Here is a 109,138-nt window from a genome sequence, read left to right on the forward strand (position 1 = left end):
GCGCTTCGGTTCGGGAAACGCGGGTGTAGCTCAGTTGGTTAGAGTGCCGGCCTGTCACGCCGGAGGTCGCGGGTTCGAGCCCCGTCACTCGCGCCATTCCTTTCAGCGAAAGGAATGGCGCACACCGCCCCCAAGCATCTGAAATCCGCTCCTCAGCCATCGCCACAGCGATGCGGCTTGCCGCCCCCTTCGTCGTATCTATGATCACGGCGTTCCAGAGGGGGAAACGCCGAATGTCTAAAGCCATCTGGGCCTGCTGCGCCCTGGCCTTGCTGGCCACGCCTACCGTGGCGCAGCCGGCGCCGCTTCCGTCCGAATCCGCCCGTTTCCAGGCCCAGGACCTGTTCGGCCTCGAAGTGGCTTCGGACCCGCAGATCAGCCCCGATGGATCGCGCATCGCCTATGTGCGTCAGACCGCCGACATCATGACCGACCGGATGCGGCCGACGATCTGGCTGATCGACACGCGCACGGGCCAGCAGACGCCTCTGGTCGCCACGGCCGGATCGCACAGCCAGCCGCGCTGGTCGCCCGACGGAACCCGCGTCGCCTATATCTCGACCGCCGAGGGCGGCGGCGCCCAGTTGTTCGTGCGCTGGATCGCCTCGGGCCAGTCCGTGCGCGTCACCAGCCTACTGACGTGCCCCTGAGAATTTCCTCCACGCGGAGCTAGAGTCCGGCCCTTGAAAGGACGGACGGAATGAAACGAGCGAGATTCACGGAAGAGCAGATCATCGGGATCCTGCGGGAGAACGAGGCCGGCGCCAAAGCGGGCGAGCTGGCGCGCAAGCACGGCGTGTCGGAGGGCACGATCTACGCCTGGAAGGCCAAGTTCGGCGGGATGAGCGTGTCGGACGCCCAGCGCCTGCGCGCCCTGGAAGACGAGAACGGCCGGCTGAAACGTCTGCTGGCCGACGCCATGCTCGACAAGGCGGCGCTGAATGATCTGCTCTCAAAAAAGTGGTAAGGCCCGCGGCGATGCGCCAGGCCGTCGCCCATCTGAAGGCGGCGTTCGGCGTCAGCGAGCGGCGGGCCTGCTCCATCATCAAGGCCGATCGCAAATCGGTGCGCTATCGCTCCTGCCGTCAGCCGGACACGGCGCTGCGGGAGCGGCTACGCGCGCTGGCTGTGGAGCGGCGACGGTTCGGCTATCGGCGGCTGTTCGTGCTGCTGCGACGTGAGGGTGAGGCCTCGGGCAAGAACCGGATCTACCGGCTCTATCGCGAGGAAGGCCTGACGGTGCGCAAGCGCCGCTCACGTCGTCGCGCCATAGGCACGCGGGCGCCGATCCTGGTCGAGGCCAGGCCGAACGCCCGCTGGTCGCTGGACTTTGTGCACGACCAGTTCGCCACGGGCCGCCGCTTCCGCATTCTCAACGTGGTCGACGACGTCACCCGCGAGTGCCTGGCGGCGATCCCCGACACCTCGATCTCGGGACGCCGCGTCGCGCGAGAGCTGACAGCGCTGATCTCTCGGCGGGGCCGTCCTGCCATGATCGTCAGCGACAACGGCACGGAGTTTACGTCCACGGCCATCCTGGCCTGGGCGCAGGATCAAGGCGTCGACTGGCACTACATCGCGCCGGGCAAGCCGACCCAGAACGGGTTTGTGGAATCCTTCAACGGGCGGATGCGCGACGAACTGTTGAACGAAAGCCTGTTCTTCGGCCTCGACCACGCCCGCCAGAAGGTCGCCGCCTGGGCGCTGGACTACAACACCCGCCGGCCGCATTCATCGATCGGCTACCTCACCCCGGAGGCTTTTGCCGCCAGTCTGACCGCAACAGGCCGACCCGCTGCGCAGGATGAAAGCTGCGCGGTCCGGCCTGTTGCTCATCCCACGCTGCGAGGCGTAACTAACCCAAGGACTCTGGTCGCCGCTGGATGAAAATTCAGGGGCACGTCACCTCCTCCAGGATCCGCTTCACCCCCATGACGAGACTAGCGTCCCGAACGGAATGGGAGAGGAAAATGTCGAAGCGATCTGTCAGGGCGCTCAGCGCGGAGTCGAGAGCGAGCGCGAACGCCAGCACATGAGCGGGCTCGTCCTCTGCTACGCCAGCGCGAGCGCGGGCTTGAGCTTCAGTTAGATACATACGGTCAAGCTGAAGCGTAGACCCGCCCGTGTCCAATTGGAGATTGAGTAGGCATCGGAAGTCCGGGGTTCAGCAACTCGAAGCGGTTTGACGCCCTGCTCCCCGAAGCGCGATCTTGTTTTTGAAGGACCTGCCGCCGGGAGGCCGACAATGCAGCGGCCTTCATTGCGCTGGGTACTGCGGAGAGCGCCACAAGCGAACCAAGAGCGACGGCTCTATAGCGGATGTCAAATCCGGATCTGCGTGAGCGACACTTCCAATCCCTTCCAGCCATATTCTCTTTAGCAACGGCAGGTCATAACTTCCGCATGGCCTTGCCTTGGGACTTCAGCTCGGACCACTGTCCGGTCGTATACCACTACACCTCGATCGAGGCGGCGCGGGCGATCGTTGAAAACCGGACCTTTCGGCTCTCCGAGTATACCGCGCTGAACGACGCTTCGGAGTTTTCGTATGCTCGTGATCGACTGATCGGCCTTATGCGGGATCGACAGGTCTACACGGACCTCACGACCCGCATTTTCGTCGTGTCGGAGCTTGAGGGGCTGACCGCAAACACCGGCCTCATGATCGGGTCATTGACTCCTCGGCGCGACGATCTGGGGCAGTGGCGAAGCTACGCGGGCGATGGTGGCGGGTGCGTTCTGGGCTTGGACGCACGGCATCTCGAACACGACGCCGGCGTCGCGATCCGGACCGTGGTTTACGACGAAGCCTTGGTCGACCGAATGCTCTGTCTCGGCTTGGGCGTCGTCCAGCAACAGCTAGAGGATGATCCTGACGATCACCCGACGCTTTCGGACTATGCGCGGCGCCTGTGCGTCGACCTCTTTTCGATGAAACACCCTGTGGTCCAGTTGTCGTTCAGGGCCTTGTCGTCAACCACCGGGTTCCACACCACGCCCGCGATCTTGGCGGACAGGGCGCGGGCCACCACCAGCAGCCCGTCGTCGTCCCGCCCAGGCTGGGGCGGGGTATTGGCTTCGTCCAAGGCTTCAACAGCGCAGACCATCAGGACCAGAGAGCTCAAACGACAGCTGTCCCAGTGGTAGTCCCGCCACGCCTTGAGATAGCGAGTAAGCCGCTTTAGGTCGGTCCAGCTGGCATGACGCGCCGCCGCATTGACGAACCAGTCCTCGAGTTCCAGCGGGTCCGACTGCTCCCAGCCTGTAGTCCGGTGGGCGACATAGATCTCGCTCGGATCGAGCCGGATTTCGGGCGGCGGGGACGAGAACGCGGAGCCGTCCATTGCGCGATTGGCCGCCGCATGAAAGGCTTTTTCAAGTAGGGCCATCTTCACGTCAGGGATGGCGTAGATGTTGAGGTCGAGGTGCGCTTCCGCATCAATCACGACCCGGACGCAGATGCTTTTGCTTGTGTCGAGGGTCCAGCCTTGGGCGTCGCAGAGGGCGCCCAGGATGCGTTCGACGATCGCGAACAGCGTGTTCGAGGCCACGGCCGGGTTGAGCCCGACGATCGACATGGGGACATATCAACCCTGAAGGCCGTTGAACTAAGGCCGGCGAACGAAGCCGGGGACGCCGTCCTCAGCTATGTCTTCGAGGGGCGGGTGTTGAACCCCAAGGCCGGCGATGTCGGCTGTTTCGACGGAGCCGCAACCCTGTCCTTGCGCTCACAGGCAAGTGGAGGTCTGGCTATGGCCGGGCCGACTTGGACTAACCGGGCTTGGAGTCGGGGCCTGAATACCGCAGGTGTCCTGCGTCTCACTCGGATCCGCGCCGACTTTTGGACGCCTCTGACATTCGGCTTGATAAAGCGCTAGCAGGTCGCCATCGCGGGGTCGGGCCGTCACCAGAACGGGCCTTTCGGCCCAGCAGAAGCGGCTTTCTGAATATCAAGCCCGGTATGGGAGCGAGGAGCGCCAGATTTCGAGCCCGTGAGACTGGAAGAAGTCGCTGGCCTCAGGGGCGGCGTCCGCAGACATGGTCGGGCCCATGCCGACGCTGACTATCGCCGACGAACCATCCTGGCGGGCGAGGGGCACATCCACATATCGCGTCGGCCCGAAACGGCCGGCGCGAAGACCCACTGGAAGCGCAGGTGTCTTTTCTCCGCCCGTCCGATTTCCACCAACGTCCTCGAGTGCGCCGTCGCCATTGCGAACTAGCATCCGCGATATCCGCACTTCGCGCTCGTCCGCGAAGCCAAGCACGTCCGCCGCCTACGGGGATGCGGCCTCTCGACATTCCCGGAATACGCCACGCTCCGGGAACTGCACCTCGTCGCTAATGCGGTGAGGCAGCCGTCGCCAGCGTCTCGGCCTGCGCCAAGGCGCCGGGCCGCCGGTCGTGCGGATCGCGCACCGCGTAGAGACCGACCCCGGCGCAGCAGGCCATCAGGTCCAACTGCTCCGAAGGCGGCAGCGCGGCCACCACGCCCCAGAGGTCTTCCGGGCGCTCGGGCAGGCGCGCGCCCCACGCCTCGCACCGGTCGCTGACCCGGCGTCCGGCGGGGCCGTCCTCCACCCCCGGCGCCAGCCGCTCCAGCCCGGTCGTCGTCAACCGAAGCTGCAACGGCGTCCAGACGCCGTAGCCCGGATAGAAGACCTGCAGGGCGAGCGCGTGAACCACCGTCGCCAGCGCCGCATTCACATCGGCCTGCACCGCGTCGCGCAGACCCATGGTCTTGGGCGTCGTTCTCGGCGTCCACGATGACCCGCACCGGATGGGTCCGCTTGATGGCCTTGCGCTTGGCCAGCAGCCGCAGCCCCTGACGGCGCCCTTCGCCGATGGTGACGAGGTAGTTTCCGGTGGGCGCGCCCTCCCCGTCCCGCTCGATCTCGACCACGGGCGGCTGCAACACCCCCTTGGCCTTGATGGAGGCCGCGAAGGCCTCGATGGTCGCCGGGCTGTGCGGCGTCTTCCTCGCATTCTTCGGCGAGGCCTTGAGCCGGTTGAGCGGCACGGTGATCTCCGAGCCGTGCTGCGGCGCGGTCGCTTCGGTCGCGGCGGTTTCGATGGATTGAGCAGTCATGTCTGCCTCCTTTGGGCATGGGTTGCAGGGACGCGAACTGCGCGCCTGAAACCCTGCCCGTCGGCGAGACCGGGGTAGCAAGGGCCAGGGCGGACCGGCCGGAGGGGGATCGCCCGGCCTGCACAAGCCGACGACGATGATGAAAAGGAACAGCATGACCGCGCGGAAGGTCGGGGAGACCGGCCGGTCCGGCGGCGCAGCCGCTTCACCCTGACCCGCGCGAGGGCGGAGCCCTTAGCCTTCTGGGCGGCGTCCCGGCGTGCGCCTGTGGATGACGACGGCGGGCGCGCGAAGCCGGCTTGACCCCGCTTCGTGTTCTGCTTTTGTTCTTGCCATGCCCCTCCGCAAGACCGTCACCATCGAATGGCAGGACGCCGGCTCCAGCCGCGCCTATTTCGTGCGCCCGGGCAGCCGGTCGCGCCCGTGGATCTGGTTCCGGGACGGCGACGTGCCGGCCTTCGAGGAAACGTCCGCCCGCTTCGTGGTCGAGAAGCGCGGCGGACGCTGGGTCGCGGTCGAACGGGTGGACACCTGACCGCAGGGGTCGCCCATTGACGGCGGACGCCCGCGGGCCGATCAAGGCGGCTCGATTTCAAGGAGACCCGCGATGACCCTCAAGATCGCCGCCGCGGCGGCCGCCTTCCTCGCCCTCAGCGCCGGCGCGGTGCTCGCGGCGGAGGCCTGCGCCTGCTGCAAGGACATGGCCCCCGGCGCCGCCATGGAGTGCTGCGACGAGATGAACGCTCCGGCCCCGGCTCCGGACGCACCCGCCCCGGCTCCGGCGCCCGCTCCCGAAACGCCGCAGAGCGGCGGGCACGCAGGTCACACGCCCGGCTAAGCCGCGGCGTCATCGTCACCCAGGACCGCCATGAACCGTTCTCCGACCATCCTTGACCGCCGGTCCATCCTGAGCGGCCTGTCCCTCGCCGCCTTCGCCGCCCCGGCCCTCGCCGCGCCGCCGAAGCGGATGACCGCCTACAAGACGCCCTGGTGCGGCTGCTGCGGCGGCTGGATCGCCCACATGCGCCAGGCCGGCTGGACCGTCGAGGTCGTCGAGCGCGAAGATCTCGCGCCGACCCGGGCGCAACATGGCGTTCCGGACCGGCTGGCCTCCTGCCACACGGCGGTCGTCGGCCCCTATGCGATCGAGGGCCATGTTCCGGCCGGCGACGTCGACCGGCTGCTCAGCGAACGCCCCGGCGCCCGGGCGCTGAGCGCCCCCGGCATGCCGGCTGGCTCGCCGGGCATGGAAGCCGCCGGGCGCGAACCCTATACGACCGTCCTGATCCTCAACGATGGTTCAACCCGCGTGTTCGGCCGCCACAACGGCGCCTGACGCCCGAGGCGTCGCGGGTGCGTTCCTGTCCGCAGCCGCCAGCCTGACGCGCGACGGGTTGAGCCAGCTCTGCACCGGCCGGTCGAAGCCATAGCGGAACACCGCCGCGGCCGCGAAGGCGCCGATGAAACCGATCGACCACAGCGCCCAGCGAACCCCCGACGACAGGGCGTCCTGGCCCAGGGCGTCGAGCAGGCCGAACCAAACGATACGGGTGACCTCATTGGTCAGGAACATCGAGAACGACATCAGGGCCAGATGTTCGATCAGGCGTGACGGCCTGCGCACCGATACGGCCCCGGCGGCCCAGATGATCACGGTCATCAGGCCCAGCGACAACAGGCTGAAGGCGCCGAAGGCCTGAAGGATGACAAGCGCGATGGCGGCGCCGACCCCGATCGCGCCGGCCAGACGGGATGCGACATAGACGCGTGAACCGTAGAAGGCCGCCGCGACCCCGAGCAGGAACAGCGGCAAGGCGCGCAGGACGCCGTAGCGCATCGGCAGGCGGTAGATCGGATCGCCGAGCCACAGCGAGGCCGCGAGGTCGGCGCCGACGACCAGCAGCGTCGCGCCGATCACCACGGCGATCGGCGGCCAGCGCCACAGGGCCCGGCAGATCCAGGGCAGCAGGAGGTAGCAGGCAATCAGGGCCGAGAGCGTCCAGGTCGGGGCGTTCCACCCCTGCCCGCCCGGCACGCCCCAGGCCTGGAGCAGCAGCACCTGGGCCGGCAGCTGCGACCAGTCGAACCAGCGCGGGTTGCTGGGCGCGATCCCCGCCAGAGCCGCGCCGCCGACGAGGACGACGAGGATAAGGCTGACGACGAGGTGGGCCGGAATGACCCGCAGCAGCCGCTGGCGCGCATAGGCGCGCAGCGACGCCTGACCGGCGGCGAGCCGGTCGCCGTAGATGCGCGCCAGGACGTAACCGGAGTCGATGATGAAGAAGTCGGTGAGCAGATAGCCGCGGTCGATCACCGGATGCAGCTGGGGCAGCGGGACCGGCGAGGCCTCGCGGAAATGGTAGAGGATGATCAGCGCCCCGACGATGAAGCGGAGCGCGTCGAGCCAGCCGCCGCGGGCGATGCGCGGTGGGCGGGACTTCATCGGCGCGGCGTCGCTGCGGACCATGGGCGCAGCCTAGTCCGCAACGGGGCAAGGAATGGTTATCAGCGCGGGCCGCTCACTTCGCCACCGACCCGGGCTTTGGCCCCGGCCGTGTGATCATGGGCGTAGCCGCCGTCGTCACTCAGGCTTCTTCCCCCGCTCTCGTTTCGGCCCGGGAGTCGCGGAGGATGTCGACGCCGCCCTTCACGGCGATGCCGGCCACGATTAGGCCCACGACCAGATCCGGCCAGGACTGATCCAGCCACAGGACCAGGCCACCCGCGATCAGGATGCCGCCGTTGGAGGCGAAATCGTTGAAGCTGAAGGTCTCGGCGGCCTTCATGTTCACATCCTCGCTGCGTTGGCGCCGGATCAGTTCCAGGCACACCAGGTTCACGATGGCGGCGACCACCGCCATGCCCATCATCGTCCAGCCTATGGGCTCCGTCCCCATCAGCGTTCGTCTCAGCACGTCCAGCAGGACGCCCGCAGCGAAGATCAGCAGCAGGATTCCGGAGGCCCGGGCGGCGCGGGTCTTCCAGATCAGGGCGCGGCCCACCGCCAGAAAGCTGATGAGGTAGACGGCGGAGTCAGACGCATTGTCCAGGGCATTGGCCAGCAGAGCGCTGGAATCGGCGAGCAAGCCGCCGATCCCGAGCCCTACAAACAGGGCGGCGTTGAGGATCAACACCACCAGCAGGGTGCGGCGCTGGACGCCTTCCGTCTCGTCTCGTTCGCTCATCAATCCTCGATCCCTTCCGCCTTGCGATGCTTCACCGCCTTGGCGGCGAAGGTGGGCAACACCAGCAGTGTCAACGCAGTCGCCGTCAAAAGGCCCCCGATGACCACTGTGGCCAATGGTTTCTGGACCTCGGCCCCGGCCCCGTGGGCGATGGCCATGGGAATAAAGCCCACGATGGCCACCAGGGCGGTGGTCAGAACCGCCCGCAGGCGGCTGGACGCCCCTTCGATCGCGGCCTCACGCGGCGCCAGGCCCGCCGTCAGCCGCTCGCGGATGGCCTGCATCAGCACCAGGCCATTCAGGGTCGCCACCCCCGAGACGGCGATGAAGCCGACCGCCGCCGAGACGGAGAAGGGCATGCCGCGCAAGAGCAGCGCCAGGGCCCCGCCGACCAAGGCGAGCGGGACGCAGGCGAACACCAGACCGGCTTCAGCGAATGAGCCGAGGGCCATGAAAAGCAGGACCCCGATGAGGATGAATACGATCGGAACCACGAGGCCCAGACGCTGTTCGGCGCGCTTGAGATTCTCGAACTGACCGCCCCAATCGAGCCGGACGCCCGGCGGAAGATCGATCCGCTCCACCCGCGTCTGCGCATCCGTGACGAAACCGCCGAGATCCCGGCCGCGGACGTTGGCCTGCACCACCATGCGCCGACTGCCGTTGTCGCGGCTGATCTGGTTGGGCCCCTCGGCGGTCTGGATGCGCGCCACCGAGGACAGGGGCACCACCACGCCGGTCGAGGAGACGATCGGCAGGGCGGCCAGGCTGGTTGGATCGTTGCGGGTCGCCTCGGGCAGACGGACGACAACGTCGAAGCGCCGATCCCCTTCGAAGATGCGTCCAGCCTCTGTTCCGCCGATGGCGGTGGAGACCGCCTCCGAGACGTCCGCCGCCGACAGGCCGTAGTTGGCCGCCGCGAAGCGGTCGACGCTGACCGTCAGCGTCGGCAACCCCGACGCCTGTTCCACTCGAACGTCGGCGGAACCCGGTGTTTCCTCCAATGCGCGAGCCACCTGCTCGCCGACCCTCTGCAGGGTGTCGAAGTCGTCGCCGTAGACCAGCACCGCCAAATCGGTCCGGACGCCGGAGATCAGTTCGTTGAAGCGCAGTTCGATCGGCTGGCTGAACTCGAAATTATTGCCGATCTGCTGACTAACCGCCTCCTCAATGCGCTCGATGAGCGCCTCCTTTTCGAGGCCCGGGTCTGGCCAGTCGCCTCGGTCCTTGAGGATGATCACGCTGTCGGAGATGTTACGCGGCATGGGATCGACGGCGGCCTCCGCCGTGCCGGTGCGCGAGAACACCGTCTCCACCTCGGGCTGGGCCTTGACGACCCGCTCGAGGGCCATCTGCATAGCCAAGGACTGGTCCAGCGAAGCGGACGGCACCCGCAGGGCCTGCATGGCGATATCGCCCTCATCGAGGGTGGGAATGAACTCCCGGCCGAGGGTGGCGAAGGCCAGACTGCCGACGACCAAGGCGCCCAGGGCCGAGGCGAGCACGACACGGGGCTTGTCTACGGCGGCGCTGATCGCGGGTTGGATCCAGCGGCGGGCGAAGCGCAGGACGCGGGTTTCGTGCTCCTGCACGCGGTCGTTGGCGTCGAGGTGGGCGCTTTTCGGGTCGCGTACCAGCAGCGCAGTCATGGCCGGGACGAAGGTGAAGGAGAAGATGAAGGCGCCGACCAGGGCGAGCATGACGGTCGCCCCCATGGGAATGAAGGTCTTACCCTCCACGCCCTCGAGCATCAGCAGGGGGGTGAAGACCAGCAGAATGATCAGCTGGCCGAAGGCGGCCGGCTTCACCATCTGCCGGGCCGCGGCCATGGCGACGTCCAGTCGTTCGTGACGGCTGAGCATGCGGCCCAATTCCGCGCGCCGCCGGGTCATCATCAGCAGGGTATTCTCCACCACCACCACCGCCCCGTCGACCATCAGGCCGAAGTCGAGGGCGCCGAGGCTCATCAGGTTTCCGCTGATGCCGAAGCGGTTCATGCCGATGACGGCGAACAGGAAGCTGATCGGGATCATCAGGGCGGTGATGCTCGCCGCCCGCAGGTTCCCCAGCAGCAGGAACAGCACGACGATGACGAGCAGGGCGCCTTCGGTCAGATTGCGCGCCACCGTGCCGATGGTGGAGTTCACCAGGGCGCTTCGGTCGAGCACGGTCACCGCCTCGATCCCGGGGGGCAGGGTCTCGCGCACCTCCTCGAGGCGCTCTCCGGCGGCCTGGGCCACGGTGCGGCTGTTGCCGCCGGCGATCATCAAGGCCGTGCCGAGCACCGACTCGTGGCCATCGCGGCTCGCGCCGCCCAGCCGCGGAGCTTGCCCGACCTCGACCGTCGCCACATCGGCGACGCGCACCACCAGGCCGCCCCGGTTGACGACCGGGGCCTGGGCAAGATCCTCGACGGTGGAGGCCAGGGCGTCGGTCCGGACGGTCAGCGCCTCGCCGCCGCGCTGGACGTAGCCGGCTCCGGCCTGGGTGTTGGCCCGCTCCAGGGCCGTGACGAGGTCGCCCAGCCCCAGCCCATACGCTGACAGGCGGGCGGCGTCGGGGCGGACGGCGTATTCCTTCACATAGCCGCCGATGGTGTCGACGCCGGCGAGCCCGGGCGTCGTCCGCATCTGCGGCGCGACGATCCAGTCCTGAACAGTGCGCAGGTAGGTGGCGCGCGCCTCGGGCGTGGTCAACCGCTCCCCCTCGGGGGTCAGGTAGACGCCGCCTGGCTGCCAGCCGGGTTGTCCCGGCCGGGCGAGGTTGCGGCTGTTGAACGGCAGATAGTCCACGGTCCACATCAGGACCTCGCCGAGGCCGGTGGTGATCGGCGCCAATGCCGGCTCCACGCCCTCGGGCATGCTTTCGCGCGCCTGGGCGAGGCGTTCGGCCACCTGCTGGCGCGCGAAATAGATGTCCGTCTGGTCGGTGAAGATGACCGTGATCTGGCTGAAGCCGTTGCGGCTCAACGAGCGAGTGCTGGTCAGTCCGGGAATGCCGGCCATGGCCGTCTCGAGCGGATAGGTGACCTGCCGCTCGATCTGTTCCGGCGCGAGCGCCGGGGCGACGGTGGTGATCTGGACCTGCCGGTTGGTGATGTCCGGAACGGCGTCGATCGGCAGCTTGGTCAGTTCGAACAGACCGAGCGCGGCGACCAGCGCGGTCGCCAACACAACGAACCAGCGGAAGCGCACCGAGGCTTCAATGATGGATTTGAACATGCCGCGCCTCAGTCGTCATCGCCGGCCTCGCCCTTGGCGAGTTCGGCTTTCAAGAGAAAGGCGTTGGCGGCGGCGATGCGTTCACCCTCGTCGAGGCCGCGCAGGATCTCCGTGCGCCCTCCCGCCTGACGACCGGCCAGCACCGGGACGGCCCGGAAGCCGCCCTGGACCTGAACGAACACGACCGTCGCGCCTTCGATGGTCTGCACGGCTTCGCTGGGGACCGTCAGGCCGCCGGGGACGGCATCGCCCGTAACGATGGCGCCGGTGACGGCGGATCCCGTCGGCGGCAGCGACACCCCCGACGGCCGGGCGCGAATGATCGTCGCGCCGCTCTCGGCGCCGGCGCCGGGCGCCACGCCGGTGACGACGGCTTCGAATTCCCCGTTGGGCCCGGTCGCCCTCAGGCGCGATCCGGCGCGGACCTGGGCGGCCAGAGCCGGCGGCGCGTTGAAGACCAGTTCAATCCGCGCGGGGTTGGTGACCTCGGCGACGACGCCGCCCTGGGGGACAAAGCCTCCGGGGCCGACCTGCACCGAGGTGACGACGCCCGAAATCGGGCTGGTCACGCTCAGCCGTCCCGAAGCGTTTGGCGATCCGGCCGCCGAAGCCCTGGCGCGGGCGGCGCGCGCCGACGCCTCGGCGCTGAGCGACTGGGCTCGGGAGGTCTCCACCTCCTGCCGGGCCACCACGCCCTGGTCGGCCAGGTTGCGATCGCGGTGATAGGCCTGGCGCGCGGCTTCGGCCTGCGCCACCGCCGCGTCGGCGTCGGCGCGGAAGGTCGCGGCGTCGCCGCTGACCAATGTGGCGAGGGCCTGACCGGCGCGCACGGACTGCCCCGGCGCGACGAGCACGCGCTCGACCCGGCCGCCGACCGAGGCGGCCACGGCGGCGCGCGCATCGACCATGGGCTCGACGCGTCCCGCCAGCCGGGTCTCTGACCCGCCGCCGGCGCCGACGGCGACCACGGCGATGCCGGCGGCGCGGATCTGTTCGGCCGTGAGCGCCACGACGCCTTCGGGGGCCTCGGCGCCCTCGCCTTCCGCGTGCCCCTCCTCTTCCGCGTGACCGGCCTCGCCCTCGGCGGCCGGCCGCGCGTCGCGATTGAGAGCCAGGAACAGCCCGCCGCCTCCGAGCAGGACGACGGCGGCGACGCCGCCAATGAGCAGCGTTCTGTTGGATTGCGGCTTGCGCATTATTGGACCCCTCCGAAGGGTGCGCGCGCTTGCAGGCGCGCGAGATCGATTTCGGCGCGGACGCGCGCCAGGCGGGCGTCGACGGCGGCGTTGCGGGCGGTGATGAGGGCGGCGCGGGTTCCGCGCAGCTCCAGTTGCGAGATGCGGCCGGCCTCGAAGCCGATCCGGGACAGGCGATAGGCTTCCTCGGATGAGGTCACGCCGGCGTCGGCGGCCGCGACGCGGCTCACCGAGGCGTTCAGCCGGGCGACCGCGGCCTGACCGTCGGCCTCGGCCTCCTGGCGCGCGCCGGCCAGGCGGGCGTCCGCGGCGCGGAACTCGGCCTGGGCCGCGTCGATATTGCCGCGGTTCCGGTCGAACAGGGGCAGCGGCATGCTGATGCCGAAGGTCAGCGCTGTCGCATCCTCGGCTTCGTAACGCCGAACGCCGACGCTGGCGCTGACATCGGGCCGCGCGCGCACTCGCTCGACGGCGATCCGCCGTTCGGCCGCTTCGCGTTCGGCCTCGGCGACGCGAACGGCCGGCGCCCCGGGAGCGGCTTCGATGGCCGTCCGGGTCGGCGCGTCGTCCAGCAGGCTGTCGACGATCGAGGTGACCGGCGCGGGCAGCATCGCGACAGCCGTCAGGCGGGCGAACGCCGCGTCCCGCTCGGCCTGCGCCTCGTCACGGGTCGCGCGGGCCGCCGCCGCCTCGCTCTCGGCCTGGATGCCGCGCAGCATGGGCTCGCGTCCCTCCTCCACGAGCACCAGGGCGGCGCGGGCGTCCGCGATGGTCAGGCTGAGCGCCTCCTCGGCCAGGGCGAAGCGCCGCTCGGCGGCTTCCGCTTCGGCGTAGGCGAGTGCGAGCCGTCCGGCGGCGTCGACGACCGCCTGATCGCGACGCAGCGAAGCCGTTCCGGCCTCCGCCCGCGCCACCTCGACCCGGGCGCCGCGCCGGCCCCACAGTTCGAGGTCCTGGGTGAGCGAGAGCGTGGTCTCGGCGTTGTCGTAGCCGGAAAAGGGACCGCTGCCGAAGGCGTTCTCCGCCTCGAGGGCGGCGGTCGGGTTGGGCCGCACGCGCGCCTGGCGCACCCGGGCCTCGGCCGCTTCGAGCAAGGCGTCGGCCTCGGCCGCGGAGGGGCTGGCCCCTATGCGCTCAAGCAGGGTCCGGAAGGATGGCGCGGGATCGGCCCAGGCCGGGCCGGTCAAGGCGGTCGTCAGGGCGACCACAGCGCAGCCGACCGCGAAAGGCGGCAAGCGGCGAATAGGGGATGGCATGTCTCATGTCCCGGAAGGTTGACGTGAAGGGCGCGCGCGAACGCGAGGTCACGTCAGGTTCTGGGCGGGCGCATGGGACCGGCGGGCATCCGGGAGGCCGGCGCCTGATCGAGCGATGGCGCCAAGGGCGCGCGATCGAGGGCCATCGACCTCATGTCGTCAATCGCCGGCGGCGCGGTAATGCCGCAATGGTGGCAATGGCCGTGGGCGCAGGCGACCTGACCTGCTGCGTCCTTGCGTTCGCCGTGACCTGTATCGGACACAGCGACGACGTCCGACGCGGCCAGGCCTTGCAAGCTTCCGGTCTCGGGTGCGCAGGCGAAGGCGTCGGCTGCGGAAACCAGGACGAACAGGGCCAGGAACGACGCGAGCAGCGCCGCCATCCACCCATGCCTAGTCGAGGGAAACCCCATGCCGTCCCATAACACGGTGCGCCGCGACATCAATCGCCTCATCGTCGCACCGCCCGATACAGAGAGATGGATCCGGTGGCGGTCGGGATGACATCGAGCACTTGAACCTGTGTGAAGCCGGCCTCGGCCATCAGCGTAGGCAGAACGCCGTCGGCGTTCGGTTGGGTTTTTTCGTAGCCGTCCAGAGACTGCACCAGGCGGAAGAGCACGCGCATCGCACCCGACTGGCGGCCGTAGTCCGCGACATGCAGCGTTCCGCCCGGCTTGAGCGCCCGCAGGCTCGCGGCGAGGCCCGCTCGCTTCTCGGCCATGGGCAGCTGATGGAAGACCAAGCTGGAGACCACCTTGTCGGCGGCGTCCTCGCCCAGGAGCGCCGCCACATCGCGCGAAAACCCCTGGATGAAACGGACGGCCTGACCTGCAGCGGCCGTCTTCGTCTCGGCCCGCCTGAGGATGTCGCCGTCGGGATCGAGGCCGAAGATGCGCGCGTCCGGCGCCCGGTTCGCCATGGCGATCGCGAATGAGCCGGTTCCACATCCAAGATCGATGATCGTCTCGCCAGGGGACGGAGCCACCTGTTCGAGAAGGCGGCTCCGCCACAGCGGTTCCCGGGTCAAAAGCGCGATGGCCGGATCATACAGCCCGCTCAGGGCTGTATGGCCGAGCGCGGGGGTGAAGTTCGCGGTCACGCGGCGGCCTTCAGTTCTTCGCGGGACTGACGAATGATCGACCAGCCGGATTGCAGGAAGACCACCGCCAGGATCGCGCCGGCGATCAGGTCGGGCCAGCGAGAGGCGGTCAACCAGACGGCCACGCCCGTGGCCGCGACCACCAGGCTCTGGATCAGGTCGTTGCGCGTGCACAGCCAGACCGAACGGACATTGGCGTCGCCTTCGCGATGGCGGACCAGCAGCAGCGCGGCCAGGGCGTTGGCGAAAAAGCCCAGGGCGCCCAGGCCGGTGATGACGACGCCTTCCGGGGGCGCCCCCGAGGTCGCCCGCCAGATCGCGTAGCCAAGGATGAACAGCGCCAGCGCCGCGAGGCTGGCGCCCTTGATGATGGCGGCCCCGGATCTCACGGCGACCGAGCGCCCGATCACGGCCAGGCTGATGCCGTAGGTGGCGGCGTCGGCCAGGAAGTCGAGGGCGTTGGCACCCAGCGAGGCCGAGCCCTGCAGGGCCGCGCCGCCGGCGATGGCCAGGAAGGCGGCGCCGTTGATAGCGATCACCGCCATCAGGATGCGGCGATAGGCCGGCGTGGCGCCGTCGAACTTGACGGCCGCGCCGCAGCCGCAGCCGGCGGCCGCCGGTTCGGGGGACGAGAGGGAGTCAGTCATCGAAGTCCGCCTTTCACCACGAGAATGCATCCTCCAGTCGCTCGAGGATCAAGAACAAAAATGGATGCCTCGCCCAAAAAGACGCGGTTTGGCGGAACCGACTTGATCCTCTAGTAGCTAGAGGACGCACAATCGGACGAAATCCACAGGAGGCCTCATGATCACGATGCACCCGTCGCGACGCGGTCCCAGCCGCATGCGGGCGATCGCCTTCTCGTTCTTCATGCTGATCGCCGCTCTGGATCAGGCCGCCAAGGCCGCGGCTCGCGCCCGACTCGAGAGCCCGGTGGACCTCACGCCGTTCCTCGCGCTGCGTTTGGGATTCAATCCCGGCGTCACCTTTGGCCTGTTCGCAGACTCGGGCGCGGTGGGACGATGGGCCCTGAGCGCCGTGGCATTCCTGATCATCGGCGTCCTGCTGACCTGGATCTGGCGTACGCGAAGCGCCGTCACGGCGGTCGCGGCGAGCCTCATCGCCGGTGGAGCGCTCGGGAACCTGCTCGATCGTCTGCGCTCCGGCGCGGTGACGGATTTCATCGATCTTCATTGGGGCGACGCGCACTGGCCGACCTTCAACCTCGCCGATGCGGCCATTGTTTGCGGCGTGGCGCTGCTCCTCCTGACCGTCCGGGGCTCGGACGGCCGCCCGGCGACGTCGACCCTGGGACGGGCGGCGCGATGACCTTTTCCGCCGAACAGAAGGCGATCGCCGTCCGTTCGGGGTTGGCGATTCTCATCACCGCTGCGGCGGTGGCGTCAGCTTGGCTATGGCTTTCGCCACGTCTCCTGGGCGCCGCGCCGGACATGGCGACAGCTGATCGGCTGGCCTACGCCCTGAAGGCGGACCTCCTCGTTTTCCTGTGGCTCGCCGGTTGTTTGAGGGCCGTGGCGAGCATCCGGTTCCGGTCCGACGCCGACCGGCCGGGTTCCGCCTATGCGGCGCCCAGCTCGAGGCTCGCCGTGCCTGCCGCCGTGCTTCAGAACACCCTGGAGCAGACGGTCCTGGCGGTGGGCGCCCACCTGGTGCTCGCCACCGTGCTGCGCGGCGAGGAGATGGTCGTGCTGCCGGTGCTGGTCGCCCTCTATCTGATCGGCCGCGTGTTGTTCGCCCACGGTTATGCCCGGGGCGCGGCGGCCAGGGCCTTCGGCATGGCCCTTACCGGCGCTTCCACGATCGCCGCCTTCGGCGCCGCCATCGTCCTCATGGGGCTGGGCCGATGATCCTTTTCCGTCCTGCGCCTGCCGCCCTTCAGCCCGCTGCTGCGAGATGATGCGATGACCCTGCCCTCCCCGGCCTCGTCCGGCCTGCGCCCTATCGGCAAGCTCGCCGCGGCCACCGGCGTCAAGGTCCCGACCATCCGCTTCTACGAGGAGATCGGCCTGCTTCCCGCCGCCCCGCGCACCGCCAGCGACCGGCGGATGTATGACGACGCGGCGGAACGCCGCCTGTCGTTCATTCGGCATGCACGGCAATTGGGCTTCGATCTGGACTCGATCCGCTCCCTGCTGGATCTGTCCGATCACCCTGATCGGCCCTGCGCCGAAGCCAGCATCCTCGCCGAACGTCATCTGGCGGAGGTGACGCATAAGATCGCCCGACTCCGGGCCCTGCAACGCGAGCTTTCGCGGATGACGGCGGAATGTGCCGGCGGCCGCGTGTCCGCCTGCAAGGTGATCGAAGCCCTGCACGATCCCTCGGCGCCGGTTTGAAGACGAACCCGACCCGGGTTTGCACCGCTCCTCGGCCTCGCCGTGCAGGTCGGCGCTGAAGGTCAGAACGGGCCCGGGATGATGCAGGAGCCATTGGGTCACCGCGACGTTTTGAGTAATCCCGCGGCCCTCGTCGCGCTCCCTTCGTCCATGGAGGACTTCGATGGCGCATCGATCGACACAGCGACACGCCGATCAGACGTTCGCCCTTTTGACGGACCCGTACAGGCGCATCTCCCGCCTGTTCGAGCAGGCCGGCGCGGACGCAATCGAGACCCGTCTGGCGCTGAAGGAGACGGCCTGTCTGAGAGGGCGCGAAGCGGCCCAGGTCTTCTACGACGAGACCCGCATCTCGCGCGCGGGCGCCATGCCGGCGCCTGTCCGACGCACACTGCTCGGCGAAGGCGGCGTCCAGGGCCTGGATGGCGAAGCGCACCGCGCCCGCAAACGCGTGTTCATGGCTCTTATGTCGCCGGAACGGATCGCGCGGCTGGGCGACCTGTTCGAGGCGGAATGGCGACGCGCGGCCGTTGAATGGGCTGGCCAGGAAGAGATCGTGCTGTACGACGCCCTGCAGCCGGTGCTCACCCGCGCCGTCTGCCGCTGGGCGGGGGTGCCGCTGAATCCCGACGACGAAGCGAAACGGGTCAGTCACCTCAGGGCGCTGTTTGACGCGGCAGGATCGCGGGGGCCTCGCCACCTGTGGTCGAGGTACGCGCGGCGACGCGTCGACGCCTGGCTGGCCTCGATCATCGAGGGCATTCGCGCCGGACGACTGGCGCCGGATCCAGACACCGCCGCCTACGCCTGGGCCTGGGCGAGCGCGGATGATGGCGAACCGTTGGCGGCCCGGACGGCGGCGGTCGAACTGGCCAATGTGCTGAGGCCGACCGTGGCGACCTCGGTCTATATCGTGTTTGTGGCGCACGCGATGCAGGCGCACCCCGCGGCGGCCCGTCTGGCCACCGCGGACGCCGGCCGCCGCCGCGCCTTCGTTCAGGAGGTGCGACGCCTTTATCCGTTTTTCCCGGCGGTGATCGGGCGTGTGCGCGCGCCGTTTCGCTGGCGCAACCTTGACTTCCCGGTGGGTCGGCAGGTGATCCTCGATCTCTATGGCTCCAATCACGATCCTGCCGTCTGGACCGATCCCGACGAATTCCGGCCAGAGCGTTTCATCGACGGCTCCGGGGACGCGTTCGGCCTGATTCCCCAAGGCGGCGGGAACGCCCTGACCGGTCACCGTTGTCCCGGCGAAAGCATCGTCGTCGAATTGATGGAGCGGGCCCTCGGCTTGCTCGCCGGCCTGAACTACCGGCTGCCGGCTCAGGATCTGGAGATCGACTTCCGCCGCCTTCCGGCCCTCCCCAGGAGCGGGTTCCGAATGATGACGCGTCGGACTTCCCCGCGTGAGGGCGGCGCCTGATGTTTGCTCATGCGGGTGGCCGGCGCCTTCGTCCCTCTTTCACTTACAGCGAAGGCTGACGCGATGGCTTCGATGACATCCTATGACCTGGTGATAATCGGCGGCGGGCCGGGCGGGTACCCCTGCGCCATCCGGGCGAGCCAGCTCGGCATGTCGGTGGCGGTTATCGACGACCGGGAACTCCTCGGTGGAACCTGCCTGAACATCGGGTGCATTCCGTCAAAGGCGCTGCTGCAGGCCACAGAGCGGCTGGAGATGGCCCGCAATCTCGAGGCTTTCGGCGTCCTGGTCGACAATGTGCGGGCCGACCTTGCAGGCGTCATGCGGCACAAGGCCAGGGTCGTGACGGAGCTTGGTGAAGGGGTCGCCTACCTCCTGCGCAAGAACAAGGTCACCCGCCTGCAGGGCCGCGGCCGGCTGCTGTCGCGCGACCGTGTGGAAGTGAGCGCCCCGGACGGCAGCTTCGAGGTGCAGGTCCGCAAGGCGATCGTGCTCGCCAGCGGATCGAAAGCGGCGACGTTGCCGGACCTGCCCATCGACGAGCAGCGGATCGTCACCTCGGCGGGCGCCCTCAGCCTGACGGCGGCGCCGCGCCATCTGGCGGTGATCGGCGGCGGCTATGTCGGACTGGAGCTGGGCTCCGTCTGGCGCCGTCTCGGCAGCGAGGTCACCGTCGTCGAGGTGCTCGACCGGATCGCGTCCGGCGTTGATTCAGAGATGTCGACGGCGCTGCACAAGGTGCTCGAGGCCCAGGGCTTCCAATTCTGCCTGGCGCACAAGGTGGTCGGATCGCGAATGGAGGCGGACGACGTCGTCCTTGAGGTCGAGCCCATGGGAGACGGCGCGCGAGGAACCATCAAGGCCGATGTCGTGCTCGTGTCCATTGGCCGACGTCCCGCCACCGACGGACTCGATCTGGAGACGGTCGGCATCAAGCCGGACCCAAGGGGCTATATTCCGGTCGACGACGGCTTTCGAACCAGCGCCGAAGGGGTCTACGCCATCGGCGATGTCATCGGCGGCGCCATGCTGGCCCACAAGGCGGAGGAAGAAGGGATCGCCCTTGCCGAGCGCCTTGCCGGCGCCGCGGGCCATGTCGACTACGGAACGATCCCGGCCGTCGTCTACACCTGGCCGGAACTGGCCTCAGTCGGGCGCACCGAGGACGACCTCAAGGCGGCCGGCGTGGCCTATCGCGTCGGGCGCTTTCCGTTCTCGGCAAACGCCATGGCCAAGGCGCGGTTGGAGAAGAACGGGCTGGTCAAGGTGTTGGCGGACGCCGGCACGGACAGGATTCTCGGCGTGCACATCCTGGGGCCGGACGCGGGCAGCCTGATCCATGAAGCGGTCGCCGTCATGCAATTCGGCGCGGCGGCCGAAGACGTGGCGCGGACGAGCCATGCGCATCCGACGCTTCCGGAAGCCTTGCGCGAGGCATGCCTGGCTGTGGCCGACCGCACGATCCACCTGTAACGACCGCCCGTCGCGTGGCTGCCCGGGCTGGCCGCGCGGCGCCGAGGCGTCCCGGCGGGCGTAGAGGACCCGTAGCCGCCTACGAGCCCGGCCGCGTCGCGAATAAAGCGCGACAGCGTCGCCGCCTGAATGCTAATGCGAGCCGTTCACATCTGGATTGACCATGCGTCCTCCGCTCCGTCTGCTTGCCCTGCTGTTCGCCCTGGGGCTGGCCGCGCCCGCCCTGGCCCAGACGCCGTCCGCCTCCGAGGCCCAGGTCGCCTGGCGGCTGCTCGACTATGTAGCGGTCGACTACGCCGGCGCGGTGGCCGACGGTCAGGTGACCAATCCGGCCGAATACGGGGAGATGATCGAGTTCGGCGGCCAGATCCGGACCCGCCTGGACGCCCTGCCGCCGAATCCGGCCAAGGCCGGTCTGGTCCGCGACGCCGAGGCCCTGCAGGCGGCCATCAGGGACAAGGCGGATCCGCGCGTCGTTGGCGACCGGGCCAAGGCGCTCGCCGGCGCGGTGCTGACGGCCTATCCGAGCCCGCTGGCGCCTTCGTTCCCGCCTGATCTGGCCCGCGGCGCGACGCTCTATGCCGAGCAATGCTCGGTCTGCCATGGCGTGACCGGACGCGCCGACGGCCCGGGCGCCGAGGGGCTTGATCCGCCCGCGATCGCCTTCGCGGATGTGGAGCGCGCCCGTCAGCGCAGCGTGTTCGGCCTCTACCAGGTCATCGATCAGGGGCTGGAGGGCACGGCGATGGCCAGCTTCGCCCATCTGCCGGCCGAGGACCGCTGGGCCCTGGCCTTCTACGTGGGCCGGTTCGCCTTCACCGACGCCGAAGCCGCCGAAGGTCGACGCCTCTGGGAGAGCGACCCGGCGATCCGCGCCGTCTTCCCGGACCTGGCCGCCCTCACCCAGGCGACGCCGGCCGAGCTGGCGACAAGGATCGGCGAGACGAAGGCACGGGCGGTCACGGCCTACCTGCGCCGCCACCCGGAGGCGACGGTCCGCGCCGAGGGATCGACCCTGTCCCTGGCCCGGACGCGACTGGCCGAAAGCGAGGCCGCCTATCGCCGGGGCGATCGCAGGGCCGCGACCGACCTGGCCCTGTCGGCCTATCTCGACGGCGTCGAACCGATGGAGCCGGCGCTGGGCGCCCGCGACGGCGCCTTGCTGCGGCGGGTCGAGACGGCCATGACCGACCTGCGCGTCTCGATCAGCAGGGGCGCGCCGGCCCAGGAGGTCGCGGACCGGGTCGCCCGCGCGAACGCCCTGCTGGACACGGCCGAACGCGCACTCGCGCCCCAGGAGGCGGACAATCTCGCCAGCTTCCTCGGCGCCTTCACCATCCTGCTGCGCGAAGGTCTGGAAGCCATCCTCATCGTGGTGGCGATGATCGCCTTCCTCAGGAAGGCCGAACGTCCCGAGGTGCTGCGCTACGTCCACGGCGGCTGGGTGGCCGCGCTGGTCGCCGGCGGCGCCACCTGGGCGGCCGCGACCTTCTTCATCTCCATCAGCGGCGCCAGCCGGGAGCTGACCGAAGGGTTCGGCTCGCTTCTGGCGGCCGTCGTGCTCGTCTCGGTCGGCATCTGGATGCACGGCAAGTCGCACGCCGACGCCTGGCAGACCTATATCCGCGACAAGCTCTCTCACGCCCTGTCGAAACGGTCGGCCTGGTTCCTGTTCCTGCTGGCCTTCGTGGTGGTCTACCGCGAGGTGTTCGAGACCATCCTGTTCTATGCGGCGATCTGGAGCCAGGGCGGCCATCTCGGCATGCTGGCCGGCGCCCTTACGGCGGTGGCGATCCTGGCCGTGGTGGCCTGGGCCTTGCTGGCCTACAGCAAGCGCCTCCCGATCGGCCGGTTCTTCTCCCTGAGCTCGATCCTGATGGCCATCCTGTCGGTCGTCCTCGTCGGCAAGGGGGTGGCGGCGCTGCAGGAGGCGGGCTGGCTCGATGTCCATCCGCTGGCGTGGATCCCCCGCATCGAGATCCTCGGTCTTTATCCGACGGTCGAAGGCGTCGCCGTTCAGCTTCTGACGATCGCTATCCTCGTGGTCGGCTTCTCCCGGCATGCGGCGCCGAAAGGCGCGCGCCCAGCCTCTTGAGCGGGCGTCTGAGGCCCTCAACTGCGACCCGTTGGCAGGGTTTCGGAGCTGCTTGGGCGCCGATAGCCGCGCAGTCCGCGGATACCCAAGGTGCGGGGCCGCAGCCGATAGCGTGCGGAGACCACCCTTGGTGCGGAGATTAGGCGCCCTATTCTCCGCACTTCGCGCGGAGAATAACCTTGCTCTTGCGGCGAATAGCGCCCATATTCTCCGCAAGGAGTGCGGGGAATGGCGCAATACATCCATGAGATCGAAGGCTGGCCGCGTCTGGACTGGCGCGCTGACGCGCTTGCCGATCGCCTCGCAGCCGTCCGTCATCGCCAGGGCCTTCTGCTTGGCCGGATGCACACGCTCGGCTTCGACCTCCGCGCTGAAGCCGTCCTCGAGACCCTTACCGAAGATGTCCTGAAATCCAGCGAAATCGAAGGCGAGCTGCTCGACAAGGATCAGGTGCGATCCTCCATCGCCCGCCGCCTCGGCATGGATATCGGGGCCCTCGCCGCCGCGGATCGCAACGTCGAAGGCGTCGTCGAAATGATGCTCGACGCGACCCAGAACTTTGCGTCTCCGCTCACCGAGGAACGGCTGTTCGCCTGGCACGCCGCCCTGTTTCCGACCGGGCGCAGCGGCATGACGAGGATCGTCGTCGGCGCCTGGCGCAACGAGAGCTCCGGCCCGATGCAGGTCGTCTCGGGCCCCTTCGGACGAGAGCGCGTGCACTATGAAGCGCCCCTTGCCGACCGTCTGCAGGACGAGATGCGGGCGTTCCTCGACTGGTTCAATGACGAGCCGCGGACGGATCCGGTCCTCAAGGCCGCGATCGCCCACCTGTGGTTCGTGACCATCCACCCGTTCGACGACGGGAACGGCCGGATCGCGCGGGCGATCGCCGACATGGCGCTCGCCCGCTCCGAGAAAAGCGCTCAACGCTTCTACAGCATGTCCGCCCAGATCAGGCTGGAGCGCAAGGACTACTACGCCACCCTGGAGGCGACCCAGAAAGGCGCGCTGGACGTGTCCCTCTGGCTGGACTGGTTCCTCGGCTGCCTCGATCGCGCGTTCGATGGCGCGGAAACCACCCTGACGCATGTCATGCGCAAGGCGCGCTTCTGGGAGGCGCTAGCAGGTCAGACGTTGAGCGAGCGCCAGAGCACGGTCATCAACCGGCTGCTCGACGGCTTCGAAGGCAAGCTCACCTCGACCAAATGGGCGGCGCTGACGAGGTCCTCGCCCGACACGGCCCTGCGCGACATCAACGATCTGGTGGGGCGGGGCATCCTCGTGAAGGATGAAGGCGGCGGGCGCAGCACAAGCTATTCGCTGGTCGATCGAGGATAGGCGGGACCGCACGACGCCGGCACGGCACTTCGCCAGGTCGGTCGCTCAAGACCCGAGCCTCAACAGGGAGGATCGCAATTCGCCACATCTGGCGAGTTACCGCCAACAACCCGCCTAATTCGCCAGAAGTGGCGAATTACCACCTTTGCCAGGCGCGCGACGCCGCAAGGCGCCGCCGACGCGGCCTCACGCCTGACGCGCGATGGCGATGGCGGAGAGATCCGCTGCGGCCTCGACCGGACTGCCGGCCGCCTTGCGCTCGGAGTAGCGGTCCACGAGCTGGGTGGCGTGCGGTCGAGTGAGGACAGTGAAGCGCACCAGCTCCTCCATCACATCGACGATGCGCTCATAGTAGGCCGAAGGCTTCATCCGGCCGACCTCGTCGAACTCCTGAAAGGCCTTGGCCACGCTCGACTGGTTGGGAATGGTGATCATCCGCATCCAGCGGCCCAGAAGGCGCAGGGTGTTGACGGCGTTGAAGCTCTGGGAACCGCCCGACACCTGCATCACCGCGAGCGTGCGGCCCTGGGTCGGGCGCATGCCGCCCAAACTCAATGGCAGGTGATCGATCTGCAGCTTCATCAGTCCGGAGACCTGGCCGTGCCGTTCCGGACTGCACCAGACCATGCCCTCCGACCACAGGGCGTGCTCGCGCAGCTCGCGCACCGCCGGATGGTCGTCGTCGCCGGGCGAGCCCGGCAGAGGCAGGTCGGAGGGGTCGAAGATGCGGGTCTCGCATCCCATGCGCTGCAGCAAGCGGGCCGCTTCCTCGACGCAGAGCCGCGAATAGGAGCGCTCGCGCAGCGACCCGTACAGGAGAAGGATGCGTGGCGGGTGGTCGTGCGGACCCAGGCCGGCGGCCGGGTTGCTCGACAGATAGGCCGCGTCCAGGGCCGGCAGATGATCGGGATCCGGCAGCGGCCGCAGGCGGGCGAAGATCATCCGAGATCCTTGGTCAGATAGGCGGCCGAGGCCGGGCAGATGTCTGCGAACTCGCGGGTTCGCCGGATCGCGGCGGGCGCGGCCGCCCGATCTGCGGCGGCGAAGCCGCGCCGGGCGAAGAAGGGCTCGGCCGTCGTGGTGAGCAGGTGGAGCCGTTCTCCGCCCAGCTCGCTCGCCGCGGCCTCGGCGGCGCTCAGGATCCGGCTCCCGAGCCCCCGCGAATTCAGGCCAGCGAGTACGACCAGGGAGCGCAGCAGCAGGTCCCGCCCCTCTCCTTCCAGGCCGACGTAGCCGGCCAGGGCGCTGTCGTCGTCGGCTCGGAAGTAGCGGCCGGCCCCGGGCTCCGGCAGGCCCTCGCCCTGCAGGGCCGCGATCAGGCCGGCGTCATCCGCGTCCAGGAGATGCAGCACGACCATCAGGCGGCGTCCGCCGGCGGGGCCGTGTCCGGAAACCAGCGTCGGCCCATCCACAGCGCGACCGAGACCAGAAGGATCAGCACCGGCACCTCGACCAGCGGACCGATGACCGCAGCGAAGGCGACCGGCGAGGTCAGCCCGAAGGCCGCGATGGCCACCGCGATGGCCAGCTCGAAATTGTTCGAGGCGGCGGTGAAGGCCAGGGCGGTCGTGCGCGGGTAGTCGGCATCGATCAGCTTGCCCATGAGGAAGCTGACCACGAACATGACGAGGAAGTAGATGGTCAGGGGAATGGCGATGCGCAGGGCGTCCAGCGGCAGGGCCACCACCTCGCCGCCCTTCAGGCTGAACATGACCACGATGGTGAACAGCAGGGCGATCAGGGTGATCGGTCCGATGCGCGGCAGGAAGCGCCGCTCGTACCAGTCGGCCCCGCGGCGGGCGATCAGGCTGCGCCGGGTCAGGAAGCCGGCCAGGAAGGGAAGACCGAGGTAGACGAGAACGGCGCCGGCGATGGTCCAGACGCTGACGTCCACCACGCTGCCCTGCAGGCCGAACAGGGGCGGCAGGACGGTGAGGAAGACCCAGGCGTAGAGGCTGAAGAACAGGATCTGGAAGATCGAGTTGAACGCGACGAGACCGGCGACATACTGGTCGTCGCCCCGCGCCAGTTGGTTCCAGACCAGCACCATGGCGATGCAGCGCGCCAGCCCGATCAGGATCACGCCGGTCATGTATTCCGGCTGGTCGCGCAGGAAGATGACCGCAAGGGCGAACATCAGCACAGGGCCCAGCACCCAGTTCTGGAACAGGGACAGGGCCAGCACCCGCTTGTCGGCGAAGACGCGCGGCAGTTCCTCGTACCGGACCCTGGCCAGCGGAGGATACATCATCAGGATCAGGCCGATGGCGATCGGAATGTTGGTGGTCCCGACCGAGAGGCCGTCGACCCAGGCGGGCAGGCCGGGAACCAGAGTCCCCAGTGCGACGCCCAAAGCCATGGCGGCGAAGATCCATCCCGTCAGCCAGCGGTCGAGAAAGGACAGGCGGCGCGGCGGGGCCGCGTCGGTGACCGGCGTATCGATCATCGCGCCACCCGAAGGCCAGCCGCCTCGATGACGACCTCGCCGTCCTCCTTGGTGAACCGCTTGAGATCATCGGCGGGCAGGAGGTCCAGAACGGCCTCGGACGGTCGGCACAGGCCGACGCCGAGAGGACTGACGACGATCGGGCGATTGAGCAGGATCGGATGGGCCTCGATCGCATCGAGCAACTGATCGTCTGTCAGGCCCGGGTCCCCGAGGCCCAGGTCGGCGAAGGGCGTGCCCTTGTCGCGCAACAGGTCGCGCAGCGGCTTGCCGGTTCGTTCGGCCAGCCAGGCGATCATGACGCGCGATGGCGGCGACCTCAGATACTCGATGACGTGCGGCTCGATGCCGACGTGGCGAATGAGCTCCAGAGCGTTGCGCGACGTCCCGCAGGCCGGGTTGTGATAGATGATGACGTCCACGGGATCCTCAGGCGCAGCAGGGGGTCAGTTCGGCCAGCAGAGGCTCGCATAGCTCCGCCCGGCCGCCGCAGCAGTCCTTGAGCAGGAACAGGACCAGGTCGCGCAGCCGGTCCAGATCGGCCCGGTAGATGATCGACCGGCTGCGACGCTCCGATTTGATAAGTCCCGCTCGGGACAGCACCCCCAGATGCGACGACAGGGTATTGGCCGGGATCGCCAGATGGTTGGAGATGTCACCGGCCGGCAGACCGGCCGGTTCGTGCCGCACGAGAAGTCGGAACGCCTCCAGCCGCGTCGACTGCGCCAGGGCGGCGAGAGCAAGAATCGAGGCTGCGGTTTCCATATTTCCGAACTAGTCGAACTATAGAAATGTGCAATCCCCGCTCTGCAGCCGGCCGTAAGCTTACGGTGGAGAGTTTGGCGGCTTGGCCTGCCGCAGCCTTTCGAGTTCGATTCCCATGACAACATGGAGATCTTCGATGGCCCAGGCCGACCCGCCGCTGAGGCGCACGATCAAGAAGCCGCAGCTCCGTCAGATGGTGCCATTGGCGGACAGCACCATCTGGGAGATGGAGCAGCGCGGCCAGTTTCCCCGGCGCTTCCTGCTGACCCCGCGCTGCGTGGTCTGGGACCTGGCCGAGGTGGAAGCCTGGCTGGCGCTTCGGCGGGCCAAGCCGATCCGCCGGGCGCCGCCGCCCGATGTCCGCAAGCGGATCACCCGCCCGGTCAGAGCCGCGGATCGAAACGAGGGCCGGCCGTTTCCGGGATAGTCAGATCCGGCGTGAATCCGCGCCCCGCCTCCCAGGCGTCCACGGCGTCTGACCACTGCTGGGCCATGTGGCGCCGCTGGGCCTCGAATTCGGCCTTGTTGTACACGCCGCGGGAAGATCGCTCTTCGTGGGCGAGGCATTTCTCGATCCAGTCCGAGTTGAAACTCATCTCGTGCAGGAGCGTGGAGGCCGTCCGGCGCAGGTCGTGAACCGTGAAGGGCTCCAGGGGCAGATCGCGCTCGCGCGCCAGCTCGGCGATGGCGCTGGTCACCCGGTTGAAAGTCGCCCGCGACATCGGCGCGTCGGCGTCATAGCGCGACGGCAGGATGTAGCGAGAGTTCCCGGCGCAGGTCTTCAGCGCGATCAGGATGTCGAGCATCTGGGTCGACAGGTAGACGTTATGCGGCCGCGACCGCTTCATCCGCTCTTTCGGGATCGACCAAACTGCGTTCTCGAAATCGACCTCGTCCCAGGTCCCGTCCTGCAATTCGCTCTTCCGCACCATGCTCAGCAGGATGAACTTCAGCCCGAGACGGATGGTCGGCAGGGTGGCCACCTCCCCCAGCAGGTTCAGCGCGATCCGGATCTCGCTCGGCGACAGCGACCGGTCCCGCGGCCGGAAGGTCGCGATGGACGCCGGCCCGACCCCGTCGGCGGGATTGTCGATCTTCTCGCCGTGCAGGATGGCGTAGGCGTAGATTTGTTTGACGATGTCGCGAACATGGATGGCCGTCGCCGGGGCGCCGCGATCCACAATGGTCATGCAGTGCGCTCTCAGGTCGTTCGGCGTGATCTCGTTCAGGAGCCGGTTTCGCCATTCGGGCAAAACCTCTCGGTTGAAGATCGACCGTCGCATCTGGCGCGTGCTGTCGGCCATCGGAGCGTGGTCCATCCACCGGATCGCCACCTGTTCAAACCGCTGGGCCTCTCTCAGCCTGCGTTTCACGCGTTGCTTGTCCAGCGCCGGTGAAACGCCCTCGGCGATCAGGCGCTTCGCTTCACGCAGCTTTTCCCGCGCCTCCCCCAGGGAGAGTCCCGCCGGACCGTAGGAACCGAAGGTCACCGTCTCGCGCCGCCCGTTGAAGCGATAGTCGTACCGGAAAGCGATGCCGCCTGTCGGTGTTACGAGCACGTACAAACCGTCCCTGTCGGTCTTTTTGTACGCTTTTGATTTCCCTCGCGTATTTCGCAATTCTGTGTCGGTTAGCATGCGAATTTTACTCCAAAAGACCGTCAGGCGTTTTCGGGGTCTTCGGCAGCGATTTCTTCAAGAAACTCATAGGCTTGTTTCAGAAAAAAGACCGTCAGGACGCCCTCAGCCCTATGAGGGTATGAATCGGGGGGTCGAGAGGCAACGGGAGAAAGACCGTCTGGCATACCGACACACGGGTTCGCTGCCCCTCGATAGATACCGAGAGGCAGCGAACATATTTTTCTTGTAAGTCAGTGTTTTAGTGGTAGATTCGGAAGTGGCGTCGAAAGGCACCGAAAGCTCTGAATCATTCCCTGACTCTCCGCCTGGGCCGACGGGTCCAACTGAGGAGCCCGCGGCGATGCTTACCGCAGATGTCCGGGTATGACGAAACAGGAGCGCCGCCCTCTCGGTTCAAAAAAGTCAAAGACACCGGCCGCGCCTCTTCATAGGCTGTTCGCCTGGATGACCGTGGAAGGCGATGGAGGGGGCGGATGGCTGAATATCAACTCATCCTAGACGACGGACGCAGCACCGACTTGATGGCCGAAACCGTTGAGGCGGTCGACCCCGCAGAAGCGCAACTCCTGGCGCAACTGCGCTTCGCAGCCAGTCCGGACCTGTTCAGCATCCTGGTGACGCGACGCGGAATGGAAGTGGCGCTCGTCAGGCGGCCCCAGTAACCGCCGCCAATCGGCGCGAGCCCGATCGGCCTGGAGGCGACGTCCGGAGCAGGCGGACAGGCCCGCGATGGTTTCTCGGCAGAAAAAAGGGGCCGTCATGCGGCCCCGAAGTTCATAGGGAGGAAAACGCCCCAGGAAGGGCGACACCGAACTTATGTTGCAGCGCAGCATCGTGCAAGCTTCGTTCATCGACGAATGAATAGCCGCCGGCAGGAACGCCTGAACCTGTCCAGGCCCGGCGGCCCGGACGCCGGGCGAAACACTCTCCTGGCTGCCATATTTCAAATATCACACGATATGCGACTCGAATATCGTGTGATATGTGAGTTGATGTTCCACGACGACGGCAAAGGTCACGACGCTATGAGGGTCAACCGGAAGGAAGCGCAAGGGCGGACCCGACGTCGCCTCTTGGCGGCCGCCCACGCCTCGATCGTCGAGGAGGGCGTAGCCGCCCTGTCGATCCGCAACATCTGCGGCGCGGCCGGTCATTCCCAGGGCGCCTTCTATTCCAACTTCGCCACCAAGGACGACCTGCTCGTCGAGATCATGGAGACGCACATCCATGACGAGGTGATGTTCCTCCGCGATCTGATCCGCCGCGCCGATGGAGACGACATCGAACGGACCCTGCTTGGTCTGGCGGGCCGATTGTCCGATCTGGCGGCCCAACCCGAATGGTCCCTGCTGTCCGTGGAGTTGCAATTACACGCCCGTCGGGATCCCGACTTCGCCGAACGACATCGCGAGAGCAAGGCGTCCTGTTATCGACTGTTCGGCGACCTCATAGAGGAACTGGCTCAAAGGTTCGACCTGCGCCCTCTCCTGCCGCCGTTCCAGGCCGGGATCGGTCTTTACGGCCTCTGGATGGGGCTGGCGGTCCAGGGGGATATCGAAGGAGCCGCCGCCCGGGACGCCATGTTGCTGGCCTTCTTTCGCGCCACCGCGGGCCTGCAGGCCAGCCCTCTCGAAAGCGTCCGGGGATGACCTCCGTCCTGCCGAGGCATCGTCGAATCGGCTGTCATCCGTCCGGCGCGCCCCTGAAGGGCGAGGTGGACGAACAGCGGCGGTTCCACCTTTGCTTCCAGGCGCAGGACGAGGACATCGACGAACTCGGCCATGTGAACAATGCGGTCTGGATCGTCTGGATCCAGGACGCCTCGGTGGCGCACTGGTTCGCCATGGCCTCCCCGGGCGATGTGGACCGCTACGTCTCGGTGGTTCTGCGTCATCAGGTCGATTACCGCGGCAGTATCGCGGCCGAAGAGGCGGTGACCGCCGTCACCTGGGTCGAGGACTCGCTCCGCGGCGCGCGCTACCGGCGCCGGATCGACTTCATTGACGTCAAGGGCCGGGTCGTCGTCGCGGGCCTGGCCGAATGGGCCGTGATCGATCGATGCACCCACAAGCTTGTTCGCGTCGTGCCTGACATGGCGGCGCCGTTTCCTTCTCCAGGACAACTGAAACAGGAATCCGACGATGGGCGAAATCAAGAAGGTGGTCGTGATCGGGACGGGCGTCCTGGGAAGCCAGATCGCTTTTCAGACCGCCTACAGCGGCTTCGACGTCATTGCCTGCGACGTCAGCGACGACGTCCTCGCCAAGGCGCGCCTGCGACTGGCGGCCTTGGTCGAGACGTACCGGAAGGAGGTTCCGGGCGCGGTCGGCGGAAAGGAGGCGGAGGCCATAAGGCGTCTGACGCTGTCGACGGATCTGGCGGCCGCCGTCGCCGATGCGGATCTCGTGATCGAGGCCGTGCCCGAGGTTCTGGCTTTCAAACAGGCGGTCTATGAACAGTTGGCCACGCTCGCGCCGGCCAGGACGATCTTCGCCACCAACTCCTCCACCCTTCTGCCGAGCGCATTAAAGGCGTTCACCGGCCGACCCGACCGGTTTCTCGCGCTGCATTTCGCCAACAACATCTGGAAGTTCAACACCGCGGAGGTCATGGGAACGGACGACACCGATCCGTCGGTGTTCGAGACCGTCCTGAAGTTCGCTGCGGACATCGGCATGGAGCCGATCCCGATCCGCAAGGAAAAGGCCGGTTACATCCTCAACTCCCTCCTGGCACCATTCCTGAACGCCGCCGCCGATCTGGCGGCGGGCGGCTATGCCGATCCCCACGATGTCGACAAGGTCTGGCGGATCGCGACGGGCGCGCCGATGGGCCCCTTCCAGATGTACGACGTCATCGGCCTGAACACGCCCTACAACATCCTGTCGCAGGGCGACGCCCGCGCCCGCGCGCTCGCCGCCTGGCTGAAGGAAAACTACATCGACAAGGGCAGGCTGGGCGTCGCCTCCGGCGAAGGCTTCTACAGCTACAAATCCACCGACTGAGCCCTGACCAAATCCTCCCCCACGCCCAACCGAAGGAGTTCGCCGTGCACTACAGCAGTGGAAACTATGAGGCCTTTGTTCGTCCCCGCAAACCCGAGGGCGCCGACAGGAAGACGGCGTGGTTTGTGGGATCGGGGCTGGCCGGTCTCGCGGGGGCCGCGTTCCTGATCCGGGACGGCGGCGTGCCCGGTGATCGCATCACCATCCTTGAGGAACTGGAGATTCCCGGCGGGGCGCTCGACGGGCTGGACGTGCCGGAAAAGGGCTTCGTTATCCGCGGCGGTCGCGAGATGGAGGAGCATTTCGAGTGCCTGTGGGATCTCTATCGCTCGATCCCCTCGCTAGAAATCGAGGACGCCAGCGTTCTTGACGAATTCTACCGGCTCAACAGGGACGATCCGAACTTCTCCTTGCAGCGTACAACCCAGAACCAGGGCCAGGACGTCCCGGACAAGCATCTGCTGACGCTGAATGACCGGGCGCAGAAGGATCTAATCTCCATCTTTCTGGCGACCCGCGAGGAGATGGAGAACAAGCGGATCAACGAGGTCTTCAGCGAGGACTTCCTCAAGAGCAATTTCTGGCTCTACTGGCGCACCATGTTCGCCTTCGAGGAATGGCACTCGGCGCTGGAGATGAAGCTCTATCTCCACCGCTTCATCCACCACATCGCCAACCTGGCGGACTTCTCCTCGCTCAAGTTCAACCGCTACAACCAGTATGAATCCATGGTCCTGCCGCTGGTCAAATGGCTGACCGAACGTGGCGTCCGGTTCCGCTACGGCGTGGAGGTCACGGATGTGGACTTCGACATCCAGAACGGACGCAAACAGGCCACCCGCATTCACTGGATCGAGAAGGGCGAGGAGGGCGGGGTCGATCTCGGCGACGACGATCTCGTCTTCATCACCATCGGATCGCTGACGGAAAACTCGGACAACGGCGACCATCACACGCCGGCGAAGCTGAAGGAAGGCCCTGCTCCCGCCTGGGACCTGTGGCGACGCATCGCGGCCAAGGATCCGTCCTTCGGACGTCCGGACGTGTTCGGCGCCCATATTCCCGAGACCAAATGGGCCTCGGCCTCGATCACCGCCTTCGATCCGCGGATCGCCCACTATGTCGAGAAGATCACCAAGCGGAACCCGTTCACTGGCAAGATCGTCTCCGCCGGCATCGTCACGGTCAAGGATTCCAGTTGGCTGCTCAGTTGGACGGTGCATCGCCAGCCGCATTTCAAGAAACAGCCCAAGGACCAGATGATCGCCTGGTTCTACGCCCTCTTCGTCGACACCCCCGGCGACTATGTGAAGAAGCCCATGCAGGACTGCACCGGCGAGGAGATCACCCAGGAATGGCTCTATCACCTCGGCGTCCCGGTGGAGGAGATTGCGGAACTCGCCGCCAAGGGCGCCAGCACCGTCCCGACCATGATGCCCTACATCACCGCCTTCTTCATGCCGCGCCAAGCCGGCGACCGGCCGGACGTGGTGCCTGAAGGCGCCGTCAACTTCGCCTTCATCGGGCAGTTCGCGGAATCGAAACAACGCGACTGCATCTTCACCACCGAATATTCGGTGCGTACGCCGATGGAGGCCGTCTATACGCTGATGAATGTGGAACGCGGCGTGCCGGAAGTGTTCAACTCCACCTATGACATCCGCACCCTGCTGGCCGCCGTCACGCCTCTGCGGGATGGCGAAGGCATAGAAGTCCCCGGCCCCGCCTTCCTGCGCAAACTGCTGATGAAGAAGCTTGAAGGCACCGAGATTGCGAAACTGATCGAGGAGTTTCACCTGATATCGGAGTGAGCGAAGCGCGACGTCGTCCCGAAGGAAGGTGAAGGATGGCTGACGACGATCACCGAAGCGGACCCGCCGCAGGCCGACGGCAACGGCTTTCTCAAGGGCTGGACGGCGCAGCGCCGTCCAGTTCCCTCCAAGAGAAGGGAATGGACGTGTCGATGCACATCATCCGGTCCGAACTGGCGCCCTTGGGGCGGTTGCGCGTGGCGATCAATCTCGGCAATCCGGTCCTGGCGCAGAGGGCGGCGGACGGAACTCTCGCTGGCGTGTCGGTCGATCTCGCCTGGGAGATCGCTGTGCGCCTCGGCGTGGAGATGGAGCTGTCGAACTTCGCCACGGCGGGAGCGGCGGTGGCGGCGCTTCAGGATCAGGCCTGCGATCTCGCCTTCCTCGCGATCGATCCGGATCGTCGCACCGTCTTGGATTATACCGCGCCCTACGTCCGGATCGAAGCCTCCTATCTGGTCCCCTCCGAGTCCCGCTTCCGCTCCGTCCGCGACGTGGACGTTGCGGACGTGACGATCGCGTCGGGCCTGAACACCGCCTACGACCTCTTTCTCAACCGTTCGCTGAAACAGGCCCGACGGATTCATACGCCCTCCTCCCAGGCAGCCGTCGCCCTCTTCCTGGAGGGCGGCGCCGATGTCTGCGCCGGTGTGCGCCAGACGCTTGAGGCGGCGGCGCGCGACCGGGCCGGCGTCCGCCTGCTCCCGGACAGTTTCCAGGCCATCGACCAGGCCGTCGCCCTCCCCCGCGAGCGGCCTCACGGGCGCGGTTTCCTGGAAGCGCTCTTCGAAGATCTGGTCGCCTCCGGCTTCGTCGCCCGAAGGCCGGTCGCCAGCGGACAGGACGCCGCCCTCGCGATCGGTCCGGGACGCCCGGCGCCGGCCTAGGCTGCGGCGGGCGATCATTCCCAGCCGCAGTTCACGCTCCGGTCGAGGGCGCTCCGGACGGCCGGGTGAAGCGCCACCACGCCACGCCGCCGTAAAGGAGGATGAGGCCCAGGAGGTTGAGAACCTCGCGCCCCTGTTCGACGAGGCTGGCCCCCATCTGGTTCACCCCGACCATGAGATGGATTCCGGGCGTCGTGGGCAGCAGTCGGGCGAGGAAGGCGAGCCAGGTCGGCGTCGCCTCCGCGGGCCAGGACAGTCCAGCGAGAAAGAAGATGACCAGGGAGGTGCCCATGAGCAGTTGCAGGGGCCGCTCGCGGGTGCGGAAGACGCTCGCCAGGGCAAGCGCCGCTGCAACCGTCGCCGCCACGAAGAGGCTGCCGGCCACGATCAGCGTTCCGGGCGCGGCGGCGGCCCGTGGATAGTCCTGGAACCAGAAGACGAAGCCGGCGTAGTAGGCGACATCGATCCAGCCGATGACGAAGAAGGCGAGCGCGACGCCGAGGAGACGACGGGACGCAAACCGAAGCCGCTCCCCCTCGCCACGCAGGGTGGCCGCCAGCATTGCCAGTCCCATCAGCAGCGTCTGATGAATGATGAGGAAGCCGACGCCCGGAAAGACGGTGCTGCCGTATCCTTCGCGGGTGTTGAACAGCGGGTGCGCGATCACCGACAGGGCCGGCGGCGCCGGCGCGCCCTGCGCCATCGCCTGATCGACGGCGGCCTCGCCCGCCTCGGCCGTGATCGCCGCGCCTATGCCGGCCAGCGCCGTGCTGCTGCGCAGCAGATAGGCGCCGTTGCCATAGAGGGCCACCGTCCCTTGCCCGCCGGTGAGGATGCGACGTTCGAACCCCGCAGGCACGACGACGATCGCCCCCGCCCCTCTCGTCCGCAACCAGTCGTCCGCCGCCTCGGGCGACGGCAGGCGGGCGACGAGATCCGCCTGCTGCAGACCCGAGAGCTTGTGCACCAGCGAACGGCTGGCCCCGGTGTTGTCCAGATCCACCACGGCGACCGGGATCCGGACGGCGACCTCGCCGGAATAGGCGGAAGGGTAGAAGAAGGAATAGAGGATCGTCGACACCACGATCAGCATGAAGGCCGACCGGTCGGCGAGGACCGCGCGAAACGTCGCGATGAAGGCCCGGCCGATCAACGTCGCCCCCAAACATCGGGTTTGCGGGAGGCGGCCAGATATCGCGGCAGGCCCAGCCCGAACCCCACGACCGCGAAGGTCATCAGGATCAGCAGCAGTTTGACCGACATCGCCGCGGGCGCGCCCATCATCCATTGTTCGGCGACGAGACGGGCGAAGGTGGTGTAGGGCAGAAGCGCGCTCCAGACGCGCGCGAAGGCCGAAGCGGATTCGATTGGAAAGACGGCCCCGGCGAAGGCGAAGGAGGCGCCCGCATAGAGGGCGGTCATGGACAGCGCCTGCCCCATGGACAGCGTCAGGCCGACGATCAGCGTGGCCATACCCGCATAAGCGAGATAGAGGCCGACATAGCCCGCCAGGAGCAGGCCGACGCTGCCTTCAACCGGCCAGCCGCGAAACGCCGCGAGATAGATGGTCGCCAGGGCGCCCCAGACGAGAAAGATCGCCACATAGGGCGCGATCTTGCCCACGACCGCCGCAGCGGCCTCGCGCGGCGGCCCGGCCAGCCAGCCGCCGATCGTCCCGTCTCGCAGTTCGCGTCCCAGGGCGCTGACGACCGCCACCATGAACAGCAGATGCAGCAAGGCCGGGTGGATCAGGGCGACCAGTTGCAGCTCGTAGCTGGCCTGGGGATTGTAGAGGATGCGGCTCTGGACCTGGATCGGCGCCGGCCGCACCCGGCCCGGGCCGAGGATCGCCGCGCTCTGTTGCGCGGCCAGGGTCCGGGCCTGGCTCTGGATCACGGCGCCGACCTCGCGCAGCACTGACCCCGAGGGCGTGGAGTAGCTGGCGTTGTAGAAGACCAGCACCCTGCCCGCCTCGCCGCGCAGCACCGCGCGTTCGAGCCCTTGCGGCAGCATGACGATCGCATAGGCGCGGTTGGACCGCACCACGCTCTCGGCCTCGGCCATATCCTTGGGGCGGGCCGCCACGTGCAGGCCGGGCGAGGCGTCCAGACGACGAACCAGATCGCGAGCGACGCTTCCGCCGTCGGCGTCGACGACGGCGACCGGCAGATCGCGCATAACCCCCGCCGACATCTGCACGGCGACGAGGGCGAGAAGCGCCAGCGGTAGCCAGACGACGAGGAACAGATCCCAGAAGCTCCCGCGCAGAAAGGCGATCTCGCGTCGGGCGCCGGCGAGAAACGCCGCGATCATTGCGGCCAGTCGAACAGGACGGTCATGCCCGGCCGCAGCCCGTCGACGCGCGAGACCGGTGCGACGCGCACCTCGAAACTCTTGACGTCGAAGCCGCTCGACTGCCGGGTCGCACGCCAGGTAGCGAAATCTCCGGCGGGAGCGATGAAGGTCACCCGGAACCGGGCCGTGCGGTTCTCCAGAGCGGGAATACGACCCGTCAGAGTCTGTCCGCGTCGAATCCCGCTGAACTGATCCTCGCGCAGGGTGAGCGTCACCCAGGGATGCTCTATGTCCGTGAGCATGAAGACCGGGAACCCTTGGGGGACCAGTTCGCCGGGCTGGGCGAGCCGCCGGCCCACCTCGCCGGACGACGGCGCCAGCACCCGGGTTTCGCGCTCCGCCGCCTCGACCTCCGCCACGGCGCCGCGCGCCTGCCGCACCTGTCCCCCGGCCGCCTGGCGATCCTGTCGGCGCGCCCCGGCCAGCGCCAGGTCATACTGGGCGCGAGCGGCGCGGGCGGCCTCCGTCGAGGCCACCGCATTGGCCCGGCTCTCGTCGCGCTTCTGCCCCGCGATCACGCCCTGATCGTACATCTCCTGGGTGCGGGCATACGTCGTCTGGGCCAGATCCGCCGCCGCCTGCGCGCGCCGCCATTGCGCTTCCGCGGCCCGGATATCCTCCGGACGCGCACCTTCGTCGGCCTTGTCGGCCGTGGCCTCGGCGGCGACGAGGGCGCCGCCCGCCTGTTCTGAACGTGCCGCGACCTCGGGACTGTCGAGGGTGTAGAGCAGTTGGCCGGCCCGGACCGGCTGCCCCTCCTCCACATGGAAGTCGGCGATCCGCCCCGTCACCTTGCTGGTGATCCGAAGCTCCCGCGCATCCACCATCCCCTGAAGCTGATCGGGAACGGGTCGGTAGCTGAGCCAGAGGCCGACGCCGAGCCCCGCCACGATCAGCGCCCCGATGCCGAGGGGCAGCAGTTTTCGGCGCCGTCGAGACGGTCCGGCGTCGCCCCGTTCCCCGCCCGGCTCCGTGTTCGGCGTCGGCGTGTCCTGGGTGTCGGTCATGGCGCGATCCTTTCGCCCTGGTCGATATAGTCGGGCATGTCCTCGATCCGGCCGCTGACATGAAGAAGGCGGGCGAGCGCGACCACGAAGTCATGGGCGGCCTGGGCGCGCTGGATCCGCGCGCGTCCGACGCCGAGTTGGGCGTCGATGACGTCGAGCGAGGTGGTTTGCTGCACCTGGTAGCCGACCATCTGGACGCGCAGGTTCTCCTCGGCGGCGACGATGGCGCTGTCGGTTCTCTGGAACCGCCGCCGGGCCGCTTCCGCGTCGTTCCAGGATCGGGTCACGCCGATCTCGATCTGGCTTTGCGCCTCGCGCAGCCCCGCCTGGGCCTGGGCGACCTTCTCGCGCGCGGCGCGGACATTCTGCGAGCGATCGACGCCGGAGAAGAGGGTGTAACGGAGACCGACCCCCACGGACCAGTCCGGATCGGTCAACAAGGTGTCCCGACGATCAAAGTTGTACTGGGCGAAGCCATAGACCGTCGGCAGAAGCTCGGCGCGCTGGGCGGTGACACCGGCTTCCGCCTGGTCTTCCAGGGCCTGGAGCCGCTCCAGCTGCGGGTGGGCGCGATAGGCGGCTTGCAGATAGGTTTCCAGCGGCTCGAGCGGCCGGAGAAGCACGAAGAGAGACGTAGCCGGATCGATCCCCGACGGCGCCCTCAAGGTCCCAGAGAGCGCCGTGTCCGCGCTGGCCAGATTGGCTTCGGCCGTCTCCAGTTCGCGCGCCGCGTCGTCACGCGCCACCTCCACCTGCAGGCGCTGGGCGCGACTGATGAACCCGCCGCGCTCCAGAATCGTCGCATCGGCCAGGTGGCGTTCGAGGCCCGCCAGGACGTCGCGGCGGACGTCCCGAACCCGGGTGAGCAACTGTTGCCCGAAATAGAGTTCGGTCATCTGCAACAGGGCGTTATCGACGACGATCTGGCGCTCAGCCCGGGACTGGCCGAGTTGAGCCTCAGCGGCCGCCTGGGCGGCCGGAATCCGGCCGCCGGAATACAGCGGGACGGTGGCGGTGACGATCGGCCGCGTGCTGTCGCGTTCCATCTGGAACTGCAACGGATCGCTGATGGCGTAGTCCTGAGCGACATCCGCCAAGGGCCCCAGCGGCAGATAGAGGGTCTTTTGATACCGCATCATCTGGCCCTCGAACTCCACCGTGGGCAGCCGCAGCGTCCTTACAGCGTTTTCCTGGGCTTCCCGGCTGCGGACATCGGCGTCCGACGCCTCAATGGCGTCCGAGCGTTGCAGGAGCCTGGCCTGCGCGTCGCGATAGGTCAGGGGCAAAGGACCAACGGTCTGGAGGCCGGAGGTTTCGGCGTCAGAGATCTGGGCCTTGGATGCGGGAGCGTAGGCGGCCGCACAGGCCGAGGAGATCAGCAGGATCAGCAGGATGGAAGGTCGCAAGGTCATGAGCGAGGTTCTCCTTGGCCGACCGTAGCGTTGACATCGATCCATCTCAATACATACCTGTATCGAATGATCCAGAAGACTGCTCTCTTGAGCCCAAGGCCTGTCCGGAGCCGTCCCACGCGTGCCCAGACGCGCGAGCGTATCCTCAACGGCGCCCTGGAAGCCTTCGCCGAACGCGGTTTCCAGGGGGCGACACAGGAGGACATCTGCGAACGGGTCGGATTGAGCCGGGGGGCGTACAACTCCAATTTCCGGTCCAAGGAGGAGCTGTTTTTCGCCATCTACGATCGGACGATCGAACGGCTTGAACGGCATCTCGAAATCTCGATCGCTTCGGCCCAGTCCAGACCGGGACCGGCGGCGGAGAACTTCGTCAGGGCGTTCATCGCCGGCTACGCCTTCGACCGCAGTTGGTATCTGCTGCAGGCGGAGTTCGGCCTGCACACCCTGCGCAACCCCGCAGTGGCGAGCCACTACGCCGCACGGCAGGCTCGCATCCTCTCGGTTATCGAAGAGGCCGTCTGCCGCGTCTGGAGCGGAATCGAGCCCGGCCGCCCCCACGCGTCTTCTCGCGTCGCTCGTCTCATTCTGGCGGTCCACGAAGGCGCCATGTTCCAGCGCCTGCTGGAACCATCCGCAATCAAGGACGGGGAATTGCTCGCCCTCTTCGCCGAGTTTCTGGTCTCAAGGTCCGTCATCGACGCGTGATGAGCGTGGCGCCGCCCGCTCGCCTCCGCCTTCGGCAACGACCGCGATGCAGGCGGCGCAACGCGAGGACAAAACGCCGCCAGCCATGGGCGGACGGCCTATCAAGAGGATAAACGTCCGGTCGGATGATCAGATGAAAGCAAGGCCCCTCTTAAGAGGGGGCCCGGCTCGCCGTCACTTGTCCCCGTAGTAGCTGCCGAAATGGTTGGATGGCGACCACGCCGGGAGCGCTGCCGGCAAGGCCGGCGTCAGATCACCGTAGTCTTCCACGCCGAAAACGACCCTGCCGTCCATGACCGTCAGGACCGATGAAATGGCCTCGATTTCATCCTCCGAGACGGAGAAGTAGTCCCTGTCCAGGATGGCGAAGTCCGCCAGATTCCCGGGCGCGATGGCGCCCAGCTCGGCCTCGGCATTCATGAACCAGGCGCCGCCCCGGGTGAACAGCCTCAACGCCTCGGCCCGCGTGAGCCGGTTGTCATCGGCGAGCGCCTGTGAGCCGGACACGGACTTGCCGGTCACCATCCAACTGATGCCGACCCAAGGGTTGAAGGTGGCGGCCCGGAAGGCGTCCGTCGTCATCGCCAGGGGGATGCCGCTGTCCACCAGCATACGCAGACGCGGGGTCTGCAAGGCCGCTTCCCGCCCGTGCGTCTTGATGAAGCCATCGGCATGCAGCGCCATCTTGGCGTCCAGGGCGATACCGCCGCCCAGTCGCCTGACGCGCTCGATGTTTTCCGGGCTGATGGTTTCGGCGTGCTCCAGGCTCCAGCGCAAGCCGTCGATCGGCACAGTCTCATTCACCCGCTCCAAGGCGTCGAGGAAGGGCGTAATGTTCTCGTTGTAGGAGATGTGCATCCGGAAGGGGATGCGTCGCGCGATCAGCCGAGAGACGTCCTCCTCGACGAAGCGCTGCATCGTGTCAGGATCGATGATCACCGCCGGCCGATCGAAATTCTCGTGATCGTGCACCGCTCCGTTCAGCACCTCGCCCGCCCCGCGATACTCATGACCGTGCTGGAGCGTGGGATGCAGGTTCTGTCCCGGACTGATCGGAGCGGTCCTCGTGATGGCCTCGATCTCCAGATCGACCATATTGACCGGACCGCCGTCGCCGAGTTGGAGGTCCACGAACGGCATGCGCACATTCAGGCGATTGTCGCGGGCCAGCACATCGACCCGGGCTTGCGCTTCCGGGTACGGCCACCGGCCGCCGTTGTCGATGATCGAGGTCACCCCCAGACGGTTCAGGCCGCGAACGCTGTAGGTGATCGAGCTGACCTGCTCCTCGACACTGGGTTGGGGCACCATCGTTTCCAGCGCGAGAAACAGCCATGTGTAGCCATGGATGACGCCGGTGGGATTTCCCCGGCTGTCACGCTCGATCTCGATATCCGGGAGTTGCGCGAACTGTTCGGAGCCGACGTTGAGCGCCGCCATGGCCTGGTCGTTCAAAAGGGCCCGGTTGTAGGCGTACTGAACAATCGCGGGACGATCCGGAACCGCCGCGCGCAGCTCATCGATCGTCGGGAAGCGGTTCTCTTCGAACTGATAGGGCGACCATCCGCCGATGACCTTGACCCACTGGCCCTCCGGCGTGCGTCGCGCCTGCTCGCTGAGCATGTCGAGGGCCTGCCGCAACGTCGGCACGCCGTCCCAACGGACATTGTAGTTGTAGGCCAGGTCATTGAGGACGTGGGTGTGAGCGTCGACGATGCCGGGAATGAGCCTGCGGCTGCGCGCATCGATCACCGTCGTTTGCGCAGTCGACAGGCCGCGGATTTCGGCGTCGGAGCCGACCGAATAGATCCGCCCGCCTCGGACGGCGAGCGCCGACGCTTCCGGCTGAGACCGATTGCCGGTGAAGATCTTCGCATTGACCACGATCAGGTCCGCGCCCGCGCCGGCGACCGGCGCGGTCTGCGCGTGCGCAGTGGTGAACGAGACCGCCGCAACGACGGCGATGAGAAGTGTCCTGATCATTCTGTCCTCGTTTCACTCGCAAGGGGCGCCGGTCCGGCGCGAGCCGGAGCGCCGAAGTTCGGTGCGAGGCCTTGAGCAGCCCCAATGCACAGGTTCTCGCAGCCTCCTCCCTCCGGGATAGACCGCGACACCGGCACACTGTGTCGCCGTGCGAGGAACGCGTACGGTGGCGGCGAAACGATCTAGAGCCGCCTCGCCTTCCCCTCTGTGGACGTACCGGGCAAGCTGGCCTGCCGGCGCACGCCGTTCCAGCGCTTCGCCCCCCGGGATCCAACCGTCAGCTTGGCAGGACAGAGGCTGTAGCGACCGGATTTGCCCCTGGCGGCTGTTCGCGTCGGCTCGGGCGGCGTCTGCCCGGATGGAGGGGCCAATCGGTCCGGCCTCCGGCTACGGACGGCGTTTGCGACGGCGCCCTCAGGCGGCTTGCCTCACTCTCTTGCCTTTCCAACCTTCCCCGAATGGAGACGCGGTGGCGCACGAAAAGGCGCTAGCGTCGGGCGAAGGCGAGGCTCAACTCGGTGCGCGGGCGGAAACAACGCACGGCGAGGCCATATGCTTTTCTCAGTTTCCGACTTCCGCCGAACGGGCGTGCTTGCGGCGGCCTGTCTCGTCGCCGGCTTCATCGCGCTGAGCATCCATGTCGGCCTGCTCGCCGCAGGCGTCCCCTTCCCCATTCCGACCCCGCCATTGTGGGCGACATGGCTGCACACCGCCTTGGTCGCGGGCGGCCTGATCATGGCGCTTGCAACCGCGGGACCGCGGGGACTTGGTGGATCTTTGGCGGGCCGGACGCTGCTCGCCTTCGCCATACTGGTGCTGCTGCAGGAGACCTTCAGGGTCGCGGTCATGAACGGCGTGGTCACCGGCGGCTGGGCCTATGGCGCGATCGGCCTCATCAAGCCCCTGCTCCGGTCCCTGATCCTCGCACTGCTCTGCGCGGTGGCGGTGCGTTGGGCGCGTGGACCGATCTCGGCGATGGCCGCGGCGCTCGCGGCGGCGGCCGTGGCGACCGGCGCCCAACGCCTGATCCATCCGTTTCTGAACCCCTGGCTCGACACCTTCGATCATCTGTCGCGCGCCCCCCTGTTCGTCTTCCCCTATCCCTTCCATGTCACCGTCGCCGCCTACGTCAGCTTCATCGAGGCCGTCGTCGGCGCCGTCATCCTGACCGCGCTGATCTGGGATCGTCTGCCGGCCCGGCTATGGGCGCGACTGGCCTCGCTGGCGCTCCTGACGGCCCTCATCAAAGGCGTCGTGGGCGGGACCGTCCTCTATGGCGTCTTCACCGGCGACAACCCCTGGATCGGCCTGTTCAGCTGGAGCCAATTCCTGCTGGAGTTCCTGGCCCTCGGCGCCCTGATCGGGGCGGTCTGGGGCAGGCTTGGGCCTGACGGTTCACCAGCCGGCCTTCCACCACCCTGAAGACGGACCGATGAGCGGGGAAGAGGCCCTGATACGGTCCCGTTCAACTGCGGGCCGTGCGCCAGTTGGGATAGGTCACATAGGCCGTCCTGGCGCCGTCGGCCCCGGCGGTGATGGTCACCTCCACCCCCTTGGGCATGTGCACGATTGCGCCGGGCGCGGCCGAAACGGTTTTCCCCTCTGACGTTACTTCAAGTCCGCCCTCCAGCACGATCATGACGTCATCAACCCGCATGGTTTCGGTCAGTCTCGATCCCGCCCCCCAACGCCCGTAGCCGATGCTGATCGGCGCGCCGTCGGCGTCATTAACGACATCGCCGGTTTCAATCTCGTCTTTCTGGCCGGGCGAGCGCTCCATTGCGGCGTCGGCGAATATGAATCCCTGCATCTTCATGGTGCGGCTTCCGTCTGTTCGTCTGCAACGCAAATTCCCGACGGCCGGGACCGTTCCTCGAGATGATCCCCGATCCCGCCAGGGTCGCCCTGCGCCTTGTTGGTGAGGAAGACGCGACGAGCGCGGCGGCTGGACGCGACGGATGCCGATGCGCCCGGAATCCGAGCCGCTTCCGACCAGGGCGGCGCTTATTAGTATTTGAAGGTCGCCATGGCGCTGGCGAGAAAGATGGTCTGCGATGATCCGGTCTCGCGGATGAAGGGACCGGCCCCGAGGGCGCCGGCCGAAACCGCCAGCGCCAACTCCTGTGTCGCGCGCCATGTCGCTGACAGCTCGATCTGGGTGCCGATATAGCGAGCGTTGCTGCCGCGGCCGCTGCGGACCAGCGCTCCTGGAATGGAATAGACTCCGTCGCGAGTGCTCTCGCGCCAGTAGGCCGCCCCCATCAAGGTGACGTCCAGGTCGTCACGGGGACGAAGGGTGACCGAAGGCTGGAGGTGAATGAGGTTGCGAGGACCGATCGGCGACTGGGCGACGAAGTACCGCCCACGGGGGAACAGGGCGTTGAAGGTGTTCAGCTCGGGGTCGTCGGGGTCGTCGTCGCCGGAGATGTAGTCGATCATCATAACGACTTCGGGACTGAGCGGAGCTGTCGCAAATCGGCGACGGATTTCGCCGCCCACGCCCCAGGCCGCTGTGCGGCATCGTTGAACTCGCCGCGCTGGATGACGCCCTCGACGTTCCATCGCCATCCGCCTTCGACCCCGAACCAGCGCATGCCGAAGGAGTGAACGGTCTGGCGACCCGAGCCCTGGTCATAGACCGCGTTACGATCCCGGAATCCCAACCAATAGAGATCAACGCCGGTCCGGCGGTCTTGGGCAAGCCACTGGGTTCCATAGAGCCCCCACAACGCCTTCTGGTCCGAGGACCGGTCATCGAAGTCGCCAACACGGTTTTCGACGGGCCGCAGACCCAGGGCGGTGATCCGACGCGTTCCCCGGGTCAGGGAGACATCGGCGCCATCGAACGCCAACGGCACATTCACGCCGTAGCGCGTATCCACCAGACGCCCGCCGCCCAAGGATCGCAGCCGCCGCCCAGCGGCTAGATCCAATGTGGTCCCCGACGCAATCTCCATCTCCAGGCCGACGAAGCCCTGCAGGAAATCGACGCCCGTCGTATCCACAGGCGTCTCGACGCGATCGGCTCCGGAAATGTCTGAGATGATCGGCTGGGCGAACACGCGCAGCTGACCCATATGCAGGTCCGCGTAGGGCATCACACGGTTCCAGAGATAGTCGTTGCGTGGCTGCTGCCCCCATTGCCCGTGCTGGTAGGATTCATATCGGGTCCGCGCCTCAAGGCCGGTGGTCAGATACAGGTCTCCGGCGTCGTTGAGCGGAAGGTATTTGAACGGTTCGGTCCAGCGCCCCGTGCGCCTCCGCGGGTCCGCAAGAACCGACCAATCCTCACTGTATCGCTCGATGGTGATGCCGGGGCCGCCCACGCTCGCCGGCGCCTGAGCCCAGGCAGCCGGCGCCGAAACGGCGATGGCCGCGATCCCCGTCAGACATCCTCTCCAGCAGAGCCGACGCGCGAAGGGCTTCTCGGCCCCGCGACGGAGCGACCCGCTGCGCCGCCCGGCCATGGCGAGGAAGGAAGAGGGATTGGTCGGGTCGAAGGGGTGGCGGGACGCCATGCCGAATCTCTCTTGTTGGAGGTGGAGCAGACGCCGACAGCGCCGACCCTTGCGACATTGGCAGTTCCGATTTCGATGCGGTATGGCCCCATGGGGCTACGCAGTGTCGCCCAAGGAGGAACAATCATGGACATCGACGAACTGCGCACCTTCGTGGAGGTGGCGGACACCCTCGGCGTTTCGCCCGCTGCGCGGCGGCTGGGCGTCGCCAAGTCCGTCGTCAGCCGCCGCCTTTTCAGGCTGGAAGCGGATCTGGGCGTGCAACTCCTGTCGAGAACCACGCGCGGCGCCGTCCTCACCGAGGCGGGCGCGGCCTTTCGGGACCATGCGGCCCGGATTTGCGCTGAGGTCGACACGGCGCGGGAGACGATCGCGCCACAGGGGGAGCTTCAGGGCCGTCTGCGTGTCGCCGCGCCCCTCACCTTCGGCCCGACCCACTATGCGCCTGCCCTCGCTGAAATGGCGCGACGGCACCCCAAGCTCACCTTGCAGACCTGCTACTCGGATCGTTTCGTCGACCTAGTGGCCGAAGGTTTCGATTGCGCCATTCGGGTCGGCTATCTGCAGGATTCCACCCTGATCGCCCGCAGGTTCGGGTCCGTGTACGGCAAGCTCGTCGCCAGCCCCGATTACATCCGCCTCCATGGCGCGCCACAGGCGCCGGACGACATCATGGACCACGAGGCTCTGATGCAGGGGTCCGAGACCTGGCAGTTCATCGATGGCGACCGAACCGTCTCGATCCGTCCCCGCGGCCGGTTCAAGGCTGACAACGGAACCGCGCTCGTCTCGGCGGCCCTGGCTGGGCTCGGGCTGGCCTGGTTGCCGGACGATTTCACCCGGCCCCACGTGGAGGCCGGCAGACTTGTGGAGGTGATGCCGCAGTTTCCGGTGCCGCCGGGCGGGGCTTACGTCCTCAGGCCGCCCGGCCAGCATCCGTCCCGCAAGATTCGCGTCTTGACCGAGTTGCTCATCGAGATGTGCGTTTAGCTCTGAAGGGTCGCACGGCCGGAGCCAACTCCAGTCGGGCTGTTTGAGCCCCAGATAGCCGACGCCCCGCGTTGCCGGAATGGCGACACCGAGGCGCTCGCCGCGCGACTACTCATCCCCGATCGGAACAGGGATAGTCGAGCTTCTCGCAGCAGCCCGGAGCCCGACGTGCCCAATATTCTCGCGCTCACCAGCAGCGTTGCGGGCGACGCCTCGGTCTCGAGCCTCCTGGTCGACTACGCCGTTCGACAGTTGGTGGAGTTTCACAGCGGCGGGGCGGTCACGCGACGCGACCTCGGCCAGGACCCGATCCCTCATCTGACGCCCGAGACCGTCGCGGGCGTGCGCGCCGTGGCCAATACCGCGCCGGAGCTGACGGCGCGTCGGCTCTCCGACAAGTTGATCGGCGAGGTCTTCGCCGCCGATGTCATCGTGATCGGCGCGCCGATGTACAACTTCAGCATACCCACCGGTTTGAGAGCGTGGTTCGACCACGTCATACGGCCGAGGATCACGTTCGCTTACGGCGAGGCGGGCGTCCAGGGCCTCGTCACGGGCAAGAGGGCGATCGTGATCCAGTCCCGCGGCGGCCTCTATACCGAAGGCCCCTTGGCGAGCCTGGATTTTCAGGAACCCTATCTTCGCCTCCTGCTCGGCTTCATCGGGATCAGCGATGTCGCGTTCGTCCAGGCTGAGCGGATCAGCCTTGGACCGGACGCCCGAGAAGCGGCGATCAACCAGGCGAAATCCCCAATCGCGGTCGTCGCCGCTCAGCCCTTGTCCGACGACGTCTAGACCCCGCCTCGGCGAGCCCCCGGCTGGCCAGCCCGAGCCCTGCCCTTGGGAGCGAGCGAGCCACCGATGCCCCACCCACGTCCCGCCGTCGCTGCGCGTTGAAAAGGAGGTCTTCCATGCCTGACTTCGCGCCGCCCGCTGTGAATCACGGCTCCGTTTTCGCCGACATGCGCGCCCACCACGTCGCCATCCGCACGCCCGATCTGCAGCAAGCTCTCGACTTCTACGTCGGCGTTCTGGATTTCCGCATCGTTGCGACCTGGCCTCACGGCGACAGCCTGCTCGCCTATATCGCCCCGCCCGCTGACGACCATTTCTACGTCGAGATTCTGGGAGGCGGCGCGCCAGTACCGGTCGAGACTCGCCCCTACGCAGATTTGAGCGATAGCCTGCAGTATCGCGGCTATCATCACCTCTGTTTCGCCGTCGCCAGCGTGGACGCGACCATCGAGCGACTGCGCGCACGCGCGGTGACGATCGTGACAGATCCCTTCGTCGTCCCCGCGATCAACCGCAAGCTCGCGTTCTTCTGCGACCCCTTCGGCAATCTCATCGAACCCGCAGAGGTCCTGAGTTGATCACAGACCATGTCGCCTATGATCGACCGGCAGCGGAGGCCGCGCTGACAATGCCGTCCCACCCCGCCATCGCGACATCGACGACGCTGTCGAGTTCGGAACGGTCGGCGCCGTTGCGGGCCCGGATCGACATGCCCGCCTGGACGGTCTCCACAAAGCGCGCCAGTCGCGCGGTGTCGAGATCCTGCGGCAAATCTCCTTCCGCCACGCCTCGATCGATGCGGGCCTTCAATCGGCTGAACGTCGTCTCCACGTCTTTGGCGAAGGCCTGAAGCGCGGGCAGGCCCTCGCACCCCATGGAGGCGATCGTGGCCATACAGCCGCGCGGGATGTCGAAGACCGCGCCTGAGAAGGCGGCGGCTGAATCGTGAAGAAAGGCGGCGGTCGCCTCGCGTGCTGTCGTCGCCTGGCGGGCGCGATCCCAGGCCAGACCCTCATATTTCCGCACGTAGTGATGCAGCGCCTGGGTGAAGAGGTCGTCCTTCGATCCAAAGGCCGCGTAGAGGCTCTTGGCGCCTATGCCCATGGCTTGGGTGAGGTCCGCGATGGAGGTCGCTTCATAACCCTTGGACCAGAACAGGGTGGTCGCCGTGTCGAGCGCGGCGTCACGATCAAACGCCCGCGGTCGGCCGCGGCCGCGCCGCGCCGGAAGCGCCTCGGAAAGGGGTGAATCTAAATTCTGCATTGAATGATGTATAATTCCGTTGACGCCCATTTTCAACGTCCCTACCTAATTATGCACCAGTCACTGCATAAATGGATGAGACGATGATTGATCTGAGTGGGAAACGCGCCCTCGTCACCGGCGGCTCTCGCGGCATCGGGGCGGCGATCGCTCTGGCCCTGGCCGAGAACGGTGCCGATGTCGCCTTCACCTACGCCAACTCCCCCGATCGCGCAGAGGGCGTCAGAGGCGCGATCGCAGTCAAGGGGCGCAGGGCTTTCGCCATCAAGGCCGACAGCGCCGACCCCAAGGCGATTGAACGGTCCGTCGCGGAGGCCGTCACAGCACTTGGCGGGATGGACATCCTCGTCAACAGCGCCGCAGTGGGCTTCAATGGCCTGATCGCCGATCTCGATGTGGACGCCTACCAGGCGATGATGGACATCAACGTCCGGGCCCCGGTGCTGTTCTCCAAGGCCGCCATCCCGCATCTGACCTCGGGCGGACGCATCATCTTTATCGGCTCCAGCCTGGGGGATCGCGTCCCGTTCCCGGGCGTGACCGCCTACGCCATGTCGAAGTCGGCGCTTCTGTCTTTGACGCGTGGTCTTGCCCGCGAACTGGGGCCACAGGGCGTCACGGTCAATCTGGTCGCCCCCGGCTCGACGGATACCGAGGCCAACCCGGCGGACGGCGAGAGCGCTGAGTTCCAGCGTGGTTTGACGGCGCTGGGACGTTTCGCCGAGCCGGCCGAGATCGCCAACGCCGTGGCCTTCCTGGCCAGTGCGGCCGCCGGCGTCATCACCGGCTCCGTCCTGACCGCAGACGGCGGCGCCACAGCGTGATCCCTAAGACGCCTCCGGTTCTTGCAGCCGGAGGCGTCATGGCGGCCAGCGCCCCATGAGATCATTGGCCCGGACGCACCGCATTAAAGCTGAGGGATCCGCCGATCATCACCGAGCACGATCCCCATGGTCCGTCGCATCAATCGCGGGCTGAAGCCCAGGCCGCGCCAGGCTTTCGGCTGGCTCCGACATCCCTGACGACATCCAGCAGAGCGCGCAACGCAGGGGGGATAGACCGATGCCCAGGGAAGTAGAGCGCCAGCCTCTCTTCGCCCGGCATCCAGTCCGAAAGGACCTGGCGTAAACGTCCCCGCGTCAGCGCACCGGACGCCGCAAACTCTGGAACGTAGGCGATGCCCAAACCAGCGACGGCGGCGTCCACCATCAGCGCCTCGTCATCAAGGACCAGACGGCCGCTGATAGCGAGCGCTAGCGGAGTTCCGTTGCGCTCGAACTCCCAGCGATAGGGTTTGCCGCTCGGCAATCGGTGGCCGATGCAGCGATGGCGATTCAGAGCTTCCGGCGTGTCCGGCGTGCCGGCGCGCTCGAGATAAGCCGGAGCCGCGACGCACACGTATCGAAGCCCGGCAGGCATGGGCGCCGCGATCATGTCCTTGGGGATCATGTCATGCGGCCGTACGCCGACATCGAAACCCTGTTCTACAATATCGACGAGACGATCCTTCGCGACGATATCCACGGTCACCTCGGGAAACCGTTCGGCCATCTTCGGCAGGATGTCGCGGACAAACATCGCCACGGCCAGACGCGGTGCATTCAGACGGACCACGCCCTGCACCTGCCCGCGGAATGGAGCGACGCTCTCCAACGCGTCGTCAAGCAGGTCGAATGCTGGGCCCAGGCCTTCGAGCAGACGGATTCCCGCCTCAGTGGGTGAGACGCTCCGCGTTGTCCGATTCAGCAAGCGCACACCGAGACGTGTCTCGAGCGTCCGCAAGGCGTGGCTGAGCGTCGAGGGAGCCACGCCCAGCTCATCCGCCGCCCGCCGAAAGCTGCGAAGGCGGGCCACCGTCGCAAAGGTCATCAGATCGTTTAGCGACGGGCGGGCCATTCGTGGGATTATTTCATCAACTCGTGCGGAATTGAACGTCTAACCGATCAAATCGACGTCTCCTACCTTCGATCAGCCCCGACAAGCTCGGCGCAAAACCTCAACAACCGAGACGTAACTCCAATGTCTGACCGCGAAGCGATCTTCCCACCCAATCGTCACGCCCTTTACGATCTTCATCGCTATTCCGCCGCCATTCGGTCCGGTGACCTCGTCTTTGTGTCCGGACAGGTCGGCAGTCGCGAAGACGGCTCGCCCGAGCCTTCGTTTGAGGATCAGGTCAGAAGGGCGTTCGCAAATCTCGAAGGAGTCTTGACCGCCGCCGGCTGCGGGTTCGACGACATCGTCGATGTGACCACCTTCCACACGAACCCAGACGCCCAACTGGAGACGGTGATGGCTGTCCGAGCAGAGCTTCTCGGCGGACCGCCTTACCCCAACTGGACCGCCATCGGAGCCACTTGGCTGGCAGGGTTCGATTTCGAGATAAAGGTGATTGCCCGCGTGCCAGGGGATTTCCCCAAGGCTGACCCCGGCATTTCACATCCCTGTTGATAGCCCTGCGGATCGGATATCGGCTCTAAGGGGCCGATATCTCCGTCTTCAGGACCTCAGTGACCGTCGGAAAACATCCGGGTCGCGCGCTTTCGGCATTCGAAAAGTGCGCTCGTATCGGATGCGTCAGAAGACAGCCGAGCCGGAACAAAGTGTGCGCTAACGGCGCGCATTGCGCCAATCAACCTACCCGATCCAACAGGGCGATGATCTCCTCGATCTTGCGACGCTGCTCCGCTGGGTCACCCGAGACGATGGCGTCCTCGACGCAGTGGCTGAGGTGCCCCTTCAGCATCTCGTTTTCGAACCGGCCCAAGGCGGCCTTAATGGCCCGGACCTGGGTCAGGATGTCGATGCAATAGCGGCCGTCCTCCACCATACGCGAGACGCCGCGCACCTGGCCCTCGATGCGGTTCAAACGCTTGGTCAGCGCGGGCTTGTCGTGGTGATGCATGGTCGGATCATAGCGTGGATCACCCATTTGCAAAATACCCTATGGGGGTATAATTGCGGTCCATAGTTAAGGTCGAGGATCGCCCATGTCGCATGACCATAGCCCGCACGATCACCGTCATTCCCAGGGCCCCGACGCCCAATCCTCGACCAACGCCACAGCGAAGGATCCCGTCTGCGGCATGACGGTCGATCCGGCGAAGACGACCCACCATACGACGCACGACGGGCACGAGTTCCACTTCTGCTCGGCCGGTTGCCGAGCGAAGTTCGTCGCTGATCCGGCGAAATACCTGACGCCCGCCGCGCCCGAACCCGTCAAGCCCGGCGTCATCTACACCTGCCCCATGCACCCCGAGGTGCGCCAGATCGGCCCGGGAGCCTGTCCAAAATGCGGCATGGCGCTGGAGCCGGAAGACGCCACGGCCGGCGCCGGCCCCAATCCCGAGATCGCCGACTTCACCCACCGGTTCGTCGTCGGCGCCGTCCTGACGGTCCCCCTGTTCGTGATGGAGATGGGCTCGCACCTGCTCGGTCTGCACATTCCCCTACCCCACGGCTGGAGCGGATGGGTCCAGTTCGCCCTGGCGACGCCGGTGGTGTTGTGGGCGGGCTGGCCGTTCATCGCGCGCGGCTGGACCTCGGTCAGGACTTGGAACCTGAACATGTTCACCCTGATCGCGCTCGGGACCCTGGTCGCCTGGGGTTTCAGCACGGCCTCGGTCGTCGCGCCCGACCTGATCCCCGACGCCTTCAAGGACATGCACGGCCAGCCGCCCCTCTATTTCGAGGCCGCCGCCGTCATCGTCACCCTGGTGCTCTTGGGCCAACTGCTGGAGTTGCGCGCCCGCGAACGTACCTCCGGCGCCATCCGAGCCCTGCTGGACCTGGCGCCAAAACAGGCCCTGCGCATCCGGTTGGACGGAACGGACGAGGAGATCGCCGTCGAACACATTGCCGTGGGCGACCGCCTGCGCGTGCGGCCGGGCGAGAAAGTCCCGGTCGATGGCCGCCTGATCGAAGGCCGGGCATCGCTGGACGAGTCGCTCGTCACCGGTGAATCCCTGCCGGTGACGAAGCAGGTCGGCGACGATCTGATCGCGGGCTCGTTGAACGCCACCGGCGGCTTCGTGATGGAGGCCGAGAAGGTCGGAGCCGACACCCTGCTGAACCAGATCGCCGCCCTGGTGGCTAAGGCCCAGCGCAGCCGCGCGCCGATCCAGCGGCTGGCCGACCGCGTCTCCGCCTGGTTCGTGCCCGCCGTGGTGCTGGCGGCGGTCGCGGCCTTCATCGTCTGGTCTGTGATCGGGCCGGAGCCGCGTCTGGCCTATGCGCTGGTCGCGGCGGTCAGCGTGCTGATCATCGCCTGCCCCTGCGCCCTGGGTCTGGCCACGCCCATCTCGATCATGGTCGGGGTGGGGCGCGGCGCCCAGGCGGGCATACTGATCCGCGACGCGGAAGCATTGGAAACCTTCGCCTCTGTCGACACAGTGGTGGTCGACAAGACCGGCACCCTGACCGAGGGCCGCCCCGCCCTGACCGCCGTCCAGCCCGCGCCCGGTTTCGACGAGGCCGAATTGCTGCGCCTCGCCGCCGCGGTCGAGCGGGCCAGCGAGCACCCCATCGCCCGCGCCATCACCGAGGGCGCTTCCGCGCGCGGGATCACGCCCGCCGCCGCCGAGGACTTCGACAGCCCCGTCGGGCGCGGGGCCTTGGGCCTGGTCGAGGGCCGCCGCGTGCTGATCGGTTCAGTCGGCTTCCTGAAGGACGAAGACGTCGACGCCTCCGGCCTGTCCGCCCCGGCCGACGCCCTGCGCGCCGATGGAGCGACCGTGGTCATCGTGGCCGTGGACGGCGCGCCTGCGGGCCTGCTGGCTGTGGCCGACCCGGTCAAGGCGACCACGGCCGAGGCGGTCGCGGCCCTGCACGCCGAGGGCGTTCGCATCCTGATGCTGACCGGTGACAACGAAACCACGGCCCGTGCCATCGCTGCCCGCCTGAACATTGATGAGGTCCGCGCCGACGTCAGCCCCGCCGACAAGGCCGCCGTGGTCGAAGCCCTGAAGGCTGAAGGCCGTCGCGTCGCCATGGCCGGCGACGGGGTCAATGACGCGCCCGCCCTGGCCGCCGCAGACGTCGGGGTGGCGATGGGCGCGGGCTCGGACGCGGCGATCGAGAGCGCGGGCGTCACCCTGCTCAGCGGCGACCTGAACGGCATCGTCCGGGCGCGACGCCTGTCGCGCGCCACGGTGTGCAACATCCGCCAGAACCTCGGCTTCGCCTTCGGCTACAATGCGCTCGGCGTGCCTCTGGCGGCGGGCGTCCTCTATCCGGCCTTCGGCCTGCTGCTCAGTCCGATGATCGCCGCCCTGGCCATGTCGCTGTCGTCTGTCAGCGTCATCTCCAACGCCCTACGGCTTAAGGGCGTCCGGCTGTAGAAGGCAGAGCGCCGAAAGTCCTGCTTGCCGATCGGCCCGCCATCGGACGACCAGTCAACGCGGAGTGACGTCTGGCGCCTGTAGCATTCTGCGCGGCGGGTTCGACGAGGCCTAAAACGCGACGATCACCCGAAGCTCAGTCCCGTCACCACAGGTCGCAAGGAAGGCGTCTGGCTGCACGCGTCAAACGGTCAGGCTCGTAAAAGTCTGTGGCTACCGGAAACCTACGGGTAGCGCTTGTCTGCACATCGCGCTCGACTCAGCTTCTCGCGATCCTCGCGCAGCGGCTCAGGAGGCGTCACATGACCGAGCCTCGGCTCTTCACTGAAAAGGAGGCCGCAGAGTACCTGGGCCTGCCAGCGGCCAGCGTCCGCAAACTATCGTTCGGGCACGTGCGGCTCGGAACACGACATCGATACGACCGCAAGGTTCTGGACGCCCATCTTGACCGGCTGGCCGGACTGGATTCTTCTGCGGAACTGAACGTGAACAAGGCCGATGCCGAACTCGCCCGCTTCATTGCCGATCACCCGGATGCTGCCCGGGGTCCATAGGATCAAGCGCGCCAAGGCGAACCGGGTTTTTGAATACTGGTACGCGTGGCGCGGCGGTCCGCAAATCCTGGCGGCGCAAGCTTCCAGCCTGCGCTCCCTCGCGCGAGAGGTCGCCCGAAAGGCGCCGGCGGCGATGGAGGCCTATCGCGCGCAGATCAAGACCGAGAAAAGCGCGACCGACGAGCCGACACTCTACGGCTTGATCACGCGCTACCTCGACCTGATGAACCAGGACAAATCACTGGCTCTTCGAACCAAGACGGATCGCCGCAAACATCTTGACCTCGTACGGACGGAATTGGGTGATCTAACGCTGGCCGCCCTCACCTCGCCTAAGGCGCGATCCTTCTTGCTCACCTGGCGCGACAAGCGAGCGAACACGCCCAAGACCGCCGACGAGCTTCTGGGCGCGCTGTCACTGGTTCTGAACTGGGCCGTGAACCGGGGTGAGTTGGCTACGAATCCCGTCGCGAACTTCCCGCGCATCTACAAGGTCAACCGGGCCGACATAATCTGGGAGCCGCAGCATCTGGAGACCATCCTGGCCTACGCTGACCCGCCAATCGCGGCGGCGATCCGACTGGCTGCGGTCACGGGTCTGCGCAAGAACGACCTCATCGCCCTGCCTTGGGCGGCGGTGAAGGAGAACGCCATCATCTGGCAAACCGGCAAAAGCCGGGGCCGAAAGAGCGTGGTCCTTCCGATCACGGACGCTGTCCGGGAGGTACTGGGCTCCCTTGAGCGCGGCAGTTGCCCGACCGTGCTGTCCACCTCCGACGGTGAACCGTGGACACCGCCAGGCCGCGGTCTGGACAGCGGCGTACAACGCGCCCGCAATGATGCTGAGGAAGCGGCGCAGACGCGTTCAGGATCGGAAGCGACCGCCGGTCTGGATGGACTGCGCTTCCATGACCTGAGAGGCACCGCGGCGACGAACTACATCCTCGCCGGCCTGCCGCTCGACGACGTGGCCACGATCCTGGGGTGGGAGTTGCAGCGTGTGAAGGAGATCGCCCGGCGCTACGTCACAGGGGAAGCTATCGGATTGGGTATGATCGCCCGGCTTCAGGAAGGGCAGAACAGAAGGCCAACTGTAAAACCCAGTGTAAAACCCACCTCCCTCAGGAGAGGTCAAAAGGGCTCAAATGCAGTGAGGGCGGTGGCTGGGGAACTAGGACTCGAACCTAGAATGACGGTACCAAAAACCGTAGTGTTACCATTACACCATTCCCCAGCAGGTCCGGCGCGCCCCGCAGTTCGTCGCTGCGAGGAGCGGTGAGATACGCCAAGCTTTTCGGGGATGCAACACTGAAAACATAAGAATTTTCACCGAGCACCGAGTTTCTAAAAAGCCGCGAATTCCCCGCTTGCGAGGTCCGAAACGGATGGCTATAAGCCCCCTCCTCGACGCAACGACGGCCTCTGGCCCGCGCCGAGAAGAAATGTCGGAGTGTGGCTCAGTCTGGTAGAGCACTGCGTTCGGGACGCAGGGGTCGGAGGTTCGAATCCTCTCACTCCGACCATTTTTCCTTACATCGTCAGATGACTTCCCCTTTGAGGGGCCATGGCTTTCGCGCGCGTGCGCGATAAGCTCGTCATCATGGTCAAGCTGCTTACCCCCGCCGAAGTCGTCGCCTTCTGGATCGAAGCCGGTCCCGACAAATGGTTCGCCAAGGACGCCGTGTTCGACGTCGCCTTCACCGAGCGATGCCGCGACACCCATTTCGCCGCCGCCGCCCGCAAGCTGGATGACTGGACCGCGACGCCCGAGGGCAGCCTGGCCCTCATCATCCTGCTGGACCAGTTGCCGCGAAACGCCTTCCGCGACACGGCGCACATGTTCGCCACCGATTCCCTGGCCCTCATGTTCGCCAAGGCGGCCATCGCGCGCGGCGACGACCGGAAGGTGGCCCACGACCTGCGCCCCTTCGTCCTGATGCCGCTGATGCATTCGGAATCGCTCACGGATCAGGAGACCCTGCTGACCCTGCTGGACGAGACCGAGCAGCCGAACACCCACAGGTTCGCCGTGATTCACCGCGACATCATCGCCCGCTTCGGCCGCTTCCCGCACCGCAACCCCTGTCTGGGCCGCGAAACCACGGCGGATGAAGCGGCCTTCCTGGCGGGAGACGGCTTCAAGGGCTGATTCGATCCACAATCGTGATCGCCGCAAGGACGGTCAGTGATTGGCGGAAGAGTGATTCGCGGGCCATGCTTACCGCATGAACGCGCTGGCACAGATCGACGACCTTCAGGCTGCGACTCAGGCCGTGCCTGCCGATCACCCCGAGTGGCAGTATCTCAACCTGCTGCGCGACATTCTCGACAATGGCGTGCGCCGCGACGACCGCACCGGCACCGGGACGCTGGGCGTCTTCGGTCGTCAGATCCGCTTTGATCTGTCGAAGGGCTTTCCGCTTCTGACCACCAAGAAGCTGCACACGCGCTCGATCTTCATCGAGCTGCTGTGGTTCCTCCGTGGCGAGACCAACATCGGCTGGCTCAAGGACAACGGCGTCGGCATCTGGGACGAGTGGGCCGACGAGAACGGCGACCTCGGCCCCGTCTATGGCAAGCAATGGCGCTCCTGGGCCGCGCCGAACGGCGCGAGCATCGATCAGATTCAGAAGCTGATCCACGGTCTCAAGACCAATCCCAACAGCCGCCGTCACATCGTCAGCGCCTGGAACCCGGCCGACGTGGACGACATGGCCCTGCCGCCCTGCCACTGCCTGTTCCAGTTCTTCGTCGCCGACGGCAAGCTCAGCTGCCAGCTGTATCAGCGCAGCGCCGACGTCTTCCTCGGCGTGCCGTTCAACATCGCCTCCTACGCCCTGCTGACCATCATGCTGGCCCAGGTGGTCGGGCTGGAGCCCGGCGACTTCGTCCATACCTTCGGGGACGCCCACCTCTATCTGAACCATCTGGAGCAGGCCGAGCTGCAACTGACCCGCGCGCCCCTGCCCCTGCCGACCCTGACCGTCGCGCCGAAGTCCGACCTCTTCGCCTATGAGCTGTCGGACTTCAGTCTGGACGGTTACAAGCCGTGGCCACATATTAAGGCTGATGTCGCTATCTAGGAGAGCAGGTGATGGCCGTCGGCAAACATGTTGTGCCCCGCGCCAATGGCGAATGGGCCGTACGCAACAGTGGAGCCACGCGTGCGACAAAGGTGTTCGACACCCAGGCCGCCGCTATCAAGTTCGGTCGAAACGCCGCTAAAAAGGACGGTGTCGAGTTTTACGTCCATCGTAAGGATGGGACCATCCGAGAACGCGACAGCTATGGCCGGGACCCTCACCCTCCCAAGGGGTGACCGGTCCCTTGTCGTTCGAGCAAAACGTCTTCATCAACTGCCCGTTTGACGACGCCTACATGCCGCTACTGCGGCCAATGGTCTTCTGCGTCTATCGCGTCGGCTTGCGCCCGCGCATCGCCCTAGAGCGCCACGACAGCGCCGAGGCGCGAATCGAAAAAATCATCGAACTGATCCAGAACTCCAAATACGGAATTCATGATCTTTCCCGAATTAAAGCCGACAAGGCGGGCGAAATGTTCCGGCTGAACATGCCGCTGGAGCTAGGTATTGATATTGGTGCCAAGCGATTTGGGCAGGGTCAGTTACAAAGCAAGAAGTGCCTCATCCTCGAAACCGAACGATACAGATATCAGGCGGCGGTCTCGGACCTGTCCAACTCAGATATCGCCGTGCATGGGAACGAACCGCTCGAGGCCTTCACTGTGGTTCGTAATTGGCTCGACACGGAAGCGGGCCTCAACATCGACGGCCCAACGCGACTCTGGGATCAGTTCACCGATTTCGTGGCCGACAATGACGATGCACTCGTCAAGCGTGGCTTCTCTCGCAGGGATATCGACCGCCTGCCCCTTGCGACCTTGATGCAAAACATGGACGACTGGGTTACTGCCCATCCTCTATGAACCTCAGAGACCTTCAGGCGGCCGTTCTCCGCATCTCCGACATCTATGCGCGCGAGCACGCCATCGACCGCGACCGGGACTGGGCCCTGCTCAAGTTGCAGGAGGAGCTGGGCGAGCTGACCAAGGAGCACCTGAACCTCTCGGGCCGCGCGCGCGGCAAGCCCGACGCCCAGGCCCTGGGCGATGAAGCCGCCGACGTCCTCGGTATGCTGCTCATCTACTGCGATCACGCCGGCATCGACCTGGAGGCCGCCATGCAGCGCAAGTGGCTGAAGTGGCTGGAGCCGACCACCTAACTTGACCTTTGCCCCAAACCATGACGGCATAACATGGGTATATTCGGGGGAATAACATGGCCAAGCTGCCCAAGAGGTTCACCGACCGCGTTCGGTCCCGCCTCAAGCATTTCCAGGGCATCGCCGTCGCCCAACGGGCGCGAGATGTATCGGAAGCCGACACCGTCACGCTGGTGAAGGACATCCTCGCCGAGGTGTTCGGCTATGACAAATATTCGGAACTGACCAGCGAGCATCAGATCCGCGGGACCTTCTGCGATCTCGCGGTCCAGACGGATGGCGCGATACGATTCCTGATCGAGGTCAAATCCGCAGGCTCCACCCTCAGCGAGGCGCACCTTCGACAGGCCGTGAACTACGGCGCCCACAAGGGAATCGAGTGGATCGTCCTGACCAATGCTGTCGAGTGGCGCTTCTATCGTGTGCGGTTCGCCCAGCCGATCGGATGGGATGAAGTCGTCAGCATCAACCTGCCTGAGATCACCACCCGATCGGAGGACGATCTGCAGAAGCTGTTCCTGCTCGCTCGTGAGGGTCTGGCTGCAGACGCCATCAGCGCCTTCCACCAACAGGGTCAGTTGTTCAACGCCTTCACCGTCGCCCAGACCGCCATGTCCGAGCCGGTCGTCACGGCGATACGGCGCGAACTGCGCCGCGCCTTCCCCGAACTCAAAATCGACCCCGAAGCCGTCGAGGAAATGGTCCGGCTGCACGTTGTGAAGCGTGAGCTCGTCGATGGAGACAAGGCCAATGAAGCGCGGGACCGCCTCAAGAAGGCGGCGCAGAAAGCCCAGCGCGCCGCCCGCAAGGCCGCTCAACTGGACGAGGAAAGCGAAGCAGCAGCCTGATCGTAAACTCCCGTATCGCCGTCTGGCGAAGCGGCCGGACTCGGCGCACCCTCCCCTGATCCGCGTCGATGCGGGGGCATGAAACGGGAGGGTTGTCATGTTGAAGAAGTTTGCGGCCGAACTGGTCGGGACGATGGTGCTGGTGCTGTTCGGGTGCGGCGCCGCCGTGCTGGGCGGGTTCGATCATGTGGGGCAGTTGGGCATCGCCCTGGCCTTCGGTTTCGCCATCATCGCCATGGCCTATGGCATCGGGCCGGTGTCGGGCTGTCACGTCAATCCGGCGGTCAGCCTGGGCGTCTTCGTCGCCGGGCGGATGAGCGCCAAGGACATGGTCATCTACTGGATCGCCCAGTTCATCGGGGCCATCATCGGCGCGGCCATTCTCGGCATGATCGCCAAGACCGGCTTCGCCAGCCTGGGCCAGAACGGCTTCGACGCCGGATCGCCGGGCGGATACGGCCTGCACGCGGCCCTGATCTTCGAGATCGTCGCCACCGCCATCTTCATCATCGCCATCCTGGGCGTGACGGGGGCGAAGGGACACGGCGCCTTCGCCGGCGTCGCCATCGGCATCACCCTGGCCGTCATCCACATCGTCGGCATCCAGGTGACGGGCGTCTCGGTCAATCCCGCCCGCAGCTTCGGCCCGGCCCTGCTGGTCGGCGGCCAGGCCCTGAGCCAGGTCTGGGTCTTCTTCGTCGCTCCGGCGGTCGGCGCGGTTATCGGCGCGCTCTTCTTCCGCTTGAAACTGCTCGAGCCCGACGCCTGATCAGGCCTGGGAGTCGGGCGCCGTCATCGGCATGCGGGCAAGCCGCGCGCTGATGTCGGCCTTGTCGCCGGGTGCGGTTTCGAGCGCGATAGTGTTCTTGATCGCACCCATCGACACCGTGGCGCGATAGACCTGGGCCTGGCCGGCGGCCAAGACAAAGGCCACGGTCGCGGCGTTGTTTTGCGGACCAGCCAGACCGCCGAACCCGGCCGACAGCTGATGTTCGCCCGGCTCGACAAGGATGGCGGTGAACTTGCCGCCCTTCAACTGAGCGAACTCGCGCCCGTCCAGCGCGAGATTCATTCCGGCCGCCATGGCCACGAAGCCTTCGCGATAGACAATGAGCAGCCCCTTGCCGGGCGGTGGAGTCAGAGAGGCCGCTTGCGCGCGATCAGCCTCGCTCGCGGCGACCCCGGCTCTATTTCCCGCCAGGTTGGCCATGATGTAGGCGGTGAAGCCGCCCGCGAACAAACCTGCCAGAATCGGCAATACGCCAAGGTCGGCGCCCACCGCGCCGCCCAGGAAGCCAAGCAGGAAGGACACGACAAACAGGACAATAAAGCCCACGATCAAGGGCTTGGCGTACTTGTTCATTGGTCGTTCCCCGGCCAGACTGAGACTATCGTTTCATCGCCAACGGATTTCACAGCTTGAGCGTTCCCAAGATCGCCATCGTCGTCGCCCGCGCCCGCAACGGCGTCATCGGACGCGACGGCGACCTGCCGTGGCGGCTAAGGTCGGACCTGCAGCGGTTCAAGGCCGTCACCGTGGGCAAGCCCTGCATTATGGGCCGCAAGACCTGGGAGAGCCTGCCGCTCAAGCCCCTGCCCGGTCGCCTGAACATCGTCCTGACCAAGGACGGCTCATATGAGTCGGAAGGCATGGCCAAGGGCGCGCTGGTCTGCTCAAATCTGAGCGAGGCCCTGTCCATCGCGCGCGAAACCGCCGTCGAGGATGGCGTGGACGAGGTCTGCGTCATCGGCGGCACCGCCCTGTTCGAGGCCGTCCTGCCGCGCGCCCAGCGCCTCTACATCACCGAGGTCGAGGCCGAGCCCGAAGGCGACGCCCGCTTCCCGGCCTTTGACGAAGCCGCCTTCGTCGAGACCTTGTCGGAAACCCACCCGGCGGGCGAGAAGGACGACCACGCCTTCACCTTCCGCACCCTGGATCGTCGCTGAAACGGAGAAGTCGCATGCTCGTCACCACAACGAACGACCTGGCCGGCCATCGCATCGTGCGCCACATCGGCATGGTGCGCGGCGTCACCGTGCGCTCGCGCAATCTGGTATCCGACGCCATCGGCGGGGTGCAGTCGATGATCGGCGGGCGCGTCGGCGCCTATGTGAAGCTGGCCGAGGCCGCGCGTCAGGAAGCCTATGACGAACTGGTCGCCCACGCCCGCGACATGGGCGCCAACGCCATCCTGGCCATGCGCTACGACGCCAACGAGATCATGCCCGGCGTGACCGAGGTCCTGGCCTATGGCACCGCCGTCGTGGTCGAGCCGGCCTAGAGGCTCAGCCCTTCGACCACCCGCGCCGCCACGGCGGCGAAGCGTTGCGCGACCTCGCCTTCAGGCTCAGCCGAAACCAGCGGCTGGCCCGCATCGCCCGCCTGACGCAGGGCGGCGTCCAGCGGCAGGTCGCCGAGGAAGACCACGCCCAGCCGCTTCGCCTCGGCCTCGGCCCCACCCTGACCAAAGACCGGGCCGCTCATGTTTTCGATCAGGCCCAGGGTCGGAACCTTGACGCGCTGGAACAGGGTGTGCGCCCGGCGCGCATCGGCCAGCGCCACCTCCTGCGGGGTCGAGACGATGACCGCCCCGTCCAGCGGGGTCTTCTGGATCAGGGTCAGTTGCACGTCGCCAGTGCCGGGCGGCAGGTCCACCACCAGCACGTCCAGCGGCGCTTCCTCGGTCCCCCAGCGGGTCTGGGTCAGCATCTGGGCGATGGCCTGGGACGCCATCGGCCCGCGCCAGATCATGGCGTCGTCGGCCTTGGTCAGCAGACCCACCGACATGGCCTTCAGGCCGTGCGCCACGTGGGGCACGATGGCCCCGTCCACATAGTCCGGCTGGCCCGACAGACCCAGCATGGTCGGCAGGGACGGGCCATAGACGTCGGCGTCCAGCACCCCGACCGCCAGGCCGCGAGCCGCCAGGGCCGCCGCCAGGTTGACCGCCACCGTCGACTTGCCGACCCCGCCCTTGCCGCTGGCCACGGCCAGAACCCGCTTCACATGGGCCGGGCGCTCGGTCGGCACCGGCGCCTTGGGCCGCCCCTGATCGGTCGCCGCCTTCGACAGGCCTGCCGTCCTGCGCGGCGCGGCGGCGGGCGCCGTCTCGGCGGTCAGGACGACCGACACACGCGCCATGCCCGGCATGGCCTTCAGCGCCGCCTCGGCCGCGTCGCGGACGGGGGCGTAGATGGCCGTCTCGCCCGCCGGCGCCTCCATGACGAAGCCCGCGCGGTCCTCGGCCACCGTCAGGCCCTGAACCAGACCGGCGGCGATCAGCCCCTGTCCCGATTTCGGGTCGATGACGGCGTCGAGGGCGGCGATTACGGCGGTGCGGTCGATCAAGGCTCTGCTCCTTGGCCCTTGCCGGGCCGGTCGCGGGCGTTCTATCGCCCTCTGGTCCTGTTCGCGAGCCTGTTCCTTTGTCCAAAACGCCCCGCCTCACCCTGATCGCCGGCCCGACCGCCTCGGGCAAGTCGCGCCTGGCGCTGGACATGGCCGAACGGACCGGCGCGGTCATCATCAACGCCGACAGCCAGCAACTCTACGCCGACCTGCGCGTCCTCAGCGCCCGCCCATCGGTGGAGGACGAAACCCGCGCCGAGCATCGTCTCTACGGCGTCGCCGACGCCGCGGACGCCTGGTCGGTCGGTCGCTGGACCCGCGCCGTCATGCCGTTGCTGGACGAACTGGACGCGCAGGGCCGCCCGGCTCTGCTGGTCGGCGGCACCGGCCTCTACTTCAACGCCCTGACGCGTGGCCTGGCCGACATTCCCGCCGTGCCCGACGACGTGCGCGACGCGGTCCAGGCCGACTATGATCGCGAAGGTGAAGCCGCCTTCCGCCGGCGCCTGGCCGAGGTCGATCCAGCCTCCGCCGCCGCCATCACCCCCGGCGACCGCCAGCGCCTGATACGCGCCCTGGCCGTGGCCCAGGCCAGCGGACGGTCGCTCAGCGACTGGAAGGCCGACACCAAGCCCCTGCTGACGCCCGGCGCCTACGACGCCCTGGTGGTCGAACCGACGCGCGACCACCTCTACGCCGCCTGCGATGCGCGGGTCCGTCTGATGATTGAACACGGCGCCGTGGACGAGGTTCGCGCCCTGCTGGCCCGTAATCTCGACCCCGCCCTGCCCGCGATGAAGGCCGTCGGCGTACCCGAACTGGCCGCCCACCTGTCGGGCCAGACCTCGCTGGATCGGGCCGTCGACGCCATCCGCCTGTCCACCCGCCACTACGCCAAACGCCAGTTGACCTGGTTCCGCAACCAGACCCGCGATTGGCGGCGGCATCTAGTCACCCACCATCAGCGCGTATAACATCGTTTCAGCACATTATTTCGAGTGGAGCCGTTGATGTTGATCGCCTTCTTTTTCGCCGCCTTCCTTTCCGGTCAGACACCGCCTCCCGCCGCTGCCTCGCAGACGGTTTCCGCTACCGAAGCCTCTACGACGCCGCGCTCGCGCCGCGACGGCGTCGTTTGCCGACGCGAAACGGTCATGGGCTCCAACCGCCCGCGTAGAGTTTGCACGTCTGCTTCGGATCGCGACCTGCGCAGACAGAATGCGGACAGCATCATCGAGCGAACCACGAACGGAAACCCGACGAACAATCCGACCCTGGACGGCAATTGATCAAACGCCCCTCCGGTCTCGCCTTCATCGATATGGCGTCTTGATCGGCTTGCACCCGCGAACGAGCGGCCTATATTGATCCTGTCCGGGTTCGCCCGGACTATGGCGATAAACGCGCCTGTAATAAGCGGACCGGACCCGGGTGCGATTCCCGGCGGCTCCACCATCTTCTTCCCCGCGTTATCGGCGGAGGCAGCATGGGGCCGACTAGCATCGACGGACGTGTAAAGAGGATGCTTTTGCCCGTCCTGGCCCACCGTATCGGGCCATATTCTAACTGCGAACGATAACTTCGCTGGAGAAGTCCGCCTCGCCGCGTAATGCGGTTCGGTTGATTTCGAACACTTAAGTCCTGGGGGTTCAGATCCTCAGGCGGGGCCCGGGGGGCGCCTGGCAACAGAAGCCCCCCACTTTCCTGACATCTCCGTCTTCCGTCGCTCGCCTGTCGCGGGTAACAGTCGGCCGTTCCCAGTTTCGAGGCCCCGATGACGGATCAAGCTCCCCCGGTCGATGAGATGCACTATGAGCAGCTCGCCCAGGACGCCCTGCGCGGCGTGATCCGCTCTGCGCTGGAACGCGCGGCCGAGCCCGACGGCATTCCCGGCGCGCACCACTTCTACATCACCTTCAAGACCCGGGCGCCGGGCGTCTCTGTTCCGCCCGACGTCCTGGCCAAATACCCCGACGAAATGACCATCGTCCTGCAGCATCAGTATTGGGATCTGGACGTCCAGCACGACCGTTTCTCGATCATGCTGAAGTTCGGCGGCATGCCCAAGGTCCTGGCCATGCCCTATTCGGCCGTGACCCGCTTCTACGACCCCAGCGTCCAGTTCCTGCTGCAGTTCGAAGAGCCCGAGATCGTCGAGGCCGAGATCGCGCCCCTGACGCCCCCGGCCCGCGACCCGAACGCCGCCCCGCCCCCCTCGGGCGACGACGACGGCCCCAAGGTGGTTTCGCTGGACCAGTTCCGGAAGAAGTAGGCCCGGTTCAGCGCCCGTGATCGCCGTCCTGGGATCACGCCAAGACCTCAATGCGCCAGGACCTCGTCGATCACCCAGGTCTTGACCGCCATCGTGTCGCTGAGGTCGCCGGCGTAGACATGATCAGGCGTATAGGGCCCAAAATCGCTCGCCCCGCGAGCAAGCTTCATCAGGGTTGAGAAGTTTCGCAGCCTCGACGGCAAGGTGACCGTTCGCACCTCCATGTAGCGTGTCGAAACATCGGTCGCCTCACCTACCTGAACGGCGCCGACCCGACGGAATAGGTCGACCGCCATCAGGCACGAACTGAAGCAATAGCGATCGGTCACGATCACCAGTCGCCCCGTCATTAGCGAACCTGACACACCACCATCCGACCGCTCGACACGCGTAACCGCAGGCGTCGCCGCCTCGGCGCATTGCGTCAACTCCGGCCAGAAGGTGCGACCATCGTCTTTCGCCGCCTGCATCTCTGCGACCATCGACGCCCACTCGGCAGCGCCCTCATCACCCCGATCCACCCGAATGCGTTCTTGCCAGGCCCGCAAGGCGGAGATGTTATCCGCCGAGGCTCGATAAAAGGCTCCGCCACAAGAGACGGCTCGCCGGTTCGCCTCGATCACCTTCGCCCCCACCAACGCCCTGGTGATACGGTCCGATAGCGAAGAATTGCCGCCGCCGTTGCCCCGAAGGTCAACCACCACCCACGGGGCCCGGCGTAGGTCATCCGCTTGGGCCTCGACCCTGGCCGCCAATTCAGCGGCGCCGTCCCCCAAGGTCCCCAGACTGATCCAGTACCCGTCGCCCACCTGATCGATGGCCAAACCGACAGACGCCCTTGTTTCAGCTGCCCCGAATGCTCGCCCGATGGTTTCCAGAGACTCTCGACGCCACCGCAGATCAACTGTCTGGCGCTGCCCGTCCGCGCCATGAAACACACAGGTTTCCGGTCGCTTCAGGAAGGGATTGCCTGAATCCAGCAGAAGCCAGCTTCCGGCCTTGGCCAGTTGCGCCTCGACAGTAGCATCGGCCCTGAACAGACCAATGCGCGTCGCGGCCCATGTCTCGGCGGCTTCGCCGTCGCAGCTTTCCAGGCGCGCGCCCTTCAGTGCTGGATCACCAGGTTCTGCCTCTTGCCCGACCACGGTCCAGGTTCCGCCGCGCCGTCCCAGCACCAGCCCGGTCCAGTTGACCGCGCCCGGCTGCATCGACGGGCGCGACCAAATATGGCCGTCGCGAAAATCCGTCGCCATGCCAGCCATCAGTGCGCTGTAGCCCTCGAAATTCTCGACCTTCGACAGCCGCTCGTCAAAGTGACGGCGTGCGGTCCGCAACTGCGCCTGGAAATCCTCATCCCCCACCTCAGCGACGGCGCCCGGATGATTATTCTCGATCAGCGCCAAAGCGAAACGTCCGTCGGCTTCAGCCAGGCCGCGCCAGTGGATTGCAGCTTCCGTCGACCGCGTGTCGCGCGCCTGCGCCGCGCCAGCCGTCACGAGAGCGCCGAGCATCGCCGCCAACAAGATATGCTTCATTTGAATCCCCCACATGCAGGAGGGAAGCTAACCTCGGGGTCAGGGCCTGGGGGTTAAATCTGGGTAAGTTTAGCGCCCCGCCCTCACCTTCTCGGAAACACCCGGATCGTGATCCGTTCGCGCTCGCCCTCGTTGCGTTCCACCAGCAGGCGCGCCACCTGGCTGTCGTCGTGGAACAGATAGCCCTTGATGGCGTCCAACAGGGCCTTGGCCAGATTGTCGAGGTCCATCCACGGCGCGTCGCCGACGTGCTCCATCAGGATCTCGACCGTATAGTCGCCCCAGGCCGGGCGGGCGCTCCATTCCTTGCGGAAGAACTCATAGGCCAGCGGCTTGTAGTATTTGGCCTGGGTGGTCAGGCCGTCGATGGTGATCTCCACCGTGTCGCCGACCTCGCGTCCGCGCACCTTTCCCGTGCCGATCCAGCCTTCCACGCGCGCCTTGCTCCGTTAGCCAATGGTCGGGCCGCCTTGCCCCGCCGTGTCCGCGTGCTACACCGCCCGGCATCTTCCCGCCACGTCTGAGAACGAGCCTGCGATGAGCAACGTCCGCATTGAAACCGACACCTTCGGCCCCATCGAGGTCGCCGCCGACCGATACTGGGGCGCGCAGGCCCAGCGTTCGCTCGGCAACTTCAAGATCGGCTGGGAAAAGATGCCCCTGCCGGTCGTGCGCGCCCTGGGCGTCGTCAAGCGCGCCGCCGCCGAGACCAACCGCGATCTGGGCAAGCTGGACCCCAAGCTGGCCGAGGCCATCATCGCCGCCGCCAATGAAGTGATCGAAGGCAAGCTGAACGACCACTTCCCCCTGGTCGTCTGGCAGACGGGTTCGGGCACCCAGTCGAACATGAACGCCAACGAGGTGATCTCGAACCGCGCCATCGAGATGCTGGGCGGCGAGATGGGCTCCAAGAAGCCGGTCCACCCCAACGACCACGTCAACATGAGCCAGTCGTCGAACGACACCTATCCGACGGCCATGCACGTCGCCTGCGCCGAGCAGGTGGTGTCGGACCTGCTGCCGGCGCTGAAGCACCTGCACGCCGCCCTGAAGGCCAAGTCGGACGCCTGGGCCCACATCATCAAGATCGGCCGCACCCACACCCAGGACGCCACGCCCCTGACCCTGGGTCAGGAGTTCGGCGGCTACGCCCAGCAGGTCGAGAACGGCATCAAGCGCATCGAGCAGACCCTGCCCGCGCTGATGGAGCTGGCCCAGGGCGGCACCGCCGTCGGCACCGGCCTGAACGCCCCGGTCGGCTTCGCCGAGAAGGTCGCAGCCAACATCGCCGCCATCACCGGTCTGGCCTTCACCACCGCCCCCAACAAGTTCGAGGCCCTGGCCGCCCACGACGCCATGGTCTTCAGCCACGGCGCGATCAACACGGTCGCCGCCTCCCTGTTCAAGATCGCCAACGACATCCGCTTCCTCGGCTCCGGCCCGCGTTCGGGCCTGGGCGAACTGGCCCTGCCGGAAAACGAGCCGGGCTCCTCGATCATGCCGGGCAAGGTCAACCCGACCCAGTGCGAAGCCCTGACCCAGGTCTGCGTCCAGGTGTTCGGCAACAACGCCGCCCTGACCTTCGCCGGCTCGCAGGGCCACTTCGAGCTGAACGTCTACAACCCGGTCATGGCCTACAACTTCCTGCAGTCGGTCCGCCTGGTCGCCGACGCGGCCATCAGCTTCACCGACAACTGCGTCGTCGGCATCGAGGCCCGCGAGGACAACATCGAGCGCGGCCTGAACAACTCGCTGATGCTGGTCACGGCCCTGAACGGCCGCCTCGGCTATGACATCTGCGCCAAGATCGCCAAGACCGCGCACAAGAACGGCACCACCCTGCGTCAGGAAACCGTCGGCGGCGGCTACCTGACCGACGCCGAGTTCGACGAATACGTCCGCCCCGAGAAGATGATCTCGCCGGGCTGAGGATCATGAGCAGACGCCGCGTCCTTGTCGCAACTGTCGCCGTCATTGGTTTGGCTGGTTGCGCTGGGGCGTGGCGGCCTCAAGACGACCACGCCCCGTGGCCGATGCTGCGAGATACCTGCGATTATGATCAAATCGCTGCTGCAGCCATCAAGGAACGCTATCCGTGGTTCGTGCCTCCCGGAAAGCTCGCTTCAGCACAGTATCAGGACGTCATAATCGCCTTCTATCCGCTGCCCGACGTGATGCCCGGCGGCACCGCCCATGCCACGGTCGGCGTCCGCGACTGCAAGGTCAAAGAGGTCTGGATCACTCAGTAGCCACGGCTACCTGTCCCTGATCGTCCGCCCCACCGGGGCCAGCGACAGCTTGGCCAGTTCGACGTTCTTCAACGCGAACGGGATGCCGATCAGGCTGACGAACTGCGGCACCGCGATCAGAATATGGGCCAGGGCGATATACCAGCCCGCCAGCACCACCCAGATCACGTTCAGCCCCAGACCGAGGCAGCCCGCGCCCAGATCGGCCGGATTGGGATCACGCCAGACGATCTCGCGTCCGAACGGCCAGAAGGAATAGCTGGCGATCCGCCACGCGGCGAAGGCCCACGGCAAGCCCACCACCGTCAAGGCCAGCAGCAGCCCGCCGAACAGCCAGGCCAGACCCGAGGCGAAGCCGCCCAGAAAGAACCACAGCAGGTTCAGCAACAGTCGGATCAAGGTCGTCTCCCCGCGCGCGATCTGCGCGACGCCCCTGATATGGCGAAAAGCCCCGCCGGTGACAGCGGGGCCAGGGTGAATTCGCGGTAAGGCGGCGGCTAGTGTTTTTCCATCCAGCGCGCCTTGGCCTCGTCCTTGGTCATGTTCAGGTGGACGTGTTCATCGATGTGATCGACCCAACTGACCGGGATCATGTGGTGTTTCAGACCTGACCCCATGTCGAACTTGGCCAGTTCGATCTGGTCGCCCATGACGTGATCGACGCGACCGACGTGGCCGCCGTCCGAACCGACGACTTCGAGATGTTCCTTGATCATCGAGGCGTTTATCATGACCCTCTCCATTGCTGTTTGGGGTGATGGTGAAACGGCCCGCGCCGCGAACGGGTCCATCACAATGCCTGCCCAGGGAGTTCACGATGTCGCTGACCGTCCATCACGCGCCCCAGTCCCGCTCCACCCGCCTGCTGTGGCTGCTGGAAGAATTGGGCGCCGACTACGACATCCACTACGTCGAGATTGAGCGACAGGGCGGCCAGGGTCATGCCGATCCGACCAATCCTCATCCGCTGAAACAGGCGCCCGCCGTCAGCGTCGACGGTCAGGTGCTGATCGAGTCGGTGCTGATCTTCCTCTTCCTGACCGACCGCTATCCTGAGACCAAGATGGCGCCGGGGCCGAAAGACCCGCGCCGCGCCGAGTACCTGTCGTGGCTGGGCCTCTACAACAATGTGCTGGAAAGCGTCCTGACCTCGGGTCCGCCCGACAGCTGGAACGTTCTGAGAAAGGCCGGATACGCCGCCCTGGACCAGCGCTGGCGCGCGGCGATCAAGGACGGCGGCTACATCCTGGGCGAGTTCTCGGCGCTCGACATCCTGTTCGGCAGCCTGCTGCAGTGGTTCCGGGCCGCCATGCCGCCGGGCGAGCCCTATGACGCCTATGTCCAGCGCATCGGCGCCCGACCCGCGCTGAAACGCGCCTGGGCCAAGGACAGCCCGGACGGTCATGTCTGATGGGCGAGGTCGTCAACCTGAACAAGGCGAGGAAGGCCCGCGACAAGGCCGAGGCCAAACGCACAGCCGACGCCAACCGCCTGACCTTCGGCCGCACCAAGACCGAACGCCTGTCCGCGCAGAAGGACCGCGACCGCGACGCCGCCCGCCTGGACGGTCACAAGCTGGACGAGCCGGAGTAGACCCTTTCCTCCCGTCATCCCGGCCGTAGCATAGCGGAGAGCCGGGACCGCCGCAGACGCCGCCGCTTGATGCGGTCCCGGATAGCCCTAGGGGCTTCCGGGATGACGCTTCGCCTAGGCCGCCGACCGCTTCGGCGCTCGGATCAGGAACAACTGCCCGGCCAGCACCAGCGCCAGCCCGACGAGGGCGATCACGCCGAACTTCGCCCCCTCGAACATCACCGACACCAGCATGGCGATGGGCGGCGTCAGGGCCGAGATATAGCTAGCAAGGGCATAGCCGCGCGCACGCGCGATGGTGAAATAGAGGCCAAACGCGATCACCGAGCCGAACAGCGACAGATACAGCAGCGAGATGACATAGGCCGGGCTCCACGCCACCGACCACGATACGCCCGTCGTCAAGCCATAGAGGGCCAGCGCGCCCGTGCCATAGGCCATGGCCCAGGCCGTGCCGGGCAGAACCTGAGCCCCCGCCTGCTGACCCTTCCAGGCGAACCAGTTGCCGAAGGCCGAGGCCACGACTGCGATCACGGCGAAGGTCACGCCTTCGACGGCGTGCAGGCCAAGGCCCGCCCCCATGACCTCGCCGCCTGACAGGACGGCCACCCCGATCACCCCCATGCCCGCGCCCAGCCAGGCCGCCGGCGCCGCCTTCTGCTTCGAGGCCACGCGGAACAGGATCAGGTTGAGGAAGGCCAGGGCCGCGAAGATCACCGCCACCACGGCCGAGGCGATCTTCTCCTCCGAGGCATAGACAAAGGCGTAGCTGATGGCGAAGGAGAACAGCCCCTGCCCCATGGCCATCAGGTGCTGCGGCCGCGTCATGGCCAGCTTTCCGCCCGTCGCCTTGACCACCAGGGCCAGCACCGCCGCCGCAATGGCGAAACGCATCACCACCGACACCACCGGATCGACCGCGCCCAACTGGAAGGTGATCGCATACCAGGTCGTGCCCCAGATCAGGGCGCAGACGCCGATCCCGCCCAGGGCCAGGGCGGCCGGCGACATCAGGGGCTTGGTCACGGATTCAGTCACAGGCTCGGTCACGGGCGGGGCCTCAAGGCGACTCAACGGAAACGAAAGCGGAACCTCCGTTAGCACCGGATCGCGACCGCCGCGCCACCTGTCTTGCAGCCTTATGTGACGCTCGCGCGTTCTGCTAAGCTATCCCCCTCACTGGATCTCTCATCATGCGCTTTCTTCCGCTGATCGCCCCGCTCGCCCTGGTGGTCGCCGCCTGCTCCAGCGTGGCTGGCCCCGAGGCCGACAGCACCTCGGTCGAGGTCACCGCCGCCTATCGCGAGCGCATCATGCTGCCGCCCGGCCACGTGCTGACGGTCAAGGTCGAGGACGTCAGCCTGATGGACGCCCCCGCCCGCGTCCTGGCTGAAACCAGCCAAACGCTGGAAGGCCGCGGCCCGCCCTACGCCGTCACCCTGTCGGTGCCGAACAGCCAGATCGACCCGCGCCATACCTATGCCGTTCGCGCCGAGATCCGCGACCCGGCCGGCGCCCTGCGCTTCACCACCGACACCCGCCACTCGATCCTGACCAATGGCGCGGGCAACAAGGTCGACATCATGATGGTCGGCGTCCGCTAGACCGTGAGCAGCCTCGCCAAGCGTTCCGTCCTCCTGTCCGGCCACGCCACCTCGGTGGCGCTGGAGCCGGAGTTCTGGGCCGTGCTGGACGCCATCGGGGCTGAACTGAACCTCGGCCGCGCCGCCCTGTTGATCCGTATCGACGCCTGGCGCGGCCGTCGCCCCCTCGCCTCGGCCTGCCGCGTCCTGGCGCTACAATGGGCCAGTGGCGACCGCAGCTTCGCCGGAGAAGACGATGATGACCTCTGACAACCGCCTGATCCCCGCCGCCGTCATCGGCGGTCTGCTGGCCGTCGGCCTGATCGGCGGCGGCGCCCTGATCGGTCAGGGCGTGGTCAACGCCCGCGCCGGCGACCGCTCCGTCACGGTGCGCGGGCTGGCGGAAAAGGACGTGAAGGCCGATCTGGCCGTCCTGCCGATCCGCTTCACCGCCTCAGGCGAGGTCCTGTCCGAGGTCCAGGCCCGCATCGACGGCAACCTGGCCATCGTGCGCCAATTCCTCAAGGCCCAGGGCTATCCCGACACCTCGGTCGATCTGGGCCAGCTCGGCGTCGCCGACACCCGCTCGCGCGAATACGCCAGCCAGACCGGCGGGCCTCGGTTTATCCTAACCCAGACGGTGATCGTGCGGACCAATGACGTGGACCGGGTTCAGACCACCACCCGCAACCTCAATGATCTGGTGCGTCAGGGCGTAGTGCTGCAGGACTTCCAGGGGCCGTCCTACATCTTCACCAAGCTGAACGACGTGCGCCCCGCCATGATCGCCGAGGCCACTGCCGCCGCCCGCACCGGCGCCGTCCAGTTCGCCAAGGACTCCGGCGCGCCGCTCGGCCCCATCAAGTCCGCCGGCCAGGGCTCGTTCGAAATCCTGCCCCGCGACGGCTTCGGCGACGAAGCCACCTCGCTGAACAAGAAGGTCCGGGTGGTGACCACCATCAGCTACCGGCTGAAATAGGCCCTGCCAGATAGGCCGCCAACACCACGGCGTCGTTGTGGACCTCGTCCCTCGCGCCATAGACCAGCGTGGTCCTCCCTGCGCGGATCACGTCCTTCAATTGCTGGACGGCCTCGCCATTGGCGTCCAGTTCGGCGCGATAGCGGCTCTGGAACTCGTCCCACCGCGCCGGATCATGACCGAACCATTGGCGTAGGTCGGTGCTGGGCGCGATCTCCTTCAGCCACAGGTCGATCGCCGCCTTCTCCTTGCTGACGCCGCGCGGCCATAGGCGATCGACCAGCACGCGCTGGCCATCGCCAGGCGAGGCGGCTTCATAGGCGCGTTTCAGGATCACCGGACCCTCTGCCACGGCGTCAGCCCTGAGGTTCCGTGCTCGGCGTCGTCACGGTCGGCGGCTCCGCCGGACGCGGCACGTCCGGCAAGCGCGGCGTCTCCGGCAACTTGGGCGCAGGCACGTTGATGTCCAGATTGACCTCCGGCGCCTCGGGCGCGGCGGGAGGGCGACCGCCCGAGTAAAGGAACCAGCCGATCACGGCGACGGCCACCACCAGACCGCCAAGAATAAAGGCCAGCAGTCCGCCGCCGCCCTTGCGCTCGGCGCCGGTGTTGATCGTCGTCTGATGCACGACACGTTCGGGCGGCGGGATATTGGGGTCCGTCATGCGCAGGCTCCTCGTCGCTTTAATCAGGCTCAGAAAACGGGGGTCAGGCTTGGCGGTTCCCTTCGGCCATTTTCCAACGGGGCCTGACTTTGGCCTCTGTGCTGCTTATGTTCTCCTCCGAATCCGCCTTGCGTGAGCCGCTTATCCCGTGACCGACCTGCCTTCCCCCCGTATTTCCGACCTCGCGCGCGGCCACTCGCCGCAAGGCGCGGCTGACTATCTGTCCGGCCTGAACCCCGAACAGAGGCTGGCGGTCGAGACGACCGAGGGGCCGGTCCTGGTCCTGGCCGGCGCCGGCACGGGCAAGACCCGCGTCCTGACCACCCGTCTCGCCCACATCCTGGCGACGGGCCGGGCCAAGCCGTGGGAACTGCTGGTCGTCACCTTCACCAACAAGGCCGCGCGCGAGATGCGCGAGCGCATCACCCATCTGATCGGCCCCTCGGCCGAGGGCCTGCGCTGGCTCGGCACCTTCCACTCGGTCGCGGCCCAGATCCTGCGCCGCCATTCAGAACTGGTCGGGCTGAAGTCCAGCTTCACCATCCTGGACACCGACGATCAGGAACGGCTGCTGAAGCAGCTGCTCGAAGCGGCCAATATCGACACCAAGAAGCACACGCCCAAGTCGTTGGCCCACCTGATTGACCATTGGAAGAACCGCGGCTGGACGCCCGAAAAGCTGCCGCCGGGCGAGGACTTCGCCAACGGCAAGGGTCACGCCCTCTACGCCGCCTATCAGAAGCGGCTGGCCACGCTGAACGCTTGCGACTTCGGCGACCTGCTGCTGTACAACCTGACTATCCTGTCGCAGCACGCTGATCTGGCTGAGGAATACCGCCGCCGCTTCCGCTATATCCTGGTGGACGAGTATCAGGACACCAACGTCGCCCAGTACCTGTGGCTGCGTCTGCTGACCTCCTCGACCGGCAATGTCTGCTGCGTCGGCGACGACGATCAGTCGATCTACGGCTGGCGCGGGGCCGAGGTGGACAACATCCTGCGTTTCGAGCGGGACTTCCCCGGCGCCAAGATCGTCAAGCTGGAGCGCAACTACCGCTCGACCAAACACATTCTGGGGGCCGCCTCGGCCCTGATCGCGACCAATCAGGACCGTCTGGGCAAGACCCTGTGGACCGAGGACGACAGCGGCGACAAGGTGCGCGTGCGCGGCGTCTGGGACGGCGAGGCCGAGGCCCGCCTGATCGCCGACGAGATCGAGACCGCCCGCAAACAGGGCATGAAGTACAAGGACATGGCCGTCCTGGTCCGCGCCTCCTTCCAGATGCGGGCGTTTGAAGAACGCTTCGTCATGCTGGCCGTCCCCTATCAGGTCATCGGCGGTCCCCGCTTCTTCGAGCGCGCCGAAATCCGCGACGCCCACGCCTATCTGCGCCTGATCCAGTCCGAGGACGACGACCTGGCCTTCGAGCGCATCGTCAACACGCCCAAGCGCGGCATCGGCGACACCTCGGTCCAGAAGATCCTGCACATCGCGCGCGAGAACGGCGTCTCGGCCATGCAGGCCGTCCGCCACCTGATCACCACGGACGAGCTTCAGGCCCGCACCCGCACGCCGCTGGCCAACTTCGTGCGTGACCTCGACCGCTGGCGCGATCTGGCGAGCATGGGCACGCCCCACTGGCAGGTGACCGAGACCCTGCTGGACGAGAGCGGCTATACCGAGATGCAGAAAGCCGACCGCACCAGCGGCCAGACGCGCCTGGACAACCTCAAGGAACTGACCCAGGCCATGCAGGCGTTCGAGACCCTGCAAGGCTATCTGGAGCACGTCTCTCTGGTCATGGACCTCGACCGGGCCGCGCCTGAGTCCGAGAGCGGCGCGGTGCAGATCATGACCCTGCACGGCGCCAAGGGGCTGGAGTTTCCCCTGGTCTTCCTGCCCGGCTGGGAGGAAGGCGTCTTCCCCAGCCAACGAAGCATCGACGAGAAGGGCGTTAAGGGCCTCGAGGAAGAACGCCGCCTGGCCTATGTCGGCGTTACCCGCGCCAAGCAGGACGCCCGCATCAGCTTCGCCGCCAACCGTCTGGTCTATGGCCGCTGGACCTCGCAACTGCCCAGCCGCTTCGTCGACGAACTGCCCCTCGCCCACGTCGATCCGCAGTCGGACACCGGCTACTACAACGGCGGCGGCGCGCCCGGCATGCAGCAGCCCAAGAGCCGCTGGGATGACAACCCCTCCTTCGGCGCCGGCTATTCCAGCCCCGGCTGGAAACGCGCCCAGAGCTTCACCTCCAGCCCGTCTTCGCGCTCAGCTTCGAGTTCGACGCCCGCCCGCAAGGCTGTCATCGAGGGCCAGAGCCGCCCGGTGGCGCCGTCGAAATCCAGCAGCGAGTGGTCGCGCGGCGACCGCGTCTTCCATCAGAAGTTCGGCTATGGCGCCGTGCGCGCCGTCGAGGGCAATAAGCTGGTCGTCGCCTTCGACAAGGCGGGCGAGAAGAAGGTCATCGACACCTTCGTCGAGAAGGCCTCCTAGGCCTTCCTTCCCCTACCCGCGACGGACTCCCAGATCGCCGTCAGCACCAGTATGACCGTCGAGGTCATGGTCAGGGCCAGCGGCGACAGCCCCTGTCCGAACAGCAAGGCCGCGCCCAGGGCCGCCACCCCGACCACGCGCGGCCAGGCCACCTTGCCCCAGATGCTGTAGATCGACAGGGCCGTCCCCAGCAAAAACAGCATCGGTCCGCCGATCAGGACCGCCGCATTGGCCACGCCCGCCGCGCCCAGCGGATGGGCCAGGGCCAGTTCATCGCCCACCGCTGTCACCACGATCCCAGCCACCACGATGATCGGGCAATAGGTATAGGTGCGACGGGCGATGGCGCCGGGGTCCGCGGCGTGGCTGATGGTTTCCGACCCCGCCTCATGGGCCTCGCTGAAAAACAGCCACCACATGGTGATGGTGGTGATCAGGGCCGACACGAAGACCGCCACGACCGTCGGCGTCCACGCCAGTTCGGCGAAGGTCGCCCCGGTGATGATGATCGACTCGCCCAGACAGATGATGACGAACAGGCCGACCCGCTCGGCCAGGTGCGCCCCCTCGACATCCCAGTCCGTCGTGCTGGACCGTCCCAGGCCCGGCACGAAGAAGGCCATGGCCGGCCCGGTGAACTCCAGTCCCAGGGCGATTAGCCACAGCGCCAGCCGCGTCTGCCCCTCGGCCAGACCCCCGCTGATCCAGAACACGGCGCCCAGCAAGGCCCAGACGACAATCCGCTGGAAGTTGGCCCTCTGTGCGGGCGCGCCCCACACTGCCCGCAGGGTGAACAGGCCCCGCCCGACCTGAATGGCCACGAAGGCGCAGGCGAAGACCAGTCCCTTGTCTCCGAACGCCTCGGGCAACGAGGTCGACATGATCAACCCCGCCGCCATCAGGGCGAACAGCATCAGCCGCACAGGCCCCCGCTCGGGGTCCAGCCAGTTGGTGATCCAACTGGTGTCGATCCACACCCACCACACCGCCGCCAGCAGGATGGCCGCCTCAAGCGCCCCCAGGGGCGTCAGGTGCGCCAACAGCAGATGGCTGACCTGGGTGATGGCGAAGACGAAGACCAGGTCGAAAAACAGTTCGACAAAGCCGACCCTGGCGTGTTCTCCCGGTGTTCGAACGCGCATCAGACTGGTCATGGCTCACCCTTCCCTCATCCCGTTCAGCGACCGTGCCGCCGTGCGCGCCGTTCGTCCAGACCCCGGCGCGTTCCTGCCTGGCTCGGACCAGGCTGACCCGCCCCTGTGGGAACAGGCGGCGGCGGGGTTCATCCTCGCCATGCTGACGGGAGCCTTGATCGGCCCCGTCCTGGCCCCCGATCAGGCCGAGACGCCCATCCTTCGCCTGTTCTGGCTGCCGGTTTACGCCACGACCGCAGGCCTGCTGCTTCTGCGCTTCAACGTGGTGGTCAAAGCCTGGCCGGCCTGGCTGGCGCTCGGAGCCGTGGTCGCCCTGGCCTTCGCCTCTCAATACTGGTCGATCGACCCCGCCACGACCAAGCGGCGCGTCATCGCCATGACCATCAACGGCTCCTTCGCCCTCTATCTGGGCGCCCGGTTCCACGGGATGAATCTGCCTCGGCTGATCGCCTGCTGTGCGCTGGTGCTGGGCGTGCTCAGCCTCTTCATGGTCTTCGCCGTGCCGTCGATCGGGGTGCACCATGGCGTCAACGACGGGATGTGGCGCGGCGTCTGGTACGAAAAGAACCAGATGGGCATCGCCATGGTCGCCGGCGCGACCGCCGCCGCCGCCTGGCTGGCCGCCGAGGACCGTCTCCGGCTCACGCCGATCGCCGCTCTTGTTTTATGCCTCGTGCTGGTGCTGGCGACGCGCTCCAAGACCTCGCTGCTGTGCGCCCTGATCGGCATCGGCGTCATCGGCGTCCTGTGGAGCCTGAAGCGCTCGCCGCCCGCCCTGATCGTCGTCGCCGTCTGGATGGGTGTGATCAGCGGCGCCGTCGGCTGGTGGCTGTGGACGTTCGAGTCCGCCGAAATCCTGAAGGCCCTGGGCAAGGACCCCACCCTGACCGGACGCACCGAGATCTGGACCGCCCTGTTCCGCATGATCGATGAACGCCCCTGGACCGGCTATGGCTACAACGCCTTCTGGGGACCGGATTCCGAACCCGCCGCCTGGATCAGGCATCAGACCGGCTGGTCCGTGCCCTCGGCCCACAACGGCTGGATCGACCTGCTGATCCAGTTGGGCTGGCCCGGCGCCATCCTGGTCGGGACCATCATGGCCTCGTCCTATCTGACGACCCTGATCCGCCTGCCGTCAGCGGGTCGGCGCGAAGGTTTCTGGGGCATCGCCTACCTCAGCGTCTATATCCTTCTGACCCTGTCCGAGAGCGTGCTGGTCAGCGCCCAGAACATGCCCTGGGCCCTGTGTCTGGCCATCCTGGCGCGGGCGGTTTACCCGGAGCCCCTGCCTGAACGCGCCACGCTTGCACCCAACCTTCGCGCGGCCTACCAGACCGGTCCCCGAATCGCCTCAGACTGAACCGATGGCCGACCTGTTCTCTACCCTCGACGACGCTGAACCCACCCGCCCGGAGGCGGAGACGAAGGCCCCTGCCTCGCCTCAGCCCGTCGTCGCGCCGATCCCCGCTGCGCCCGTGCCCGTGGCGCATGAGCCCAAGGTCGAACTGGCGACGCACGCCAGCACGGCGACTGCCGCCGCCACCGGCTATTCCGCCTCCTCGATCGAGGTGCTGGAGGGGCTGGAGCCCGTCCGCAAACGCCCCGGCATGTATATCGGCGGCACCGACGAGCGCGCCCTGCATCACCTCTTCGCCGAAGTCCTCGACAATGCGATGGACGAGGCCGTCGCCAAGCACGCCAAGCTGATCACCGTCGATCTGGACGCCGACGGCTTCCTGTCGGTCCGCGACGACGGCCGCGGCATCCCGGTCGACCCCCACCCCAAGCACCCCGGCAAGTCGGCGCTGGAAGTGGTCATGACCGTGCTGCACTCGGGCGGCAAGTTCTCGGGCAAGGCCTATGAGACCTCGGGCGGTCTGCACGGCGTCGGCGTCTCGGTGGTCAACGCCCTGTCGGACCATCTGAACGTCACGGTCTGGCGCGACGGCTTCGAATGGCGTCAGTCCTTCAGCCGCGGCCACGTTCAGGGCCCCATCCAGCAGGTCGGTCCCTCGAAGAAGAAGGGCACCCTGATCCGCTTCCACCCGGACGAGCAGATCTTCGGCGTCGGCGCGGCCTTCAAGCCCGCGCGCCTCTACCGCATGGCCCGCGCCAAGGCCTATCTGTTCCGTGGCGTCGAGATCAAATGGACCTGCGCCCCGGAACGCATCACAGACGCGACGCCGGCTGAGGCGACCCTGCACTTCCCCGGCGGCCTGGCCGACGCCCTGGCCGAGCGCGTGGGCGAACTGGAAACCGTCACCCCCGTCTTCGCCGGCCGCGCCGAGCGCAAGGGCGAGGCGGGCGCCCTGGAATGGGCTGTCACCTGGTCGCCCATCGGTTTCGGCGACGCCGACAGCTTCATCGCCTCCTACTGCAACACCGTCTCGACCCCTGACGGCGGCACGCACGAGGCCGGCTTCCGCGCCGCCTTGGTCAAGGGGCTGAAATCCTACGGCGAACTGACCAACGAGAAGCGCGCGGCCCAGATCACGGCCGAGGACGTCATCGCCAACGCCGGCGCCCTGATCTCCATCTTCATCCGCAACCCGGAATTCCAGGGCCAGACCAAGGACCGCCTGTCCTCGCCCGAGGGCCAGAAGCTGGCCGAGCAACTGCTGCGCGACCCCTTCGACCACTGGCTGACTGAAAGCCCCAAGCAGGCCAACGCCCTGCTCGGCTTCGTCATCGACCGCGCCGAGGACCGCCTGCGCCGCCGCAAGGACAAGGAAGTCCAGCGCGCCGCCGCCACCCGCAAGCTACGCCTCCCCGGCAAGCTGTCGGACTGCTCACGCCAGGCCGCCGAGGGCACAGAACTGTTCATCGTCGAGGGCGACTCGGCCGGCGGCTCGGCCAAACAGGCCCGCGACCGCACCACCCAGGCCATCCTGCCCCTGCGCGGCAAGATCCTGAACGTCGCCTCGGCCACGGCGGACAAGCTGCGCGCCAACGTCGAACTGTCCGACCTGGCCCTGGCCCTGGGCGTCCAGCCCGGCAGCCGCTTCAACATCGAAGACCTGCGCTACGAGCGCATCGTCATCATGACCGACGCTGACGTGGACGGCGCCCACATCGCGGCCCTGCTGATCACCTTCTTCTACCGCTCCATGCCCGAAACCATCCGCCAGGGCCGCCTCTTCATGGCCCTGCCGCCGCTCTATCGCATCAGCGCCGGTCCCCTCTCGGAATACGCCCGCGACGACGCCCACCGCGACGAGCTGATGGCCACCGTCTTCAAGGGCAAGAAGGTCGAGATCGGGCGCTTCAAGGGCCTGGGCGAGATGATGGCCTCCCAGCTGAAGGAGACCACCATGGACCCGAAGAAGCGGACCCTGGCGCGCGTCTCCCTGCCCGACAGCGAGGAAGAGATCGAGGATCTGGTCGAACGCCTGATGGGCCGCAAGGCCGAGGCCCGCTACCAGTTCATCCAGGACAACGCCCGCTTCGCCGTGGCCGATCTGGACGTTTAACTCGTTCACAAATCCGCTCATCCCCGCGGAGGCGGGGACCCAGTGCTTTGGCTGCAAGCGTTTCGCGAAAATCAGAGGGCGCTTGTCCAAGCGCAGCGCGTGAGGCTCTTACTGGGTCCCCGCCTCCGCGGGGATGAGCGGGTGGAGATCGCCTAAGACTTCAACAGCCGATCCCGCGCGGCGTTGACGCGCGCGGCCAGCCCCTCCGTCCCGCCCTGATCAGGATGTGCGCGCGCCATCAGGCGGCGCCAAGCGGCCTGCACGACCTCAGGCGTCGCATCGGCGGACACGCCCAGAATGGCCCGCGCCTCGGCTTCGGTCAGACGTTCAGCGGCGGGCGCGCGCGGCGCCGCCGGTCGGTTGCGTGACTGAACCGCCAGCCACAGCCCGGCCCCCGCCATCCCGATCGCCGCCAGCCAGACCCCGCGTGATACGGCTAGGACCGCCCCCGCGAACAAGGCCGTGCTGAGGATGGTCGCGGAAATTCGCCAGTGGCCGCGCCGCGCGCGCTCGGTCTGACGCCCCAGGCGGGCCAGCGCCCAGACCGCCACAGCGGCCAGCCCCAGCCAGATCAGGCCCATGCGACGATCAGGCCGCCGCCGCGTCCAGCGGAGCCAGAGAACCGCCCGCCGCGTCGTCCAGGCCCATGGCCTGCATCAGATTGCGCATTTCCTGACGCGCGGCCACGTGGGCCAGCGACACCGACACCGGGCGGATGTCGTTCGACAGATCGGCGACCGTCAGGCCGAACGGGAACAACTCGCGATAGATGACCCGGTCACGCAGGCCCGGCCCGACGCGGAAGCCGACGCGCTTGGCCAGCTTCTTCATCCGCTCTTCCAGACGGCGACGGTTGCGCGCCTCTGCCACGGCCAGGCGGTTGGTGACCACGATCCAGTCGATCGTCACCTGACGCCCCTCGGTGATGGCGCGATGCTTGCGCGCCTCCCAGACGCTCTCGGAATAGATGGAGGGCTTCTTCAGCTCCAACGTCACCGGATCGACCTCGCCCAGCAGGTCGAAGTCGACGAAGCTGTCGTTCATCGGCGTGACGATCTGATCGGCACGGCCATGGGCGGCGCGCGACAGGGCCGTGTCGCCGCCGGGGGTGTCGATCAGGATGATGTCGGCCACGGCCTGCGCCTCGGCATAGGCGGCGTCGAAGCGCGCCAGTTGCTCGGCCTCGTCCGCCTTGGCCAGGGCCTTGCCGTCGCCCATGTCGGGCACGAACGGCAGCGGCAGATCATGCCCATTGGCCGCCGTCCAGGCGGCGCGGTTCGAGAAGAAGCGCTCCATCGACCGCTGGCGCAGGTCCAGGTCGATGATGGCGACCTTCTTGCCTGCGTGCAGCAGGCCGGTGACGATGTGAATGGCCAGGGTGGACTTGCCCGCCCCGCCCTTTTCATTGCCGATGACGATGACCTGAGGCTGCGCCATGTTGGACCCCGATGTTTCGACGGGCGCGACTCAAGCGGTCGCGGTCCGTCCCAGACGCCCTAGATCGGGCCAAGGGCGTCAGTCGTCAACGAAACCTTAAGCCGCGCCTGTGGACGACCCCGCCTCTGCGGCCCGCACGCACCACGGATCGGACGCCGCCGCACGCCGGCACAGCGCCTTGGCCTGAGCCGATCCGGCGCGAACCTTCAGCCGCACCAGACGCCGACCATTGACCTCGACCGGCTCGAACACCGGGTTCAGACCGCCCTGCCTCAACCGATCCCACGCCGCCTGGGCCGAAGCCTGACTGGCGTAGGCGCCCAGCTGGATCAGCACAGCGGAAGACGGCTCCGAGACGGCCACCCGGCGCAAGGGCTGAGCCTCGGGCTGCACGGACGCCGCAGCCTGCACCTCGGGCGGAGCCTCGGGATCATGGAAGACCGCCGGCACAGCCGGCAGGACGGCCGCCGCCGTGGCGGTCAGCCCGTCGCGGGCGTCCCAGAGTTGATGCGGCGTCAGAAGCTCGACCTTCAGCGGACGCAGGCCCGCCTCCTCGGCGTTGCGCGGCGCGGCCGGTTCACGCGCGGGCTCAGGCTTGGCCGACAAGGGAATGGCCGCGATCCGGTCCGCCACATCCTCGAACCGGTGCGGGTCAGCCTCCGCCATGCCGCAGCCGGCCAGCAGCGCCGCTAAGGCGCCGACCGATCCGAGCCGCAGGATGACGGAAACGTTCATGCCCTCATGCTGAACCCAGTCTTTTGAGACAGGGTTGAGGAACAGGCTTAACGCCCGTTAAGCCCTCGCCTTCAGCCGATGGCGCCGACGCAGCCTTCCACGTCGCCCGGCGCCACGTCGGCGTCGGTCAGGGCCAGGGTCCAGCCGTGATTGGTGTTCAGGCCCCAACGGCGCGCGCCCGAGCCGTCGCCAGCGTCGCCGCCGACCGTCACCACCACGCGGCGGCCCGTCGGCAGGGCCGGCGGATCGATCTTGCCCACGGCCAGCGAGGTCGGCGTCTCGCCGCCGTAGCCGTCGAAGACGCTCAGCATCGACCATTCGCGGCGCAGACCCATCCACCAGGCGTCGTCGGTGTTGATCGACAGGACCGCCACGCCATGCCCCTCGGCCGCATGGGCCAGGGCGGCCTGCGGGTCGCGCACAAGCTTGATGTCAGCGGCGGCGCCGAAGCGCAGGCGCGCGCCGTCCACGGCCTTGGCCGGATCAATCGGGGCCCAGACATGGACCTGCAGGCGGCCCTGTCGCGCCAGGCCCCAGCCGACGATCTCGCGCCACAGGTGCTCGACCGCCTCGCGGTTTTCGGGTTCGCACTGTTTCAGGACGCGGGCCTGAACGGCCTGCTCGCGGTCAGGACGCAGCTTGGTGTGGGGGCCGGTCGGGGCGTCCTTGGCCTTGCCGACCTGGGCGGCGACGGCCAGACGGCGTTCGAACAGTTCGAGAATCTGATCGTCCAGGCTGTCGATTTCGGCGCGCAGGGCGGCCAGCGCCTTCTGCTCGGGGCTCAGTTCGGCTTGGTCAGCGGGCCAGACTTGCTGGATATTGGATTGCGGCATGGGATTGGGCTTTCGGCATGGGATTTCGATGGGGAGATCGCGTCCGCCGAGACATCAGGCAGGGACGCGTGCAGAGGCCGCTTGGGAGAAGCGGTCGCCAGCGAGACTGTCAGGGTTGGTTAGAAGCCCGACGCCTCAGCCGGCGTATCGAAAGCCGTAATAGCCGTAGCCAAAATAAAAGCCGGCCACCGCGCGCGTGGTGGTTTCAAGGGTCATTTGTGCGCGCAGCGAGGACATGAATCCGGTCCGGTTTCAGGATCAGGGTCGATCCGATCAGACCTTAAAGACGCAAACTTTATGCGCCGTCAACCTTCAGGGGCGCTGAGCAGGACAAATCGCGTCCGGTTGTCGCTGAAATCCTGCAGATCGTTGCGCAGAACGGACAGTCCATAGACCTCGGCCGCGCGGGCGGGCGCCACGGCGGCGCGGGTCACGTCGCCCGCTTCAGCCACCGCAGCGGCGGCGCCGCCGGTGTCGAAGACCTCGACCGAGGCGATCCTCATCTCGCCCAGGGCCTTGGAGCACTGTTGCAGGGCTACCGGATGGCTTTCGGCCGTCCTGATGTCCGACAACCGCGCCTCGGGAAGACCCAGCAGGGCCAACCGGATCGGCCGCCAGGCCTCGCTGACCACGACCAGACCGGCTTCGCGCACCAGACTGGCGGCGGGCTCGACCACGCCGATGGTCGAGTTCTCGACCGGGATCAGCGCCGACTGGCAGTCGCCCGACAGCAGGGCCTCGATGGCCCCGGCGAAGGTCTCAAAGCCGACCGCCTCGTCCCACGGGCGCAGGTCCAGGCAGGCTTCATGGCTGAAGGCGCCGGGCGCGCCCTGATAGGCGACGCGGCCCGGTCCGTCATCTTCGGTCCGCGCGGTCACGCGGCCTCGGAACGCGCCTGACGACCGACCTTGAGGCGTTCAGCCACGAGGAAGGCCAGCTCCAGCGCCTGATCCGCGTTCAGGCGCGGATCGCAATGCGTGTGGTAACGGCTCGACAGGTCGTCCTCGGTCACCGCCTGGGCGCCGCCCAGGCATTCGGTGACGTTCTGACCGGTCATCTCCAGGTGGACGCCGCCGGGGTGGACGCCCTCGGCCTCGGCCACATCGATGAAGGTCCGCACCTCGCCCATGACGCGGTCGAACGGCCGGGTCTTGTAGCCGTTGGCGGCCTTCAGGGTATTGCCGTGCATCGGGTCGATCGACCAGATGACGCGCCTGCCCTCGGCCTTCACCGCCCGCATCAGGGCCGGCAGGCGATCACCGACCTTGTCGTGACCAAAGCGGCCGATCAGGGTCAGGCGTCCAGGAATATTGTTCGGGTTCAGGGCGTCGATCAGCGGCAGGATGTCCTCCGCCGTCATGGTCGGCCCGCACTTGACGCCGATCGGGTTCGAGATGCCGCGCATGAACTCGATGTGCGCCCCGTCCAGCTGACGCGTGCGCTCGCCGATCCACAGCATGTGGGCCGAGGTGTCGAACCATTCGCCCGACGAACCTTCCAGGCGCGTCAGGGCGCTTTCAACGTTCAGCAGCAGGGCTTCGTGGCTGGTGAAGACCTCGACGCGCGACAGATCAGGATGGGTCTCGGGCGTGACGCCGACCGCCTCCATGAAGGCCAGGGCCTCGGTGATCTTGTCGGCCAGTTCGCGATAGGCCGCGCCCGCGCCGTTGTCGGCGAAGCCCAGGGTCCAGCGGTGGATGTTATAGAGGTCGGCATAGCCGCCGCCGGCGAAGGCGCGCAGCAGGTTCAGCGTCGAGGCCGACTGGTTGTAGGCCTTCAGCAGGCGCTGCGGATCGGGCACGCGCTCTTCGGGCGTGAAGCCCATGCCGTTGATGATGTCGCCGCGATAGGACGGCAGCTCGACCCCGCCGATCTCCTCCAGCGGCGACGAGCGCGGCTTGGCGAACTGACCGGCGATGCGGCCGACCTTCACCACCGGCTTGCGGCCGGCGAAGGTCAGGACCACCGCCATCTGCAGGATCAGGCGGAAGGTGTCGCGAATGTTGTCGGTCGAGAACTCCTTAAAGCTCTCGGCGCAGTCGCCGCCCTGAAGCAGGAAGGCGTCGCCCGCCTCCACCTGTGCGAGATGCTGGGTCAGCTTGCGGGCTTCGCCGGCAAACACCAAGGGCGGCATGGCCCGCAGCTCGTCTTCGACACGGGCCAGTTCGGCCATGTCAGGATAGTCCGTCGGCATATGCACGACGGGCTTGTTTCTCCAGGATTCAGGGGTCCAGCGCTTACTCATGCCGCCTAGATAGCCCTCCAGGCGTCTCGGAACAACAAATGTTGCGCCGCAGCGACAATTTCAGAGCGGCGACCAGGCCTCCTCGGCGGGCAGGGGCGCGAACAGGGCGTCCAGCGCCTCGTCGCTGACGCCCGACAGGCCGGCGGGCGACCACTTCGGCGCATTGTCCTTGTCGACGATGACGGCGCGCACGCCTTCCTGGAAGTCGTGGGTCTGCACCACCCGACCGCCCAGCGCATATTCCATCGCCATGTTGTCGGCGAAGGACGCCAGTGTCGCCCCGGTGCGGATCTGGCGCAGGCTGACCTTCAGCGACTGCGGCGACTTGGTCTTCAGCGTCTCCAGTTGCTTCAGCGCCCAGTCCGAACCGTCGGCCTCCAGCGCATCGAAGATCTCATCGACGGTATCAAAGGCGAACAGCCGGTCGATGGCCTCACGGTGCATGTCCAGCGGCGCCGGACCCGCGTCGCCCGCCAGACGGTCGGCCACAGCCTTGGGATCAGCGGGCGTCGCCAGCAGTTCGGCCTTCAGCGCCTCGACGCCCTCGCTCGACACGAAATGCGTATGGATGCCCAAGGCCACCGTGTCCGCCGCCTTCAGCCGCGCGCCCGTCAGCGCCAGCCAGACGCCCGTCTGCCCTGGCAGGCGCGGCAGGAACCAGCCGCCGCCCACGTCGGGGAACAGGCCGATGCCCGTCTCCGGCATGGCGTAGGTGGTGCGCTCGGTGGCGATGCGAACATCGGCCGGTTCGCTGATCCCCACGCCGCCGCCCATGACGATGCCGTCGACGATGGCCGTGATGGGTTTCGGGTATTCGAACATCAGATGGTTCAGCTGATACTCGGTCTTGAAGAAGGCCTTGGCCTCCGACGCATCCCCCGCCCCGCTCTCGGCGATCATGCGGATGTCGCCCCCGGCGCAAAAGCCGCGCTCGCCCGCATGGTCGATCAGCACCGACGTCACGGCGGCGTCGTCGCGCCAGGCCAGCAGCGCCTCGATCATCGCCTCGCACATGGCCCGGTTCAGCGCATGGATCGCCTTGGGCCGGTTCAGGGTGATGCGCCCGACGCCGCCTTCGACGCGGGTGATGATTTCAGCTTCGCTCATCGCGCCAGCTCCCGCGCGATGATCACCCGCATGATTTCGTTGGTGCCTTCCAGGATGCGGTGGACCCGCAGGTCGCGCACGATCCGCTCCAGCGGATAGTCCTTCAGGTAGCCGTAGCCGCCGTGAAGCTGCAGCGCCTCGTCGGCGATCTGGAAGCAGGCGTCGGTGGCCAGACGCTTGGCCATGGCGCACCACTTGGTCTTTTCCGGGTGGTTGTTGTCGATGGCCCAGGCCCCGCGCAGCACCATCAGCCGCGCCGCCTCGAGGTCCGTCGCCATGTCGGCCAGACGGAACTGCAAAGCCTGAAACTGGCCGATCGACTGACCGAACTGCTTGCGCGTGGTCACGTACTCCTGCGCCGTCTCCAGCGCCAGTCGCGCCCCGCCCAGCGAGCAGGCGGCGATGTTCAGACGCCCGCCGTCCAGACCGGCCATGGCGTATTTGAAGCCGTCGCCTTCCTGTCCCACCAGATTGCCGACCGGCACACGGCAGTCGTCGAAGCTGACCACGGCGGTCGGCTGGGCGTTCCAGCCCATCTTCTTTTCGTTGGCGCCGAACGACAGACCCGGCGTGTCCTTTTCAACCACGATGGTCGAGACGCCCTTCGCGCCCTCGGCCCCCGTTCGCACCATGACGACATAGACGTCCGACACGCCCGCGCCCGAGATAAAGGCCTTGGAGCCGTTCAGGACATAGTGGTCGCCGTCGCGCACCGCCGTGGTCCGCAGCGCCGCCGCGTCCGACCCCGAGCCCGGCTCGGTCAGGCAGTAGCTGGCCATCTTGTCCATGGTCACCAGCGACGGCACGAAGCGCGAGCGCAGGTCGTCCGACCCGAACTTGTCGATCATCCACGTCGCCATGTTGTGGATCGAGATGAAGGCCGCCGTCGCCACGTCCCCGCGCGACAGCTCCTCGAAGATCACCGCCGCCTCGACGCGGCCCAGGGCCATGCCGCCGTGCTCCTCGCCGGTATAGATGCCGCAGAAGCCCATCTCGGCCGCCGACTTCATCACATCGACGGGGAAGTGCTTGTCCTCGTCCCACTGGGCCGAATGCGGCGCCAGTTCGGCGTCGGCGAAGGCCCGCGCCGCGTCCTGAATGGCGCGCTGGTCGTCGTTGAGGGCGAAGTCCATGATCTTTTACTCCCGACTCTTGCCCTCTGACGGGGCGTTCGCGGCGCTTCTAGCGGGTGGTGGAGCGCGCGTCACCTTGCTGGTGTTGCAGCCCCACATTCCGCTCATCCCGGCGGACGCCGGGATCCAGTGCTTTGGCTGTACGCTCAGCGTTTGGGTTTGCGCACTTGTGCGCTTCAGCATTGGCGACGAGCGTGTTGCTCTTGCTGGATCCCGGCGTCCGCCGGGATGAGCGGAGGGGTGGACAGTTCGCCTTTTGCCTCTCCCCCCGCTTTGTTTTAAGCCGCACATCATGACCCTGCCCTTCCAGCCCGCCGCCTTCCCCTACGCCCGCCCGCGTCGTCTGCGTTCGCAGCCTTGGGTGCGCCGTCTGGTCGCCGAGACGACCCTGACGCCCGCCGACCTGATCTGGCCGATCATCGTCCACGACGGGTCCGAGGACCGGCAAGCCGTCGCCTCCATGCCCGGCGTCTTCCGCCTGTCGCCCAAGGAGGCCGCCAAGGCCGCCGTCGAGGCCCGCGACTTGGGCATCCCCATGATCGCCCTCTTTCCGAACGTGAACGACAGCCTGAAGGACAATGTCGGCACAGCCGCCAGCGACCCGGACGGCCTGATCCCCGACTGCATCAAGGCCATCAAGGACGCCGCGCCCGAGATCGGCGTCATGACCGACGTGGCGCTCGACTGCTACACCGACCACGGCCACGACGGAGTTCTGGAAAACGGCCGCATCGTCAACGACGCCACGCTGGAACGCCTGGCCGAACAGGCCTTCATCCACGCCCACGCCGGCGCCGACGCCGTGGCGCCCTCTGACATGATGGACGGCCGCATCCAGGCCATCCGCGAAGCGCTGGAGGCCAACGGCCTGTCGGACACGCTGATCATCAGCTACGCCGCCAAATACGCCTCGGCCTTCTACGGCCCCTATCGCGACGCGGTGGGTTCGTCGAAATCCCTGACCGGCGACAAGAAGACCTATCAGATGGACTACGCCAACGCCGACGAGGCGCTACGCGAGGTGGCGATGGACATTTCCGAAGGCGCCGACGCCCTGATCGTCAAGCCGGGCCTGCCCTATCTCGACATCGTCCGCCTGGTCTCGGACACCTTCAAGATCCCGACCTTCGCCTATCAGGTGTCGGGCGAGTACGCGATGATGCAGGCCTCCATCGCCAACGGCTGGCTGGAGGAAGACCGCGCCATCCTGGAAACCCTGCACGCCTTCAAGCGCGCCGGCGCCTCCGGCGTCCTCAGCTATTTCGCCCCCAAGGCCGCGCGTTTGCTGGGGGCCTGAATCCGTTGGTGACGGCGGCTGCCGATCTTGACGACACCGCCTTCGGTGAAACTCTGGCCCGGCGAACGGTCGAGGTCCTCAAGCGCGGCCGCTGGTTTGGCGACCTGAACGCCATCGTGCGCGCGCATCGCGATTACACCGGCCACGGCCTGTTCCACGACCATGCGAGCGGCGCCTTCTTCCTGGCGCGATCACAGGATGGCCTGCCCGACGCCGACACCCTGATTGAGTTCCGCTCCGAAGAGGCCTTCGTCGCCTGGTTGGCGGAGCAAAGCGACCTGAGCCTGTCTGGCCATACGCCGTGCGACATCGCGAACTTCAATTGCGACGCCGGCAATCAGCGCATCACTCGCGCCTTCCTGCTCGCGGAGCTTGCCCGTAGCCAGGCGCCCTAGGCCGTCGGGTCGACCGCCTGTCCATACTTGCCGCGGAAATAGGTCAGAGCGTCGCCGGGCCAGGCCTCGAAGGCGGCGACCCGACCGACGATGACCAGGTGATCTCCCATGACAATGCGGTCGTGGGTCGTGCAGTCCAGCCGCGTCACGGCGTTGCGCAGGCGCGGCGGCGCCGGGTCGCCGACCTCGAACTCGTCGTCCGACAGGGTGCAGACGCCCCAAGCGAAGCGGTCCGACATGGCCTGATCCTCGACCGGCAGCATGTGCACGGCGAAGCGCTCGGCCCCGGCGAAGGCGTCGTGGCGATCCGACTTCACGTCCAGGCACCACAGCACCAGCGGCGGGTCCAGCGACACCGAGGTGAAGCTGTTGACCGTAATGCCCAGCGGCCCCTCGGCCGTATGAGCCGTCACCACGCAGACGCCGGTGGCGAAACCGCCCAGCGCCTTGCGATAGGCCTTGGCGTCGAATTCGGAAGGAGATGAAGACCCAGTCACGCGCCTGACCTAAGCCGTGGACCGTCACCGGGCAAGGCCGCACCGGGAAACGACCGCACCGCAACCGCTTCTTAACGGGCGGCGTGGGATTCAGGGCTAACAAACGACGTTAAGATTGGCCTGCCCATGTCCGCGAGCGATCGTCCGATCCTCATCAAGAAGGTGAAGAAGGTGACCGCCGGCGGCCACCACGGCGGCGCATGGAAGGTCGCCTACGCCGACTTCGTGACGGCCATGATGGCCTTCTTCCTGCTGATGTGGCTGATCAATACGACTGATCCGGAGCAGAAGCGCGGCATCGCCGAATACTTCGCCCCGGCCAACGTCTCGGCCTCGACCTCCGGTTCCGGCGGCATCCTGGGCGGCACAGCCCTGGGCGACGACGGGGCCAAGAGCTCCGGCTCCATGGCCATGATCGAACAACTGGCGCCCGAAGCCCCGCAATCGCCGGAAGAAGCCGGCCAGAGCACCAACCTGGCCGGCGCCAGCGAATCCGCCCTGCGCGCCGAGATCGCCCGCCGCGAGGCCGCCGACTTCGCCAGCGCCGCCGAAAGCCTGCGCCAGGCCATGCAGGCCATGCCCGAACTGGCCGAGCTGTCGAAACAGCTGATCATCGATCAGACGCCAGAGGGCCTGCGCATCCAGTTGGTCGATCAGGAAGGCCGCTCGATGTTCGAGAACGGCTCCTCGCGCCCCAACCCGCGCGCCCAGATGCTGCTGCGAGCCATCGCCAAGGTCATCAACCAGTTGCCCAACCGCATCTCCATCACCGGCCACACCAGCGCCGTGGCCGGTTCCAGCCGCGCCAGCGGCGCCGGCGACTGGGCCCTGTCCGCCGAGCGCGCCAATGCTTCGCGCCTGACGTTGCAGAGCGCGGGGGTCAACGCCGACCGGGTCTATTCGGTCGCGGGCAAGGCAGGCTCCGACCCCCTCTATCCCGACGATCCTTCGCTGGCCGGCAACCGCCGCATCGCCATCGTCCTGCTGCGCGAGGCGCCGGTCCTGCCCACGGACACCAGCCTGTGACCGTCAGCGCCGCACTCACGGCGCTTGCGAAATCCCACGGTTGCGCGCCAAATCGGGACATGACGACCCGCGCGCATCCCTGCCGAAGCGATTGGAAACGGACGTAAGGCCGTGACCCAGCATTTCCCGACCCGGCAGCTGCGGTTCTTCATGACCGCCAACGCGCCCTGCCCCTATCTGCCGGGCCAGTTCGAGCGCAAGGTCTTCGCCAACCTGCCCTTCAGCGACGGCGCCGACGTCAACGACGCCCTGACCCAGGCCGGTTTCCGCCGCAGCCAGAACATCGCCTATCGCCCGGCCTGCGAGGCCTGCGCCGCCTGCGTCTCCGTCCGCATCCCGGTGGCCGAGTTCGCCTTCTCACGCTCGCAGCGCAAGATCCTGAACCGCAACGCCGACCTGTCGCGCGATCTGGTCGAGGCCGAGGCGACGATGGAGCAGTTCGACCTGCTGCGCCGCTATCTGACTGCCCGCCACCCCGGCGGCGGCATGAGCGACATGGGCTGGTCCGACTATGTGTCGATGGTCGAGGATACGGCCGTCCGCACCCACCTGATCGAATACCGCCTGCCCGCGAGCGACGACGGCCCCGGCGATCTGGTCGGTGTCTGCCTGACCGACCTGCTGCATGACGGCCTGTCCATGGTCTACAGCTTCTTCGACCCCGATCTGGAGCGCCGCAGCCTGGGCCAGTTCGCCATCATGGATCACCTGCGTCAGGCGGCGCTGGTCGGTCTGCCCTATGTCTATCTGGGCTACTGGGTCCAGGGCTCGCCCAAGATGGACTACAAGGCCAAGTTCAGGCCGATGGAGGCGTTGCGACCGCTGGGCTGGGAACGCCTCTGACTTCCTTCTCCCCTTGCGGGAGAAGGAATTAGGTCGTCGGAACCGCCGTGCTCGAACGCGGCGCCGACGGCGTCGGTCCCCACGGCCCTTCATCGCGACCGCCCGCGAACTTCACCAGGGCCGCGATCCGCTTCTCGATCGGCGGGTGGGTGGCGAACAGGCCGGAGAAACCCGCCTTGTCCGCCGTATTGTCCAGGAACATGCCGCGCAGTTCGTCGGGCGCCTCGATCTTCGACTGACCCGACACCTTCCTCAGGGCCGAGATCATGGCGTCCGGGTTCTTGGTCAGTTCCACCGCCCCGGCGTCGGCCACGTATTCCCGCGTCCGCGACAGGGTCATGCGAATGACCGCCGCCAGACCAAAGCCGATCACCCCGATGGCCAGACCGATCAGGATCAGCGGCATGGCGTTCTTGTTGTTCCCGCCGCGCCCCCCGCGCACATAGAAGAGGCTGCGGAACACCAGTTCGGCGACCACGCTGATGATGCCCGCAAAGATCGAGGCGATCACCATGGTCCGCACGTCCTTGTTGATGACGTGGGTCAGCTCGTGCGCCAACACGCACTCCATCTCATCGCGGCTCAGGGTCTGCATCAGCCCGCGCGTGACGGTGACGCTATAGTTGCCCTCATGCAGGCCGGACGCATAGGCGTTCAGCGACGGGCTCTCGATGATCCGCAGCGTCGGGGTGCGCAGGCCGCGCGAAATCGCGAGGTTTTCCAGCAGGTTGTAGAGGTCCGGCTCGACCCGGCGCTCGACCTTGCGCGCCCCCGTCATGGCGTCGATCATCGCCTGATTGCCGAAATAGGCGATGACGAACCAGATGGCGGCCACGACCAGGGCCGTCGGCACCGTCCAGCCCAGCATGGACGCCGCCAGAGCCAGGTCCTGCGACAGCGTCCCGCCCGAGTTGGGCAGCAGACCAAACCCCATCATCAGTACCTGAATGCCGAACAGCAGACCGACCAACAGCACCGGAAACCCGGCCAGCAGGATCGCTGACCGGGTGTTGTTCTGCCAGATGTGGGTCTTGAGGCCGACGGCCTGACCGAAAACCGCCATTGGGGCTTAGAACTTCACCGTCGGCGGCGCCGCGTTCAAGGCGGCGCGTTCGCCCTCGCCCACGTCGAAGAAGGGCTTGTCCGCGCCGAAGCCGAACAGACCGGCGAACAGGACGGTCGGGAACTGACGGCGCACGGCGTTGAACTCGCTGACCGCATTGTTGAAGAAGCGGCGCGCGGCGGCCAGCTTGTTCTCGATGTCCGACAGGTCCATCTGCAGCTGCTGGAAGTTGGCGTTGGCCTTGAGGTCCGGATAGGCCTCGGACACGGCGAACAGACGCCCCAGAGCGCCGGTCAGCATATTCTCGGCCTGAACCTTTTCGTCGACCGTGCGGGCGCCGGCGGCGGCGGCGCGGGCCTGGGTCACCGCGTCCAGCGTGCCGCGCTCGTGCGTGGCGTAACCCTTCACCGTCTCGACCAGATTGGGGATCAAATCCTGACGCTGCTTCAGTTGCACGTCGATGTCAGCGAACGACTGGTTGGCGGATTGATCCAGCGCCACCAGCCTGTTGTAGGCGCCCACCACGACGAACAGCAGAACGACGACGATGGCGCCGATGATGATCCAGGTGATCATAGAAATCTCCAGCCCCGGCCGGATCGGCCCAGGGCGGGATTATCGCAAGGGCTGACGGCGACCTCCTAATGAAATCGCCGTCACCTTGGCCTCAGCGGAACTTGCGCATCCCGCGCGGCCCCTGGCGTCCGGCGCCGGCGCGCTTGCCCAGCCAGTCCTTCCAGTCGGGCCAGTTGCGGCGACGGCCGCCGCCGTCGGCCCATTCCGGTCCCGCCTCGGCGTTGAACACCGCCACGTCGACCAGACCGCCCTGCTTGTAGTTCTGCAGCTTAACGCCCTTGCCGCGCCCCATTTCGGGCAGTTCGGCCAGGGGGAAGATCAGCGCCTTGATATTCTCGCCGATGACCGCGACGTGGTCGCCTTGCGGGTTCGACGGGATGCGCAGCATGGACAGCATCTCCCCGTTCAGCACCTGCTTGCCGCCGCGCTTTTGGGCCAGAAGCTCGTTCTCGGGCGCGACGAAGCCGTAGCCAGCCTTGGACGCCACCAGAAGCTTCGCATTCGGTTCGTGCGCCACGACATTGATAATCTCGGCTTTTTCATCGAGATCGATCATCAGACGCAGCGGCTCGCCGTGGCCGCGCCCAGAGGCCAGCTTGTCAGCGCCAATGGTGAAGATGCGCCCGTCCGAGGCCCCGATCAGCAGCTTGTCCGTGGTGAATGTCGGGACCAGGAAGGCCAGGCTGTCGCCCTCCTTGAACTTCAGTTCCGACGGGTCCTCGACCTTGCCCTTGGCGGCGCGGATCCAGCCGCGCTCCGACAGGATGACGGTGATGGCTTCGCGCGGAATGAAGGCCTCGGGCGCCACGAAGGCCGAAGAGTCCACCGCCTCGCCGATGGTCGTGCGGCGCGGCGAGATCAGGGCCTTGCGGACCAGTTCCAACTCCTTGGAGATGGCCTTCCACTGCTTGGCTTCGGACGAGGTCAGCGCCTTCAGCGCCGCAAGTTCCTCCGCCAGGGCATTGTATTCCTTGTCGATCGCCATTTCCTCGATCCGCGCCAGCTGACGCAGACGGGTGTCAAGGATGTAGTCGGCCTGAGGCTCGCTCAGACCAAACCGCGCGATCAGGACAGCCTTGGGCTGCTCCTCCTCGCGGACGATGCGGATCACCTCGTCCAGGTTGAGGAAGACGATACGCAGGCCTTCCAACAGGTGCAGCCGCTTCTCGACCCGCTCGATCCGCCACTGCGAACGGCGGTTCAGCACCACGCGGCGATGATCGAGGAAGGCTTGCAGGCAGTCCTTCAGGCCCATGACGCGCGGCGTGCCCGTGGCGTCCAGCACGTTCATGTTGATCGGGAAGCGGACCTCCAGATCGGACAGCTTGAACAGGCTCTCCATCAGCATCTCGGGCTCGATGGTGCGGTTCTTGGGCTCGAGGATCAGGCGGATGTCTTCCGCCGACTCGTCGCGGACGTCGCCCAGCAGGGGCGCCTTCTTGTTCTCGATCAGGTCGGCCAGACCCTCGATCAGGCGGCTCTTCTGCACCTGATAGGGCATCTCGGTGACGATGATGCGCCAGACGCCCCGGCCCAGGTCCTCGGTCTCCCAGCGCGCGCGCAGACGCACCCCGCCGCGACCGGTCTCATAGGCGTCCAGAATGGAGGCGTGACCTTCCACCGATACGCCGCCCGTCGGGAAGTCCGGACCCGGCACGATCTGGACCAGTTCCTCGGTCGTCGCCTCGGGCCGTTCCAGCAGCAGCTGACAGGCGTCGATCAGTTCCCCGACATTGTGCGGCGGGATCGAGGTCGCCATGCCCACGGCGATGCCCGACGAGCCGTTGGCCAGCAGGTTGGGGAAGCCCGCCGGCAGGACCAGCGGCTCTTCGTCCTGATCGTCGTAGGTGGGGCGGAAATCGACCGCGTCCTGATCGATGCCGTCCAGCAACAGGACGGCGGCGGGCGTCAGCTTGCACTCGGTGTAACGCATGGCGGCGGCGCTATCGCCGTCGATGTTGCCGAAGTTGCCCTGACCGTCCACCAGCGGATAACGCTGGGCGAAGTCCTGGGCCAGACGGACCAGGGCCTCATAGATGGAGGCGTCGCCGTGCGGGTGATAGCCGCCCATGACCTCGCCGACGACCTTGGCGCACTTGCGCGCCGCCGCCTGCGGGTTCAGCCGCATCTGGTGCATGGCGTACATGATGCGCCTGTGCACCGGCTTGAAGCCGTCGCGCACGTCGGGCAGGGCCCGGTTGGTGATCGTGGACAGGGCGTAGGCCAGGTAGCGCTTCGACAGCGCGTCGCCCATCGGCTCTTCAACGATGCGGCCGCCTTCGGGCGTCGGGGTGTGGATGGTCATGCGACTTCGAATCGGTGATCTGGACGACAAAGTCTAGCGTAGCGCACGGCTGACGCGGGGACGATCCGCGCCTATCTGTGGAGGGTCGTCGTCGAACAGGCAGGAGCCGCGCATGAAGACCGCCCTCACCGACCGCCTCAAGCTGGACCTGCCCTTCGTTCAGGCGCCCATGGCCGGGACCTCGACGCCCGAGCTGGCGGCCGCTGTTTCAAACGCCGGGGCGTTGGGCTCCATCTCCATCGCCTCGGTCGATGCGGTCGAAGGCCAACGCCAGATTCAGGCGTTGAAGGCCCTGACGACGCGGCCGATCAACATCAATGTCTTCTGCCATGCCCCGACGCCGCCCGATCCGGCGCGCGACGGCGTCTGGATCGACAGCCTGCGCCCGATCTTCGCCGGGTTCGGCGCCGCGCCGCCCGAGACCCTGAACGACATCTACCAGAGCTTCCTGACCGACGACGCCAAACTGGCCGTCCTGCTGGAGGAAAAGCCCGCCGTGGTCAGCTTCCACTTCGGCCTGCCGCAGGCGGACAAGATCGCGGCGCTGAAGGCCGTCGGCTGCGTCCTGATCGCCAGCGCCACCACGCCGGGCGAAGGCCGTCAGGCCCAGGCGGCGGGGATCGACATGGTGGTGGCCCAAGGGGTCGAGGCTGGCGGCCATCGCGGCGTCTTTGATCCCGCCGACGATCCGCGCTTCGCCACCCTGCCTCTGACGCGGCTGCTGGCGCGCGAGCTGGACATCCCGGTCATCGCGGCGGGCGGGATCATGGACGGCGCCGGGATCGCAGCCGCGCTGGTGCTGGGCGCGGCCGGCGCGCAACTGGGCACGGCCTTCGTCTCTTGCCCCGAGTCCGCCGCCAATCCGGCCTATCGCGCCGCCCTGGCCGGCCCCCGCGCCGAACGCACCCGCGTCAGCCCGGTGATCTCGGGTCGCCCCGCACGCGGGATCGAAAACGCCTTCATGCAGCGCGCCGACGAGACCCTGACCGCCGGCTATCCCTACGCCTACGATGTGGGCAAGGCGCTGAACGCCGCCGCCAGCCTGCAGGGCGACGACGGCTATGCGCCGCAATGGGCCGGTCAGGCCGCGCCGCTGACCCGCGCCCTGCCCGCCGCCGAACTGGTCGAGGTCCTGGCCCTGGAAACCCGCGCCGCCATCGGCGACCTGCAACGGCTCTTGTAACCCGACGCCATCCGAGGCGTTCATAAAGGCTAAGGCCAGAGGACGACGCCATGCTCCTGATCCTGCTGTCCTATCTGGCCGGGGCGCTGACCATTCTCAGCCCCTGCATCCTGCCGGTCCTGCCCTTTGTGTTCGCCCGCGCCGGCCAGCCCTTCATGAAGAGCGGCCTGCCCCTGCTGCTGGGCATGGCCCTGACGTTTGCAGGGGTGGCGACGCTGGCGGCGGTCGGCGGCGGCTGGGCGGTGCAGGCCAATCAGGTCGGACGCTGGATCGCCCTGGCGGTCATGGCGGTGCTGGGGCTGACCCTGGTGTTTCCGGCGCTGGCGGACCGGCTGACCCGGCCTCTGGTCGCGCTCGGCTCGCGCCTGACCGAGAAGGCCAGCGCCGAGCAGCAATCCGGCGGCGGCGTCTGGCCTTCCTTCCTGCTGGGCGTGGCGACGGGCCTGCTATGGGCGCCGTGCGCCGGGCCGATCCTGGGGCTGATCCTGACCGGCGCGGCGCTTCAGGGGGCCAGCGTCGGCACGACCTTGCTGCTGGTGGCCTACGCCGCCGGGGCCGCGACCTCGCTGGCCCTGGCCCTGCTGATCGGCGGCAAGGTGTTCCAGACGATGAAGAAGTCGTTGGGCGTCGGCGAATGGGTGCGCCGGGGTCTGGGCGTTCTGGTCCTGGTCGGCGTCGCCGCCATTGCGCTCGGCCTCGACACCGGCCTGCTGACCCGGCTGTCGAGCGGCGGCACCAACCGGATCGAACAGGGCCTGCTCAGCCGCTTCGGCGCGGGCCAGCCGACGAACGCCCCGGCCGCGCCGCTGAACGCCCTGCCCGTCGAAGGGGCCATGCCGCCGCTGACGGGGGCGACCGAGTGGATCAACAGCCCGCCCCTGACCACCGAACAGCTGCGCGGCAAGGTGGTGCTGGTCGATTTCTGGACCTACTCCTGCATCAACTGCGTGCGGACCATTCCCTATGTCCGCGCCTGGGCCGAGAAGTATCGCGATCAGGGCCTGGTGGTGATCGGGGTCCACACACCCGAGTTCGCTTTCGAAAAGTCGCCCGCCAATGTCCGCGACGCCGTGCGCCGCTTCGGCATCGCCTATCCCGTGGCCATGGACAACGACTTCGCCGTCTGGCGCGCCTTCGACAACAGATACTGGCCCGCCCATTACTTCATCGATGCCAAGGGGAACATCCGCTACCACCACTTCGGCGAGGGCGATTACGAGCACTCCGAGCGGGTCATCCAGCAACTGCTGAAGGAGGCCGGAGCTACGGGCGTCAATCAGGCTGTGGTTGAGGTGCGGGGTCAGGGCGCCGAGGCCGCCGCCGACATGGCCGAGGTCGCCTCGCCGGAAACCTATGTCGGCTATGCCCGCGCCGAGCATTTCGTCTCGCCCGGCGGCTTCGGCTTCGACGTTCGCAAGACCTATGCGGCGGCGCCTCTGAAACTGAACGACTGGAGCCTGTCCGGCGACTGGATCGTGCGGTCCGAACACGCCGACCTGCAGACGCCGGGCGGAAAGCTGGCCTTCCGCTTCAAGGCCCGCGACCTGCATCTGGTCATGGGGCCCAGCAGCATGGGCCAGCCCGTGCGTTTCCGCGTCCGTCTCGACGGCCAGGCGCCGGGCGCCGACGCGGGCGTGGACATCGACGCGCAAGGCCTGGGCCGGATCGACAGCCAGCGCCTGTATCAACTGGTGCGCCAATCGGGCGGGGCGCGCGAACGGACCTTCGAGATCGAGTTCCTCGACCCGGGCGTTCAGGTCTTCGCCTTCACCTTTGGCTAGAGCCGTCCGGCCTCGCCCAGCCGCTCGATCATCCACACCCGCGCGGGCGGCAGCGGCTTGTTCAGGGCGTGGAAGACGAACTGTTCGAGGAAGTGCCCGGTCAGGTCCAGCCCCGCCTTCACGTCGCCGTCGCCCAGGCCCGCCTGCGCCCCCAGCATGAAGGGCGGCAGGTTCAGCAGCTTGTCGGCATAGGGCGCGCCCGCCTCGCGGCTGACGGCGCGGCCCGTGCGCGGGCTGACGTAGATCAGGTCGTCCATCGATCCGGTGGCGGCGCAGCGCGACAGGTCCAGCCCAAAGCCGAGGTCTTCCAGCAGCCCCGCCTCGAACCGCACGAAGATGGCGGGCCAGACCTCGGGCATGACAAAGGCCCCCATCAGGGCCTCGAAGGCGTAGAAGGCCCCCGGATGCGCCTCGCGTTCAGGCAGCGCCCCTTGCGCCACGGCGGCGGCGGCGTTCAGCCCGACCAGGGCCAGAGGATCGTCGAACAGGGCCGCCGGCCCCTCGCCCACCGGCTCCAGTCGCGCAGACCCCAGTTGGTCCGAGGTCCGCGACCGCAGATCGACCACCACCCGCGCCCCCGCCTGCAGGAAGGGCCGCATCTTGCGCGACGCCCCGCCGGCGACATAGGCGGCGCGACGGCCATGCCGCTCGGTCAGCAGTTCGACCACCGCCCCCGTGTCGCCATGCGCCCGCGCCGACAGGACGAAGGCGTCGTCCTGAACCTCCATCAGTCGGCCTTGATCACATCGACGACAGCGCGCGCCTTGTCGTTCGGCACGGCGAAGCTGAGGACGTATTGTTCGATCTTCCAGCCGTCGTCGGTCAGGCGCAGCACGCCCGACCCGCGCGTGGTCCCATAGGCGTCGTTGTCCAGCACCTCGTCGAACCAGGCCACGCAGCGGCAGTCGATCGGGGCGATGGTCACGGTCCGCGTGACGGGCCGATAGGTCCAGCCCTTGCCCTGCGAGAAGTAGGGCATGGCGTAGGCGCGGAACTCCGGCAGGCTCCACCGCTCGGCCGCGTCCGTACCGATGAAGCGACCGTCCGTCGTGAAGGTCGCGAAATAAGCCTCCCCGTCCGCCGCTGACGCGGCGGCGTGCATGGCGTCCAGCACGCGGTTAACCGGCGCGATTTCAGCCTCCGGCGCAGGCGCGGCCTGAACCGGGACGACGGACAATTGGAGCATCATCAGGGCGGCGGTGATCATGCTGATGTTCTAGTCCTGTTCTCTCGCAAGCGAAAGCGCTGCTTCCCTTCGCCACCTCACCAGCGCTGCCCTCTTCCCTTCTCCCCTTGCGGGAGAAGGTGGCCCGTCAGGGCCGGATGAGGGGTCTCGCCGCACTTTGAACCCATGGCCGCCCCCCCTCACCCGCCCCTGCGCCTCCCCCAAAAACCCGCTCACCCCGGCGGACGCCGGGGTCCAGTCCTTTGGCTGCAACCCCCGCGCATGAAGCTCCCACTGGGTCCCGGCGTCCGCCGGGATGTGCGGTGAAAAGGCTGCGCTTTCACAACCCGCCCCGCCAATCCCTGCAAATCAGCGGGATCGCGCGACGCTCAAGCCAAACAACTCGCCGCACCTCCGACATCCCCCATCCTTCCCCCGTCCCGTCGCAAGGGAGGGCTCGCTCGGCCGGCGAACCGAAGCGGCGGCGGGAGCGGAGAGAACGGGGGTCTTGTCGAACCTCCCGCCCTCCATCGCGCGCGCCGGGCAAGGGAGCACCCAGCGGAAGGCGGCGACGGATCGGGCGGGCGGTTCTCCATGCGACGTCTCACGACAGCGCATGACGTGGTCTCAAGCAGCGCGAACGCGCGTTGGATCACAAGAAAGACAGACGCCGCAGGGGCCTAGCGACGGGGCGTTCGACCCGTCCGCCAGAGAGGTCCCGGTCAGGGTCGCGGGGGTTACGCGGACCGTTCCAGGACTGCAGGCCGGTGCAGCCTGCCCGTCATGGGCGCCGGGGGTAGCCGCAAAGAACGGCGCCTGCCCCGAGCTCATGTCCAACTCTTCGCGCGGGGGCGTCGTCCTTCGTCGAAACGGTAAACCTACATCCACTCCGGGCGAAGCCCCGGCGCCCCGCCCAGCCCTCCACCGCCCGGTTCCGCCGAGGCGGGCAGACCTGTTCCTGCTTTCCTAGAGGGAAACGACGACCGCCCCGCGCGTTCAGTCCTCCAACCCGACAACCCGGAGAGGTCCCATGAAGATCGTCACCAGCCTCAGCTTCCAGGGCCAGTGCCGCGACGCGCTGGAATTCTACGCCCGCGTGCTGGGCGGCAAGGTCACGGCCGCCTTTCCCTTCGGCGAAGGCCCGCCCGACATGCCGGTCGATCCGAAATACAAGGACTGGCTGATGCACGGCTGGCTGGAGGTCGGGGATCAGGCGATCATGGGGGCCGACATGCCGCCCGAGTTCGCGCCCAATATCGACAAGCCCAAGAACGGCTTCGACGTCTCCTATCACACCGACGACCTCGCCAAGGCGAAACAGGTCTTCGACGCCCTGTCCGAAGGCGGCAAGGTCGGCATGCCCTTCGCCGAGACCTTCTGGTCCCCCGGCTTCGGCAGTCTGACCGACCGCTTCGGCATCCCCTGGATGATCAACACTAACCCGACCGAGGACTGGACGCCCGGCGGCTGACGCCTTTGTGATCACGGACTGTTACGACCAAAGCCGTATTGGAATCAGGGTGATGCGGCGCCTATGTCCGGCCATCTCCCCGAGCCCTCCCCGGCTCCAGTCGTCAGGTTTGCGATGTCCCGCGTCCGTAACGCCGCCCTCAAGTCGAAGATCATGTCCGCCCAGGACGCCGCCGCCCTGATCCCGGCCAACTCGACCGTGGGCATGAGCGGCTTCACCGGCTCGGGCTATCCCAAGGTCGTGCCGATGGCCCTGGCCGAGCGTATCGAGGCCGTCCACGCGGCGGGCGATCCTTTCAAGCTGAAGGTCTGGACCGGCGCCTCGACCGGCCCGGAACTGGACGGCGCCCTGGCCAAGGCGGACGGCATCGAGTTCCGCCTGCCCTACAACTCCGACCCCATCGCCCGCGAGAAGATCAATCGCGGCGAGATGGAATACCTGGATATGCACCTGTCACAGGTGGCGCCGGTCGCCTGGCAGGGCTTCCTCGGCCCGCTGGAGACGGCGGTGATCGAAGTTTCGGGCATCCGCGAAGACGGCGCCCTGATCCCCTCGTCCTCCATCGGCAACAACAAGACCTGGCTGGACCGCGCCGACCAGATCATCCTTGAGGTCAACAGCTGGCAGAATGCGGCGCTGGAGGGGATGCACGACATCTACTACGGCACGGCCCTGCCGCCCGCGCGCGTGCCGATCCCGCTGACCAAGCCGACCGACCTGATCGGCGAAACGGTCTTCCGCGTCGATCCGTCCAAGATCGCCGCCATCGTCGAGACGGACAGCCCCGACCGCAACCTGCCCTTCGCCGCGCCGGACGCCAGCGCCACGGCCATCGCGGGGCATCTGATCGAGTTCCTGCAGCATGAGGTGAAGCTGGGCCGCCTGCCCGCCCATCTGCTGCCGCTGCAATCGGGCGTGGGCAATGTCGCCAACGCCGTGCTGGCGGGACTGCAAAACAGCCCGTTCGAGAACCTGACCGCCTATACCGAGGTGCTGCAGGACGGGATGCTGGACCTGCTGGACAGCGGCAAGCTGACCGTCGCCTCGGCCACCGCCTTTTCGCTCAGCCCCGAGGCCGCCGCCGATCTGAACAGCCGCATGGAGCAGTTCCGCGGCAAAATCATCCTGCGCCCGCAGGAGATCTCAAACCACCCGGAGATCATCCGCCGCCTGGGCTGCATCGCCATGAACGGCCTGATCGAGGCCGACATCTACGGCAACGTCAACTCGACCCACGTCATGGGTTCGCGCATCCAAAACGGCATCGGCGGCTCGGGCGACTTTGCGCGCAACGCCTATATTTCCTGCTTCGTCACGCCATCGACGGCGAAGGGCGGCAAGATCTCGGCCATCGTCCCCATGGCCAGCCACGTCGACCACATCACCCAGGACGTTCAGGTCATCGTCACCGAACAGGGCCTGGCCGACCTGCGCGGCCTGTCGCCCAAGCAACGCGCCCAGGTCATCATCGCCAACTGCGCCCACCCCGACTATCGCGACGCGCTCAGCGACTATTACGCCCGCGCGCTGAAGGGTTCCTACGGCCTGCAATCGCCGCACCTGCTGACCGAGGCCCTGTCCTGGCACCAGCGCTTCATCGAAACGGGGTCGATGAAGGCGTAAACCCTCTTTCCTCCCCATTCATGGGGAGGGGGACCGCGTAGCGGTGGAGGGGGGGGGGCGCAAACGTCTGCCGTCGAGACGCCCCCTCCGTCACGTCGCCTTCGGCTCCGCGCCACCTCCCCATGAAATGGGGAGGAGATCAGGGCAGCGTTTTAGCGGTTCAGTCCCGTCGGGAACGGCCGCCCCAGGGCCTCGGCCATGGCCTGCTGGCTCAGCATGAAGACCAGGTCGCGCTGGTGGTAGTTGTTGGACAGGACCACCACGGTCACGTCGGCGTCGGGCTGATAGAGGACCAGGTTGCGGAACCCGGCCCAGCTGCCTGTGTGATAGACCTGCCGGTCGCTGAAGGCCGGCCTCACCTGCTCGCCCAGACTATTGACGTAGATGCCGTAGCCATAGGCCCGGTGCGCGCGGCCTCGCTCCTTGGGCGTATCCGCCGGGGCGTGGTCTGCCACCATCTGAGCATAGGCGGCGTCGCTGAGGACATGGCCCTTATGCAGGGCCTGGTTCCACACCAGCATGTCGTCCAGCGTCGAATAGAGAGCGCCGGCGCCATAGACGACGCTGACATTGGCGATCGGCTGAGCCGCCAGACCGCCAGGGAAGTTGGCGTAGCCCATAGCCAAACCTTGCGCGTCGGCGTGAGCGTCCGATCCGGTGTCCTTCAGGCCCAGGGGCTTGAGGATGGCGTCGTTCAGATAGGTCTCGAACGGCTTGCCGCTGGCCTTGCTGACGATCTCGGCGGCCAGATTATAGGCCGCGTTGTCGTAGCGGATCTTAGTGCCCGGCTCGAACTGCAGACCATAGCGTGCCGAGGTCTCGGTCAGTTCCTGCGGCGTGCGCGGGGTGACGCGGATACGCCCCCACTCGGACTGGGCCATCAGGTCGGGGATGCCCGAGGTATGCGACAGCAGGTGATGGATCCGCAGAGGCTTCCACGCATCCGGGCAGGCCTCGATCCATTTGCAGACCGGATCATTGACCGACAGCCTGCCCTCGTCCTGCAGCTTCAGGATGGCGGCGGCGGTGAACTGCTTGGACACCGAGGCCAGGCGGAAACGGGTGTCCAGCTTCAGCGGCTGGTCGTTCTCGTAGTTCGCCTTGCCATAGACCTGACGGAACAGGACCTGATCGCCCTTGGCCACCAGAATGGCGCCCATGAACTGCTTGCGCTCGCCCAGATAGTCCAGCCGCGTCTTCAGTTGCGGCAGGGCCTCGACCACCTCGACCGGCGGCCGTTCGGGCAGCTTGGCCTTGGTCGCCGTGGCCGCCTGGGTTTCAGGCGCGATGGCGTGGACGATCCAGGCGCCGGCGCCGGCGGAAGCAAGGGCGACCGCGGCCAGGGATCCGAGGAACCAGGGCCGCCCGCCTGCGGACTTGGGAACTACAAACACGATACTGAACTACGATCCTAGACGTCGAACTCCAGCCCGAACTGGGCGTAAAGGGCGCGGCTGTCCTGCCATTTCGGGTCGACCTTGACGGTCAGGAACAGGTGAACGGGACGGTCGAGCAGCTCGATCAGCTCCTCTCGCGACTTCTGGCCGATCCATTTCAGGGTCTGGCCGCCCTTACCCAGAACGATGGGGCGCTGGCTCTCGCGCTCGACATAGATGGTCTGTTCGATGCGGGCGGAACCATCCGGCTTCTCGTCAAAGGCCGTGGTCTCGACCGCCGCCGAATAGGGCAGTTCCTCGTGAACGCGCAGATAGACCTTCTCGCGCGTGATCTCGGCGGCCAGGACCCGCACAGGCACGTCGGCTGACTGATCTTCCGGGTAGAGCCACGGCCCGGCGGGCATGGAGCGCGCCAGACGCTGCTTCAGGTCGTCCACGCCGTCGCCGCTGAGGGCCGAGATCATATAGACCTCTTCATAGACGCCGGTCTCGAACAGGCGGTGCGACAGGGCCAGAAGGGTGTCGCGGCGCATGCCGTCGATCTTGTTCAGACCCAGGATGACCTTGGTCCCCGTCGCCTTCAGGTTGGCGATGATGGTTTCGGTGTCCTCGGCCGACTTGCGGTCTGCGGGGGTGCCATCACGGCCTTCCGACGCGATATGCGAAGGCGCATCGATCAGGTGCAGCACGACGTCGGCGTCCTGCGCCCCGCCCCAGGCCGAGGCGACCATGGCGCGGTCCAGACGGCGGCGCGGGGTGAAGATGCCCGGCGTGTCCACCAGAACGATCTGGGCGTCGCCCTCGATGGCGATGCCGCGCACGGGGAAGCGCGTGGTCTGGACCTTCTGCGTGACGATCGAGACCTTGGAGCCCGTCAGCCGGTTCACCAGCGTCGACTTGCCGGCGTTGGGCGCGCCGATGATGGCGGCGAAGCCCGCGTGCTGGTTGGGGTTGAGGGTCTCGGTCAAATTACGCCTTCTCGTTTCAACAGCGCCGTGGCGGCGGCTTTTTCCGCCTCCTGACGCGAACGTCCTGTTTGTTTCACGGGGTCGAAACCGACCACCGTCGCCTCGACCACGAAGGTCGGAGCATGATCTGATCCGGTGCGTTCCACCACCCGATAAGTCGGCAGCGGACGCCCCTGGGCTTGCGCCCACTCCTGCAGAGCGGACTTGGGATTGGTCACGGCCGGGGCCGGCGGCGACGCGAACTCCTCGACCCAGGCTATGTCGAACATGGCCTTGGCCGCCGTCAGGCCGCCGTCGCGATAGACAGCCGCCAGAATAGCCTCGACAGCATCGGCGATGACTCCGGCCTTTCTGCGGCCGCCCGTCTTGGTCTCGCCCGCCGACAGGCGCAGAGCCGGGCCGACGCCCAGTCGCTCGCCCACGCGGGCGCAGGCGCTCTTGTCCACCAGGGCGTGCAGACGAGCCGACAGCTGGCCTTCGTCGGCCGACGGAAACTCGCGGATCAGCCGATCGGCGACCAGCAGGCCCAGCACCCGGTCGCCCAGGAACTCCAACCGTTCGTTATCGGCGATGGGGCGGCCTTCGACCTGACCCGCGCCCTCACCCACGCTGGCATGGGTCAGGGCCCGTTCCAGCAGGGACGGGTCGCTGAATTCATGGCCCAGCCGACGCCGAAGCGCGGCGACGGCCTCGGCCCGCACGTTCGCCATCAGTCCAGGATCTTGAAGAACCGGCTGGGACGCAGGTTGGCGAACCAACTGACCGGGTTGAACAGCGATGCCCCCGGCGACCACGAGAACATGATGATCTCGGCCTTGCCGACCAGGTTCTCAGCCGGGACCATGCCCACGCCAGCCGACATCTCGACGCGGCTGTCGATCGAGTTGTCGCGGTTGTCGCCCATCATGAAGAAGTGACCGGTCGGCACCTCATAGACAGGGGTGTCGTCCAGATCTCCGCCGGGACCGTAATCCTGGGTCATGAAGCTCTTGCCGTTGGGCAGGGTCTCGCGAAGTTGCGTAACCGGACGCGGGCCGAACATGTCGGCCAGCTCGGCCCGGCTGACGACGACGTCCTTCACCGGGGCGCCGTTGATGTAGAGCTTGTTGGCGATCATCTGCACCTTGTCGCCCGGCAGGCCGATCACGCGCTTGATGTAGTCGGTCTTGTTGTCACGCGGCAGCTTGAACACGACGATGTCGCCGCGCGTGGGGTCCTTGCCGAGGATGCGGCCGTCGAACAGCGGCGGGCTCCACGGGATGGAGTGCTTGGAATAGCCATAGGACCACTTCGACACGACGATGTAGTCGCCCTCATAGAGGTTGGGCTCCATCGAGGCCGACGGGATGGTGAAGGGCTGGAACAACAGCACCCGCAGCACGAAGGCGATCAGCAGGGCGAAGACGACGGTCTTGATGATCTCGACCGTCTCGTTGCTCGCGGACTTCTCTTTTTTCACACGTTTGGCTTTCTTGGGACGCGGCGTGGCGTAGATCGGCTTGTCGCTGTCGAGGGCTTCGGGATCGTCGCCCATGTCGAAGGGGGCGTCGCCGTCATCGCTCCAGATCGGTCGCTGCTCGGTCGGATCGATGGCAGGATTGCCGGCGCCGCCGTTCGCCTTGGGGTCGTCGCTCATGGTCTGCTCGAATCCCCCGCAGAACGCGGGGTTGGAAGCCTGAGGCGTAAAGGCTGATTACGCCACGGGCAAGGCTTCGATGACCACGAAAGCGAGAGCATAAGGGTGTTCGTCGCTGAGGGTCAGATGGATGCGCGGCTCATGCCCCGGCGGGGTCAGGCGCGCCAGGTGTTCCGCAGCGTGGCCGGTCAGGGCCAGGGTCGGCTGACCCGACTTCAGGTTCACCACCCCCATGTCGCGCCAATAGACGTCAGCGCGCATTCCTGTGCCCAGGGCCTTGGCGCATGCCTCCTTGGCCGCGAACCGCTTGGCGTAACTCCAGGCCGGGTCGGGCTTGCGGTCCGAACGGGTGCGCTCCAGTTCGGTGAAGCAGCGCTCCTTGAAACGATCACCGAACCGATCCAGCGACTTCTGGATGCGCCGAATGTCCGACAGGTCCGCGCCGACGCCGATGATCATCGGCCCGCCCCCGACACCGCCTCGTCCATCGCCGTCCGCATCCGGCGAATGGCGGCGTCCAGGCCGACAAAGACGGCCTCTCCGATCAGGAAGTGGCCAATGTTCAGTTCCTTGATCTCGGGGATGGCCAGAACCACGCTGGCCGTGGCGTAGTCCAGGCCGTGCCCGGCGTGGACCTCCAGCCCCAGGATGTCGGCCTGGGCGGCGGCGGCGGCCAGTCGGTCCAGCTCGAACGCGCGCTCGGCCGGGTCGGTCAGGTGGCAGTAGCGGCCGGTGTGGAACTCGACCACCTGCGCCCCCACGGCGGCGGCGGCCTCGACCTGGGACTCGGACGGCTCGATGAACAGGCTGACGCGGATGCCGGCGTCAGACAGAGCCTTCACCACGGGGGCGATGCGCGCCTCGTGACCGGCGACGGCCAGACCGCCCTCGGTCGTGACCTCCTCGCGCCGTTCTGGCACCAGACAGGCGGCGTGCGGACGGTGACGCAGGGCGATGGCCAGCATCTCCTCCGTCACCGCCATCTCGAAGTTCAGCGGCTTGTTCGCGCGGCGGCACAGGGCCGTCAGCACGTCGATGTCGGCGTCGGTGATGTGGCGGCGATCTTCGCGCAGGTGGGCGGTGATGCCGTCCGCCCCCGCCGCCAGCGCCGCCTCGGCCGCGCGGGCCGGATCGGGATGGGCGCCGCCGCGCGCGTTACGAACAGTGGCGACGTGGTCGATGTTGACGCCCAGACGAACCCGCTCGCGCTTCATCCCGTTCTCTTTCTTCTTACTTGGCCAACGTCTTACTTGGACAGCCGGCGGCTGCCCGGATCCTCGACCGGCAGAGCGGCCAGTTCGGGCGGCAGGGCGTCGGCCGGATAGGCCGGCACGTCCAGCGTCGCCAGGGCGATCAGCGGCACGCCCACGTCGGCCCGTCCGCCCGAGCGATCGACGATGCAGGCGGCGGCGACGACTTCGCCCCCGGCCTTCTGAATGGCGGCGATGCACTCGCGCGACGACAGGCCGGTGGTGACGATGTCCTCGACCATGACGACCTTCTCGCCCGGCTCGACGGTGAAGCCGCGGCGCAGCTTGAACTCGCCGCCTTCGCGCTCGACGTAGAGAGAGCGCACGCTCAGGTGCCGCGCCGTCTCATAGCCGGGGATGATGCCGCCGACGGCGGGCGAGATGGCCACATCGACCGGGCCGACCGTGGCGACGATCTTGTCGGCCAGAGCCTTGCACAGGCGCTCGCAGCGGCGCGTGTCCATGAAGACCAGGTTCTTCTGCAGGAAGACCGGGCTGTGCAGGCCGGATGACAGGACGAA

General features: G+C 67.1%; 113 protein-coding genes, 3 tRNA genes, 1 other RNA gene and 4 pseudogenes (1 of these 121 running past the window's edge). 62 read left to right on the forward strand and 59 right to left on the reverse strand.

The features are described from left to right. The first annotated feature begins 19 nt into the window (after positions 1–19). The 3 genes from ACR9FL_RS10000 to ACR9FL_RS10010 all read left to right on the forward strand — a co-directional run bounded on the left by ACR9FL_RS10000 (position 20) and on the right by ACR9FL_RS10010 (position 1,887). A tRNA-Asp gene (locus ACR9FL_RS10000) sits at positions 20–96 on the forward strand. 137 nt (positions 97–233) lie between these two features. Further along, positions 234–650: a TolB family protein gene (locus ACR9FL_RS10005; protein ID WP_436355492.1), complete on the forward strand. Its 417-nt coding sequence runs from the start codon at positions 234–236 to the stop codon at positions 648–650. A gap of 50 nt (positions 651–700) precedes the next feature. Continuing rightward, positions 701–1,887 (forward strand): IS3 family transposase gene (locus ACR9FL_RS10010; protein ID WP_138141362.1). Its coding sequence is split into 2 segments (ribosomal slippage): positions 701–962 and positions 962–1,887, totalling 1,188 coding nucleotides; the frame shifts between segments, so codons are not numbered across the junction. Between the two features lie 1,010 nt (positions 1,888–2,897). On the opposite strand, the gene ACR9FL_RS10015 is transcribed toward ACR9FL_RS10010, so the two are convergent. The 3 genes and pseudogenes from ACR9FL_RS10015 to ACR9FL_RS10025 form a co-directional block, all read right to left on the reverse strand. Continuing rightward, on the reverse strand, positions 2,898–3,578 hold the full coding sequence (locus tag ACR9FL_RS10015) for a CBASS cGAMP synthase (protein WP_436355493.1): 681 nt from the start codon (positions 3,576–3,578) through the stop codon (positions 2,898–2,900). Between the two features lie 763 nt (positions 3,579–4,341). Continuing rightward, positions 4,342–4,737 (reverse strand): hypothetical protein, encoded by a 396-nt coding sequence (locus ACR9FL_RS10020; RefSeq protein WP_436358183.1) that lies wholly within the window; start codon positions 4,735–4,737, stop codon positions 4,342–4,344. Between the two features lie 73 nt (positions 4,738–4,810). Next, positions 4,811–5,245 (reverse strand): annotated as a pseudogene (locus ACR9FL_RS10025) (ParB N-terminal domain-containing protein); the annotation flags it as partial. A 178-nt stretch (positions 5,246–5,423) separates the two neighbouring features. On the opposite strand from ACR9FL_RS10025, the gene ACR9FL_RS10030 reads away from it, so the two are divergent. The 3 genes from ACR9FL_RS10030 (at position 5,424) to ACR9FL_RS10040 (ending at position 6,425) form a co-directional block, all read left to right on the forward strand. Continuing rightward, entirely contained in the window at positions 5,424–5,624 is a 201-nt protein-coding gene (locus ACR9FL_RS10030; protein WP_066550996.1) for a hypothetical protein, read from the forward strand. A gap of 72 nt (positions 5,625–5,696) precedes the next feature. Then, on the forward strand, positions 5,697–5,927 hold the full coding sequence (locus ACR9FL_RS10035; protein ID WP_054765671.1) for a hypothetical protein: 231 nt from the start codon (positions 5,697–5,699) through the stop codon (positions 5,925–5,927). 30 nt (positions 5,928–5,957) lie between these two features. Continuing rightward, positions 5,958–6,425 carry a DUF411 domain-containing protein gene (locus tag ACR9FL_RS10040; RefSeq protein ID WP_054765670.1) on the forward strand — a complete coding sequence of 156 codons (468 nt, stop codon included), beginning with the start codon at positions 5,958–5,960 and terminating at the stop codon, positions 6,423–6,425. On the opposite strand, the gene ACR9FL_RS10045 is transcribed toward ACR9FL_RS10040, so the two are convergent. The 8 genes from ACR9FL_RS10045 to ACR9FL_RS10080 form a co-directional block, all read right to left on the reverse strand. Next, entirely contained in the window at positions 6,390–7,556 is a 1,167-nt protein-coding gene (locus tag ACR9FL_RS10045) for an acyltransferase family protein (protein ID WP_191555599.1), read from the reverse strand. The genes ACR9FL_RS10040 and ACR9FL_RS10045 overlap by 36 nt on opposite strands. A gap of 118 nt (positions 7,557–7,674) precedes the next feature. After that, entirely contained in the window at positions 7,675–8,274 is a 600-nt protein-coding gene (locus tag ACR9FL_RS10050) for a cation transporter (RefSeq protein WP_054765668.1), read from the reverse strand. After that, entirely contained in the window at positions 8,274–11,495 is a 3,222-nt protein-coding gene (locus ACR9FL_RS10055) for an efflux RND transporter permease subunit (RefSeq protein ID WP_054765667.1), read from the reverse strand. The genes ACR9FL_RS10050 and ACR9FL_RS10055 overlap by 1 nt, the downstream gene beginning before the upstream one ends. A gap of 8 nt (positions 11,496–11,503) precedes the next feature. Further along, a complete protein-coding gene (locus tag ACR9FL_RS10060; RefSeq protein ID WP_066624849.1) occupies positions 11,504–12,691 on the reverse strand; it encodes an efflux RND transporter periplasmic adaptor subunit in 1,188 nt (395 codons plus the stop codon). Beyond that, positions 12,691–13,947, reverse strand: coding sequence for a TolC family protein (locus ACR9FL_RS10065; RefSeq protein ID WP_054765665.1), 1,257 nt, complete (start codon positions 13,945–13,947; stop codon positions 12,691–12,693). The genes ACR9FL_RS10060 and ACR9FL_RS10065 overlap by 1 nt, the downstream gene beginning before the upstream one ends. 53 nt (positions 13,948–14,000) lie before the next feature. Further along, on the reverse strand, positions 14,001–14,330 hold the full coding sequence (locus tag ACR9FL_RS10070) for a hypothetical protein (RefSeq protein WP_066624846.1): 330 nt from the start codon (positions 14,328–14,330) through the stop codon (positions 14,001–14,003). 68 nt (positions 14,331–14,398) lie between these two features. Continuing rightward, on the reverse strand, positions 14,399–15,049 hold the full coding sequence (locus tag ACR9FL_RS10075) for a class I SAM-dependent methyltransferase (protein WP_436355494.1): 651 nt from the start codon (positions 15,047–15,049) through the stop codon (positions 14,399–14,401). Next, the gene (locus tag ACR9FL_RS10080; RefSeq protein WP_054765662.1) at positions 15,046–15,696 is read right to left on the reverse strand and encodes a cation transporter; all 651 of its coding nucleotides are present in this window, start codon (positions 15,694–15,696) and stop codon (positions 15,046–15,048) included. The genes ACR9FL_RS10075 and ACR9FL_RS10080 overlap by 4 nt, the downstream gene beginning before the upstream one ends. Positions 15,697–15,853: 157 nt before the next feature. On the opposite strand from ACR9FL_RS10080, the gene lspA reads away from it, so the two are divergent. The 7 genes from lspA to ACR9FL_RS10115 all read left to right on the forward strand — a co-directional run bounded on the left by lspA (position 15,854) and on the right by ACR9FL_RS10115 (position 23,735). After that, positions 15,854–16,378 carry a signal peptidase II gene (lspA, locus tag ACR9FL_RS10085; protein ID WP_082382684.1) on the forward strand — a complete coding sequence of 175 codons (525 nt, stop codon included), beginning with the start codon at positions 15,854–15,856 and terminating at the stop codon, positions 16,376–16,378. Next, complete coding sequence (locus ACR9FL_RS10090; RefSeq protein ID WP_054765661.1) at positions 16,375–16,917, forward strand: MAPEG family protein; 543 nt, start codon at positions 16,375–16,377, stop codon at positions 16,915–16,917. Before lspA ends, ACR9FL_RS10090 begins: the two co-directional genes overlap by 4 nt. Positions 16,918–16,971: 54 nt before the next feature. Next, positions 16,972–17,406 (forward strand): MerR family transcriptional regulator, encoded by a 435-nt coding sequence (locus ACR9FL_RS10095; protein ID WP_054765660.1) that lies wholly within the window; start codon positions 16,972–16,974, stop codon positions 17,404–17,406. Between the two features lie 163 nt (positions 17,407–17,569). Then, positions 17,570–18,829, forward strand: a complete 1,260-nt coding sequence (locus tag ACR9FL_RS10100) for a cytochrome P450 (RefSeq protein ID WP_054765659.1) — start codon at positions 17,570–17,572, stop codon at positions 18,827–18,829. A 72-nt stretch (positions 18,830–18,901) separates the two neighbouring features. Next, on the forward strand, positions 18,902–20,302 hold the full coding sequence (lpdA, locus tag ACR9FL_RS10105; protein WP_197273300.1) for a dihydrolipoyl dehydrogenase: 1,401 nt from the start codon (positions 18,902–18,904) through the stop codon (positions 20,300–20,302). A 163-nt stretch (positions 20,303–20,465) separates the two neighbouring features. After that, a complete protein-coding gene (locus ACR9FL_RS10110) occupies positions 20,466–22,397 on the forward strand; it encodes an FTR1 family protein (protein WP_436355495.1) in 1,932 nt (643 codons plus the stop codon). Positions 22,398–22,625: 228 nt separating this feature from the next. Continuing rightward, positions 22,626–23,735 (forward strand): Fic family protein, encoded by a 1,110-nt coding sequence (locus ACR9FL_RS10115; RefSeq protein ID WP_128115441.1) that lies wholly within the window; start codon positions 22,626–22,628, stop codon positions 23,733–23,735. 186 nt (positions 23,736–23,921) lie between these two features. Here ACR9FL_RS10115 and arsH read toward each other — a convergent pair whose 3' ends face one another. From arsH to ACR9FL_RS10140, 5 genes are read right to left on the reverse strand one after another with little or no spacing between them, the layout of a single operon-like run. Continuing rightward, positions 23,922–24,677 (reverse strand): arsenical resistance protein ArsH, encoded by a 756-nt coding sequence (arsH, locus tag ACR9FL_RS10120; protein WP_436355496.1) that lies wholly within the window; start codon positions 24,675–24,677, stop codon positions 23,922–23,924. Then, positions 24,674–25,093 carry a GNAT family N-acetyltransferase gene (locus ACR9FL_RS10125; protein ID WP_003169309.1) on the reverse strand — a complete coding sequence of 140 codons (420 nt, stop codon included), beginning with the start codon at positions 25,091–25,093 and terminating at the stop codon, positions 24,674–24,676. The genes arsH and ACR9FL_RS10125 overlap by 4 nt, the downstream gene beginning before the upstream one ends. After that, positions 25,093–26,181, reverse strand: a complete 1,089-nt coding sequence (arsB, locus tag ACR9FL_RS10130; RefSeq protein ID WP_054765657.1) for an ACR3 family arsenite efflux transporter — start codon at positions 26,179–26,181, stop codon at positions 25,093–25,095. The genes ACR9FL_RS10125 and arsB overlap by 1 nt, the downstream gene beginning before the upstream one ends. Further along, entirely contained in the window at positions 26,178–26,603 is a 426-nt protein-coding gene (arsC, locus tag ACR9FL_RS10135) for an arsenate reductase (glutaredoxin) (RefSeq protein ID WP_003169312.1), read from the reverse strand. The genes arsB and arsC overlap by 4 nt, the downstream gene beginning before the upstream one ends. Positions 26,604–26,610: 7 nt before the next feature. After that, positions 26,611–26,946: an ArsR/SmtB family transcription factor gene (locus ACR9FL_RS10140; protein WP_003169314.1), complete on the reverse strand. Its 336-nt coding sequence runs from the start codon at positions 26,944–26,946 to the stop codon at positions 26,611–26,613. A 136-nt stretch (positions 26,947–27,082) separates the two neighbouring features. On the opposite strand from ACR9FL_RS10140, the gene ACR9FL_RS10145 reads away from it, so the two are divergent. Then, positions 27,083–27,373, forward strand: coding sequence for a helix-turn-helix transcriptional regulator (locus tag ACR9FL_RS10145; protein WP_066624841.1), 291 nt, complete (start codon positions 27,083–27,085; stop codon positions 27,371–27,373). On the opposite strand, the gene ACR9FL_RS10150 is transcribed toward ACR9FL_RS10145, so the two are convergent. Then, positions 27,330–28,583, reverse strand: a complete 1,254-nt coding sequence (locus ACR9FL_RS10150; RefSeq protein WP_436355497.1) for a tyrosine-type recombinase/integrase — start codon at positions 28,581–28,583, stop codon at positions 27,330–27,332. The two genes, ACR9FL_RS10145 and ACR9FL_RS10150, sit on opposite strands and share 44 nt — an antisense overlap. 476 nt (positions 28,584–29,059) lie before the next feature. Here ACR9FL_RS10150 and ACR9FL_RS10155 point away from each other — a divergent pair, with 476 nt between their 5' ends. From ACR9FL_RS10155 to ACR9FL_RS10180, 6 genes and pseudogenes are all read left to right on the forward strand, one after another. Next, on the forward strand, positions 29,060–29,248 hold the full coding sequence (locus ACR9FL_RS10155; RefSeq protein ID WP_003169318.1) for a hypothetical protein: 189 nt from the start codon (positions 29,060–29,062) through the stop codon (positions 29,246–29,248). Positions 29,249–29,578: 330 nt separating this feature from the next. Further along, positions 29,579–30,235, forward strand: a complete 657-nt coding sequence (locus ACR9FL_RS10160) for a TetR/AcrR family transcriptional regulator (protein ID WP_436355498.1) — start codon at positions 29,579–29,581, stop codon at positions 30,233–30,235. After that, positions 30,232–30,630 (forward strand): annotated as a pseudogene (locus ACR9FL_RS10165) (acyl-CoA thioesterase); the annotation flags it as partial. The gene ACR9FL_RS10160 and the pseudogene ACR9FL_RS10165, both read left to right, overlap by 4 nt. A gap of 97 nt (positions 30,631–30,727) precedes the next feature. After that, entirely contained in the window at positions 30,728–31,591 is an 864-nt protein-coding gene (locus tag ACR9FL_RS10170) for a 3-hydroxyacyl-CoA dehydrogenase (protein ID WP_003169322.1), read from the forward strand. Between the two features lie 44 nt (positions 31,592–31,635). After that, positions 31,636–33,402 carry an oleate hydratase gene (locus tag ACR9FL_RS10175; RefSeq protein ID WP_054765655.1) on the forward strand — a complete coding sequence of 589 codons (1,767 nt, stop codon included), beginning with the start codon at positions 31,636–31,638 and terminating at the stop codon, positions 33,400–33,402. A 140-nt stretch (positions 33,403–33,542) separates the two neighbouring features. Beyond that, positions 33,543–34,289 (forward strand): transporter substrate-binding domain-containing protein, encoded by a 747-nt coding sequence (locus ACR9FL_RS10180; RefSeq protein ID WP_224761442.1) that lies wholly within the window; start codon positions 33,543–33,545, stop codon positions 34,287–34,289. Between the two features lie 31 nt (positions 34,290–34,320). On the opposite strand, the gene ACR9FL_RS10185 is transcribed toward ACR9FL_RS10180, so the two are convergent. The 4 genes from ACR9FL_RS10185 to ACR9FL_RS10200 are packed head-to-tail and all read right to left on the reverse strand — an operon-like array spanning position 34,321 to position 39,063. Next, positions 34,321–35,442: an ABC transporter permease gene (locus ACR9FL_RS10185; protein WP_054765653.1), complete on the reverse strand. Its 1,122-nt coding sequence runs from the start codon at positions 35,440–35,442 to the stop codon at positions 34,321–34,323. Beyond that, complete coding sequence (locus ACR9FL_RS10190) at positions 35,439–36,602, reverse strand: ABC transporter permease (protein WP_054765652.1); 1,164 nt, start codon at positions 36,600–36,602, stop codon at positions 35,439–35,441. Before ACR9FL_RS10190 ends, ACR9FL_RS10185 begins: the two co-directional genes overlap by 4 nt. Next, complete coding sequence (locus tag ACR9FL_RS10195; RefSeq protein ID WP_017505076.1) at positions 36,599–37,651, reverse strand: HlyD family secretion protein; 1,053 nt, start codon at positions 37,649–37,651, stop codon at positions 36,599–36,601. The genes ACR9FL_RS10190 and ACR9FL_RS10195 overlap by 4 nt, the downstream gene beginning before the upstream one ends. Next, positions 37,648–39,063 (reverse strand): TolC family protein, encoded by a 1,416-nt coding sequence (locus ACR9FL_RS10200; RefSeq protein WP_292046211.1) that lies wholly within the window; start codon positions 39,061–39,063, stop codon positions 37,648–37,650. The genes ACR9FL_RS10195 and ACR9FL_RS10200 overlap by 4 nt, the downstream gene beginning before the upstream one ends. Positions 39,064–39,129: 66 nt before the next feature. Between ACR9FL_RS10200 and ACR9FL_RS10205 the strand changes: the two genes are divergently transcribed. Next, positions 39,130–39,771, forward strand: coding sequence for a TetR/AcrR family transcriptional regulator (locus ACR9FL_RS10205; RefSeq protein WP_436355499.1), 642 nt, complete (start codon positions 39,130–39,132; stop codon positions 39,769–39,771). Between the two features lie 174 nt (positions 39,772–39,945). Here ACR9FL_RS10205 and ACR9FL_RS10210 read toward each other — a convergent pair whose 3' ends face one another. Further along, positions 39,946–41,754, reverse strand: a complete 1,809-nt coding sequence (locus tag ACR9FL_RS10210; protein WP_054765650.1) for an amidohydrolase — start codon at positions 41,752–41,754, stop codon at positions 39,946–39,948. Between the two features lie 552 nt (positions 41,755–42,306). Here ACR9FL_RS10210 and ACR9FL_RS10215 point away from each other — a divergent pair. Beyond that, positions 42,307–43,176: a hypothetical protein gene (locus ACR9FL_RS10215; protein ID WP_054765649.1), complete on the forward strand. Its 870-nt coding sequence runs from the start codon at positions 42,307–42,309 to the stop codon at positions 43,174–43,176. 43 nt (positions 43,177–43,219) lie between these two features. On the opposite strand, the gene ACR9FL_RS10220 is transcribed toward ACR9FL_RS10215, so the two are convergent. Both ACR9FL_RS10220 and ACR9FL_RS10225 read right to left on the reverse strand, forming a co-directional pair. Then, positions 43,220–43,570 (reverse strand): hypothetical protein, encoded by a 351-nt coding sequence (locus ACR9FL_RS10220; protein WP_003167189.1) that lies wholly within the window; start codon positions 43,568–43,570, stop codon positions 43,220–43,222. 191 nt (positions 43,571–43,761) lie between these two features. After that, a pseudogene (locus ACR9FL_RS10225) lies at positions 43,762–45,272 on the reverse strand (alginate export family protein). Between the two features lie 126 nt (positions 45,273–45,398). Here ACR9FL_RS10225 and ACR9FL_RS10230 point away from each other — a divergent pair. The 3 genes from ACR9FL_RS10230 to ACR9FL_RS10240 all read left to right on the forward strand — a co-directional run bounded on the left by ACR9FL_RS10230 (position 45,399) and on the right by ACR9FL_RS10240 (position 47,635). Further along, positions 45,399–46,262, forward strand: coding sequence for a LysR family transcriptional regulator (locus ACR9FL_RS10230; RefSeq protein WP_066624814.1), 864 nt, complete (start codon positions 45,399–45,401; stop codon positions 46,260–46,262). Positions 46,263–46,430: 168 nt separating this feature from the next. After that, positions 46,431–47,057, forward strand: a complete 627-nt coding sequence (locus tag ACR9FL_RS10235) for an FMN-dependent NADH-azoreductase (RefSeq protein ID WP_436355500.1) — start codon at positions 46,431–46,433, stop codon at positions 47,055–47,057. Positions 47,058–47,173: 116 nt separating this feature from the next. After that, positions 47,174–47,635, forward strand: a complete 462-nt coding sequence (locus tag ACR9FL_RS10240; protein ID WP_436355501.1) for a VOC family protein — start codon at positions 47,174–47,176, stop codon at positions 47,633–47,635. A gap of 16 nt (positions 47,636–47,651) precedes the next feature. Here the strand turns inward: ACR9FL_RS10240 and ACR9FL_RS10245 are convergent, their stop codons facing one another. After that, positions 47,652–48,350: a TetR/AcrR family transcriptional regulator gene (locus ACR9FL_RS10245; protein WP_197273298.1), complete on the reverse strand. Its 699-nt coding sequence runs from the start codon at positions 48,348–48,350 to the stop codon at positions 47,652–47,654. Between the two features lie 53 nt (positions 48,351–48,403). On the opposite strand from ACR9FL_RS10245, the gene ACR9FL_RS10250 reads away from it, so the two are divergent. Beyond that, positions 48,404–49,144: an SDR family NAD(P)-dependent oxidoreductase gene (locus ACR9FL_RS10250; protein ID WP_035283814.1), complete on the forward strand. Its 741-nt coding sequence runs from the start codon at positions 48,404–48,406 to the stop codon at positions 49,142–49,144. A gap of 139 nt (positions 49,145–49,283) precedes the next feature. Here the strand turns inward: ACR9FL_RS10250 and ACR9FL_RS10255 are convergent, their stop codons facing one another. Next, positions 49,284–50,216: a LysR family transcriptional regulator gene (locus tag ACR9FL_RS10255; protein WP_054765646.1), complete on the reverse strand. Its 933-nt coding sequence runs from the start codon at positions 50,214–50,216 to the stop codon at positions 49,284–49,286. A 123-nt stretch (positions 50,217–50,339) separates the two neighbouring features. Here ACR9FL_RS10255 and ACR9FL_RS10260 point away from each other — a divergent pair, with 123 nt between their 5' ends. Next, the gene (locus ACR9FL_RS10260) at positions 50,340–50,771 is read left to right on the forward strand and encodes a RidA family protein (protein ID WP_003167198.1); all 432 of its coding nucleotides are present in this window, start codon (positions 50,340–50,342) and stop codon (positions 50,769–50,771) included. Positions 50,772–50,952: 181 nt separating this feature from the next. On the opposite strand, the gene ACR9FL_RS10265 is transcribed toward ACR9FL_RS10260, so the two are convergent. Next, complete coding sequence (locus ACR9FL_RS10265) at positions 50,953–51,252, reverse strand: metal-sensitive transcriptional regulator (RefSeq protein ID WP_174523843.1); 300 nt, start codon at positions 51,250–51,252, stop codon at positions 50,953–50,955. 58 nt (positions 51,253–51,310) lie between these two features. On the opposite strand from ACR9FL_RS10265, the gene ACR9FL_RS10270 reads away from it, so the two are divergent. From ACR9FL_RS10270 to ACR9FL_RS10280, 3 genes and pseudogenes are all read left to right on the forward strand, one after another. After that, entirely contained in the window at positions 51,311–53,662 is a 2,352-nt protein-coding gene (locus tag ACR9FL_RS10270) for a heavy metal translocating P-type ATPase (RefSeq protein WP_054765645.1), read from the forward strand. Positions 53,663–53,964: 302 nt separating this feature from the next. Beyond that, positions 53,965–54,216, forward strand: a complete 252-nt coding sequence (locus ACR9FL_RS10275) for a helix-turn-helix domain-containing protein (protein ID WP_003167202.1) — start codon at positions 53,965–53,967, stop codon at positions 54,214–54,216. A gap of 223 nt (positions 54,217–54,439) precedes the next feature. After that, positions 54,440–55,147, forward strand: a pseudogene (locus tag ACR9FL_RS10280) (tyrosine-type recombinase/integrase); the annotation flags it as partial. Between the two features lie 229 nt (positions 55,148–55,376). Here the strand turns inward: ACR9FL_RS10280 and ACR9FL_RS10285 are convergent. Next, positions 55,377–55,450: transfer RNA gene (locus ACR9FL_RS10285), tRNA-Gln, on the reverse strand. 212 nt (positions 55,451–55,662) lie between these two features. On the opposite strand from ACR9FL_RS10285, the gene ACR9FL_RS10290 reads away from it, so the two are divergent. The 8 genes from ACR9FL_RS10290 to ACR9FL_RS10325 all read left to right on the forward strand — a co-directional run bounded on the left by ACR9FL_RS10290 (position 55,663) and on the right by ACR9FL_RS10325 (position 60,074). After that, positions 55,663–55,739 (forward strand) — tRNA-Pro (locus ACR9FL_RS10290). Positions 55,740–55,816: 77 nt separating this feature from the next. Next, positions 55,817–56,365, forward strand: coding sequence for a DUF924 family protein (locus ACR9FL_RS10295; protein WP_436358141.1), 549 nt, complete (start codon positions 55,817–55,819; stop codon positions 56,363–56,365). 76 nt (positions 56,366–56,441) lie between these two features. Further along, positions 56,442–57,299: a thymidylate synthase gene (locus ACR9FL_RS10300; RefSeq protein ID WP_436355502.1), complete on the forward strand. Its 858-nt coding sequence runs from the start codon at positions 56,442–56,444 to the stop codon at positions 57,297–57,299. 11 nt (positions 57,300–57,310) lie between these two features. Further along, positions 57,311–57,535: a DUF2188 domain-containing protein gene (locus ACR9FL_RS10305; RefSeq protein WP_436355503.1), complete on the forward strand. Its 225-nt coding sequence runs from the start codon at positions 57,311–57,313 to the stop codon at positions 57,533–57,535. Between the two features lie 8 nt (positions 57,536–57,543). After that, positions 57,544–58,161: a hypothetical protein gene (locus ACR9FL_RS10310; protein WP_436355504.1), complete on the forward strand. Its 618-nt coding sequence runs from the start codon at positions 57,544–57,546 to the stop codon at positions 58,159–58,161. Further along, positions 58,158–58,457, forward strand: a complete 300-nt coding sequence (locus tag ACR9FL_RS10315) for a phosphoribosyl-ATP pyrophosphohydrolase (RefSeq protein ID WP_436355505.1) — start codon at positions 58,158–58,160, stop codon at positions 58,455–58,457. The genes ACR9FL_RS10310 and ACR9FL_RS10315 overlap by 4 nt, the downstream gene beginning before the upstream one ends. Positions 58,458–58,513: 56 nt before the next feature. Next, positions 58,514–59,305 (forward strand): type I restriction enzyme HsdR N-terminal domain-containing protein, encoded by a 792-nt coding sequence (locus ACR9FL_RS10320; protein WP_436355506.1) that lies wholly within the window; start codon positions 58,514–58,516, stop codon positions 59,303–59,305. Positions 59,306–59,402: 97 nt separating this feature from the next. Next, positions 59,403–60,074, forward strand: a complete 672-nt coding sequence (locus ACR9FL_RS10325; RefSeq protein ID WP_296175891.1) for an aquaporin — start codon at positions 59,403–59,405, stop codon at positions 60,072–60,074. Here the strand turns inward: ACR9FL_RS10325 and ACR9FL_RS10330 are convergent, their stop codons facing one another. Beyond that, positions 60,075–60,668, reverse strand: coding sequence for a hypothetical protein (locus ACR9FL_RS10330; protein ID WP_436355507.1), 594 nt, complete (start codon positions 60,666–60,668; stop codon positions 60,075–60,077). It abuts the gene before it with no gap. Between the two features lie 56 nt (positions 60,669–60,724). On the opposite strand from ACR9FL_RS10330, the gene ACR9FL_RS10335 reads away from it, so the two are divergent. Together ACR9FL_RS10335 and ACR9FL_RS10340 are read left to right on the forward strand one after the other, a co-directional pair. Continuing rightward, positions 60,725–61,252, forward strand: a complete 528-nt coding sequence (locus tag ACR9FL_RS10335) for a dihydrofolate reductase (protein ID WP_436355508.1) — start codon at positions 60,725–60,727, stop codon at positions 61,250–61,252. Positions 61,253–61,266: 14 nt separating this feature from the next. After that, positions 61,267–61,587, forward strand: a complete 321-nt coding sequence (locus ACR9FL_RS10340; RefSeq protein WP_436355509.1) for a YbjQ family protein — start codon at positions 61,267–61,269, stop codon at positions 61,585–61,587. Here the strand turns inward: ACR9FL_RS10340 and ACR9FL_RS10345 are convergent. Continuing rightward, positions 61,584–62,654, reverse strand: coding sequence for an Mrp/NBP35 family ATP-binding protein (locus ACR9FL_RS10345; RefSeq protein ID WP_436355510.1), 1,071 nt, complete (start codon positions 62,652–62,654; stop codon positions 61,584–61,586). The two genes, ACR9FL_RS10340 and ACR9FL_RS10345, sit on opposite strands and share 4 nt — an antisense overlap. A 77-nt stretch (positions 62,655–62,731) precedes the next feature. On the opposite strand from ACR9FL_RS10345, the gene miaA reads away from it, so the two are divergent. From miaA to ACR9FL_RS10365, 4 genes are all read left to right on the forward strand, one after another. After that, complete coding sequence (gene miaA, locus ACR9FL_RS10350) at positions 62,732–63,628, forward strand: tRNA (adenosine(37)-N6)-dimethylallyltransferase MiaA (protein ID WP_436355511.1); 897 nt, start codon at positions 62,732–62,734, stop codon at positions 63,626–63,628. Positions 63,629–63,664: 36 nt separating this feature from the next. Next, a complete protein-coding gene (locus ACR9FL_RS10355) occupies positions 63,665–63,943 on the forward strand; it encodes a hypothetical protein (protein WP_296175885.1) in 279 nt (92 codons plus the stop codon). A 45-nt stretch (positions 63,944–63,988) separates the two neighbouring features. Beyond that, positions 63,989–64,355, forward strand: a transfer-messenger RNA (tmRNA) gene (gene ssrA / locus ACR9FL_RS10360). Between the two features lie 73 nt (positions 64,356–64,428). Continuing rightward, positions 64,429–64,926: an SspB family protein gene (locus ACR9FL_RS10365; RefSeq protein ID WP_296175884.1), complete on the forward strand. Its 498-nt coding sequence runs from the start codon at positions 64,429–64,431 to the stop codon at positions 64,924–64,926. 47 nt (positions 64,927–64,973) lie between these two features. On the opposite strand, the gene ACR9FL_RS10370 is transcribed toward ACR9FL_RS10365, so the two are convergent. Together ACR9FL_RS10370 and ACR9FL_RS10375 are read right to left on the reverse strand one after the other, a co-directional pair. Continuing rightward, entirely contained in the window at positions 64,974–66,461 is a 1,488-nt protein-coding gene (locus ACR9FL_RS10370; RefSeq protein WP_436355512.1) for a hypothetical protein, read from the reverse strand. A gap of 83 nt (positions 66,462–66,544) precedes the next feature. Then, positions 66,545–66,895 (reverse strand): RusA family crossover junction endodeoxyribonuclease, encoded by a 351-nt coding sequence (locus ACR9FL_RS10375; RefSeq protein WP_436355513.1) that lies wholly within the window; start codon positions 66,893–66,895, stop codon positions 66,545–66,547. 103 nt (positions 66,896–66,998) lie between these two features. On the opposite strand from ACR9FL_RS10375, the gene fumC reads away from it, so the two are divergent. Together fumC and ACR9FL_RS10385 are read left to right on the forward strand one after the other, a co-directional pair. Continuing rightward, a complete protein-coding gene (gene fumC, locus ACR9FL_RS10380; RefSeq protein ID WP_436355514.1) occupies positions 66,999–68,390 on the forward strand; it encodes a class II fumarate hydratase in 1,392 nt (463 codons plus the stop codon). A gap of 5 nt (positions 68,391–68,395) precedes the next feature. After that, positions 68,396–68,710: a hypothetical protein gene (locus ACR9FL_RS10385; RefSeq protein WP_436355515.1), complete on the forward strand. Its 315-nt coding sequence runs from the start codon at positions 68,396–68,398 to the stop codon at positions 68,708–68,710. A gap of 6 nt (positions 68,711–68,716) precedes the next feature. On the opposite strand, the gene ACR9FL_RS10390 is transcribed toward ACR9FL_RS10385, so the two are convergent. Both ACR9FL_RS10390 and ACR9FL_RS10395 read right to left on the reverse strand, forming a co-directional pair. After that, positions 68,717–69,109: a YccF domain-containing protein gene (locus ACR9FL_RS10390; RefSeq protein WP_436355516.1), complete on the reverse strand. Its 393-nt coding sequence runs from the start codon at positions 69,107–69,109 to the stop codon at positions 68,717–68,719. A 98-nt stretch (positions 69,110–69,207) separates the two neighbouring features. Next, complete coding sequence (locus ACR9FL_RS10395) at positions 69,208–69,441, reverse strand: DUF2171 domain-containing protein (RefSeq protein WP_296175878.1); 234 nt, start codon at positions 69,439–69,441, stop codon at positions 69,208–69,210. Between the two features lie 86 nt (positions 69,442–69,527). On the opposite strand from ACR9FL_RS10395, the gene ACR9FL_RS10400 reads away from it, so the two are divergent. Together ACR9FL_RS10400 and ACR9FL_RS10405 are read left to right on the forward strand one after the other, a co-directional pair. Further along, the gene (locus ACR9FL_RS10400; RefSeq protein ID WP_436355517.1) at positions 69,528–70,121 is read left to right on the forward strand and encodes a glutathione S-transferase family protein; all 594 of its coding nucleotides are present in this window, start codon (positions 69,528–69,530) and stop codon (positions 70,119–70,121) included. Further along, positions 70,121–70,303 carry a DUF4169 family protein gene (locus tag ACR9FL_RS10405; RefSeq protein ID WP_436355518.1) on the forward strand — a complete coding sequence of 61 codons (183 nt, stop codon included), beginning with the start codon at positions 70,121–70,123 and terminating at the stop codon, positions 70,301–70,303. Before ACR9FL_RS10400 ends, ACR9FL_RS10405 begins: the two co-directional genes overlap by 1 nt. A 114-nt stretch (positions 70,304–70,417) precedes the next feature. Here the strand turns inward: ACR9FL_RS10405 and ACR9FL_RS10410 are convergent, their stop codons facing one another. Beyond that, complete coding sequence (locus ACR9FL_RS10410) at positions 70,418–71,353, reverse strand: DMT family transporter (RefSeq protein WP_296175874.1); 936 nt, start codon at positions 71,351–71,353, stop codon at positions 70,418–70,420. Positions 71,354–71,496: 143 nt separating this feature from the next. Between ACR9FL_RS10410 and ACR9FL_RS10415 the strand changes: the two genes are divergently transcribed. Genes ACR9FL_RS10415 through ACR9FL_RS10425 form a run of 3 tightly spaced genes read left to right on the forward strand, consistent with a single transcriptional unit; the run spans position 71,497 to position 72,865 of the window. Beyond that, positions 71,497–71,907, forward strand: a complete 411-nt coding sequence (locus ACR9FL_RS10415; RefSeq protein ID WP_436355519.1) for a YbaY family lipoprotein — start codon at positions 71,497–71,499, stop codon at positions 71,905–71,907. A 3-nt stretch (positions 71,908–71,910) separates the two neighbouring features. Beyond that, positions 71,911–72,156 carry a ribbon-helix-helix domain-containing protein gene (locus ACR9FL_RS10420; RefSeq protein WP_296175872.1) on the forward strand — a complete coding sequence of 82 codons (246 nt, stop codon included), beginning with the start codon at positions 71,911–71,913 and terminating at the stop codon, positions 72,154–72,156. Then, entirely contained in the window at positions 72,143–72,865 is a 723-nt protein-coding gene (locus tag ACR9FL_RS10425) for an SIMPL domain-containing protein (RefSeq protein WP_436355520.1), read from the forward strand. The genes ACR9FL_RS10420 and ACR9FL_RS10425 overlap by 14 nt, the downstream gene beginning before the upstream one ends. On the opposite strand, the gene ACR9FL_RS10430 is transcribed toward ACR9FL_RS10425, so the two are convergent. Both ACR9FL_RS10430 and ACR9FL_RS10435 read right to left on the reverse strand, forming a co-directional pair. Continuing rightward, positions 72,846–73,202 (reverse strand): DUF488 domain-containing protein, encoded by a 357-nt coding sequence (locus ACR9FL_RS10430; RefSeq protein WP_436355521.1) that lies wholly within the window; start codon positions 73,200–73,202, stop codon positions 72,846–72,848. The genes ACR9FL_RS10425 and ACR9FL_RS10430 overlap by 20 nt on opposite strands. Before the next feature lie 19 nt (positions 73,203–73,221). Further along, complete coding sequence (locus ACR9FL_RS10435) at positions 73,222–73,530, reverse strand: hypothetical protein (RefSeq protein WP_296175869.1); 309 nt, start codon at positions 73,528–73,530, stop codon at positions 73,222–73,224. 148 nt (positions 73,531–73,678) lie between these two features. On the opposite strand from ACR9FL_RS10435, the gene ACR9FL_RS10440 reads away from it, so the two are divergent. Then, the gene (locus ACR9FL_RS10440) at positions 73,679–76,024 is read left to right on the forward strand and encodes an ATP-dependent helicase (RefSeq protein WP_436355522.1); all 2,346 of its coding nucleotides are present in this window, start codon (positions 73,679–73,681) and stop codon (positions 76,022–76,024) included. Here ACR9FL_RS10440 and ACR9FL_RS10445 read toward each other — a convergent pair. Further along, a complete protein-coding gene (locus ACR9FL_RS10445) occupies positions 76,021–77,178 on the reverse strand; it encodes a low temperature requirement protein A (protein WP_436355523.1) in 1,158 nt (385 codons plus the stop codon). The two genes, ACR9FL_RS10440 and ACR9FL_RS10445, sit on opposite strands and share 4 nt — an antisense overlap. Between ACR9FL_RS10445 and ACR9FL_RS10450 the strand changes: the two genes are divergently transcribed. Together ACR9FL_RS10450 and parE are read left to right on the forward strand one after the other, a co-directional pair. Continuing rightward, on the forward strand, positions 77,177–78,541 hold the full coding sequence (locus tag ACR9FL_RS10450; protein WP_296177350.1) for an O-antigen ligase family protein: 1,365 nt from the start codon (positions 77,177–77,179) through the stop codon (positions 78,539–78,541). The genes ACR9FL_RS10445 and ACR9FL_RS10450 overlap by 2 nt on opposite strands. Positions 78,542–78,545: 4 nt before the next feature. Further along, entirely contained in the window at positions 78,546–80,651 is a 2,106-nt protein-coding gene (parE, locus tag ACR9FL_RS10455; RefSeq protein ID WP_436355524.1) for a DNA topoisomerase IV subunit B, read from the forward strand. A gap of 152 nt (positions 80,652–80,803) precedes the next feature. Here parE and ACR9FL_RS10460 read toward each other — a convergent pair whose 3' ends face one another. The 8 genes from ACR9FL_RS10460 to ACR9FL_RS10495 all read right to left on the reverse strand — a co-directional run bounded on the left by ACR9FL_RS10460 (position 80,804) and on the right by ACR9FL_RS10495 (position 88,141). Next, complete coding sequence (locus ACR9FL_RS10460; protein WP_436355525.1) at positions 80,804–81,232, reverse strand: molecular chaperone DnaJ; 429 nt, start codon at positions 81,230–81,232, stop codon at positions 80,804–80,806. A gap of 7 nt (positions 81,233–81,239) precedes the next feature. Beyond that, complete coding sequence (locus ACR9FL_RS10465; protein ID WP_296177345.1) at positions 81,240–82,088, reverse strand: division plane positioning ATPase MipZ; 849 nt, start codon at positions 82,086–82,088, stop codon at positions 81,240–81,242. 96 nt (positions 82,089–82,184) lie between these two features. Then, positions 82,185–82,823 carry an SPOR domain-containing protein gene (locus tag ACR9FL_RS10470; RefSeq protein ID WP_436355526.1) on the reverse strand — a complete coding sequence of 213 codons (639 nt, stop codon included), beginning with the start codon at positions 82,821–82,823 and terminating at the stop codon, positions 82,185–82,187. A 71-nt stretch (positions 82,824–82,894) separates the two neighbouring features. Then, positions 82,895–83,656, reverse strand: coding sequence for a chorismate mutase (locus ACR9FL_RS10475; RefSeq protein WP_436355527.1), 762 nt, complete (start codon positions 83,654–83,656; stop codon positions 82,895–82,897). Positions 83,657–83,961: 305 nt separating this feature from the next. Next, complete coding sequence (locus ACR9FL_RS10480; RefSeq protein ID WP_436355528.1) at positions 83,962–84,534, reverse strand: prephenate dehydratase domain-containing protein; 573 nt, start codon at positions 84,532–84,534, stop codon at positions 83,962–83,964. Continuing rightward, a complete protein-coding gene (locus ACR9FL_RS10485) occupies positions 84,531–85,901 on the reverse strand; it encodes a class II 3-deoxy-7-phosphoheptulonate synthase (protein WP_436355529.1) in 1,371 nt (456 codons plus the stop codon). Before ACR9FL_RS10485 ends, ACR9FL_RS10480 begins: the two co-directional genes overlap by 4 nt. A gap of 60 nt (positions 85,902–85,961) precedes the next feature. Continuing rightward, positions 85,962–87,008, reverse strand: a complete 1,047-nt coding sequence (locus ACR9FL_RS10490) for an enoyl-CoA hydratase/isomerase family protein (RefSeq protein WP_436355530.1) — start codon at positions 87,006–87,008, stop codon at positions 85,962–85,964. Further along, on the reverse strand, positions 87,005–88,141 hold the full coding sequence (locus ACR9FL_RS10495) for an isobutyryl-CoA dehydrogenase (RefSeq protein WP_436355531.1): 1,137 nt from the start codon (positions 88,139–88,141) through the stop codon (positions 87,005–87,007). The genes ACR9FL_RS10490 and ACR9FL_RS10495 overlap by 4 nt, the downstream gene beginning before the upstream one ends. A gap of 292 nt (positions 88,142–88,433) precedes the next feature. Between ACR9FL_RS10495 and hemB the strand changes: the two genes are divergently transcribed. Both hemB and ACR9FL_RS10505 read left to right on the forward strand, forming a co-directional pair. Then, positions 88,434–89,438, forward strand: coding sequence for a porphobilinogen synthase (gene hemB / locus ACR9FL_RS10500; RefSeq protein ID WP_436355532.1), 1,005 nt, complete (start codon positions 88,434–88,436; stop codon positions 89,436–89,438). Between the two features lie 8 nt (positions 89,439–89,446). After that, positions 89,447–89,833, forward strand: coding sequence for a hypothetical protein (locus ACR9FL_RS10505; protein ID WP_296177411.1), 387 nt, complete (start codon positions 89,447–89,449; stop codon positions 89,831–89,833). Here ACR9FL_RS10505 and ACR9FL_RS10510 read toward each other — a convergent pair. Beyond that, a complete protein-coding gene (locus ACR9FL_RS10510; RefSeq protein ID WP_296177413.1) occupies positions 89,830–90,330 on the reverse strand; it encodes a flavin reductase family protein in 501 nt (166 codons plus the stop codon). The genes ACR9FL_RS10505 and ACR9FL_RS10510 overlap by 4 nt on opposite strands. 126 nt (positions 90,331–90,456) lie before the next feature. Here ACR9FL_RS10510 and ACR9FL_RS10515 point away from each other — a divergent pair, with 126 nt between their 5' ends. Further along, on the forward strand, positions 90,457–91,356 hold the full coding sequence (locus ACR9FL_RS10515) for a flagellar motor protein MotB (protein ID WP_296177415.1): 900 nt from the start codon (positions 90,457–90,459) through the stop codon (positions 91,354–91,356). A gap of 111 nt (positions 91,357–91,467) precedes the next feature. After that, positions 91,468–92,199, forward strand: coding sequence for an arginyltransferase (locus tag ACR9FL_RS10520; RefSeq protein WP_436355533.1), 732 nt, complete (start codon positions 91,468–91,470; stop codon positions 92,197–92,199). Positions 92,200–92,227: 28 nt separating this feature from the next. On the opposite strand, the gene ACR9FL_RS10525 is transcribed toward ACR9FL_RS10520, so the two are convergent. The 3 genes from ACR9FL_RS10525 to parC all read right to left on the reverse strand — a co-directional run bounded on the left by ACR9FL_RS10525 (position 92,228) and on the right by parC (position 96,143). Continuing rightward, complete coding sequence (locus tag ACR9FL_RS10525) at positions 92,228–93,262, reverse strand: M48 family metallopeptidase (RefSeq protein WP_436355534.1); 1,035 nt, start codon at positions 93,260–93,262, stop codon at positions 92,228–92,230. A gap of 6 nt (positions 93,263–93,268) precedes the next feature. After that, the gene (locus ACR9FL_RS10530; RefSeq protein ID WP_436355535.1) at positions 93,269–93,838 is read right to left on the reverse strand and encodes a LemA family protein; all 570 of its coding nucleotides are present in this window, start codon (positions 93,836–93,838) and stop codon (positions 93,269–93,271) included. Positions 93,839–93,929: 91 nt separating this feature from the next. Continuing rightward, positions 93,930–96,143, reverse strand: a complete 2,214-nt coding sequence (gene parC / locus ACR9FL_RS10535; RefSeq protein ID WP_436355536.1) for a DNA topoisomerase IV subunit A — start codon at positions 96,141–96,143, stop codon at positions 93,930–93,932. A gap of 112 nt (positions 96,144–96,255) precedes the next feature. On the opposite strand from parC, the gene ACR9FL_RS10540 reads away from it, so the two are divergent. Together ACR9FL_RS10540 and ACR9FL_RS10545 are read left to right on the forward strand one after the other, a co-directional pair. After that, the gene (locus ACR9FL_RS10540) at positions 96,256–97,326 is read left to right on the forward strand and encodes an NAD(P)H-dependent flavin oxidoreductase (RefSeq protein ID WP_436355537.1); all 1,071 of its coding nucleotides are present in this window, start codon (positions 96,256–96,258) and stop codon (positions 97,324–97,326) included. 50 nt (positions 97,327–97,376) lie between these two features. Continuing rightward, on the forward strand, positions 97,377–99,107 hold the full coding sequence (locus tag ACR9FL_RS10545) for a cytochrome c biogenesis protein DipZ (RefSeq protein ID WP_436355538.1): 1,731 nt from the start codon (positions 97,377–97,379) through the stop codon (positions 99,105–99,107). On the opposite strand, the gene recO is transcribed toward ACR9FL_RS10545, so the two are convergent. Together recO and ACR9FL_RS10555 are read right to left on the reverse strand one after the other, a co-directional pair. Beyond that, positions 99,104–99,835 carry a DNA repair protein RecO gene (recO, locus tag ACR9FL_RS10550; RefSeq protein WP_436355539.1) on the reverse strand — a complete coding sequence of 244 codons (732 nt, stop codon included), beginning with the start codon at positions 99,833–99,835 and terminating at the stop codon, positions 99,104–99,106. The two genes, ACR9FL_RS10545 and recO, sit on opposite strands and share 4 nt — an antisense overlap. Next, positions 99,835–100,314: a nuclear transport factor 2 family protein gene (locus tag ACR9FL_RS10555; RefSeq protein ID WP_436355540.1), complete on the reverse strand. Its 480-nt coding sequence runs from the start codon at positions 100,312–100,314 to the stop codon at positions 99,835–99,837. Before ACR9FL_RS10555 ends, recO begins: the two co-directional genes overlap by 1 nt. Before the next feature lie 988 nt (positions 100,315–101,302). On the opposite strand from ACR9FL_RS10555, the gene ACR9FL_RS10560 reads away from it, so the two are divergent. Together ACR9FL_RS10560 and ACR9FL_RS10565 are read left to right on the forward strand one after the other, a co-directional pair. After that, positions 101,303–101,743 (forward strand): VOC family protein, encoded by a 441-nt coding sequence (locus ACR9FL_RS10560; protein ID WP_436355541.1) that lies wholly within the window; start codon positions 101,303–101,305, stop codon positions 101,741–101,743. 114 nt (positions 101,744–101,857) lie between these two features. Further along, on the forward strand, positions 101,858–103,366 hold the full coding sequence (locus ACR9FL_RS10565; protein ID WP_436355542.1) for an acetyl-CoA hydrolase/transferase family protein: 1,509 nt from the start codon (positions 101,858–101,860) through the stop codon (positions 103,364–103,366). 152 nt (positions 103,367–103,518) lie between these two features. On the opposite strand, the gene ACR9FL_RS10570 is transcribed toward ACR9FL_RS10565, so the two are convergent. The 7 genes in view from ACR9FL_RS10570 to pyrE are tightly spaced (at most 57 nt apart) and all read right to left on the reverse strand, a layout consistent with a single transcriptional unit that may run on beyond the window. Continuing rightward, positions 103,519–104,760, reverse strand: a complete 1,242-nt coding sequence (locus ACR9FL_RS10570) for a serine hydrolase domain-containing protein (protein ID WP_436355543.1) — start codon at positions 104,758–104,760, stop codon at positions 103,519–103,521. Positions 104,761–104,777: 17 nt separating this feature from the next. Beyond that, on the reverse strand, positions 104,778–105,731 hold the full coding sequence (gene era, locus ACR9FL_RS10575) for a GTPase Era (RefSeq protein WP_436355544.1): 954 nt from the start codon (positions 105,729–105,731) through the stop codon (positions 104,778–104,780). Further along, positions 105,728–106,441 carry a ribonuclease III gene (gene rnc, locus ACR9FL_RS10580; protein ID WP_436355545.1) on the reverse strand — a complete coding sequence of 238 codons (714 nt, stop codon included), beginning with the start codon at positions 106,439–106,441 and terminating at the stop codon, positions 105,728–105,730. The genes era and rnc overlap by 4 nt, the downstream gene beginning before the upstream one ends. After that, entirely contained in the window at positions 106,441–107,367 is a 927-nt protein-coding gene (lepB, locus tag ACR9FL_RS10585; protein WP_436355546.1) for a signal peptidase I, read from the reverse strand. The genes rnc and lepB overlap by 1 nt, the downstream gene beginning before the upstream one ends. A 57-nt stretch (positions 107,368–107,424) precedes the next feature. Continuing rightward, on the reverse strand, positions 107,425–107,826 hold the full coding sequence (gene acpS, locus ACR9FL_RS10590) for a holo-ACP synthase (RefSeq protein ID WP_296177501.1): 402 nt from the start codon (positions 107,824–107,826) through the stop codon (positions 107,425–107,427). Then, positions 107,823–108,581 (reverse strand): pyridoxine 5'-phosphate synthase, encoded by a 759-nt coding sequence (locus ACR9FL_RS10595; RefSeq protein ID WP_296177499.1) that lies wholly within the window; start codon positions 108,579–108,581, stop codon positions 107,823–107,825. The genes acpS and ACR9FL_RS10595 overlap by 4 nt, the downstream gene beginning before the upstream one ends. A 32-nt stretch (positions 108,582–108,613) precedes the next feature. Then, positions 108,614–109,138, reverse strand: partial view of an orotate phosphoribosyltransferase gene (gene pyrE, locus ACR9FL_RS10600; RefSeq protein WP_436355547.1) — the 3' portion only. 60 nt of this gene lie beyond the right edge of the window; only the last 525 of its 585 coding nucleotides appear in the window; its start codon lies off the right edge, out of view; the stop codon is at positions 108,614–108,616.

The organism is Brevundimonas sp. CEF1 (genome assembly GCF_051353055.1).
In the GTDB taxonomy this organism is placed as follows: domain Bacteria; phylum Pseudomonadota; class Alphaproteobacteria; order Caulobacterales; family Caulobacteraceae; genus Brevundimonas.

Excerpts from the sequence above, each read along its gene's own strand:
- ACR9FL_RS10555 (WP_436355540.1), bottom strand. The coding sequence starts at position 100,314 with ATGATCACCGCCGCCCTGATGATGCTCCAATTGTCCGTCGTCCCGGTT.
- ACR9FL_RS10515 (WP_296177415.1), top strand. The coding sequence starts at position 90,457 with ATGTCCGCGAGCGATCGTCCGATCCTCATCAAGAAGGTGAAGAAGGTG.
- ACR9FL_RS10560 (WP_436355541.1), top strand. The coding sequence starts at position 101,303 with ATGAAGATCGTCACCAGCCTCAGCTTCCAGGGCCAGTGCCGCGACGCG.
- ACR9FL_RS10405 (WP_436355518.1), top strand. The coding sequence starts at position 70,121 with ATGGGCGAGGTCGTCAACCTGAACAAGGCGAGGAAGGCCCGCGACAAG.
- ACR9FL_RS10370 (WP_436355512.1), bottom strand. The coding sequence starts at position 66,461 with ATGAAGCATATCTTGTTGGCGGCGATGCTCGGCGCTCTCGTGACGGCT.
- ACR9FL_RS10265 (WP_174523843.1), bottom strand. The coding sequence starts at position 51,252 with ATGGGTGATCCACGCTATGATCCGACCATGCATCACCACGACAAGCCC.
- ACR9FL_RS10065 (WP_054765665.1), bottom strand. The coding sequence starts at position 13,947 with ATGCCATCCCCTATTCGCCGCTTGCCGCCTTTCGCGGTCGGCTGCGCT.
- arsB (WP_054765657.1), bottom strand. The coding sequence starts at position 26,181 with ATGATCGATACGCCGGTCACCGACGCGGCCCCGCCGCGCCGCCTGTCC.
- ACR9FL_RS10425 (WP_436355520.1), top strand. The coding sequence starts at position 72,143 with ATGATGACCTCTGACAACCGCCTGATCCCCGCCGCCGTCATCGGCGGT.
- ACR9FL_RS10195 (WP_017505076.1), bottom strand. The coding sequence starts at position 37,651 with ATGACCGACACCCAGGACACGCCGACGCCGAACACGGAGCCGGGCGGG.
- ACR9FL_RS10115 (WP_128115441.1), top strand. The coding sequence starts at position 22,626 with ATGGCGCAATACATCCATGAGATCGAAGGCTGGCCGCGTCTGGACTGG.
- ACR9FL_RS10205 (WP_436355499.1), top strand. The coding sequence starts at position 39,130 with ATGATCCAGAAGACTGCTCTCTTGAGCCCAAGGCCTGTCCGGAGCCGT.
- acpS (WP_296177501.1), bottom strand. The coding sequence starts at position 107,826 with ATGATCATCGGCGTCGGCGCGGACCTGTCGGACATTCGGCGCATCCAG.
- ACR9FL_RS10475 (WP_436355527.1), bottom strand. The coding sequence starts at position 83,656 with ATGCCGCAATCCAATATCCAGCAAGTCTGGCCCGCTGACCAAGCCGAA.
- ACR9FL_RS10255 (WP_054765646.1), bottom strand. The coding sequence starts at position 50,216 with ATGGCCCGCCCGTCGCTAAACGATCTGATGACCTTTGCGACGGTGGCC.
- rnc (WP_436355545.1), bottom strand. The coding sequence starts at position 106,441 with ATGGCGAACGTGCGGGCCGAGGCCGTCGCCGCGCTTCGGCGTCGGCTG.
- ACR9FL_RS10470 (WP_436355526.1), bottom strand. The coding sequence starts at position 82,823 with ATGAACGTTTCCGTCATCCTGCGGCTCGGATCGGTCGGCGCCTTAGCG.
- ACR9FL_RS10595 (WP_296177499.1), bottom strand. The coding sequence starts at position 108,581 with ATGAAGCGCGAGCGGGTTCGTCTGGGCGTCAACATCGACCACGTCGCC.
- ACR9FL_RS10355 (WP_296175885.1), top strand. The coding sequence starts at position 63,665 with ATGTTGATCGCCTTCTTTTTCGCCGCCTTCCTTTCCGGTCAGACACCG.
- ACR9FL_RS10170 (WP_003169322.1), top strand. The coding sequence starts at position 30,728 with ATGGGCGAAATCAAGAAGGTGGTCGTGATCGGGACGGGCGTCCTGGGA.
- ACR9FL_RS10020 (WP_436358183.1), bottom strand. The coding sequence starts at position 4,737 with ATGGGTCTGCGCGACGCGGTGCAGGCCGATGTGAATGCGGCGCTGGCG.
- ACR9FL_RS10450 (WP_296177350.1), top strand. The coding sequence starts at position 77,177 with ATGGCTCACCCTTCCCTCATCCCGTTCAGCGACCGTGCCGCCGTGCGC.
- ACR9FL_RS10110 (WP_436355495.1), top strand. The coding sequence starts at position 20,466 with ATGCGTCCTCCGCTCCGTCTGCTTGCCCTGCTGTTCGCCCTGGGGCTG.
- lpdA (WP_197273300.1), top strand. The coding sequence starts at position 18,902 with ATGACATCCTATGACCTGGTGATAATCGGCGGCGGGCCGGGCGGGTAC.
- ACR9FL_RS10015 (WP_436355493.1), bottom strand. The coding sequence starts at position 3,578 with ATGTCGATCGTCGGGCTCAACCCGGCCGTGGCCTCGAACACGCTGTTC.
- ACR9FL_RS10395 (WP_296175878.1), bottom strand. The coding sequence starts at position 69,441 with ATGATAAACGCCTCGATGATCAAGGAACATCTCGAAGTCGTCGGTTCG.
- ACR9FL_RS10140 (WP_003169314.1), bottom strand. The coding sequence starts at position 26,946 with ATGGAAACCGCAGCCTCGATTCTTGCTCTCGCCGCCCTGGCGCAGTCG.
- ACR9FL_RS10125 (WP_003169309.1), bottom strand. The coding sequence starts at position 25,093 with ATGGTCGTGCTGCATCTCCTGGACGCGGATGACGCCGGCCTGATCGCG.
- ACR9FL_RS10315 (WP_436355505.1), top strand. The coding sequence starts at position 58,158 with ATGAACCTCAGAGACCTTCAGGCGGCCGTTCTCCGCATCTCCGACATC.
- ACR9FL_RS10095 (WP_054765660.1), top strand. The coding sequence starts at position 16,972 with ATGACCCTGCCCTCCCCGGCCTCGTCCGGCCTGCGCCCTATCGGCAAG.
- ACR9FL_RS10385 (WP_436355515.1), top strand. The coding sequence starts at position 68,396 with ATGAGCAGACGCCGCGTCCTTGTCGCAACTGTCGCCGTCATTGGTTTG.
- fumC (WP_436355514.1), top strand. The coding sequence starts at position 66,999 with ATGAGCAACGTCCGCATTGAAACCGACACCTTCGGCCCCATCGAGGTC.
- ACR9FL_RS10490 (WP_436355530.1), bottom strand. The coding sequence starts at position 87,008 with ATGAGCGAAGCTGAAATCATCACCCGCGTCGAAGGCGGCGTCGGGCGC.
- ACR9FL_RS10270 (WP_054765645.1), top strand. The coding sequence starts at position 51,311 with ATGTCGCATGACCATAGCCCGCACGATCACCGTCATTCCCAGGGCCCC.
- ACR9FL_RS10305 (WP_436355503.1), top strand. The coding sequence starts at position 57,311 with ATGGCCGTCGGCAAACATGTTGTGCCCCGCGCCAATGGCGAATGGGCC.
- parE (WP_436355524.1), top strand. The coding sequence starts at position 78,546 with ATGGCCGACCTGTTCTCTACCCTCGACGACGCTGAACCCACCCGCCCG.
- ACR9FL_RS10030 (WP_066550996.1), top strand. The coding sequence starts at position 5,424 with ATGCCCCTCCGCAAGACCGTCACCATCGAATGGCAGGACGCCGGCTCC.
- ACR9FL_RS10435 (WP_296175869.1), bottom strand. The coding sequence starts at position 73,530 with ATGACGGACCCCAATATCCCGCCGCCCGAACGTGTCGTGCATCAGACG.
- ACR9FL_RS10055 (WP_054765667.1), bottom strand. The coding sequence starts at position 11,495 with ATGTTCAAATCCATCATTGAAGCCTCGGTGCGCTTCCGCTGGTTCGTT.
- ACR9FL_RS10495 (WP_436355531.1), bottom strand. The coding sequence starts at position 88,141 with ATGGACTTCGCCCTCAACGACGACCAGCGCGCCATTCAGGACGCGGCG.
- ACR9FL_RS10220 (WP_003167189.1), bottom strand. The coding sequence starts at position 43,570 with ATGAAGATGCAGGGATTCATATTCGCCGACGCCGCAATGGAGCGCTCG.
- ACR9FL_RS10325 (WP_296175891.1), top strand. The coding sequence starts at position 59,403 with ATGTTGAAGAAGTTTGCGGCCGAACTGGTCGGGACGATGGTGCTGGTG.
- ACR9FL_RS10295 (WP_436358141.1), top strand. The coding sequence starts at position 55,817 with ATGGTCAAGCTGCTTACCCCCGCCGAAGTCGTCGCCTTCTGGATCGAA.
- ACR9FL_RS10230 (WP_066624814.1), top strand. The coding sequence starts at position 45,399 with ATGGACATCGACGAACTGCGCACCTTCGTGGAGGTGGCGGACACCCTC.
- ACR9FL_RS10150 (WP_436355497.1), bottom strand. The coding sequence starts at position 28,583 with ATGCTAACCGACACAGAATTGCGAAATACGCGAGGGAAATCAAAAGCG.
- ACR9FL_RS10050 (WP_054765668.1), bottom strand. The coding sequence starts at position 8,274 with ATGAGCGAACGAGACGAGACGGAAGGCGTCCAGCGCCGCACCCTGCTG.
- recO (WP_436355539.1), bottom strand. The coding sequence starts at position 99,835 with ATGGAGGTTCAGGACGACGCCTTCGTCCTGTCGGCGCGGGCGCATGGC.
- ACR9FL_RS10200 (WP_292046211.1), bottom strand. The coding sequence starts at position 39,063 with ATGACCTTGCGACCTTCCATCCTGCTGATCCTGCTGATCTCCTCGGCC.
- ACR9FL_RS10190 (WP_054765652.1), bottom strand. The coding sequence starts at position 36,602 with ATGATCGCGGCGTTTCTCGCCGGCGCCCGACGCGAGATCGCCTTTCTG.
- ACR9FL_RS10465 (WP_296177345.1), bottom strand. The coding sequence starts at position 82,088 with ATGGCGCAGCCTCAGGTCATCGTCATCGGCAATGAAAAGGGCGGGGCG.
- ACR9FL_RS10260 (WP_003167198.1), top strand. The coding sequence starts at position 50,340 with ATGTCTGACCGCGAAGCGATCTTCCCACCCAATCGTCACGCCCTTTAC.
- ACR9FL_RS10060 (WP_066624849.1), bottom strand. The coding sequence starts at position 12,691 with ATGCGCAAGCCGCAATCCAACAGAACGCTGCTCATTGGCGGCGTCGCC.
- ACR9FL_RS10180 (WP_224761442.1), top strand. The coding sequence starts at position 33,543 with ATGGACGTGTCGATGCACATCATCCGGTCCGAACTGGCGCCCTTGGGG.
- ACR9FL_RS10070 (WP_066624846.1), bottom strand. The coding sequence starts at position 14,330 with ATGGCGGCGCTGCTCGCGTCGTTCCTGGCCCTGTTCGTCCTGGTTTCC.
- ACR9FL_RS10045 (WP_191555599.1), bottom strand. The coding sequence starts at position 7,556 with ATGGTCCGCAGCGACGCCGCGCCGATGAAGTCCCGCCCACCGCGCATC.
- lepB (WP_436355546.1), bottom strand. The coding sequence starts at position 107,367 with ATGAGCGACGACCCCAAGGCGAACGGCGGCGCCGGCAATCCTGCCATC.
- ACR9FL_RS10100 (WP_054765659.1), top strand. The coding sequence starts at position 17,570 with ATGGCGCATCGATCGACACAGCGACACGCCGATCAGACGTTCGCCCTT.
- ACR9FL_RS10160 (WP_436355498.1), top strand. The coding sequence starts at position 29,579 with ATGTTCCACGACGACGGCAAAGGTCACGACGCTATGAGGGTCAACCGG.
- lspA (WP_082382684.1), top strand. The coding sequence starts at position 15,854 with ATGATCACGATGCACCCGTCGCGACGCGGTCCCAGCCGCATGCGGGCG.
- ACR9FL_RS10540 (WP_436355537.1), top strand. The coding sequence starts at position 96,256 with ATGAAGACCGCCCTCACCGACCGCCTCAAGCTGGACCTGCCCTTCGTT.
- ACR9FL_RS10545 (WP_436355538.1), top strand. The coding sequence starts at position 97,377 with ATGCTCCTGATCCTGCTGTCCTATCTGGCCGGGGCGCTGACCATTCTC.
- arsH (WP_436355496.1), bottom strand. The coding sequence starts at position 24,677 with ATGATCTTCGCCCGCCTGCGGCCGCTGCCGGATCCCGATCATCTGCCG.
- ACR9FL_RS10155 (WP_003169318.1), top strand. The coding sequence starts at position 29,060 with ATGGCTGAATATCAACTCATCCTAGACGACGGACGCAGCACCGACTTG.
- ACR9FL_RS10330 (WP_436355507.1), bottom strand. The coding sequence starts at position 60,668 with ATGAACAAGTACGCCAAGCCCTTGATCGTGGGCTTTATTGTCCTGTTT.
- ACR9FL_RS10340 (WP_436355509.1), top strand. The coding sequence starts at position 61,267 with ATGCTCGTCACCACAACGAACGACCTGGCCGGCCATCGCATCGTGCGC.
- ACR9FL_RS10145 (WP_066624841.1), top strand. The coding sequence starts at position 27,083 with ATGGCCCAGGCCGACCCGCCGCTGAGGCGCACGATCAAGAAGCCGCAG.
- ACR9FL_RS10565 (WP_436355542.1), top strand. The coding sequence starts at position 101,858 with ATGTCCCGCGTCCGTAACGCCGCCCTCAAGTCGAAGATCATGTCCGCC.
- hemB (WP_436355532.1), top strand. The coding sequence starts at position 88,434 with ATGACCCTGCCCTTCCAGCCCGCCGCCTTCCCCTACGCCCGCCCGCGT.
- ACR9FL_RS10415 (WP_436355519.1), top strand. The coding sequence starts at position 71,497 with ATGCGCTTTCTTCCGCTGATCGCCCCGCTCGCCCTGGTGGTCGCCGCC.
- ACR9FL_RS10320 (WP_436355506.1), top strand. The coding sequence starts at position 58,514 with ATGGCCAAGCTGCCCAAGAGGTTCACCGACCGCGTTCGGTCCCGCCTC.
- ACR9FL_RS10080 (WP_054765662.1), bottom strand. The coding sequence starts at position 15,696 with ATGACTGACTCCCTCTCGTCCCCCGAACCGGCGGCCGCCGGCTGCGGC.
- ACR9FL_RS10240 (WP_436355501.1), top strand. The coding sequence starts at position 47,174 with ATGCCTGACTTCGCGCCGCCCGCTGTGAATCACGGCTCCGTTTTCGCC.
- parC (WP_436355536.1), bottom strand. The coding sequence starts at position 96,143 with ATGACCATCCACACCCCGACGCCCGAAGGCGGCCGCATCGTTGAAGAG.
- ACR9FL_RS10005 (WP_436355492.1), top strand. The coding sequence starts at position 234 with ATGTCTAAAGCCATCTGGGCCTGCTGCGCCCTGGCCTTGCTGGCCACG.
- ACR9FL_RS10400 (WP_436355517.1), top strand. The coding sequence starts at position 69,528 with ATGTCGCTGACCGTCCATCACGCGCCCCAGTCCCGCTCCACCCGCCTG.
- ACR9FL_RS10245 (WP_197273298.1), bottom strand. The coding sequence starts at position 48,350 with ATGGGCGTCAACGGAATTATACATCATTCAATGCAGAATTTAGATTCA.
- ACR9FL_RS10215 (WP_054765649.1), top strand. The coding sequence starts at position 42,307 with ATGCTTTTCTCAGTTTCCGACTTCCGCCGAACGGGCGTGCTTGCGGCG.
- ACR9FL_RS10530 (WP_436355535.1), bottom strand. The coding sequence starts at position 93,838 with ATGATCACCTGGATCATCATCGGCGCCATCGTCGTCGTTCTGCTGTTC.
- ACR9FL_RS10275 (WP_003167202.1), top strand. The coding sequence starts at position 53,965 with ATGACCGAGCCTCGGCTCTTCACTGAAAAGGAGGCCGCAGAGTACCTG.
- ACR9FL_RS10250 (WP_035283814.1), top strand. The coding sequence starts at position 48,404 with ATGATTGATCTGAGTGGGAAACGCGCCCTCGTCACCGGCGGCTCTCGC.
- ACR9FL_RS10525 (WP_436355534.1), bottom strand. The coding sequence starts at position 93,262 with ATGGCGGTTTTCGGTCAGGCCGTCGGCCTCAAGACCCACATCTGGCAG.
- ACR9FL_RS10300 (WP_436355502.1), top strand. The coding sequence starts at position 56,442 with ATGAACGCGCTGGCACAGATCGACGACCTTCAGGCTGCGACTCAGGCC.
- ACR9FL_RS10210 (WP_054765650.1), bottom strand. The coding sequence starts at position 41,754 with ATGATCAGGACACTTCTCATCGCCGTCGTTGCGGCGGTCTCGTTCACC.
- ACR9FL_RS10445 (WP_436355523.1), bottom strand. The coding sequence starts at position 77,178 with ATGACCAGTCTGATGCGCGTTCGAACACCGGGAGAACACGCCAGGGTC.
- ACR9FL_RS10365 (WP_296175884.1), top strand. The coding sequence starts at position 64,429 with ATGACGGATCAAGCTCCCCCGGTCGATGAGATGCACTATGAGCAGCTC.
- ACR9FL_RS10090 (WP_054765661.1), top strand. The coding sequence starts at position 16,375 with ATGACCTTTTCCGCCGAACAGAAGGCGATCGCCGTCCGTTCGGGGTTG.
- ACR9FL_RS10035 (WP_054765671.1), top strand. The coding sequence starts at position 5,697 with ATGACCCTCAAGATCGCCGCCGCGGCGGCCGCCTTCCTCGCCCTCAGC.
- ACR9FL_RS10460 (WP_436355525.1), bottom strand. The coding sequence starts at position 81,232 with ATGGGCCTGATCTGGCTGGGGCTGGCCGCTGTGGCGGTCTGGGCGCTG.
- ACR9FL_RS10485 (WP_436355529.1), bottom strand. The coding sequence starts at position 85,901 with ATGAGTAAGCGCTGGACCCCTGAATCCTGGAGAAACAAGCCCGTCGTG.
- ACR9FL_RS10040 (WP_054765670.1), top strand. The coding sequence starts at position 5,958 with ATGAACCGTTCTCCGACCATCCTTGACCGCCGGTCCATCCTGAGCGGC.